The following is a 115,343-nucleotide window of genomic DNA, read 5'->3' as shown; positions in this document are numbered from 1 at the left end:
CCAACCGCAAGCACGACGAACTGGAATCGCTGATCGGCTTTTTCGTCAACACCTCGGCCTTGCGTATTCGGCTGGACGATGCGCCGACGGTCGAAGCCTTGCTGACCAGCATCCAGCAGCAACTGATCGAGGCACATGCCTATCAGGACGTGCCCTTCGAGCAAGTGGTCGAAGCGCTGCAGCCGGCGCGAAGTCTCAGCCATAGTCCGGTGTTCCAGGTGATGCTGGCGATGAACAACACGCCGGGCGGAGTGCTCGATTTGCCCGGATTGAACTTGCAGGCGCTCGAGCCCGCCACACGCACCACGCATTTCGACCTGACCCTGTATTTGCAGGATGACGGCAAGCAGATCGACTGCCGCTTCGCCTACGCCAGCGACCTGTTCGAGCACACGACCATCGAACGGATGGCGCAACAATTCGAGCGCGTTCTGCACGGCATGACGGCTGATCCGACGCAAGCCGTCGATCGCCTGCCGCTGCTGGACGAGGCCGAACGCCGCCAGGTGGTGGAAACCTTCAATGCCACGGATGTGCCTTATCCCGCCGACGGACTGATCCACCAGTTGTTTGAAGAGCAGGCACTGGCTCATCCGGATGCGGTTGCCTTGCTGCACAACGGCGAATCGTTGAGTTACGGCGAGTTGAACCGCCGCGCCAACCAGGTGGCGCATGCACTCATCGCGCAAGGCGTCGGCCCGGATGACCGCGTGGCCATCGGCATGGAGCGCAGCGTTGCCTTGATGGTCAGCTTGTTGGGTGTGCTCAAGGCGGGTGCGGCGTATGTGCCGCTGGACCCGGCCTATCCGGCCGAGCGCCTGGCTTACATGCTGCGCGATAGTGCGCCGTCCGCCTTGCTCACGCAGTCGTCACTGCAAGCGCTCTGGACATCGAGCAGCGTGCCTGTGCTGGTACTGGGCGACGATGGCTTGTCGCCGGAACTGGCAGTGCACTCTTCGCACAACCCCGTCGTGCCTGGCTTGTGTTCGAGAAACCTGGCTTACCTGATGTACACCTCCGGCTCGACCGGCGAACCCAAGGGCGTGATGGTGGAGCACCGCAGCGTGCTGCGGCTGGTGATCAACAACGACTTTGCGCCGCTCACGCGACAGGACGTCGTGGTGCACGCCGCCAAGATCGCTTTTGACGCTGCCACTTGGGAGGTGTGGGGCGGCTTGCTGCATGGCGCATGCGTGCTGTTGATTGACCAGGCCGACATGCTGGAGCCGGTGCGCTTGATGCAGGCGCTGGTGGCAGGGCAGGCCACGGCGGCTTTCCTGACCGTGTCGCTGTTCAATCAGTACGCGGATGTGCTGGCGCCGATCCTGCCGCAATTCCGCCATCTGCTGATCGGCGGCGAGGCGGTGGATGCGCGCACGGTGCGCCGCGTGCTGGCCGCGACACCGCCACAGCGTTTGGTGAATGGATACGGGCCTACCGAAACGACGACGTTCGCAGCCACCCATGTCATGGAGGCCGTGGCGGAACAAGCCGTATCGCTACCGATCGGCCGCCCGATCGCCAACACGCGCGTATACATTCTGGATCGGCATGGCGAACCGGTGCCGATCGGCGTATCGGGTGAGATCCACATCGGTGGCCCTGGCGTGGCGCGTGGTTACTGGAATCGCCCTTCATTGACGGTTGAGCGCTTCTTGTCTGATCCGTTCGTGGATGATCCGCACGCATGCATGTACAAAAGCGGTGATCTTGGCCGATGGCTGCCGAATGGCGACATCGAATACCTGGGCCGCAATGATTCCCAGGTCAAGATTCGCGGCTTTCGCATCGAGCTGGGCGAGATCGAGGCGACGCTGTCGAAACAGGCTCATGTCCGCGATGCAGTGGTGATCGCGCGTCGAGATGTGCCGGGCGACAAGCGCCTCGTCGCCTATCTCACCATGCACGACGGGCAGTCGTTGTCGACGACGGCATTGCGTGACGCGCTGGCGAAGGAATTGCCCGAGTACATGCTCCCAGGTGCCTTCGTGCAGTTGGAACGGTTGCCGCTGACACCCAACGGCAAGCTGGATCGGCAAGCCTTGCCGGCGCCGGACCAGCAAGCGGTCGCGTCGCGCGAGTACGAAGCGCCGCTAGGCGAGATGGAGCAGGCCATCGCGGCCATCTGGCAGGAGCTGCTTGGGCTGGAACGCGTCGGGCGCAACGATCATTTCTTCCAGCTTGGCGGTCACTCCTTGCTGGCCGTACAGATGATCGCGCGCCTGCGCAAGGCGCTCGGTGTGGATGTGGCACTGCGTGACCTGTTCGCGCATGCCAGTCTGCAAGACATGGCGCAGGTCGCCACGCAGGCGGCGCATGCCGAGCTTTCCGAGATTCGCGTGGCGGATCGCAGCAAGCCGCTGCCATTGTCCTGGTCGCAGCAGCGGTTGTGGTTCATCGATCAGCTGGATCCTGCAGCGAGCGCCTCGTATCACATACCAGCGGGCCTGCGCATGCATGGCCATCTGGATCGGGCTGCGTTGTCGGCGGCGCTGGACCGCATCGTGGAGCGCCATGAAATTTTGCGCACCGTGTTTGTGTCGCACAACGGGCAGCCCGCACAGGTCATTGGCAAAGCGAAGGGATTTGACCTGCGCGTATATGATCTGCGCGCCGATACCGACATCGACGCAACGATAAGAAAGCTCAGTGCCGAAGAAGCGCGCGCACCGTTCGATCTGTCAGCCGGCCCGCTGTGGCGCGGGAGGCTGCTGCAGCTAACCGATGACGACCACATCCTGCTGCTGACCCAGCATCACATCGCGTCGGATGGCTGGTCGATCGATGTACTGGTGCGTGAGCTTCGCGCGTTGTACGTCGCCTACTGCGACGAGTTGCCCGATCCGCTGCCGGCCTTGCCGATTCAGTACGCGGATTACGCCGTATGGCAGCGCGAAGAGGCACAACGCGCATTGCTGCAAACGCAGGCGGCGTATTGGAAAGCGCAACTCGAAGGCGCGCCCACCTTGCTGAACTTGCCCACGGACCGGCCACGGCCAGCGGTGCAAAGCCACGCCGGCGACGAGTCGACGTGGACGCTTGCGCCGGATGCCGAGCACGCCCTGCGCACGCTCAGCCAGCAACATGGCACGACGCTATTCATGACGGCACTGGCGGCGTGGTCGATCGTGCTGTCGCGCTGGAGCGGGCAAGATGACGTGGTCATCGGCACGTCCGTGGCCAATCGCCAGCGCAGCGAGCTGGAACCGTTGATCGGCTTCTTCGTCAACACCTTGGCATTGCGCATTCGACTGGATGACGCACCAACGGTCGAGGACTTGCTGGCGCGCATCAGGTCGCAACTGATCGAAGCCTACGCGCACCAGGATCTGCCGTTTGAGCAACTGGTGGAAGCCCTGCAGCCGCCACGCAGCTTGAGCCATAGCCCGGTGTTCCAGACCATGCTGGTCTTGAACAACACGCCCGGCGGCGGGCTGAGCCTGCCGGGATTGCGTTTGGAAGCACTGGCGCCGGAACGCACCACGGCGCACTTTGATGTGACCCTGTCGCTGCACGAAGCGGAAGGGCGGCTGGTCGGCCATCTATCCTATGCCAGCGATCTGTTCGATCGGGACACCATCGAGCGGATGGCGCGGCATTTCATGCAGGTGCTGCGCGGCATGGCCGTCGACGTGCAGCAGCCGATCGACCGGTTGCCGCTTTTGGATGAGCAGGAGCGCCTGCAACAGCTGGCGCAATGGGATGCGGCGACGACAACGCCATCCACACCGCCGGCGCCGGTCCATCTGCTGTTCGAACAGCAGGTGCAGCGCACACCGGATGCCATCGCGCTCAGCATCGAGGATCAATCGCTCACCTACGCGCAACTCAATGCACAGGCCAATCGCCTCGCGCATGCGCTGATCGCTCGCGGCGTCCAACCGAATGATCGCGTTGCGCTCGGCGTGGAACGCAGCTTTGGGATGGTGATCGGCATCCTGGGCATCCTCAAGGCTGGCGCCGGCTATGTGCCGTTGGATCCAACCTATCCGGCCGAACGCCTGGCCTACCTGCTGAGGGATAGCGCACCGGCGCTGCTGCTCACGCAGGCATCGCTGCAGGCGATGTGGCCCGGCGACCTGCCGGTGTTGCAGGTGGACGATCCATGCATGCTCGCCGAGCAGCCGACGCACGATCCCCGGATCGATGGCCTTACCGCCCGACATCTGGCCTATGTGATCTATACCTCCGGTTCGACCGGAGCACCCAAGGGCGTGATGGTGGCGCACCGTTCGCTGTCGAACTACGTGTGGCATGCCGTGCGCGAATACCTGGGCGAGGCTATCGCCGGTTCAATCGTGAGTTCGCCGCTGAGTTTCGACGCGACGGTGACGACGCTGCTGCCGCCGTTGCTGGTGGGCAAGCCGGTGGTCTTGCTGGCGGACGGCGAGCGCAGTTTGCCGCAACTGTCGGCGCGCTTGTTCGCAGCGGGAACGGGGTGGCTGTTCAAGATCACACCGGCGCATTTGGATGCCTTGTCGTATCTGCCCGAAGCGGCAACGGTGGATGCCACCGCCGTGGCGGGCGAGGCGCCGCACCGCATCGTGGTCGGTGGCGAGCAGCTCAGCCTGGCGACCCTGCGCCGCTGGAAAAACCAGTTGTTGCCGGCGGCGACCCTCGTGAACGAGTACGGCCCCACCGAGACGACGGTTGGCTGCAGCGTATGGCGGCTGTCGGATGCAAGCGTGCTGGATACGCTGGACGGTGTGGCCGCGCCGATCGGTCGCCCGATCGGCCACACCCGCCTGTACGTACTCAACGAAGGCATGCAGTTGCAGCCAATGGGCAGCGTCGGTGAGCTGTACATCGGTGGCGAAGGTGTGACGATGGGTTACCTCGGGCGCGCGGCGTTGACCGCGGAGCGTTTCGTGCGCGACCCATTCACTGGCGACACGCAAGCGCGCCTGTATCGCAGCGGCGATCTCGTGCGCTATCGCGCCGATGGCGAACTGGAATTCCTGGGACGCCGGGACGGGCAGATAAAACTGCGCGGTTTTCGCATCGAACTGGGTGAGATCGAAGCAACACTGGCCGCTTGTGATGGCGTGCGCGAAGCCCTGGTCATCGCACGCGAAGACGTGCCGGGCGACAAGCGCCTGGTGGCGTATATCACCTCGCACGATGGACAGCCGTTGTCGACGGCTGCGTTGCGTGACGCACTGGCAAAGCAACTGCCCGAGTACATGCTGCCCAGCGCCTTCGTGCCGTTGGAACAGCTGCCGCTGACGCCGAACGGCAAGCTGGACCGCCAGGCTTTGCCGGCACCGGATCAGCCATCGACGGTGACACGCGCGTACGAGGCGCCACAAGGCGAGGCGGAACAAGCCATCGCGGCAGTCTGGCAGGAGTTGCTGGGCCTGGAACGCGTCGGACGGCAGGATCATTTCTTTGAACTGGGCGGCCACTCCTTGCTCGCCGTGCAGATGATTGCGCGCTTGCGTCATCAGGGCTGGCCGGCGAGCGTCAAGATGGTCTTCGCGTCGCCCAGCGTGTCAGCGCTCGCAGTGCATATCACGGACGACGCGTCACCGGCAGACAACGAAGCGCACGTTCCGCCCAATCTCATTCCGGCAGCAAGCACAGCGATAACGCCGGCCATGCTGCCGCTGGTCGAACTGACGCAGGATGCGATCGACCGCATCATCGCCGCTACACCGGGCGGCGTCGCCAATATCCAGGATATCTACCCGCTTTCGCCGCTGCAGGAAGGCATGCTGTTTCACCATCTGCTGGAAGCGGAAGGCGATGCGTACCTGTTGCAGATGATCCTCGCCTTCGAGCAGCGCGAGCCGTTGGATGCTTTTCTCGATGCCATGCAACAGGTCATCGATCGCCACGACATCCTGCGCAGTGCCGTGCATTGGCAAGGACTGGCCCAGCCGGTGCAGGTGGTGCACCGGCATGCCACGCTGCCGGTGGAAGAGCTGGAACTGCAGGATGCCGAGGAGGAACTGCTTGCTTATACCGATCCGCGCCGCATCCGCCTCGATCTGTCGCACGCGCCCTTGCTGCGGGCGGTGATCGCCAGAAACCCGCGCAACGGGGAGTGGTTGCTGGCGCTGCTGCACCATCACGTGACGATCGATCACGTGACGCTGGAGATCATGGTGCAGGAGATCCAGGCCATCCTGCAGCAGCAAGCCGAGCGCCTGCCACGGCCGGTGCCGTACCGGAACTTTATCGCCCAGGCATTGCGCACGCCTGCGTCCGTCCACGAAGCGTACTTCCGCGAACAATTGGGCGAAGTGGAGGAGCCGACCTGCCTGTTCGACATCATGAACGTGCATGCCGATGGCGGCGCTGTGCGTGAGGCACGCGTCAGCCTGGATGAAGGCCTGGCCCGGCGTGTGCGTGACAGTGCGCGCCGGCATGGCGTCAGCACCGCGGTTGTGTTCCATGTGGCCTGGGCCCACGTGCTTGCATGTTGCACAGGACAGCAAGAGGTGGTGTTCGGCACGGTGCTGGCCGGGCGTTACCAGGCTGCCGACGGGGCCGATCGCATGCTTGGGCTATTCATCAACAGCTTGCCCTTGCGCGTGGCCTTGGCCGATCGCAGCGTGCGGCAAGTGGTTGAAGAAACGTATCGCCACCTGAGCGCACTGCTGACGCATGAACAGGCACCGCTCGCCCTGGCGCAACGCTGCAGCCGTGTCGCGGCAAACGTGCCGTTGTTCAATACATTGCTGAACTACCGGCACAGTCACGTCGAGCCGCACATTGAAGACGGATTCTGGCAGGGCGTGCGTACCGTGCATGCGCAGGAGCGCAACAACTATCCGGTGACTTTGTCAGTCGACGATCTCGGTGAGCGTTTCGATCTGGTCGCGCAATGCACGAGCGAGATCGATCCGGCCCGGCTGATCCGCTATATGGACACGGTCATGCACGGGCTGGTCGATGCCTTGCTGGCGCAAGACGACCGGCCGATGCATGCGGTGAGCATGCTGGATGCAGCCGAACGCCACCAGGTACTGGAAATCTTCAATGCTACGGCGGTGCCATATCCGGCAGATGATTTGATCCATCAGCTGTTCGAGCAACAGGTTGAACGATCACCGGACGCGATCGCGCTGGTGTTTGAAGATCAATCGCTCACCTATGCGCAACTCAATGCGCAAGCCAATCGCCTGGCCCGTTATCTGATCGATCAGGGAACACGCCCCGGCGATTGCATCGTCACGCTGCTCGAACGCAACGCGGCACTGGTGACGGCGCAACTGGCCATTCTCAAGGCCGGCGCTACTTACGTTCCGATCGATCCGCAAGCGCCCGCGACGCGCCAGGCATGGATCGTCGCCGACTGTGCCGCACGTTGGATACTCACCGATGCAAACGATGCGGTGCCTGCCGGCATCGACGTGCCGGTGGTGGTGATCGCATCCGTCGTGGACGATGCCGCCGCCACGCCCAACCCGAACCTCGCGTTCTCCAGCGAGGCGGCGGCGTATGTGATGTATACCTCGGGCTCCACCGGCCTGCCCAAAGGGGTGCGGGTACCGCATCGGGGCGTCAATCGGCTGATCATCAACAACGGGTATGCCACCTTCGAGGCCACGGATCGCATCGCGTGGCTGGGTAATCCGGCCTTCGACATCAGCACGCTGGAAGTATGGGCGCCGCTGCTGCATGGCGCCTGCCTGGTGGTGGTGACGTACGCGTGCGTGTTGCAGCCATCGTCGTTTCGTGCGCTGCTGGAGGAGCAGGATGTCACGGTCCTGCATCTCACCGCCGGCCTGTTCAGTCAGATGGCGGACAGTCTGGGCGATGTGCTGGCACGGCTGCGCCTGCTGTTGGTGGGCGGCGACGCGGTGGACGTGCCGACGGTGGCGCGCGTGCTTGAGCGCTATCGTCCCCGGCACCTGCTGCATTGCTATGGCCCGACCGAAAGTACGACCTTTGCAACCACTTGCGACATCACTTCGCTGGATCCGTCGAAACACCGTCTGCCGATTGGCCGTCCGATTGCCAACACTCGTATCTACCTGCTGGATGCGCACGGTCAGCCGGTGCCGGTGGGTGTGGTCGGCGAACTGTATGTCGGTGGTGCGGGTGTCGCCCTGGGTTATCTCAATCGCCCGGAGCTGACGGCCGAGCGGTTTCTGCCCGATCCGTTCAGTCCTCATGCGCATGCACGCATGTATCGCACGGGCGATCTGGCCCGCTATCTGCCTGATGGCAATCTGGAGTTCCTGGGCCGCAACGATCATCAGGTGAAGATCCGCGGTTACCGCATCGAGCCCGGCGAAATCGAGGCACGTCTGGCCGAGCATCCGGCCATTCGCGAGGCAGTGGTCATCGCACGCGAAGACACACCCGGTGACAAGCGTCTGGTGGCGTACATCACCACACATGAAACGGCTGAAGAAGCGAACGCGTTGGCCGCCTCGCTGCGCGCCCATGTGAGTGCGCATTTACCCGACTACATGCTGCCCAGTGCCTTCGTGCAACTGGAGCAGTTGCCGCTGACGCCGAACGGCAAACTGGATCGGCGAGCGCTGCCGGCGCCGGATCAACGCGCCCTGGCCGCGCGTGCCTACGAAGCGCCACAGGATGAGGTGGAACAGGCCGTTGCGGCCATCTGGCAGGAGCTGTTGGGCGTTGAGCGAGTAGGGCGGCACGATCACTTCTTCGAACTCGGCGGTCACTCGCTGATGATCGTCACGATGATCGAGTGCCTGCGCGGCAAAGGCTTGGCGGCGAGCGTCAAGATGGTCTTCGCGTCGCCAAGCCTGTCAGCGCTGGCGGCCGATATCGCGGCAAACACGGCGCAAACAAGCGACGAGCTTTTCGTTCCGCCCAATCTCATTCCTGCCGACAGCATGGTCATCACCCCGGCCATGCTGCCGCTGGTCGAACTGAGCCAGCAGGCGATCGACCGCATCATGGCCGCCACGCCCGGCGGCGCCGCCAATATCCAGGATATGTATCCCTTGTCGCCGTTGCAGGAAGGGATGCTGTTCCATCATTTGCTGGAAACGGAAGGCGATGCCTATCTGCTGCAAACGGTGCTCGCCTTCGAACAGCGCGACAGGCTGGATGCCTTCCTCGACACCATGCAGCAGGTCGTCGATCGGCATGACATCCTGCGCACCGCGGTGCATTGGCAAGGACTGGCCAGGCCGGTGCAGGTTGTACATCGGCACGCCACGCTTGCGGTGAAAGAACTGCAGCTGCCTGGCGTCAAGGACGCCGAAACGGAACTGCTCGAACATACCGATCCGCGCCGCAGCCACATCGATCTATCACAGGCCCCCTTGCTGCATTTTTTCATCGCGGAAAACCCGCGCAACGGCGAGTGGCTGCTGGCGTTGCTGCAGCATCACGTGATTGGCGACCATGTCACGCTGGAGATCATGGTGCAGGAGATCCAGGCCATCCTGCAGCAGCAGCCCGAACGGCTGACCACGCCGGCGCCCTACCGCAACTTTATCGCCCAGGTGCTGCGCGTTCCGCCGACCGTGCATGAGGCGTACTTCCGCGAGCGGTTGGGCGACATCGAAGAGCCGACCTGTCTTTTTGGCGTGATGGATGTGCATGCCGACGGCAGCGCCGTGCGAGAGGTGAGTGTCAGCCTGGACCAAGGCTTGGCCCGGCGTATCCGCGAAAGCGCACGCAAGCATGGCGTGAGTACCGCGGTGCTGTTCCACGTCGCCTGGGCGCAGGTGCTGGCATGTTGCACGGGCCAGGATGATGTGGTGTTCGGCACCGTGCTGGCCGGGCGTTCACAAGGGACCGAGGCGGCCGATCGCACGCTCGGTTTGTTCATCAATACCTTGCCCTTGCGCGTGGTATTGGCCGACCGCAGCGTGCGGCAGGTGGTGCAGGAAACCTATCAGCATCTGAGCGCGCTGCTGACCCACGAACAGGCGCCGCTCGCCCTGGCGCAACGCTGCAGCCGCGTCGCGGCAGACGTGCCCTTGTTCAACGCACTGTTGAACTACCGGCATATTCATACCGCGCCGCCCACCGAAGCCGAGCTTTGGCGCGGTGTGCGAACCGTGCATGCCGAGGAGCGCACCAATTATCCCGTCGCCCTGTCCGTGAATGATCTGGGCGACGGCTTTGACTTGGTGGCGTATTGCGCGGGCACGATCGATCCGCAACGGTTGACGAGCTACATGCGCACGGTCATGTGCGGACTGGTCGATGCCTTGCAGGCGCAAGAGGATCGGCCGATGCATGCAGTAAGCATGCTGGACGCCGCCGAACGCCACCAGGTGATCGATACGTTCAATGCCACGGATGCACCGTATCCCGCCGAAGGTCTGATGCATCAGGTATTCGAGCAGCACGCGCTGGCCCGGCCGGATGCCATGGCGCTGCTATACAACGGTGAGTCACTGAGTTACGGCGAGTTGAACCGCCGCGCCAACCAGGTGGCGCATGCATTGATCGCGAAGGGCATTGGTCCTGACGATCGCGTGGCGATCGGCATGGAGCGCGGTATCGCCTTGATTGTCGGACTGCTGGGCATCCTCAAGGCGGGCGGTGCTTACGTGCCGCTGGACCCCACGTATCCGCTTGAGCGCCTGGCCTACATGTTGCGTGACAGTGCACCTTCCATCGTGCTTACTCAGCCGTCGCTGCAAGCACGTTGGGCGTCGAGCGGCGTACCGATGCTGGTATTGGATGAGGACGGAACGTCACGCGAGCTTTCGCCGGACCTTTCGCACAACCCGATGGTGGATGGCCTCACCTCGCGGCATCTGGCCTACGTCATGTACACCTCCGGTTCGACCGGCCAGCCCAAGGCGGTGATGATCGAGCATCGTGGCGTGCTGCGGCTGGTGATCAACAACCACCTCACCTATCTGACGGCCGAGGACGTTGTCGTGCATGCCGCGAGGATTGCCTTCGATGGGTCCACCTGGGAAATCTGGGGCGGACTGCTCAACGGCGCGCAGCTTTTGCTGATCGACGAAGCCACGCTGCTGGAACCGGCGGCGTTTGCGCAAGCGTTGCTGGCCGGGAAGGCCACGACGCTATTTTTGACCACCGCGTTGTTCAGCCAGTATGCGGAAGCACTCGCGCCGGTCATGCCGCAACTGCGTCACGTGATGTTTGCCGGCGAGGTGGCGGACGTGCGCGCAGTGCGGCGCGTGCTCGCAACGGCGCCGCCGCAACGCCTGGTGAATGCGTACGGACCCACCGAAATAACCGCGGCAGCGACAAGCTTCGAGATCAAGGCCATTCCCGCCGAGGGATCCGCCTTGCCGATCGGCCCTCCCATCGCCAACACCCGCGTGTACATCCTCGACCGGCATCGCGAGCCCGTGCCGATCGGAGTGAGCGGTGAAATTTATCTCGGTGGCCCGGGTGTGGCGCGCGGCTACTGGAATCGCCCCGACTTGACGGCCGAGCGCTTCTTGTCCGATCCGTTCGTCGATGATCCGCACGCGCGGATGTACAAAAGCGGCGACCTGGGGCGGTGGTTGCCCAACGGCGAGGTCGAATACCTGGGCCGCAACGATTTCCAGGTGAAGATCCGCGGCTTTCGCATCGAGCTGGGTGAGATCGAAGCGAAACTGCAGCAGCAGCCCAACGTACGCGAGGCGGTGGTGATCGCACGCGAAGACGTGCCGGGTGACAAGCGCCTGGTGGCGTACCTGGCATCGCAGGATGGACAGACGCTATCGAGCGCCACGTTGCGCGATGCGCTGGCAAAGGAATTGGCGCAATACATGCTGCCCAGTGCCTTCGTGCAATTGGAACGTCTGCCGCTGACACCGAACGGCAAGCTGGAGCGGAAAGCCTTGCCGGCGCCGGACCAGTACGCCGTGGCGATGCGCGATTACGAAGCGCCGCAAGGCGAGCTTGAGCAGGCCGTTGCAAGCATCTGGCAGGAGTTGCTGGGGCTTGAGCGAGTCGGGCGCCGCGACCGTTTCTTCGATCTGGGCGGCCATTCGCTGCTGGCCATGCAGATGAGTACGCGCTTGCGCGACCGGTTTGGCGTGGATCTCCCGTTGCGCCTGCTGCTTTCGCACCCGACACCGGCCGATGTCGCCGCCGCGATCGCGAAACCCGTCGCCAACGTGCCGCAGGACATCACGGCCATCCGCCGCCAGGGTGCAAAGCGCCCTTTGTTCATGGTGCATCCCGGCGGCGGTGAAGTGGGTTATGCCGCCGCACTGGCGTCATGGCTGGATACGGAAGTGCCGCTCTACGGATTTACCGCACAGGGTTTGCTGGAAGGAGAAGCCCCGTTGCAGACGGCACACGACATGGCCAGGCGCTATGTGCGCGCCATGCGCCGCATCCAACCCGAAGGGCCGTATCGCTTGATCGGGTATTCCTCCGGCGGCGTGATTGCCTATGAGATGGCATCGCAGCTCGTCGGTGCCGATGCCGAGGTAGAGTTCGTCGGGTTGATCGATACGCTCAGCGACTACCGCCATACCGAACCCGAGGAGTTGCTGGAGCTGGACGAGACAGCCATGCTGCTCTGGCTGATACGCAAGGCATCGGCTGATATCCGCCAGCATGCATCGCAGCTGGCCGAGGAGGGCGATATCGATGCCTTGCTGACCTATCTCCAGCAGACCGGGATCGCACTGCCTGAGGTGGCGCAAATGGAGAATGCCCACATTCGCCGCCTGCTGGCGGTGATACAGGGCACATGCCGCGCCATCTATCACTACCGGCCGTCCACGCTGCCGGTTCCCGTGACGATCTTTTACGCCCAGGAAATGCAACGCAGCGATCCGGCGATTGGATGGGGGCAATGGGTGCCGCCGGAACGGCTGCATGTCGTCGCTGTCGACGGCAACCATACGTCGTTGATGGAAGAGCCTCATATCCGCGGACTGGGCAAGGCGATCTCCACCACGCTTGCCGCCTCGGAGACGTCTGGACGTCCGTATGCGGAATTGCGCTACCAGCCACGGATCGACATACAGAGCGGCAAGCGTGGCGTTACGCCGCTGTTCTGCATTCCGGGCGCTGGAGCCGGCGTGGCGGTTTTCCACGAGTTGTCGCAAACCCTGCCCGAGGACATACCCGTGTATGGGTTGCAGCCGCGTGGGCTGGACGGCGACATGGTTCCGTATGCCGATGTCGGCTGCATGGCACGCGCCTATATACAGGCGATAAAAGGCGCGCAGCCAACCGGACCGTATCAACTGCTTGGCCATTCGTTCGGTGGTTGGGTGGCATTCGAGATCGCCCTGCAGCTTGCTGCGGCAGGCGATGAAGTGGCGGGGCTGTACTTGCTCGACAGCCGTGCACCCAGGGAGGACTGGGATGGACAAGTCCGCCGCCTGCGCACGCTGATGAAGCTGATCGAGCTTTATGACATGCGCCTGGATACACCATTGCCGCTCACCGAGCAGCATCTGCGCGGTCTTGATGCCGCGGAACAAATGGCGTCGTTGCATCGAGCGCTCGTCGATGCCGGCATCCTGCATGGCAGGACGCCCACCAACGTGCTGCATGGCGTGGTGCGCGTGATGGAAGCCAATCTGGCCACGGATTATCTGCCTGACGCGGTTTATCCGGGGCACGTGCATCTGTTCAGCGCCGAAGACGCACGGCATGACAAGCAGCAGCGCGTCGAAGCGTGGCGCGTGCATGCGCCTGCCTTGCACCATCATTCGTTGCCCGGCAATCACGTCAGCATCCTCACAGGCGAACGTGTCGCCGTGCTGGGTGGATGGCTAGGCACGCACTTGATCCAACCGCGCCGATCCGCTGAAAGCGCGCTCGCTTACACCTCCGATCTCTGATGCCGGTAAAGGGAATGCCCATGAATCAGCTCATTGTCGATACACCAGGTCAAATCGATCACATGCCACTTGCGCGCATGCGGCGCGCTCCTGCGCCAGGCCGGCGGTGCATCGCGGTTGGCTTGATCGGTCCCGGCCGGGTCGGACGGGTGCTGCTTGAGCAGATGCGCGATGCCAGGGAGCGGCTCGCACAGGATTTGGGATTGGAGATCGTGTTCCGCGGCACCGCGGCCAGCCAGGTCATGTATATCGATGACGGCGACCACTTTTCGGGTGCCCGGCGGCAAGGTCCGTTTGCCACGCATCTGGATGCATTCGCCGAGCACATACGCGGTGATGGACAGGCGCATGCCTTGTTGATCGATTGCACGGCCAGTTCCCAGGTCGTCGATCACTACGCCGCGTGGCTGCGCCGTGGCATCCACATCGTCACGCCGAACAAGCACGCAGGCAGCGGCCCGATGGGTCGATGGGCTGACATCGGTGCAGCCCAGGCGCACGGTGCTCGTTTCCGCCAGGAGGCTACGGTCGGCGCCGGTCTGCCGATCCTGCACACCATGCGTGATCTGCTGGATACCGGGGACCAGCTATGGTCGGTGGACGGCATGTTTTCCGGCACGCTGGCATGGCTATGCAACCGGTTTGTCCGCGGCACGCGCTTTTCCGAGCTGGTGCGGGAGGCGCACGCGCTGGGCTATACCGAACCCGATCCGCGCGACGATCTCTCCGGCATGGACGTCGCGCGCAAGCTGGTCATCCTCGCGCGCGAGGCGGGATGGCGCTTGTCGCTGGAAAATGTCGAGGTGCAGAGCCTGATTCCTGCCGAACTGACCCAGGCAACGCCTGCGCAATTTCTGCAGCAACTTGAAGCGCTCGATGCGCCCATGTCCGATCTGCTTGAACAGGCGCACGCGTGCGGAAACGTTTTGCGCTACGTGGCGAGTCTTCATGCAGAAGGGCGGGCAACGGTGGCGCTGAAGGCCATTCCCGCTTCACACGCCTTCGCGCATACCCAGCTCACCGATAACGTCGTGCAGTTTCGCACGGCGCGATACAAGGAAAATCCCCTGCAAGTACAAGGCCCGGGGGCAGGGCCTGAAGTAACGGCCGGCGGAATCTTTGCCGACATCCTACGTATTGCGGAATCGTTGCAGGCGACGTCTGCCGCCTGACGACATCCAGCCAGCAACAGCGTTCATAAGGAGAAATGAGTATGTTGCAACACCCGTTCCTGCGCATAGACCACTTGGCGATCGCCGTCGCGAACCTGGAAGACGCCATCGTATTTTATCGCGACACCTTGAAGCTGCCGCTGGTGGAGCGTCGCGAGACGCTTGGCAAGCACAGCGGCATGCGGTCGGCCGTCATGTCGGCCGGCCATTTTCAAATCGTGCTGATCGAAGGCACCAGCCCGGAATCGCAGGTCAGCCGCTACATCGAGCGATACGGCCCGGGCGTGCAACATGTCGCGTTCGAGGTCGAGGATATCGAAAGCACACGGCGCGCCTTGGCCGAAAACGGCCTGGAATTTTCCACCGACATCCTGGCGGCGCCCGGATTGCGGCAGACCTTCAGCAAGCGCGACCAGGTATCGGGAATGATGTACGAGTTGATCGAGCGCACCGGCGAAGAAGGGTTTCAGGATGCCAATACCACCCGGCTCTTCGAGGAACTTGAGAAAGCGGATGCGTACTGATGCCCATTTCATCGATGTGCCGGAGAAGCCAAGGGTGAATACACAAGCAGGTACATCACGGCTTGCCGTGATGAATTTTCTCAATGAGGTTGCGGGCGATTTTCCCCATGCCATTTCCCTGGCATCGGGCCGGCCGGCCGAAGACTTTTTCGACCTGGACCGCTGGCTCGAAGCCATTCCGCTGTACCAGCGCGAACTGTCGACCCGCTGGGGCGTGACGCGTGCCGACGCCGGGCGTCGATTGGCGCAATACGGCCGCACCAACGGCTTGATCAACGAACTGGTTGCCGCGCAGCTCAAGCAGGACGAAGGCGTGCAGACCCGCGGCGAGCACATCGTGATCGGTGCCGGCTGCCAGGAGGCACTCGCGCTTTGCCTGCTATCCCTGTGCCGCGAGAAGAACGATGTGGTACTTGCCCGTGATCCGACTTATATCGGCATGACAGGTGTGGCCGATCTGCACGGCATAGAAATCGTTCCGCTGTACGCCCACGACGATGGCCTCGCCGACGAATTGCGAACCGTGACCGAGCGACTGGGCAGGGAAGGCAAGCGTGCGCGTGCGCTCTATCTCATCCCGGAGTTCGACAACCCGACCGGGGCAGTGCTTTCGCTGCGGGTAAGAAAGGAACTGCTGGATGTATGTGCCGATCAGCGCATGCTGGTGCTCGAAGACAACCCCTACGGGTTATTTCGCTACGAAGGCGAGCGGGTGCCGACGATGTATGCGCTCGACCACACGGGTAGCGTGGTCTACCTGTTCACGTATTCGAAGACACTGTGTCCGGCCGTGCGGATCGGCGGCGCGGTGGTACCGGATACGCTGTTCGGCGATGCAATCGCGGCACGTGCGCTGGTTGCAGAACTGGGCGAGCGCAAGAGTTTCCTGACGGTGAACACCAGCCAGCTCAATCAGGCGCTCATCGGAGGCATCCTTCTGTCCGAGAACGGTACGCTGAACCGTCTGGTGTCGCCGCAGCGCGATCACTATCGGAAGAATCGCGATCTCATGCTTTCGGCGCTGTCGGATGAGTTTGCTGGAAATGACGAGGGCATTCGCTGGAATCGACCGGAAGGTGGATTTTTCCTGACCATGGATCTGCCGTTCCGGTTCGGACAGGAAGAAGTTCTGCAGTGCGCGCGCGAGCGGCACGTCATCCCCATGCCGCTGTCGTTCTTTTCGCTGTCCGGCATTTGCCAGAACAGTATCCGCCTTGCCTTCAGCAACGTGGCATCGACGCATATCGCCGAGGGTGTTGCACGACTGGGCCAGTTCATACGCCAGTGCGAAGAGGCTTGCCATGCAGCGGTATGACGCAGCGCAGGTGCATGCAGCGATTGTTGCTCTGCTGATCGACCTGGACCTCTCCGAGGCGCATGCGGCGGATGTGGCTGATGCCTTGATCGATGCGTCGCTGCGCGGTATCGACACGCACGGCGTTCGTCTCATACACAGCTACGTCAAGGAGCTCGAAGGAGGGCGGGCCAAGGCGAAACCGACATTTCGCATCGAAGGTTCGTTGCCTGCCGCTGCGCTGTTCGATGCGGGCGATGCGCTTGGCGTGGTTGCGGGTGCCGCGGCCATGCGTGAAGCAATGCGTCGCGCCCGTATCGCAGGGATCGCCGCCATCGCGGTCAGCCATTCCAATCATTTCGGCCGCGCCGATTATTTTGCGCGCATGGCGAGCATGACCGGACAGATTGGACTGGTCTTCAGCAACTCGGATGCATTGGTCGTTCCATTCGGTGGCGCCACACCGCTCAATGGCACGAATCCTCTGGCCATGGCTGCGCCGGGTATCGACGGCGACGGCTTTTATCTGGACATGGCCACCAGTCAAACCGCGTATTCCCGCGTGCTGCAGTCCTTGCGTCACGGTCTTCCGGTATCCCCGGGATTGGCCACCAATCAGCATGGACAGGACTTGTCGCACGGTGGCGAACTCGGCGCATTGCAGCCCTTGGGCGGCGTCAAGGGACAGGGATTGGGCATGATGATCCAGATCCTCTGCACCTTGCTGTCGAACATGCCATTCGATGTCGAACTGTCCAATCTTTATCGCGAACCCTACGACACACCACGCCTCATCAGTCATTTCATGGTGGCGATCGAAATCTCGGCATTCATCAAGCTGGACGTATTTCAAACCCGGCTTTCCGAACTGTTGACGCTGTTTCGCGACAGCAAGGCAAGCGGTGAGGCATCCGTCAGGGTGCCGGGCGACGTGGAGCGCGAAGCTGAAGCCGAGCGCCGGCTCGGTGGCATTCCGCTGGCCGATGAGGACGTCAAATTGCTAGGCCTGGGGGAAATGGCCGAATGGCGCGAGTCATGAAAGCCATGCTTGTGGCGGACTGTGAATCGCTGGCGGCGATCCATTCGTTTAAAGAATAGGCCATATGAACAATTTGCGGATTATCGCCGCTGCCAATCGCCATTACGCTGCCTGCGCTATTTACGAACAGACAGCAGGTTTGCATGTCCACTCGCAAGCAAGAACGAACGAATCATTTTAGTGACGGGTGCTACCGGCAGACAGGGTAACGCCGTGTACCGGCACCTGCAGAAGAAAGGTTTCACATTGCGCGCGCTGGTGCGGGATCCCAACAGCGATCAGGCACGTCAACTGATGGGGAATGGACAAGAAGTATTTCAGGGAAGTTTTGATGATCTCGACAGTGTGACGCGCGCGATGGATGGTGTGTACGGCGTATTCTCCGTACAGCCCTACACGGCCCGTGAGGTCGAGCAAGGAGTAGCTGTCATCGAGGCGGCGAATCGGCAGAATGTCAGCCATTTTGTTTACAGCTCAGTAGGAGCGGCTGACGAAGAGACAGGTATTCCTCACTTCGAAAGCAAGATCAAAGTGGAAGATCACCTGCGATCGAGCGGTTTGCCGTATACGATCGTGCGGCCTGTCTTCTTTATGGAGAACTGGCTGAGGAAGTTTGGCGAGTCCATCCGGAACGGGCAACTGCAGCAGCCTTTGAGTTCGACGGCAAATTTGCAGATGGTAGCCGTGGATGATATCGGCGCGTTTGCAGCGCTTGCATTTGAACATCCCGAGAAATGGAGGAACAGGACATTTTCACTGGCGGGTGATGAACTGTCGATGCAGCAGATCGCCGACGCGTTTAGCCGCATGACTTCGCAAGAAGTGAAGTACGTCCAGGTCTCCTGGGATCAGTTCGAGAAGAACATGGGAAGAGAACTGACGGTGATGTACCACTGGTTTGAAGAAGAGGGCTTTCACTTCGATATCGAAGCGACGCGCCGCGAATATCCGCTGACCCACACTTTCAATCAATGGCTGGATGCTTACTGGGGCACGACATTTTGAGAGAACGCTTTGAACTCATTGAGACGGAGAAAACCGACTCAAGCGGGATGGCAAACGGCTCGAACAAATCGCCATCTGTCAAAGCCCGATACAAAAAGAACAAAAGCGGTCCAACTAGACACGACGCTGAGTTTTTCTACGCGTGATGCGTTTGTAACAAGCACATCAGGCGTGTACATCCAGAAATTTGTGCGGAATTCGGCATCCGGGCCAGGCAAGTACGACAAGACGTCTGTACTGAGCGGACGCAGAATGAATGGCCACTGCGCAAAGCTTGCGCGCACGCTTTGGGTCAATCCTCCGAACTTGACGCTGTCTCGATGCCTTTCCGCACCGTCGTCCCGGCGAACGCCGGGACCCAGTGTCTTTCGGCATCGGAACCCGTGTGTAGCGCAAGCCTTTTGCAGCCGAGGCATCACCTGTTTGGGGAGACCAAGTCATGGCGTTTTTTGTCAAACCAGGCCGGCTTGTGCTGGGTATCGTGTGTCTGGTTGCTGCTTTGGTTCCGATCAGCCTTTTTGCGGCCGACACAGTTGCCGAACCGATGGTGCCCCAGGCAACGGTGACTACACTCACCAAGCCCGGATTCTTCACTGAACCGGGAATTGCGATCAGCCCGCTGGATCCCGACAAGGTCACGGCGATCTACCAGGACAATGTCCACATCGCTTTCAGCAACAACGCTGGCGCCAACTGGACCGACGTGCCCAAGGTTGCGCCGCCGGAGTGGCGGGTTTCGGGAGACGTCTCGATCACCTACGACAACCACGGTCATGCCATCGCCAGCTACATGGCTTTCAATAAATTGGGCACCGAAGATTACTGGGCCCACAACGCACCTGCCGGCGGTCTCTACATCCGCCGTTCGCTGGACGGCGGCAAGACCTGGGAGAGTCAGGCGCGCACGGTCATTGAGCATGTCGGCGACCATCCGCCACCGCTATGGGAAGACAAACCGTTCATCGTCGCGGACCAGAGTCGCGGTCCGCATGCCGGGAATCTTTACATCGGCTGGACGCGCTGGACCTTGACCGGGTCGGAAATCCTTCTGAGCCGTTCTACCGACGATGGCGTGAGCTGGTCAGCGCCGATGGAAATCGATGCGCATCCCGGCTTGCCGCGCGACGCCACTGGCGCCAACGAAGGGTTCTGGGGCGTGGTGGGTCCGGACAGTGCCTTTTATGCGGTTTGGGCAGATGCCAGCCATATCGCCTTCACGCTCTCGAAGGACGGTGGCCGCAGCTTCTCCAAAGCACGCGACATCATTCCCACAGCGCCCATCATGTACGGCATCACGGACCTGGATCGCGCCAATGGTTTCCCGCAGTTGGCGATCGATCCGCGCGTCACTGCCGACGCACCGCTCGGCCGGCTGTATGTGGCCTGGGCCGACTACCGCAATGGCGATGTCGATGTCTTTCTCGCCACGTCCGTCGATGGCGGCGATCACTGGACGCCGGCGATACGCGTCAACAACGATCCTCTACACAATGGCGCCGATCATTTCTTCCCTGCGTTGGCGGTGGATCCGGTGACCGGTGACGTGTATGTGTCTTTCTACGATCGCCGCGCTGATCCCCGTAACCAGGCCGCCATCGTGACCTTGGCCCGCTCCACGGATCACGGCAATACCTTCGTCAACTACGCGTGGACGAAGCAGCCCTTCACCATGGGCAACGTCTTCATGGGCGACTACAGCGGCCTGGCGGCGCGCGACGGGCATGTCTATGGCATATGGACAGAGCATGTCGAAGCGTCACCCGCGACGGGCAAGTCGGAGACGGCACAGCAGCATCGCGCCAACAACACCGTTGTCAACGTGGGGATGGCGACATTTCACTAGAGCCTCTGATTTATTCAATCAGGGCCGATCGAAACACGTAGGCTGGGATGACAATCCCAGCATCAGAAGTCACAAACATGCTGGGATTTCATCCCAGCCTACACGGACATCCGGTCGCGTGGAATAAATCAGAGGTCCCTTGAAGGCGCTCTTGCAAATAAGGTTTTGACCGAGCTAAGCGCCAAATATGATGTGCGCAGCACATGATCTCGACCTTCATATAATCACGACCTAATCTCCACGCGTTATTAACATCTCCATTGGCGTGGCCAGCCAGGCGATAACGTTGTTATTGATTGCCAAAACACAAAAGTATAACGTCCGTTAAGCCATCGCTGGATGCGATGCGCGAGTCGCGGCGGCCTACCGGCAGCGGGCGCGGCAAAAGGGGTGGTCCAGGGAGCGGAGGTCTGATCGAAAGTGTCATTACCAGTGTCCTTGCTCAAGGCCGATTCCTGGGGTGCCGATCGACATGTGCGACAAGGAAAACTATGTCGTTTTTCTTCTCGACGAGAAGCGCTACGCGCTGTATTTGACCGCGGTCGAAAGAGTGGTGCACGCGGTGTACGTGACGCCGCTGGCAAAGGCCCCTGACATCGTTCTGGGCATCGTAAGCCTGCAAGGGCGGATCGTACCGGTCTTCAACGTACGGCGACGGTTTCACCTGCTGGAACGGGAAGCCCGCCTGGCGGATCAGATCATTTTTGCGCGTACTAGGCGGCGAACGGTGGCGCTATGGGTCGACACGGTCACGGGTGTGATCGAGTGCGACAAATCGAATGTGACCCACGCCGATGACGTCCTGCCGGCCACGGCATATGTGCAGGGTGTCATCCAGCTTGATGATGGACTGGTCCTGGTGCACGACCTTGATGCCTTTCTATCGCTGGATGAAGAAAAGTCGTTGGATGGTGCATTGGAAGCAAGCCAGTCCCCATGACACATCCGACGATGCCGGCGCAGACGTTGTCGAAGCTCAGCGATTGGCTTGCCACCCGCATGGGCTTGAACTTCCCCGCGGAACGCAAGAGCGATCTGGAGCGCGGCATGGCCGCTGCCGCCTCGGCCTTTGGCATGCCCAGTGCCGAGAGCTGCGCCCATTGGCTGTTATCTACGCCGCCGACGCGCGCCCAGATCGAGATATTGGCCAGCTGTCTGACGGTAGGCGAAACGTATTTCTTTCGCGATGAGTGCTGCTTCATGGCATTGGAAACGAATGTATTGCCGGAGCTGATTCACGCACGCATGAAAAACGAGCGGCGTCTGCGTATCTGGAGTGCCGGTTGCTGCACCGGCGAGGAACCTTATTCCATCGCCATGTTGATTGATCGACTTATTCCAGACGCTCGTGATTGGAATATTGCCATTCTGGCTACCGATATAAATCCTTCTTTTCTGCGCAGGGCATCGGAAGGTGTGTATGCGCCGTGGTCGTTCCGCAACACGTCGGTCAGGGCCGCGTCCATGGCGGGATACTTCCAGCACATGCCCGGGTCACGGCGTGAGATAAAGCCATCCATACGGAAATATGTATCGTTTTCGTATCTGAATCTTGCCGATGACATCTATCCATCCATGGCGAACAATACTAACGCCATGGACGTGATCTTTTGCCGCAACGTGATGCAATATTTCACCGCCGACCAGGCGGAACGGGTTTGCAGGAAGCTCCAGGATGCCTTGGTTGACGGCGGGTGGTTGATCGTCGCGCCTGCCGAGACCTGGGTGCAGCCGCGCCATGGTCTGAAGATGGTGGAATTTCCGGGTGCGATTTTTTACCAAAAGCACAGGGGCGATGAAGCTTCGCTGCAATCGTCCAGGAAAATTTACCGGGCATTCGAATCGCCTTCCGTGACCTACCCGGTCGGAAAGAAGGTGCCGGCAAGCCAGCCGATCAAGGTGCCTGAAACGCAGAAGAAGGCTGCATCGGTATCGAGCGAACAAGCAAGGCAAGCTTCCTACCACCAGGCCAGAAGCTACGCCAACGAGGGAAAGTTGACCGAGGCGGCGGCGTGCTGTGAAGCCGTCATCGCTGCCAACAAGACCGATCCGATTCCTCAGTATTTGCTGGCCATCATCCAACAAGAGCAGGGCAGGTACGAGCAGGCCGTGCAATCGCTAAAGCGAGCCTTGTATCTCGACCATTCGTTTGTGCTGGCCCATTTTGCGTTGGGCAATCTTTATTCGCTGATGGGACGGCCTCGCGATGCCAGACGACATTTCAGGAACGCGCTTGAGCTTTTGCTTCCACTCGCCAAGGGGGAAGTCATTCCCGAGTCGGATGGACTGAGCGCCGGCCGCCTCGCAGAAATCGTAACGGCCCTATTGGAAAGTCTTGACGGCGTTGCCACAGCGAATGCTTAAAGGAGATGCATGGCATGCAAAGCGGTGAATCCAAATTGAGCAAGGCGTCGGCCGTTCGTTTCGACTATAGAGACATGGAAAGGAAACTGGCTGCCGCGCATGCCGCCATGGAGTCGGGCTGGATGCCGACACCTGAAGAGAGTCGAAAGATTCTTGCATTCAGAGCGCAAGCCCTTGCCGCGGGAAAGCTGGCGGATGAGGCCGTTGAGGCGACTATCGAAGTTGTGGAATTCAATCTGGCCTACGAACGCTACGCCATAGAATCGCGCTACGTACGTGAGGTCTATCCACTCGAAAATCTCACGCCGGTTCCCTGCACGCCATCGCACGTACTCGGTGTCGTCAATCTGCGTGGCGAGATTATCTCGGTCATCGATATCCGCGTTTTTTTCGATCTACCCAAGACGGGGCTTCCGGACCTCAACAAGGTCATGGTGCTTGAATCGGAGCACATGAGTTTTGGCGTGTTGGTCGATGCCGTTGCAAGTGTGTACAAGATTCGGATCGCCGATATTCAATCGGCACTGCCTGCCATGACACAGATCCGCGAAGCCTATCTCAAAGGCCTGACCGCGGATTGCATGGCGATTCTGGATGGCGGGAAGTTGCTGTCCGATGCAGGCATCGTGGTGAACGAGCAGATACATGAAAGTTGAGTCGAAAAAAGCATTCAGAAAAACCACGCAAAGGGGCCAATATGAAACTCACCGTTGGAGCGAAAATAGGTGCCGGTTATGCCGTTGCCTTGATCATCATTGCCGTGCTCGGTGTGGCTGCGTACCGCAACGCCAGCGGCTACGTGGAAGCCGTGCAGCAGCGCGCGCACGATTATCAGATGATCGACAATCTGACTGCCACGCTTTCAACCATGCAGGATGCAGAAACGGGTCAGCGTGGCTACTTGATCGTTGGTGCGGATCGCTATCTGACTCCCTACACGGAAGCGTCGGTGAATGCATACAAGGAATTGCAGAACCTTAAAGTGCTTGTCGGCAATGATGCCGAGCAGCAGCAAAAACTCGACCAACTCCACTCACTGATCGACGCCAAGTTCGAGGAGCTCAAGGAAACCATCGCGCTGCGACAGGACAAGGGTTTTGAAGCCGCCGAGCAAGTGGTGCAAACGGATAAAGGCAAGAAGACCATGGACGACATAAGGGCAGTGATCGCGGATATGACCCGCAACGCAAAGGCGACGCTGGACCAGCGTGACGTCGACCTCAACGTCAAATCGAATGCTGCGATCCACACCATCGTTTATGGCGTACCGCTGGCTTGCATCGTATTGGCATTGCTGGGTCTTGTGATCGTGCGCAAGATTACGCACGAGCTTCGGGACGGCATTACCAGGCTGGCATCCTCCGCGTCGGAAATACTTGCCACCACCACCCAGCTTGCCTCCAGTGTCGTACAGACGGCCACCGCCGTCAGCGAGACGACGGCGACGGTGGAAGAGGTAAAACAGACCGCGCAGCTCACCACCGAAAAAGCACGCTATGTGCTGGACAGTGCGCAAAAGGCATCCAATGTTTCGACGGTTGGCCGTACGGCGGTGGACGATACCGTGCAGGGGATGCACCGCATTCAAGCGCAAATGGAATCCGTCGCAGACAGCATCGTCCGGCTCAGCGAGCAAAGTCAGGCGATCGGCGAGATCATTGCCACCGTCAATGGATTGGCCGAGCAATCGAACTTGCTGGCCGTCAACGCCGCGATCGAGGCAACCAAGGCCGGTGAGCAAGGCAAGGGCTTCGGTGTGGTGGCGCAGGAAATAAAAAGTCTTGCCGACCAGTCCAAGCAGGCAACGGCTCAGGTGCGAACCATCCTGGGTGACATCCAGAAAGCAACCAGCGCCGCCGTGCTCGCTACGGAGCAGGGCAGCAAGGCCGTGGAGGCCGGCGTCAAGCAAACCGGCGATACCGGCGATTCCATTCGACTGCTGGCCGACAACATTACGGAAGCGGCGCAAGCCGCCACGCAAATTGCCGCGTCCAGTCAACAGCAGATGGTAGGCATGGATCAGGTCGTGGTGGCGATGGAGAGCATCAAGCAGGCCAGCACGCAAAATGTGGCGGGCACGCGCCAGGCGGAAGAAGCAGCGAAAAACCTGCATCAACTGGGGTTGCGGCTGGGTGATCTGATCGGAAGCCAGCGCGCGGCGGTATGACGGCCATGAGCGGGCATCCCCCTGACAAGAAAAGCGACGGTCTGCTGGAGCGGCTGCGGGTCACGTTCCAGGCGGAGGCCGACGAGCACCTGAAGTCGATGTCATCGGGCTTGCTGACGTTGGAGCACGCACCCTCAGGCGAATCGAAAAGCCTGATCGAGGCCATATTCCGTAGCGCGCACAGCCTCAAGGGAGCGGCACAGGCGGTAAACCTTGAGCCCATCGGCGTGGTATGCCAGTCGCTGGAAAGCGTTTTGGCCGCGTTGAAAGCGGGGCGAATCGAGCTGGCGCCGCCGTTGGTCAATCTTCTGCACGAGTCGTTCGACACGATTGGCCATCTGCTTTCGATGGACGCGGTGTCGTTAGGCAGGCCCCAGCCACTGGCGGTCACCACAGCGCGGCGGCTCGATGATGCGCTGAAGGAGCCACCAGCAAACGTCGAACAGCCTGACGAACCCGCCACGGAAATGCCGGCTGACATGCCGTACGTCGCCCCCAGCGTCGCGCCGGAAACCGTGCGTGTTTCCATTGCAAAGCTGGATACGGTGATGCGCCACGTGGAGGAGTTGCTGGCACCTCGCCTGGCCGCAAGTCAGCGCTTGCTGGAGCTGCGCGAAGCTGTTGCGATGCTCGCAACGTGGAAGAAGCAGCGCGCGCGACTGCAGCCGGCCTTGCGCGTGATCGAGCATTCGCTGCTGGCTCCGACGCCAGGCGCGGCAGGGGAGCGCGACGGTCGCGGCGCGCTGAATGGTGCGGCAAACCGGAAGCAGGAGCTGCTGAAACTGCTCGAGTATCTGGATGGCGAGCAGGTGCAGATGAAAGTGCTGGAGGATCACCTGGCCCATCTCAGCCGATCCGCCGAGCACGACCAGCGCGTGCTGACCGGCATGAGTGACAACCTGCTGCGCGATTGCAAGGACATGCAACTGCTGCCGTTCTCCTCGCTGCTGGAAGGTTTCCCGCGGCTGGTCCGCGGACTGGCACGCGAGCAGGGCAAGACTGTGGAACTGCTGATGCAAGGCGGCGACATCGACATCGATCGGCGCATCCTCGACGCGATGAAGGACCCGCTCATTCATTTGCTACGCAACAGCATCGATCACGGCATCAGCACGCCGACGGTGCGAAGCGCGAAGGGCAAGCCGCCGCAGGGCCGAATTACGGTGGCCATCTCGCAAAAGGACAGCGGCAAGGTCGAGGTGGTCGTCGCCGACGATGGTGTGGGGATCGATGTCGCCGCCGTCAGGGCGGCAGCCGGCAAGCTCGGGGTCATCTCCTTGCAGGATGGCGGCGGCGCGGATGAGCAGGATGCGTTGGCGCTGGTTTTCAAATCCGGCCTCAGCACCAGCCCCATCATCACGGATGTTTCCGGCCGCGGCCTGGGACTGGCGATCGTTCGCGAAAAGGTGGAGAAGCTGGGTGGAAGCATCGCCATTGAATCGCATCGCGATGCCGGTACCGCATTTCGCATCGTCCTTCCCTTGATGCTGGCGAATTTCCACGGCCTGATCGTTCGCGAGGGCGGCCAGCTTTTTGTCATTCCAACCATTCACGTCGAGCGTGTGGTGCGGTTGCCGCATAGCGACATTCGCACGGTGGAAAATCGGGAAACGATTTCCGTGAATGGCCAGGCGGTATCGCTGGTGGCGCTTGGCGAGGTGCTGGAGATGCTGCCGTCACGGGCGGGCCAGGCGCAAAGGGATAGTATCCTGGCAGTCGTCGTCGATATGGCACATGTGAAGATGGCATTTCGCGTGGACGAGATACTTGGCGGGCACGAAGTGCTGGTCAAGCCGCTGGGCCGTCAACTGGTGCGCGTACGCAATATTGCCGGCGCCAGCGTACTGGGCACGGGGCAGGTCGTGCCGGTATTGAATATTTCGGATTTACTGAAATCGGCGATGAAGCAGGTATTCAAGCCCCGCGCCGCGAGCACCGGCCTGGCCCATGACAAAGGCGACATCGCCGAGAAATGCTCCATCCTCGTGGTCGAAGACTCGATCACGTCACGCTCCCTGCTGAAGGGCATTCTGGAGACGGCCGGCTACCAGGTCAGCACGGCGGTCGATGGCGTGGATGGCTTTACGACGCTCAAGACCGGCAAGTTCGATTTGGTCATCTCCGACGTGGAAATGCCGCGCATGGACGGCTTTGACCTCACTGCCAAATTACGTGCCGACAAGCAGCTGGCGGATTTGCCGGTGGTCCTGGTGACGGCGCTGGGGTCGCGCGAACATCGCGAACGCGGCATCGATGTAGGTGCCAATGCCTACATCGTGAAAAGCAATTTTGATCAGAGCAATTTGCTGGATGCCGTCAGGAGGCTGGTATGAAGCTTTCTCCAAAGGCTTCCAGGAGGAAACGCGCGTGATCAAGGTTCTTGTCGTGGAAGACTCGTCCGTGGTGCGCGATTTTCTGGTTTACGTGCTGGGTTCGGATCCCGATCTAGACATCGTCGGCACTGCGCGAGATGGGGAGGAAGCACTGGATGCGGTGCGCCGTTATAGGCCCGATGTCATCACGATGGACCTCCACATGCCGAAGATGGATGGACTGGAAGCCACACGCCGGATCATGGAAACAATGCCAACGCCCATTGTCATCGTCTCGGGCAGCCACGATGCGAAGGAGTTGGCGGCAACGTTCAAGGCCATCGAAGCGGGTGCGTTGACCGTGATGGCAACGCCGAAGGGCATGGGTCATCCGCACCACGCAAGCACGGCAAAGGAATTGGTGCAGGCCGTGAAGCTGATGTCGGAAATCAAACTGGTACGCCGTTGGCCGCGTACGAATAACAAGACGGGCGCACTGCCAGAAACGATTGCCCCATCGGCGCCAGCAAGAATCCGGGTGGTGGCCATTGGCGCTTCTACCGGCGGCCCACCGGCGATTCAAACCGTGCTTGGTCGTCTGTCAAAAGAATTTCCGCTGCCGGTGCTGATCGTGCAGCACATGACGGCCAGCTTTACCGAAGGATTCGTCGAATGGCTGAGGCCGGCCATCAAGCTTCCGATCCAGGTGGCCCGCAACCATGAGGTGATGAAACCCGGGCATGTTTACGTGGCGCCGGATGGCTTTCAAATGAAAGTGTCGTACGGCGACATCATCGTGTTGACGACGGACCCGCCCGAGAGCGGCTCGCGCCCCTCGGCATCCTATCTATTCCGTTCCGTTGCCGAGGTTTACGGCGGCGAGGTTATTGCCGGCTTGCTGAGCGGCATGGGGCGCGATGGCGCCCAGGCACTGCAGTTGCTGAGAGAGAAGGGTGCCATCACGTTTGCACAGGACGAGGCCAGCTCGGTCGTGCACGGCATGCCTGGTGAAGCCATTCGGCTGCATGCCGCGATGCATGTGCTGCCGCTGGACAAGATTGCGGAGATGGTCATAGCAGCCGCGCATCGACGCTCATAAGCCACAGGGGAGGGTGAATCATGAAACGCGAATTCAGCAAGATCAAAGAAAAAAATCGCGACATCGAGATTCTGGTTGCCGAAGACAGTTCGACCCAGGCCGAACGCGTGCGTTATCTGCTGGATGAGCATGGCTATGCGGTGACGTTGGCGCCGAATGGCCGCCAGGCGCTGGATGCAGCAAGGCAGCACAAACCCGCACTGATCATCAGCGACGTGATGATGCCGGAGATGACCGGTTTCGAACTATGCAGCGAAATCAAACACGATGTGCACCTGCATGACGTTCCGGTGATCCTGCTTACTTCGCTCTCGGATGTCTCGGACATCATGCAGGGATTGAAATGCGGCGCCGACAATTTCATACGCAAGCCATACGAGGATGATTACCTGCTTGCGCGGGTCGATTATTTGCTGATGACCAATGAGTTGCGTCGGAATCAGAAAATAAGCATGGGGGTGGAAATCTATCTCGGCGGGGAAAAGCATTTCATTACGGCCGAGCGGCAGCAAATCGTCGATCTGCTGATATCGGTTTACGAGGAGGCAGTGCATCTTGCCGCGAAACTGAAAGAGCGCGAGCGCGAACTATCCGAGCTGAACCTTCATCTGGAACAACTGGTAGACGAGCGTACCGCTTCGTTGACGGCGGAAGTGGCCGAGCGCAAACGGGTGGAACTGAAGTTCCATAATCTTTTCGAATACGCCCCCGATGCCGTTCTGATCATGGATGGGAACGGCACAATCGCACTCGCCAATCGCCAGGCCGAGGAGGTGTTTGACTATCGCAGGGACGAGCTTATCGGCGAACGTGCCGACAGGCTCTTGCCGCACCTCCTTGATGAAGCGCATCTGGATCTGGACCAGAAGATGACGCTGGGAACCGTGGGTTCGCGCGCCGTTGCCCTGACCGGTGTGCGCAGGGACAAGACCACATTCCCCGTGGACATCAGCCTCAGCCCGATGGAGGCAGACGGCGGCACCCTGGTTGCGGTCGCCATTCGCGACGTGACGGAACGCAAGATCTATGAGGCAAAGATAGCCCGCCTCAACCGGCTCTACGCCGTGCTCAGCGGCATCAATACGGTCATCGTGCGCGTGCAGGAGCGTGGACAGCTTTTTGAGGAAACCTGCCGTATTGCCGTGAAGCTTGGAAAGTTCGCCTTTGCATGGGTTGGCCTGGCCGATGAAGAAAACCAGGTGGTGACACCCGTTGCCTGCCGAGGCCACGATGATACGTATCCATTCACGCTCAGGCTGAAGGATGCCAACGAGGAAGACGTGCAAGATGCATGGGTCGTTCATCCGCTTCTGCAACATCGACCGGTGATATGCAACAGCATGGTTGAAGACGATCGTCTGCAGCCATTGGGTGGAGAGGCACGCAAGCGGGGCTATCGTTCTTCAGCCATGTTTCCTTTGGTGATACAGGGCAAGCTGGTGGGCGTATTGGGCTTTTATGCATCCGAACAGGATGTCTTCGATACGGACGAGCAACAGCTGCTGATCGAAATCGCCAGCGATATTTCTTTCGCGATGAGCCACTTCCAGAATGAGGAAAACGAGCGCCGGCTGCGCGAGAAGAATATCGAGTTGCGCGCCACATCCGAAGCCAAGGATCGTTTCCTGGCCTCCATGTCGCATGAGTTGCGCACGCCACTCAACGCCATCCTCGGCTATACCGGCTGTCTGCTGACGCGATTGCCCGGCGAGCTGAACCAGGAGCAGGAAAGTCAGCTGCAAACCGTTGAGTCCAGTGGCCGGCACTTGCTGTCGCTGGTCAACGACCTGCTTGACCTGGCCAAGATCGAAGCCGGACGTACAGGGTTGAACATGCGATATCTTCCCTGCAAGGAAGTCATCGAAGAGGTGGCGACTTTGCTGCAGCCACTGGTCAAGCGGAAGAACATCTCGCTTGAACTCCATTTGCCGGCTGCCGATTTGGACGTCTATGCCGATCGGCGCGCACTCAGCCAGATCCTGATCAATCTTGGCAACAACGCCATAAAGTTTACGGATCAAGGTGGCAGGATTTCCTTCGAAGCCGAGCGCACCATGGTCGACGGCCTCTATTGCTGCGAGATACGCGTGGCTGACACCGGCTGCGGCATTCGACCCGAAGACCAGGATGCCTTGTTCCAGGCTTTTTCGCAGATCGACCAGGCATCAGAACACCCCATCGAGGGAACCGGCTTGGGGCTTTATCTTTCCAAGCGCCTTGCCGTCATGCAGAACGGAAGCATTTCCTTCGAAAGCGAATACGGGCGCGGCTCAACCTTCAAGCTGATCTTGCCTGAGCATCACAGCGCCATGCCCGTCACCGGGGAGCTTTGAGCGGCAGTCGAGTGGCGATCGAACCTACTGCCTTGTTTGGCTGCAGGGCATGAGGGAATTTCTACTTTCGCAGATTTCCGTCGCGCCCGCGAAACCCTTTTACAAGGGCAGGGTGATTTATACCGCATGAAATCGCTGCCTCGCTTGGAAGTGTCTGTCTTGGTCTCTTGAATATTCTCCTATAGAAGATAATAATCCACCCCTCTCTTCTTTCCACTGCAGGTCGCGAGGCCGCGAACCATGAAGATCACGATCGCCTACATCGAGGAGCCGCCATTTGGCTGGACCGGCCACGATGGCTTGCCTACCGGTGCGGATGTAGAGCTGGCCGAGGTGGTGTTGCGCGCCATCGGCTACACCCAGATCCACTGCCAGCGGGTCACGTTCGAGGAGTTGCTGCCTGGTGCGGCCGGCGGCCGCTGGAACATGAATGTTCCGATCTTCATCACCACTGAACGCAGCGAGACGGTGGACTTCAGTGCGCCGGTGTGGGCCGCGGGCGACGGATTTGTGGTTGCAGCAGACAATCCGAAGGGATTGGACAGCTACGCCGCCGTTGCGCGGCGTGAGGATGCCCGTCTGGGTGTGATACCTGGCACCGTGCAGCAAGCGTCCGCGCTCGAAGCCGGTGTGCGTGACACGCAGATCTTCCCGTTTGCGCGACAGGACGAAGCGATCGAGGCTTTGTTGGTGGGTCGCATTGATGCGTATGCGGCCACTGCCTTGGGCAATCGAGCCATCGCCGATCGGGTGGGTCACGACCGTGTCGCCGCCGTGGCGAACGTTGCCGGAGCAAGCGCGCCGCTGGGTGCGTTCTCTTTCAGCAAAAACAACACCGTCCTTCGCGATGCAGTCAACGCCGAACTGCACCGTTATCTGGGTTCGGCCGATCACCGGCAGCGCATGGCGACATACGGATTTACAAACGACGAGATTGATCCCGTATTGACCAGGTGACCACGCCGTTCTCGCTGGATGCATCGTCGTAGAATGATTTGAAGCCGCCGATCATGGATGCATGTGTCCAAGCCAATCAAAACTGCGCATACGCCAGACCGTGGCGATGAACTTTCCCGCACCTTTGGAGCTCGCGTTCGTGCTTTGCGTGACGCCGCCGATATGACGCTGGAGCAGCTTGCTCAAAGTTCTGGTGTCAGCCGCGCGATGCTTTCCAAAGTGGAGCGTGGCGAAAAGAGCCCGACGATCGGCATTGCGTCGCGCATTGCTCGAAGCTTGCAGACATCATTGACCGAACTGACCGGTGACCAGGCGACAGACGGCACAACAGTCATCCTGCGCCGTGCCGACCGCCCCATCTTTCGAGATTCCGAAACAGGCTTTGAACGTCACCTCGTTTCACCCGCCAAAGGAAACGGCCGCGTCGAGGTGGTTTATCACTACCTTCCGGCAGGCGTTTCCACCGGCATGCTGCCACCTTTTCCGGCGGGCACCGAAAAGCAGCTGGTCGTGACCCTCGGCCAGCTGATTCTCGAGTTCAAGGACAGCAAGATTCACTTGGGACCCGGCGACTCGCTTTTCTTTATTGCCGATGTCGAGCACGGGCTGATCAACGCCACCGATGAGCCTTGCGGGTACTACGTAGTCATTTCGCGCCAACTGTGATCTGCGCCCTGACGCTGGACATGTACGCGACGCCTACGCCCGGCAAGTCGTAGCGGTTACCGTCGAGTCTGCGCATTAGGGCGAGTCATCGACAGGTAATGCCCGGAATCCGAGCATCAATCGCTGTAGTGGTCCATTTGCCATGACTGAACTCGTCGAGCCGTTTGGCATTTTGAAGAAAGAACCAAGGCATAACTACCTCGGTGTCTGAGGTATCTCCACATTTTCCTGCCAAAGACCATCGGTAGATCAAAAAGATAATTGCAGCAACGCCGGACGCTTTTGCTCGTCATTGTGAAACAAGAAACCCCCGGCATTGCCGGGGTGGCTGGACCAGTTTGACATTTAGGGGAGTCCATCGCGAAAACGCCAGACGTGAGCCGCCAAGCACACGAGAGGAGAGTCGCGATGGACGAAGCCGAGAGCCTAAGTCACACGAAATGGGAGTGCAAATACCACGTGGTATTTATCCCGAAGTATCGAAAGAAGGCGATCTACAAGGGATTAAGGAAGCACTTGCCGGAGGTATTGCGACGGTTGGCGCATTACAAGGAGAGCCAAATCGAGGAAGGACACATCGCCAGGGACCACGTGCATATGTTGATATCGATCCCACCGAAGTATTCGGTGTCGCAGGTGGTGGGGTATATCAAGGGGAAGAGCGCGGTGCATATTGCACGGGTATACGGAGAGCGGAAGCGGAACTACGCGGGTCAGAAATTTTGGGCGCGGGGCTATTTCGTATCGACGGTGGGCAGGGACGAAGGGTTGATACGAGAGTACATTCGCGAGCACGAGCAGGAAGATCGCCGTTTGGACCAATTGAATCTGTTGGATTGAGGAGCCACCGATAGGTGGCGCTAAGAGGTGGGGCCGCGTTAGCGACCCCATAAAGCCGCTTTAAGCGGCTCACAACGTTAAAGCCCCCGGCTTTGCCGGGGGATACTTACTCCGGCGAAGGCCGGAATCCATGGCGAGTGCGGAGTATGGATTCCGGCCTTCGCCGAGGCGCTTTACAACAGCGAAGCTGGTCAATGACGCCTCGCTCTGAAACAGTATTTACGTGAACTTGGGTTCTCGCTGGAGTGCCGGAAAAAATGCGGGGAAACATCAGCCTCGATGTTCAATACGGCATTCGAAATTAATCAGTATGTCGTTGCGCCATCAGCTTTCATCCGGCGTAACCACGCGTATCGGGCGAGTCCCGATCTTTGCGCCGGTGACTTCATCGATAGCCACCGCTTTGATTTCCGTTCCTGTTTCCGCATCCAGGAAGCGTGTCAGTTTGCCGCCGCCACGATGTTGGCGGCCCCATGCGCCGATGGTGAAGAGCACTGGCAGGAAATCCCGGCCAGCAGGCGTCAGTAGATATTCCTCACGCGGCGGGTGTTCCGAGTAGCGATATTTCTCCAGCAATCCCTCCTCGGTCAGCGTTGCCAGTCGCCGGGTCAGGATCGTCGGTGCGATGCCAAGACTTTTGCGGAACTGATCAAAGCGCGTAAGGCCGGCATGGGCGTCCCGCAGGATCAAAAGACACCAGGCATCGCCCGCGAAAGCCAGGCTGCGCGCGATGGGGCAGGGCTCATTACAGATAGACTCATCGTTCATATCAATTCGATAGTGACTTACTTTCGAATCGATAGTATAGTCGATTTCAAATCGATAGTAACTATCGGTTTCAGTCTGTCCTACTCGCATAAGGCATTGAATCATGGGTGAAAAAGTGTGGGTGTTGCCATGATCACGGGGGCATCTTCAGGTATTGGGGAAGCCATTGCCAACCGGCTCGCCAAGGCTGGCTACACAGCCTTCGGCACCACTAGACGGCTTACCCCGAGTGGGAAACGGTTGTTCGAGATGCTGCCCCTCGATGTCACCAGCGACGCCGATTTGCACCCGCAGTTGTATTGGATGCGGGGGTTCGAAAAGACCTGCAGCTCAAACCATAAACAAGCTCCCCCTGCGCGATAGATCTACGAGAGAAACAAGGATCATGAAAGCATTCGTTATTGATCGATACGGCAAGAAAGAACCGATGCGGCTTGGCGACGTGCCCGAGCCCGTGCTTCGGGATGATGATGTGTTGATCGACATCCACGCCGCAGGTATCAACCTGCTGGATTCCAAAATCAAAAGCGGCGAGTTCAAGCTGATCCTGCCTTACCGCATGCCGCTGGTGTTAGGCCATGACGTGGCAGGCATCGTGACTCATGTTGGATCGCGAGTTCGGCACTTCAAAGTCGGCGACGAAGTCTATGCGCGGCCGCGTGACCAACGCGTCGGCACCTTCGCGCAATGCATCGCGGTGAATGAAAACGATGTTGCACTTAAACCCAACAACCTCACCATGGAAGAAGCAGCATCGATTCCATTGGTCGGCTTGACGGCCTGGCAGGCCCTGATTGAAAGCGCCCAGCTGAAGAAGGGGCAGAAGGTCTTTATCCAGGCGGGATCAGGTGGCGTTGGCACCTTCGCCATCCAGTTGGCAAAGCATGTCGGGGCGACCGTGGCGACCACCACAAGCACTGCCAATATCGACTTGGTGAAAGGTCTCGGCGCGGATGTCGTCATCGACTACAAGAAAGACGATTTCGAAAAAATGCTGCAGAACTACGATGTAGTCCTGCACAGCCAGGACGCGACAGCGCTGAAGAAATCTCTGCGCGTGTTGAAGTCGGGAGGAACACTGCTCTCGATTTCCGGTCCGCCTGATCCCGCATTCGTAAAAGGAATCGGAGCGCCGTGGTTTGTCAGCCTCATCGTCCGTTTGCTGAGTTCCGGAGTGAGGAAAGAGGCGACCCATCGTGGTCTGAGGTATGCATTCCTTTTCATGCGAGCCAATGGGCAGCAACTGCGCGAAATCACCCGGCTCATCGAGGCTGGGGCCATCCGACCCGTGATGGATCGGGTCTTTCCATTCGAATCGACCAACGAGGCCTTGGCCTACGTCGAAAAAGGTCGTGCGAAGGGCAAGGTCGTCGTCAAGATCAAATGAGCCTAATCCACCTAAAACTTTGGAGATTTCCATGAAGATTGAAAATGCTGTTGCGCTCGTCACCGGCGCCAATCGAGGCATCGGTCTGGCCTTCACCCGCGAGTTGCTGGCTCGCGGAGCCCGCAAGATCTACGCTGGCGCACGCGATCCCGCCACCGTCACTCAATCCGGCGTTCAGCCCCTGCGACTCGATGTCACTAAAGCAGACGACGTGGCGGCTGCCGCAGTGTTAGCACCGGATGTGACACTCGTGATCAACAACGCGGGCATTGCCCAGCCGGGAGGTTTTTTCGCGCCGGACAGCGAAGACGTCGCACGACGCATCTTCGAGACCAACTTTTATGGCGTATTGCGCATGAGCAAGGCGTTTGCGCCGATTCTCAAGGCCAACGGTGGTGGCGCACTGCTCAACGTGTTGTCGGTTGTCTCATGGGTCAACGGTGGCGAACTGGCAGCCTATTCGGCCAGCAAATCCGCCGCTTGGTCACTCACCAATGCCTTGCGCAACGAATTGATGCCGCAGAAGACGCAAGTGTTGGCATTGCATATGGGTTATGTCGATACCGACCTCACGCGTGGATTCGATGTCTCCAAGTCCAGTCCTGAGGAGATCGTCAAGCGTGCGCTTGATGGACTGGAAGCAGGCCTTGATGAGGTGCTGGGTGATGAGCGCACCTTGCAAGTCAAACGGGGTATGACGGCCGACAGGCCCAGCTATCTACCGCAAGTCTCCTGATTTCGGCACTCAAGCGCCAAGCTCGTCATCTTGCGCAACGCGATCAGCCAGGAAGCGGCGGCCTTGGCCGCCGCTTCGCATGGTTTGTTTATGGGGTAATCGGCTTCGCGCCTGCCGGCGTAAGTGCTGCAGGTAATTGTGCGGGGACATCCAGCTTCAAGTCCTTGGCGTAGGTTTGCATCAACTTGAAGATGGCTATATTGCGCTGCAGTTTGGCTTCGTTGGTTGTGGCGTGAGCCGGGGTCAACTTGCCGTGGCTCGCGGCGCCTGGAACATGTTTGCGCACGGTCACCGTGGTCGACACGTTGACGGCGATCTTGTCCGCCGAGCGCGGCACAGGTTTCGGTCCCAGCGCCTGCATGGCTGCAGCAAATTTTGCCCGCGTGGCGGGATCGGCAATCCTCAGGCTCAGGTCTTTGATCTCCGTTTCGGATTCTTTGGCATCGGGTGCCTTGTGTGCGGGAGGCGCTTTCTTCATGCCTCCCGGAATCCTGTATTGCAGGGTGATGGTGCCGCCGGCACCGAACTCGTCGAGTTGAGCCGGGGCGTGTACGTGAATCAGGGTAAAGCGCCGATCGGGATCCTTCTCGATGTTTACCGGCGAGGCGGGTGTTTGCCATGACGTGACGTCGGTCGAGGTCACGCCGACGTCGGTGGCGCCATCGGGCCATCCCAAAGGCACGAAGAAGTCGCCGGTCGGGCTTGCCCAGTGCCAGGTTTGCGCACTGCAACCGCCTTCATCGCCAAAATTGCGCAGAAAGAATGCCCAGTTTTGGATCACGTTTTCAGGCTGTCCAGGCACTGACGTCTGACTCAGCAACACCGCCATGGCAAAGACCGGATGCAGTTCGCTATATCCGCCATGTACACCATCAAGCCCGACCTCGCCGATCACCACGCCTTGCAACCCGTCATCATTCGGCCCGGCGAATGCGGACTGGATCGCCGGCGACGGCTGACCTACGAACGGGGGAAACAAAAGCGAATTCCAGAATGGCATGCCCAGATCGGTGTCCCCGTAATCGAACTCCATGCCGATGGCTTCGGCTGATCCTGGCGCGTCGCCGGTTCCCGCCAGCCCGGCACCGTTGGGCGGCACCAGGTTGAAGTTCCAGTCGTTGTCGTTCGGCCACAGCCCGGACCATTCGCTCCAGGTGACCTGGCCTTGGTAGGTGGCTATGGCGAAATTCATGTGGCCAGGAAATGGATCGCCACCGCATTCGGCGCCTTTGGGATCCAGATCGAAACTCACCGGCATGGAGGTGCAGATTTGCTCAAGCGTGGTGAAGTTGATGGGATAGTTCCATCCGAAGACGGAAGGGAAAGCTGCTCCGCATAGCTGCTTGAAGTGCGGCTGCGCGCCGTTGTTCTCGAGGGCAAAATTCCACTGCGGGTTCAGCGGCAAACCGTTTTCATCCTCATCGTTGTTCATGTCCCAAACCAGGTCGAAGGGTTTGGAATGAGGAGAGAGCAGGGCGCCGGAAACAGGCGGCCCTGAAATCACAGTTACCTCCACGAAGGCCGGGCCTACGTTCTGGCATTGATTGCCGGTGCCATCGTCGTGGGCAAAATAGCTGTTGTCGCCGATGTTGTCGTCCTGGTAGCCGAGGCGGAGGATGTAGTCGGCATTTGCTTGAGGATCCTTGGGCAAGGGTCCCAGGGTTCCGCGAAACGGCGGCAGAAGATTCCCTTGCTGCGACATCAAGTTGTTCTGCTGGGTCACCAGTCCTTCGATTCTTACAAAGGCGCCGGCGGTGATGTTCTTGATGAAAGCGGTGCCCGCGTAATACTGGGGAGCATTGTCTCCCTGCGGATTGAGGTACAGCTTCCAGGTGCTTCCGGAGCCACCCGTCTGAACACAGCCGCCGGCGTTGAACTTGAGCCGGTCGCCGGCCTGGAAACGGATGATGGGATAGTCGACCTCGCCATTTGGTTTTGCCGTCGACCAGACGTTGGGCCGATCAATCCGCCACACTTTTACGTTCTGCCCGTCTACCGTGGTATCCGAAAGCAGGGAAATGAAATCGAATCCGGGCGCCTTGTCGCCGGTCCCCGGCGTGAAGGTGATAACGCAACGCAAGGCTCCGTCTACATTCCGGATCGAGCGCGGGAAAACCTGCCCCGTGGCGGACGTGAATTTGACCGGGCATTGCGCGGCATCCGGCAACGCCGTGTTTCTGAAGTTGCCGAAATAGTCCGGGCAGGATGCCACCAGCGTGGCGCCGGACATCGACGCATTCCGGCATGACTGTTGATAAGGTCCAGCCGGCGGATTCGCCGCCCAGGCATCGGCTGGAATGATCATGGACAACATGACCACCAACAGGAAAAACATTCCAACAGCGAAAAATTTAGATGTTGAGCGTTGCGGTGAAAAGCAACGTGGTGCACCCAAGGCAAACATGATTGCGGTAAACATGAGCCCCTCCTGATCGATTTTCGGAGAATGTCTGGTTTGTACAGAGTGACGAACGAAGGCACGGAGCATCAGCGCGATGCCCCTGATGGGTTATTTGCCTCGAGCAGTCGCCACTACAAAACCCCCATCACGTTGTTGCCGAACGACAGGCCCCACCCAGGCAAGGCGTAGAGGCTGCTCCAAACGTGCAACGGTCTATAACGTTGAGGCAATCCGCAAAGCATTGCGATTCAAGTGCTTCTGGCCCGAAGCTTTGTTTTTACTTGCACCGATTTCGTGACATCACGATGGAATAGCACGTGCCATACCAAAGCCAATAACGGGGAATTGCTGCCCGTCGACCAAGATTGCCTAATTGGAACCCCTGGCAAAAACCGTTTCTCGTCCCAGGTGATACGCTGATCGCCAAAGCGTCTGGTGTATCACGGAGGACGGAAAGATCCCCGGCGAATGTCATCACTGCGTGGCGGCAAACGCAAGCCCGGCGAGAAGGAGCAGGTCACAAGTTAAACGATTGCGCCGTTGGTGGTCGTGAATCACGAAACCCATTAAGGGCTGCGGCAGCGCCCGCCTGATGCTTGAGGCTAGCAGCCCCTGATCAGCACGCGGGCCAGTCGCTTACGCAGAAGGCGAGCAACCACCAAACAGCCCGTATAGTTTGCAGTCTTGGCGTCTGGCGAAGACCTGCTCCAGGCGGTTGCAGCAAGGTGTAGTGCGGCAGAAATTTCTGCCGCTTGTCCGTCTATCCTTGGACGACCATCTAACATGCTTAAGAGTGAATGCCATGGCAAATTCGCCGGGAAGAATAGCTCGGACTAAACTGCAAAATTTTCTGCTAATTCCTCTGCTATTGCTCTGTGTCACACCAATAAGCGCGGCTTGTTTAAAATGGTCACGGCTTGCGTCGAATCCTAGCTATCGATTGGTATATGAAGGTACGCTCGGTGACCATCCAATTCGAATGATGCTTCACTTGGATAGCTCGACCGGTCGCTTTGATGGGGCCTACGGTTATAGCGATCAGCCCAAAATGTTGTCCTTAACAGGAGGCATGCAGTCAAGATTTACCGGAGTAGACCTCGACGAGAGGGACGAAAAAGACCAGGTAACAGGTCACTTCACTCTCAGTTTTTTTCATCCTCGTCCTGATTGGGAGAGTCAGGAAAATTATCAAAAGGAAAATAAGGATACGTGTAGCTTTCTAACTGGTAGTTGGCGGTCTTCATCTGGGAGTAAGCCGCTCAAGGTCTTGCTACAGGAAGTGGGTAATACAGTTCCGGAGAACGACAGGGAGCGTGAAATAAATGAAGATACAGCCTACAAGCTGAGAAAGGCGATGCTTGACAATGATCGAAGTGCCTTCGCATCACTGCTTCAATATCCGTTTCATAGCGAAAGTGACCGCCAGAAGATCAGTATTTGGAAAAGCCCTGAAGACGTCATAAAAAATTATGATCGAATCGTGCTTTTCTCCTATAAGCAAATACGCGCATCAGTGCCACATGCTCTTCAGACTTCCGAAGCGGGAAGTCAGTTTATGAATAGGTCAATTTATTTGGCCCGTGGAAAAGTGACCAGAATCTGCGCGGAAGCTTGCCCGGCAATTCCATAGATAGCTTTAAACCACCAGCTCCCGGCGAATTTCCGCACTATAGGTTAGTAAGGGACGGATACCATGGCGCCTGGGACGTGGCTTGCTCCCGATCAGTCGGTGGGAGTGCTGCTCCGCAGCCGTGCATGAAGGTTACTTGGTTCTAGCTCCGTACACAGCTTTGTATTGTTCGACGATGCTGTAAATATGAAATGCACGCATTATCAGTTGGTTAGCCTGATTGGACGAACTATGTTGGGTTACAGAGGGGCTAAACCCCAGAGGACTTTCACAAAGAATTCACGTTTGTGAGATAGCCTTGACGCACTGCAAAGGGACAGGGGTAGGGAATGCTTTTTCGTCCATGGATCGTGGCGGCAATCGCTCGGGAAAAAATGCAGCATGGGCTCATATGGACGGCCATGGGTCGTAACGCCCATTTCAGCTTCGTAACTCCGAATCGACGGGCGAATTTTTCCGTAGCGATGCGCGTCTGGGTGATGCAATCGCTGAGCTTTCTTATGCTTTTCTATCTCGATTTCGCCGAGGGCTGCCGCGTGCCTCCTCATGATTCCCATCGTGTCCGTTAGCTACGTAGGGAAGTCGAGCGCGATGCTGAAAGTGGCGTACATGTGCCGCAACCACTGCGATTCGCAAATAATTTCCACGTATTACAGGAGGAATGTGGCCGATGAAGGCAGGGTCATCGAAGAAGATATGCTGCGCGGATTGCTCGTTTTCCACGCTGTCGACTGAAGTATTGAGAGCAAGCCCGATTATACGTAATGAGATTGCCATATCAAACGTAACGTTAGCAGGATCATCAACTAAGTTTCGATATCGAGTGTTGGTAGGCGTGCTTGGTGCAATCTTGAGCACGGTTGTCAGCGCGGCGAGCATTACACCAGTAGTCAACTTAGACCCGAAATTGTGCGGTGATCTTCTCGGCGTGATTAAAGAAGGTCGAATTGTCAATCTGTCCAATGATCAGTTATGTAATCTCAAGTTGGCGACACTTTCGGCGGCAGCTGCGCATGGTTTTTCATTCCCACAGTGGAGCCCATTGTCAGTTCCTGATGCGTCCGACATGTACGTGAAAATGATCAGTGCAAACCGGGCGCCACGTTCAGTGGCACGCGAGCCTGATTACGCAAACGCCAAACGCATCGCGCAACAAGCATCGGCCGAGAACAATTTGAGCTTTTACACTGCTTCAGTCCCCGTAGAGGGGGAGTGGACCACGAAGAATAGCTCGCTTACTCCCACCCATGCGAACGTTCGTGACTTGACCTTTGTCTCCATGGAATTGCGTCGCTGTTCCAGGCTGCGAGATACGATATCGAGCCCATATTACGCCTCATTTGAAGGGCCGGATATGAAAGTCGCGATCCCGACCAATAGCGATACGAGCGGCGCTGAGCTAACGCTATGGAAAGGTAAGCCGTATTTGATCGGTATCACCTATAAATGGGAGCCTGAGGGTCCATCGCATTCTGCAATCGTCGTCATGCTGAACAATCTGTGGTTTTCCTCTGGAAGTGAACGGTTTGACGCGGCGCTAAGCGGCGCGACGAAATGTATGTACCGAATCGAAAAATGACACGGACAGACACGGAGCTTAAAAATGTCTAGCTATCTCACTCCACTCGTTCCTCAATCCGGGATTAGCAACGATCAAGCTTTCACGGATGATGTTGGCTCGCTGCTTGTGAAGGTTGAGGGATATAACTATGTTCCATATATCGACGGAAAGGGCATCCCTACTGTAGGCATTGGCATCAATCTGCAAGAGTTCGCGGCCGATTATTTTAATGAGCTGCCGAATGTTAGTGCTGCAGAAAAGGCTGGACTAATCGCCAATGTTTTTTCGAAGACTTGGACGACGACTACCATCGTAAATGGAAAGAAGGTAGTCACCGTAGATCAGGCTGGTTTCACAAGCGCCTTGAATCAATGGACGAGCGCATATGGTGGTGTAAGTTCTATAACTCTTAATTCTGTTGAAGTCGAGGATCTATATCAAAAGGTTGTAGTAGGCGTAAATGGCAAGACGTCCGAAGGGACGGATTCACTTTTAACGAAATTTAAGACGTTCCTATCCGACAACGGTATTTCTAGCGATTTGCTTACGAGTCAAGAGGGTTTGGCAATCTTCTCCCTCTTCTTCAACAACGCCGGCAAGCTGTTGCCGGTGACCGGAAAGTTGGTCCCGGATCTGAAGCAGAAAGCAGATGGAAGTGGCTTCACAAATCGTGCGGACGCATGGTTTCAGATTCGTTATGGCTCGAACTTGGGTGCGTTAACAGTATCGGATCCCACACAGGGGCAAAACGGTGTAGCCACTCGTCGTGATATGGAGAGCACGATGTTTGGGCTCTACAACAATAGCGACATCGGGGCTGGAGGAACAATTACAGCTCCTCTGAGTGAATCGCTGGCGATCTATGCCGATCTGTCCGCCAACACAAACGGTACCTCTGGCACCGGGGCAATGACCAATCGGCAATTTGCTTTTGCTTACGAGAATCGTTACTCGTCCCAGGTAACAACGGCTGGAACGTGGATGGGGCAGTTGCAGCCACTAGCAGTAGGCGAAAATGTCTCGCAATTGACTGCTCTAGACGTGCAGACGCTGCAGGAAGAATTGCAACCTGCCGCGAAGACTTTAGTCTCCAACTACCTTACGAACACCACATTGAATCCTCAGGTTGGCGGTTCGATCCTGAGTGATACCTTCGATTCGAGAGACGTACAGGTTGCGGAGCTTAGTGGCGGTGATACCTTGACGGTAACGCAGCGGTCCGATTACCAGCTTGGAACCGGTTCATACAATGCGAGCCTTCTGATCGCCCAGGAAGGATCGGACACTCTTGATGCATCCAATAGCAACGCGGATGCCGTGTTGATTGGAGGAACCAAAGGACAGGACATTATCAAGGCAAGCTCCGGAAGTAATTACATTGTCGCCGGAGGGGCTAATGATTCGATTACGCTGCAAACCAACGCATCCGGTGAAGATACAGTTGTGCTTGGCAACGCCAATTCGACTGTCCACGGTCAGGACACGTTGGATGCCTCGAACAGTAGTAGCGATTTTTTTGCATACGTTTATGCCGGTTCTACCGAGACGATAAAGCTTGGAAAAGGAAATCCTGAGTTATTCATATTGTCTGGGAGCTCAGGATCATCCCAGAATTTGTCCATCACTGCACAATGGTACGCACCAGGTGAATGGTTCGATCAAACGACTGATTCGCTCGTCATTCTGGATCCCAGTAGCAGCGGGCAGGTTGACCTAAATGCAGCGACAAAGAATCTTACAATTATTACGGGTGCACCTTCCGCTTCCGGGTCGTCCTCGCAAAACAGTTCACGTCTTTCGCTGGCTCAGTTAGAGCGAATCTATGCTGCTGATTCGAGTGGATCGGGCTCGTCTTCCTTAGCAACGGTGCTGACAATTGATGGCTTCACTGGTAGTGACGAGGACGGCATAAATTTGGGGTCTGAACCCACTGGACCTACCGTCGCAGGCTCCAGCAATCTCTCTCTGTTGAACAGCGAAGGTCTGATCGGAGACACGACGCCAGGCGGTGATGCTCACTATGTCTATGAAAATAACGCCAAGACCGGCGTAGTCACAGCTATCTACGACGCCAATAGCACAGGAAATAACTTTGGTAATGAAATCCTGGGTGACGGCTACGCAAGCTATATCAGTGCGGGGAATGGCAACAACAATGTTCTGCTGGGTAACTACTTTAGCCACGCCACCGATCCAACAGCGACTGCCCTGAGCGCGACAGTTCTAGGAGGTTCTGGCAACCAGGATCTAATTGGCGTCGGCAACGGATCAGAGACCATCACAGGTGGGGCACTGGGTTCGGATACCACGGCCACGACGTTTATTGATGGTGGCGGAGCCACTGCCGATTTGGTTGGAGGTGGACAGAACAGTGTCATTTTCGGTGGTACGGGGGCTGACACGCTCGTGGCGAGCGAAAACGATGGAACCTCCGGCTCGAGTTTCAATCCCACATCCATCCTCATGGCGGGCCTTTCCTTTTGGGGAGACGCCTACAGCTCGGTCACAGGAGCCAGCGGTGGCGACTATGACGTTGGTTCCTTGCCGGAGGTCACTTGGTCGGCATCGCCAGCCAACGTGCAGGTAGACCTGTCGCTATTCCAGACCAACGATACCTACGGGACGTCATTCAATCTGCTTGGCTCGTCGTACGACTCCGGCGCTCCCGGATCGACGACACTTCCGGGAAGTTTGCTGATCGGCGGTACCGGCCACGACGTGCTGATTGGCAATAGCGGTAACGACACCATTATCGGTGGTAATCCGACCGATACGGTCAGTGGCACGACCGACGAGATTCTGATAGGTGGCGCTGGCGCAAACGTCATTTACGGAGGAGGCGGCTCGGAAATCATTTACGCCGACATGGGGCCAGGTGATGTTTCCGGCTGGGCAACGCTTGATGCCGCAGACTCGGATACCGTTTATGGTGGAGACGGCCAAGACGTCATATATGGATCCGGGGGTAATGATTACCTTTACGGTGGATCAGGCGTCGACCAGATCTACGTGGGCAACGGTTCCAGCTATGTCGATGCCGGCTCTGGCGCAGCCAGCGTATATGGCGGTACCGGCAACGATACGATTATCGCCGGCGGAGCCTACGATTCCATAGAAACAGGTGATGGCAATTCCAGTGTCTCGCTGTCGGCCGGGGAGGCGACGATTAGCACGGGCGCCGGAAACGACACGATCAATGCCGACAATGGTGGTGGCACCGCGCTCATTACGGAAGGTAACGGTGCGGCAACCATCATGGCAGGCGCGAGCACGGGCTCGGACACCGTGCAATTGGGTTCGGGAGGTACGACGATTCAACTCGGTAGCGAGTTGGACGAATCGACTCTTGTGGCTCGCGACGTCAACGGCGACCTGGTGTTATCCGATGGCGGTTCAATGCAGCTGACGCTTCAGGGTTACTTCGCCAGCGGCGGCAATGTTTCGTTGCAGTTCTCTGATGGCACCACCTGGGGTGCGGCGCAGCTCCTGCAAGCGTCCATGACACCAAGTGCCGGGGACAACGACACGCTCGTTGGTTCCAACGGGAATGACAGCATCACCGCGGGTTACGGCAACACCTTGATTGTCGGGGTATCGGGAAACAACACGCTTACCGGTGGAGACGCCCCTGACACGATTGACGGAGGTAGCGGCGCTGACACCATCGAGGGTGGATCCGTTACCACGGTGATCAATGGTGGCACGGGAACGGAAACCTATGTGTACAACCTGGCTGACGGATCAGACACGATCTCGGAAAACACCACCGCAGCTGGCAACGACACTATTACGTTCGGCGAAGGGATCAGCGCCTCCGATCTTTCCTTTATCTACGACAGCTCCACGAATGATGCGTTGATCACCGTGACATCGACGGGGGAGACCATCGCCATTTCCAATTTCGTCGCGACCCAGACAAGCCAGCATCAGATTGCGGCGCTCGATTTCGCCGATGGGAGCAGCTTGTCCCAGCTGCAGGTGATCCAGCAAGCCTGGGCCATTTACGGAACAACGGGTAACGACAGTTTGGTGGGCACGTCGAGCGCGAACTATTTCGACGGTAAAGGTGGCGATGACATCGAAGTGGGTAACGGCGGCAACGACAGTTTCGTATTCAATTCCGGCTACGGCGACCTGGAAATCAACGAAAGCTACGCCAGCGGGCAAACACCGGTCCTGCTGCTTGGCGCCGGCATTACCGCATCGTCACTGCACATTTCGGCGAACGGCTACAACGTCGTCCTCACGGATGGTGTCGCCGGTGATCAGATCACGCTGGATGGCATGCTCAGTTCCAGCACCAATGGCGTGGCGCTCGTGCAGTTCGCGGACGGGACGACGTTGACGGCGGCTCAGATTTATAAAGATTTCACGACCGGCACAACCGGCAACGATACGTTGGTCGGCACGACGGGCGCGGACCTTCTCGATGGCAAGGGTGGCGATGATCTCGAGATCGGCAACGGCGGCAGCGACACGTTTGTCTTCAACCAGGGTTATGGTCAGCTCGAAATCAATGAAAGCTATCTGAGTGGCCAGGTTCCGGTGCTTCAACTTGGCTCGGGCATCACGGCTTCTTCGCTGCATGTCACGACCAATGGCACGGACATTTATCTGACCGATGGCACCAGCGGTGACCAGATCAAGCTGGATGGCATGTGGAGCAGCAGTACGTCCGGCGTTGCCGAAGTCGAATTGGCGGATGGCACGATCTTGACTCCGGCGCAGCTGGTCCAGATGGAGATCAGTGGCGGCACCACCGGCAACGATACGATCTATGGCACTTCAGGCGCCGATTTGATCGATGGCAAAGGTGGTAACGATCTGGAAATCGGCGGAGGCGGTAGCGACACCTTCGTGTTCAACGCCGGCTACGGTGGTTTGGAAATTAATGAAACTTATAGCAGCGGCCAGACACCGGTGCTCGAGCTGGGTGCTGGAATTACTGCCCCTGCGATCAAGGTCACGCAGAGCGGAAACAATCTGGTGCTGACCGATGGCATCAGTGGGGATCAGATCACACTGGATAACGAGAATTTGTCTGGCGACTATGGTGTTGCCATGGTGAAGTTGGCGGATGGAACAACGTATACCGCCAGCCAACTGGTCGAGATGTCCAAGGAAATCATCGGTACCACGGGCAACGACACGCTGGATGGAACAGCCGGAGCGGATCTGTTCGATGGTAAGGGTGGCAATGACCTCGAAGTAGGCATGGGCGGCAACGACACGTTTGTGTTCGATGCAGGCTATGGTCAACTTACTATCGATGAGAACTACACGAGCGGCCAGCAACCCGTACTTCAATTGGGTGCGGGTATCACGGCATCTGAGCTGCACGTGACGACTGACGGGGACAACCTCTTCCTGACCGATGGGGTCACGGGTGACTCCATCGATTTGGAGAGCATGTGGGGAAGCGCAACGTTTGGTGTTGCGACAGTGCAGCTGGCAGACGGAACCACCTTGACCAGAAGCCAGCTGATTCAGATGGGTGTGACGACGACCGGTACGACTGGCAACGACACGCTGTATGGCAGCTCGAATGCCGAACTGTTCGACGGCAAGGGCGGAAACGACGTCATAAACGGTGGCGGCGGCAGCGACACGTTCGTATTCAACGCCGGCTATGGCCAGCTCAGCATCAATGAAAACAACGATCCCGGTGATGTACTGGAGCCGCGTGATACCTTCCCCGCCGGCGTAGTGCCCGTACTCGAACTCGGCGCCGGCATCACCTTGGCCAATCTGAAGGTGACGGTCGGCAATAATGTGGTCCTGACGGATGGTATTGCGGGCGATCAGATCACCCTCGATGGAGAGGGTGCTTATGGTGGCTACGGCGTTGCCGAAGTGCAATTTGCCGATGGAACCACGTTAACGGCGGCACAATTGATTGCCCTTGGTTACATAGGTACGACGGGCAATGATTTCATTGTAGGTGGCGTTAATGCGGAATTGATCGACGGCAAGGGCGGCAATGACACGGTTGAAGGCGGTGGTGGCCAAGACACCTTCGTGTTCGATGCCGGCTACCGCCAATTGAATATCACTGAAACAAACAGCGGTAATGCCGTACTCGAATTGGGCGCAGGCATCACCGAGTCCTCACTGCACGTAACAACCGAGTCGGCTGCGTATTATCCGAGTTACGCGTTCGGGGATATCTACATCACCGATGGCATCAGCGGCGATGAGATCACCTTAAAAGGTGCCTGGGATAATGGTGATGGTATCGGCACCATTCAATTCGCCGATGGCACCAGCATGACGATGGCGCAACTGGAGCAGCTGGAAATGGCTGGCACGTCAGGTAGCGACGTGATCTACGGAACATTGGGCGCAAACCTGATCGACGGCAAGGGCGGCAACGACACCGTTTTTGGGAGTGAATGGAGTAGCGGTGTAGACGATTACAACAATCACCTTGGCGATGGCAATGATACGTTTGTATTCAATGCCGGATATGGTCAGTTGACCATATGGGAGCAATACGTCAATGCGCAGCAAGCTACTGCATCCAACCCTGTCCAGGCCCCCATCATCCAATTAGGTGCAGGTATCACGGCGTCGGCGCTACATGTTACATCCAATGGTGTTGATCTGGTTTTGACGGATGGTATCAACGGAGATCAGATCACCATCAAGGACATGATGGCGCAGGCTACCGGTTGGGGGACCACCTGGGGCGTAAGTGGCGTGCAATTTAGCGACGGCACGACCTTGACGGCATCCCAGCTGCTTCAGATGGAAATGATTGGAACGACCGGTAATGACACTATTTATGGTACGCCCGGGGCAGATCTGATCGACGGTAAAGGCGGAAACGATTCTGTCGTTGGTAATGGAGGTAGCGACACCTTTGTTTTCAACGCCGGTTATGGACAACTTGTCATCAATGAAAGTTATTCAACGGGTCAGACACCGGTCTTGCAATTGGGCGCCGGCATCACGGAATCGGCACTCCGGGTAACGTCCAACGATGGCGACAGCCTCATTCTTACGGACGGCGTTACCGGAGACCAGATCACACTGCTCCATCAAATGAACCTCAACTACGTCGATCAAGGCGTGGCTGAAGTCACTTTCTCCGATGGTACGTCGTTGACGGCAGCTCAGCTGCTTCAGATGGAGATGACCGGGACGAGCGGCAACGACACGATCTATGGCACCACCGGCGCCGATCTGATCGATGGCAAGGGCGGTGACGATTCCGTCATCGGCGGCGGTGGCAGCGACACGTTCGTGTTCAATGAGGGCTACGGACAGCTGGCCATCAATGAGAGTTACTCGAGTGGCCAAACTCCGGTACTTCAACTGGGGGCAGGAATCACTGCAGCCAATTTGTTGGTTATGACGGACGGCACCAATCTGTATCTGATGGACGGCACCAGTGGTGACAAGATCACCTTGGATAATCAAGCGTCGAACAGCGGCTCCGATGGGGTCGCGGAGGTGGAGTTCTCCAACGGGTCGACCCTGACTGCGGCGCAGCTGAGTCAGATGGCTGGTGAGTTCGTCAACGGAACGACCGGTAACGACACTCTGACCGGCACAGCAAATGCGGACCTCATAGATGGCAAGGGCGGCAATGACCTAGCCGAAGGCAATGGCGGCAACGACACCTTCGTATTCAATGCGGGCTATGGCCATCTGGAAATCAACGAGCAGTACACAAGCGGTCAGGTGCCGGTATTGGAGCTGGGAGCAGGGATTACTGCGTCGGACTTGCAGGTCACTACGGACGCTTCGGGCACCAACCTGATCGTGACGGATGGCGTCAACGGGGACCAGATCACGCTGGATAATGAGGCTTCCAATGACACCACAGCCGGCGTACAGGAAGTGCAGTTCGCGGACGGCACTACGCTGACCGCGGCCCAGCTCGTCAAGATGGAGATTGCGCAACCCGGAAATGGGGGATCCATCTCCGGCGGCAGCGGCAACAATACGTTAGTGGCCGATAGCGCTAACGAGTCGCTGGTGGGTGGTACGGGCAACGAGATATTCGAGTTCACCGTTGGTTTTGGGCAGGACACCCTGGTGGCCAACAGTGCTGCCACTGAAAACACGATCTTGTTCGGCCCTGGTATCACGGAGTCGGACCTGACTTTTACTGAGGATGGCAGCGAACTCGTTATCTCGGTTTCGAACTCGAAAGGTAGTGATGGCCAAGCCAGCTCGATCACTCTGCCAGGCCATTTCGGCAGCAGCGGTCCGGTGACTGATGTGGGTGAGTTTGTCTTTAACGACGGCAGTTCGCTGTCGATGGCACAGGTCAATCAGCTTTTTCCAGCGCCATCGCCTACACCGACTCCAACACCAACGCCTACACCTACGCCAACTCCGACCCCAACGCCGACACCCACTCCAACGCCTACACCTACACCTACCGTTCTCACAGCAGGGCCAAGCAATACCTTGGTCAGCACCAATGGCGTAGATATTCTGCAAGCCAACTCGGGCAACGACACGCTGACGGGGGGTTCCGGTACGGACACGCTGGAAAGCGGCGTCGGCAACACGCTGATGAACGGTGGTTCCGGCACGGAAACGTACCTGTTCAATACAGGCTTCGGCCAAGACACCATCGTTGCCAACGACAACGCGACCGCCAATACGATCCAGTTCGGCACGGGTATCACGGTATCGGATCTGAGCTTCTCCACGGATGGCAGCGAGCTCGTGATTACGGCGACGAATTCGAACGGTAGTGATGGCCAGGCCAGCTCGATCACGCTGCCTGATCACTTCGTCAGCGGCTCACCGGTCAATGACGTAGGCGAGCTGGTCTTCAGTGACGGAAGCTACGTGACAATGGCGCAGGTCAACCAGCTGTTCGCGTCGCCGTCGCCGGCACCATCACCCACACCAACCACGGTATTGACGGCTGGGTCGAACAACACCCTGGTCAGCGACAACGGCATCGACCTTTTGGAGGCCAACTCGGGCAATGACACGCTGACGGGTGGTTCCAACATGGACACGCTGGAAAGCGGCGTGGGCAATACCGTGATGAACGGTGGCTCTGGTGCAGAGACCTATCTGTTCAACACCGGCTTCGGTCAGGACACCATCGTGGCTAATGGCAGCGCGACCAGCAATACGATCCAGTTCGGCTCAGGTATCACGGTTTCAGACCTGCAATTCTCGACGGATGGCAGCGAGCTTCTCATCACAGCGACGAATTCGAACGGTAGCGACGGCCAAGCCAGCTCGATCACGTTGCCGGATCACTTCGTCAATGGTTCGCCAGTGACCGACGTAGGCGAGCTGGTGTTCAGTGACGGCAGTTATGTGACGATGGCGCAGATCAATCAGTTGTTTGCATCTTCACCGTCACCATCGCCATCTGCCACGCCCGCCATGGCTCCCATGGATCGTGCATCAACCACGTCGAACACCGATGTGGCGACGGCATCCTCGGGCAGCTCAGGCATTGGCGGCGAGGCGCATCAAATGATGATTCCAGAGAACGCGATGGCCTTCCAGGTTAATCCGCTGATTCATGCCATGGCGAGTTTCAGCGGCACCAGTTTGGCGGCAGACGCAGCGCTATCAATCACGCACAAAGTCGAGGACGGACTCATGCTACACGTAGCGGCATAGTGTTCGATCGAGTCACTCCTCGCCCAGGGGAATAACGCGTGGATTTGCCGATCAAGGGGGATTTGGTGGACTTTGCAAGCCTCGCGCTTGGAGTCCGCCAGGCCGTCAGCGTCAAAGCTCTGCGTCACTACCGTAACGGCGGCGATATTCATCTTGCGAATTAAGTTCACGGCGTTCGTTACACATGCCTTGCCGAATCATCTTCATTCATCAGAATGCACCCGGGCAGTTCAAGCATCTTCTGGCTCATTGCGCGCAGAGCCAAGAGTTTGAAGTTGTCGTCATAGGCGAGAAGCGTCGCGTTCTCGCTCACTTCCCGCGCGCCGTGCCAGGAGTGAGATTCCACGTCTATGAAATGACCGATATACCCGGTAACCAATTGCCGCCGGAGTTGTGGACTACGGCGAATGCCATGCGCAGAGGGCGCGCAGTCGCGTTGTGTTTGCAGAGTCTGCGCAGCACGGGTTTTCGGCCGGACGTGATTTACGGTCATCCGGGATGGGGTGATATGCTGCACGTGAGAGATGTATTTCCTGAAGCGCGAGTCATCAATTACTGCGAGTTCTACTTCAATCGGGAAGGGCAGGACATTGGTTTCGATCCCGAATTTCAAGCCGACGTCACGGATACTTATCGGGTTCGCACCGACAACATGACTCAGCTGGCCAGCCTGATTGATGCGGATGCGGGCATCAGTCCCACGGTTTGGCAGCGATCACGCTATCCGGACCTGCTGCGCAGATCGATTTCGGTGATCCACGATGGTATCGATCTCGACGCTGTACATCCCGATCCGGCTGCCGAACTTGTGTTACCGCAATCCTTGCTGCGCCTGGATCGGCACACGCCGGTCATCACCTATGTCGCCCGAAATCTCGAACCCTATCGAGGGTTCCACGTATTTATGCGTGCGTTGCCGGCTATCCTCAAAGCAGTGCCGAATGCGCACGTCGTGATGGTGGGCGGCGACGATGTTTCTTACAGCAAAAAGCCCGCTCAAGGCGGGACTTACCGCGAACTGATGCTGAATGAAGTAGGCGCGCGTTTGGATCTGTCACACGTGCATTTCCTGGGTCGCGTTTCCTATGCCCAGTATCTGCGTGTGCTTCAGGTCTCCAGCGTCCACGTCTACCTGACTTATCCATTCGTGCTGTCGTGGTCGATCCTGGAGGCCATGGCGATGGGAACTGTCGTCGTTGCTTCCAGAACGGCTCCCGTCCAGGAGGTCATTGAAGATGGCATCAATGGCCACCTCGTCGATTTCTTTTCCCATCAAGATTTGGCAGAGACGGTGTCTAGCGCTTGTCTTGCAGGTGGCTCGCTCGACTTGTTACGCCAAGCTGCTCAACAAACGGTGGCGAAACGTTTCGATCTGCGAAAGAGCTGCCTGAGTCAGCAATTGGCTCTGCTGCATCCCGCCTTTGAAGCAGCCATCCTTTCCTCGAGTGTCGCGCAATAATGGCCAGGAAGATTGACATGGTGAATGAACTCGCCGAGAAAACGCGTGAATACCATCAGAAGCATTGCTCAGTCGCAGTGGCAGCTCGCGTAGCATGGCTGGTCACCGCATGATGACCATGGAAGCTCCCGCCACGGCGGATACGTCGAATGTAAAGCCCGACCCGGGTCTGGCGCTCTTACTGCTTATCGCTGGATTTCACGGTATCCCAGCAGAAGCGAACCAAATCCGGCATAACGCGGCTCTGCAAGGTGGCGTCTTTGAGGAAGGCGATCTCGTACTTGCAGCTCGATCGCTAGGCTTGCGCTCACGAGCTGTGCCTCTGCGCGCCGATCGCCTGGACCGTTTACCGCTGCCCGCTCTGGTGATGGACAAGCAAGGCAAGCACTTCGTCATTGCAGCGATCAAAGACCGAACTGTTCTGGTGCAGGAAGCGAGCGTCAAGGCGCCTACGGTACACGCGCTGGATGCGGTGGTTGCGCGCTCGAACGGACGCGTATTGCTATTTGCCTCGCGCGCCTCGCTAGCCGGCGAATTGGCGCGGTTCGATTTTTCCTGGTTCTTGCCGGCTATGGTGAAGTATCGGCATATCCTTCTGGAGGTACTAGGCGTTTCGGCGATCCTGCAATTGTTTGGCCTGGTGACACCTTTGATGTTCCAGGTGGTGATGGACAAGGTCCTTACTAATCGGGCGGAATCGACACTCATCGTCATATGCGTTGCCTTGTTGGCCAGCGGCCTGTTTGAGGCCTTGCTGACCGGTCTGCGTAACTATGTGTTTGCTCACACCACCAATCGGATCGACGTGGAACTGGGTTCGCGCCTTTTTCGTCACTTGATGGCTTTGCCGCTGCCTTATTTCGGCGCACGACGAGTGGGCGACACGGTGGCGCGGGTGCGCGAGCTGGAAAATATCCGCAACTTCCTCACCGGCCAGGGACTGACCGCGGTCATCGACGTCTTTTTCTCCTTCATCTTTCTTGGCGTCATGTGTGTGTATAGCGTGTGGCTCACTCTCATGGTGGCGCTATCGTTGCCGCTATATGGGCTGATCTCATTTGCCCTGGTGCCGATCCTGCGCCAACGGTTGAATGAGAAATTCGCACGCGGCGCCGACAGCCAGTCGTTTCTGGTGGAGTCGGTCGGCGGCATGGAAACCGTGAAGTCCATGGCAGTGGAACCGCAGTTTATTCGCCGATGGGACACCCAACTGGCTGCCTATGTCGCCGCGGGTTTCCGGGCAAGCATGGTCGGCAACGTCGGCCAGCAATTGATCCAATGGGTGGGCAAGTTGGTGACTGTGGGTGTGCTGTTCTTTGGGGCACACCTCGTTATTAACGGACGCCTTTCGGTGGGGGGATTGATTGCCTTCAACATGATGGCGCAACGCGTCGCTGCTCCCGTCTTGCGTCTGGCCCAGTTGTGGCAGGACTTTCAGCAAGTCGGCATTTCCATGAATCGGCTGGGCGATGTACTCAACGTGCGCACTGAAGTGCCATCGCAGCAGCAGTCCTTACCCGACGTGCGCGGCGACATTGCCTTCGAGCATGTTTCTTTCCGTTACCAGCCTGATGGGCCAGAGGTGCTCAAGCACGTTAATCTACGGATTCGCCCAGGTCAGATCATTGGCATCGTCGGCCCCTCAGGTTCGGGTAAAAGCACTGTCGCCAAGCTGCTACAGCGCTTATACCTGCCAGAGCGCGGTACGGTACGTGTCGATGGCGTGGATTTGAATGTCGCCGATCCGGCGTGGTTGCGTCGACAAATTGGTGTGGTTCAACAGGAAAATCGTCTGTTCAACCGCTCCATCCGTGAAAATATTGCGCTGACCGATCCCGCAGCGCCGATGGCCGACGTCATCCAGGCAGCGACCCTGGCCGGAGCTCACGAATTCATCACCGCCATGCGCGATGGTTATGACACGCGTGTGGAAGAAAACGGCGGCAATTTATCGGGAGGGCAGCGTCAACGCCTGGCGATAGCCAGGGCTCTGCTCACGCGTCCTCGCATTCTCATTTTCGATGAGGCTACGAGCGCGCTGGACGTTGAAACCGAACAGGTAATTCAACGCAACATGGCGGCGATCTGCGCAGGCCGCACGGTCATCATCATCGCCCACCGCTTGAGTGCCGTGCGTCATGCCCACGAGATCGTGGCTCTGGACAAGGGGCAGATTATCGAACGCGGGACGCACGCCGAGCTGATGGCTCGCTCCGGCTACTACGCGCATCTGGTGAACTTGCAAGGGATGGCATCGGCATGAGTCGCCTGTTTTGGCAAGCGGCAGGGGACTTATTGCGGCGCTATGGTGACGTGCTGCGGGCGGCTTGGGCTGAGCGGAATGCCTACCCGTTACCTTCGCGCGAGGCGCACGAAGCTGCGTTCCTGCCCGCCCATCTGGAACTGATGGAGACACCCTTGCATCCGGCGCCCCGTTGGATGATGCGTGTCATCGCCGTCCTGGTCCTGACGGTTCTGTTGATCGCGATCATTGGCCAGCTCGATATTGTCGTGAACGCAAGCGGTGAGCTGATTCCCGATAGCAGTGTGAAGGTAGTGCAGCCCGCTGTGACGGGGGTTGTGCGGGCCATTCGGGTGCACGACGGTCAGCAGGTCGCTGCCGGCCAGGACTTGATCGAGCTGGACACACAGCAAGCTGCTGCGGATGCTTCCACAGCACGGGATCACCGTATTCGTGCCGCGCTGGCTATGGCGAGAGAACAGGTGCTGCTGCAGGCGGTGGCTTCGGGCCAACTACCGCCATTGCCCAAGGTACCCGATGCCTCAGCGCTAGACGGCCAACAAGCGTCCGACCTGGCCGAGCAGACGTGGCAGGCCTACGTGGACAAGCGTCAGGACGCGCGCGCTGAATTGGCTGCGCGGCAAGCCGACTTGGCTAGTACACAACAAGAGATCGCCAAGCTGGAAGCAACCGCTCCCTTGGCGCGACAGGAAGCAGACGCTTATCGAGCGTTGGTCGCGAACAAGGACGTCGCCCAGATGGATTATCTGGAACGGGAGCAAACGGCACAAAACCAGTCTCATGAATTGGATGCGCAGCGCAGCCACGCCACTCAGCTCCAGGCAACCATCGCTCAACAGAAGGCGGACCTGGCTGAAATCACTTCGGGTTTTCTACGCGACCAGCAACTCGAGCTGGACAAGCAGACCCAGGAGTACGTCACGAGCCGGAACGATGAGCTGAAGACTACGACCCGGCAGTCACTGCTGACTTTGAAAGCCCCGGTGAGCGGAACGGTCCAGCAACTGGCCATCCATACCCTGGGTGGAGTGGTCACCACGGCACAATCGCTCATGGAAATCGTGCCAGACGATACGCTGATGGCGAAGGTAACCATCGAAAACCACGACGTCGGATTCGTGCACGAAGGACAGCCGGTCGTCGTAAAAATTGCCGCCTTTCCCTATACGCGTTATGGCTATTTGACAGGTACCGTGGCGGAGCTGTCGAACGATGCAGCCCAGGACAAGAAGCGCGGTTCCGTGTTTGTCGCTTACGTGCATCTGCCGAGCGATCGTATGTGGATAGACTCGCGCTGGGTGACATTGACACCTGGCATGGCCGTCAACGCGGAAATCACCACTGGAAGGCGGCGCGTGATCGGCTACTTCCTCGGACCGCTTGTGCAAAACGTGCAGGAGAGCCTGCATGAACGTTAGGTGGCTTTTGCGGGCAGTCGTTGCGATAGCAACGCTGATGTGCTTGGGAACGCGTGGAGCATGGGCAACCGACCCGCTCCATACTCGCAACAACGTCCCGAGCAATGCTGCCGCCCCCCTGTTTGCTGGCCATGCAGCTTGCACGTTCGGCCCGCCTGGCACGCCTCTGACGCTTCAGGAAGCCATAGAGCGGGCGTTATGCAACAACCCGGACACGCGAGATGCATGGACGGTCATCGAGGAGCGCGCGGCCGCCGTAGGAATAAGCAAGGCTGCGTATTTGCCAACTCTGTCGGCAACGGGGGAGGGAGTCCACGAAGACTCGATTACTCGCGTTCGAGACCATCCTGAACTTAGCTCCAATTATTCGACCATGGTGCATTCTGGCGACTTGTCGCTGTCATGGATCCTGTACGACTTCGGTGGACGACGTGCCACGTTGGACAACGCCAAAGCGCTGCTGAGTGCCGCACAGGCGAATGAGAATGCGGTTCTTCAGCAAACCTTTGCTGATGCGGCCAAGGCGTATTACGCGGCAGTGGCGGCCCGTGAGCAGCTGCGCGCGGATGAAGCAGTGGTACAGGACGCACAAAACAGTTTGGTGGCGGCGCAACAGCGGAGCAATCGTGGTATTGCGCCAATTACCGAGGTGTATCAGGCGCAGACAGCGTACAGGCAGGCGCAGATTGCTCAGACGCGCGATCAAGGCCAGGCGATGACAGCGCAGGGCAATTTGGCCAACGTCATTGCGCTATCGCCCGATACGGCCATGACGCTGGATGGCTTGGACGACACCACCCAACCGGATGAAACATTTCAGCGCTCGGTGTCGCAGCTCATGGCACAGGCCGAACGAACGCATCCGGCGATTGTTGCCGCCGAAAAGGAACTGGACGCTGCCAACGCGGGTGTGACGCAAGCGAAGTCGCAAGGACGACCCACGATCAAACTGGTGGCGCAATACAGCCAGAATAACGAACCCGTGCAGCTGGGCCTGGGGTTGCCGCACTATCCGGCAACGGGTCACGACGGCTACGTCGGTATTCAAGTCAGTGTGCCGATCTTTTCCGGCTTCGCGACGTCATACCAGGTGCGACAAGCACGGGCACAGGTGGATCAGCAGTCTGTTGCGGTCGACAAGGCAAAACAGCAGGTAGCCTTGCAGGTTTGGACGAGCTACCAGAGCCTTCAGACGGATCGCCAGAACCTGATCTACAGCAGCGAGATGCAATCGGTGGCAACGCAGGCGTGGGAGTCGGCGCAAAGACGTTATCGGTCAGGTATTGGCACCATCTTGGAATTACTCAGCACGCAGACGGCCTTGGCCCAAGCCAGGCAACAGCGTATCCAGGCGCTGACGACGTGGCGTTACGATCGTTTGGCTTTGGCCTCGGCCTTGGGGCAGCTTGATTGGAATGATATCGACGCGTTGAAATCCGGCGCTTCGCCAGATGGGTGATTCGTTTGATGGCCGGAACTACGATGTCATGCCGTTAAATCTCTTCGATCCCAGGAATATAACGCCGTGCGGCTACTGCTGATCCATCAAAATTTACCCGGCCAGTATCGACATCTCTTGACCCATTACGGCCAGCGGCCGGACTGCGAGGTCATCGGGCTTGGCGAGATGCGTCGCTTGCGCGACAACATCCGTGCGCCCATACCCGGCGTAAAACTGGTCGGCTATGAAACGCCCCCCACGAGCAGGGCGACAACGTTACCCACGTTGAGGACTACTGAGGCAGCCGTGCAGCGTGGACAGGTAGTGCTCAAGACACTTCTAAGGATCAAGAAGGCGGGCTTCTATCCGGATGTGGTTTACGCCCACCCCGGATGGGGGGAGACATTGTTTCTCAAAGACGTATTTCCCCGTGCGAGGCTGCTTCATTTCTGCGAGTTCTACTACAACACCGTGGGACAGGATTTTGACTTTGACCCCGAATTTTCCAACACGGCAGACGATGTATTGCGTCTACGCACACGCAACCTGCATCACCTTATGGCGCTGGAGCAATCGGACCTTGGCATTGCACCGACGGTATGGCAGCGGACTCTCTTTCCGTCTACGTATCACCCGAAGATCGAAGTGGTGCACGATGGTGTAGATACGTCCATGGTTAGACCCGACCCCGAAGCATTTATCCACTTTCCCAACAAAGGATTACGGCTGACTCGCAAAGATGAGGTGATCACCTTCGTCAGCCGGAATCTGGAGCCTTATCGGGGCTTTCACACTTTCATGCGTGCATTGCCGGCCATCACGAAGGCACGACCCAATGCTCACGTGGTTATCGTCGGCGGCAATGATGTTTCCTATGGACGCCGTTTGTCCGAGGGTACTTATCGGGAAAAGTATCTGGCGGAGATCAATGGAAAATTTGATGCCAGTCGAGTCCACTTTGTCGGAAAGTTGCCGTACAAAACCTTTTTGCACGTCTTGCAGGTATCAACGGCGCACATTTACCTCACTTATCCATTTGTGCTGTCGTGGTCAATGATGGAAGCGATGGCGGCCGGTGCGCTGGTGATCGGCTCTCGGACACCGCCGGTCGAGGAGGTCATCATTCATGAAGAGAACGGATTATTGGTTGATTTTTTTTCACCTCATGATATTGCCGAAGCGGTTCAACGTGTCTGTGAAGATCCAACGCGAATGCACCTTCACCGCGAGCGTGCCCGCCAGACGATCATCGATCGCTATGATTTGAATACTGTTTGTCTGCCTAAACAGCGGGCGTTGATCGAGTCCTGCTCAGTAATCCAGGATGGCTAGTCGTCTTGGTATCGAGGAGTTGCGCACGTACTGGGCTTGCCAGTGCGCGCCGGGATCTGCTGCGCCGCTGCCGCAGGATGTCATCAAGACCTTGCTGGCTGGTTTGCACCTTAACGTGCTGGAAACCCTGCGCTACTTGCATCAGGAACAGCCGAGTTATGCGCAATTCGAAGCCTGGGTAGGGGAGCGCAATGGCGGCGAACTGAAAAATGCCTCGCTGGATCGCTTGCGACGTGCACTGGCAGGCGAGACTGTCGGCGCCGAGGTCGGTAGTCTCGAGCGTGTCGAAGGCCTGACTGCGGACGACCTTGCACACTGGCACGAGCATGGCTATGTCATCCTACGCAACGCGATCAGCCCCGAAGCAGCGGCATTGGCAGAGATGGCCATCTACGATTTTTTAGGGATGAACCGCGACGACCCGACGTCCTGGTATCGCCAATCGCTGGGTCATTCGATCTGGGTGCCGCTACTGCGGCATCCAGCCCTGGTGGCCAATCGTCGCGCGCCACGCATTCATAAGGCCCATGCACAACTGTGGGGGCGCGAGGATCTTTGGGTAACCATCGACCAAGGCGGGTTCAATCCGCCAGAGCGCGAAAACTGGCCATTCCCTGGACCGCATTTGCACTGGGACACCACGCTCGCCGAACCACATCGCCTTGCATTGCAGGGCATCCTGTATCTCGCCGACGTTGATGAGGACCAGGGCGCATTCAGCTGCGTGCCAGGCTTTCATCGCACGCTGAAGCAGTGGCTGAAAAGTATTCCCGCTGGCGTCGATGCGCATGACCATGCGCAGCGCACCCTGACGATGAAGCCGATTGCCGCAAAGCGCGGCGACATGATCATCTGGCATCACCTGCTGCCGCATGGCAGCAGTCCGAATCGTGCGCAGCGACCACGCGTCGTGCAATACATGTCGCTGCAGCCCACGCGCTTTGCCTACACCGAGGAATGGAAGTCTTGATTGCAATGGATTCGTCAATCCATTCAAGCATCGCTTGGATGCCTACGGTCGTGAGGCACTTAATAAACGCCATGCGATATTTCCAGCAGATCAATGGCGCGTAGGCGAGGCGGCTCACCATCTGGTTACGCGACGCTCGCCATGCGGCACTGGATTTATCCGTTAGATTCCTTGAAAAAATATTTCACCCTTATTACGCACCGATTTTTTAATTTTCATAAAAAAGTCACGCGGCATCTTGTTATGACGTATTTTCACGCTGTCATCACGCCCATGTGTGCTGGGATAAGCATTCCGGTATTCGCAGTGTGCGCGCAGTGATGTTTGCGGTGCGCTTGTGTCGAAAACATCGGGACGCGACGTGGGAGGGGCGCCCTGAATTGCACATCTTGCACCAATCCGTGCGAGACGGTTTCTGCTTGGGTGAAGCTTGGGGGATTTAAAGGCTATCTTTTATTTTTTCTAGCGAATTTCTTCATTTGTCCTATTTAAAACGTAAATCGATTCTGTTTTCTTTTTTTGAGAGGGACGCATGTCCAGCGGATCGAGTCAGCAAGAAACCGATTATGCAGTCGTCATCAATCAGGAAGGGCAATATTCGATCTGGCCGATAAATAAGATCGTGCCAAAGGGTTGGTCCATGACGGGAAAGCAGGGGTCAAAAGAGCTCTGCCTGGCGTTCATTGAAGAGGTGTGGACCGACATGCGCCCAGGTTCGTTACAGGCGCGTACACATTCTGGCTAGCCACGCTGCATGCGATGAAATGAAATAAAACGGCGCCATGCTGTGCGCGATTTGTTTTTCGTGCGCAGTGATCGCCGATTGTTTTTTGCTGTCCGCACTGATGATGGAGGTCATGCATAGGCTTGGTTGCGCCTGTGGCGGATGTTTCCACTGTCCGCCATGCATGCATTGGACGATCAATGCACCGGTAGTGGCGTGATTTCAACGTGGAATCATGGTTCGTGTTGCGTGTGTCATGTGTCGAGCGTGAAAACCGTATTGCTATTTTCGGGGCAGGGTTCGCATCACTTCCAGATGGGACGGGAGCTGTTTGAGCGCGACGCGCATTTTCGCGCCGCCATGCTGCATGCCGATGAAGTGTTCCGCGAGCGTTGCGGCGAATCGGTCGTGGACGTGCTGTTTGCCGTGCGCCATGCGCGCAATGCGCCATTCGATCGACTGCTGCACAGTCATGCCGCCATCTTCATGGTGGAGCATGCGCTAGCGACGTCGTTGACCGATGCGGGCGTCCGGCCGGACCTGGTGCTTGGCGCCAGCCTCGGCACGTTTGCCGCGGCCGCCGTAGCGGGCCATCTCGATCCGTGCGACGCGCTGCTTGCCGTGATCGAGCAGGCCATCGCCGTGGAAACGCATTGCCAGCGTGGCTGCATGATCGCGGTGATGGGTGACTGGGAGCGCTGCCTGCCGCCCGAGCTGCTCGCCTCGTGTGAGCTGGCCGGCACCAACTTCGCTACGCATGCGGTGATATCGCTGCCGGCAACACATGCGGAAGAAATCGAAAGCCGGCTGCGTCGAAGCGGCGTCGCGTTTCAGAGGCTTCCCGTCGGTTACGCATTTCATTCGCGCTGGATCGATGCAGCCGAATCTCCTTATCAGGCATTTCTCCGCACGCTGCCGTTGCGTCAAGGCAGCATGCCGCTGGTCTGTTGTGCGCAAGGCAAGGCATTGCACGAATTTTCTGCGAGCCATTTGTGGTCGGTCGTGCGTGAGCCGATCCGTTTCCAGCACACCATCGGCATGCTCGCCTCGCAAGGCGAGCACTGCTACATCGACGCCGGTCCTGGCGGAACGTTGGCGACTTTCCTGAAGTACGCGCTGCCGGCAGGTTCGGCTTCTTCCATTCATCACGTGATGTCGCCGTTGGGCAGCGACATGCAGCGGCTATCCGGCTTGAAGATGAACCTTCAATCGGCCGCGCGCGGAATAAAGCAGGCATTCCATCCGGTCATACCGGCAGATCAAGGCAAGCACACACGCAGCGGGCGCAACATGGAGTCACGCACTATGAAAGCCATCGTTTTTCCGGGCCAAGGTTCGCAATTCAAGGGCATGGGCAAAGACCTTTTTCCGTTGTTTCGGGAACAGGTCGAATGCGCATCCGACATCCTGGGTTATTCGCTGGATGAGCTGTGCCTGCATGACCGGCAAGGATGGCTGTCGCAGACGCAGTACACGCAGCCCGCCTTGTTCGTTGTCAATGCGCTGCACTATCTGCATCGGCAGGAGCAGGCGGATTTCTTCGCGGGGCACAGCCTTGGCGAGTACAACGCCTTGCTCGCCGCGGGCGTATTCTCTTTTGAAACGGGGTTGCGCCTGGTCAAGAAACGCGGCGAGCTGATGGGTGCCGCCAGCGGCGGCGGCATGGCGGCGGTGCTTGGCATCGCTGCGCAGGAGGTAAGGGCGGCGCTGGATGAGTGCGGGCTTGATGAGATTGACATTGCCAACGTCAATTCACCCACGCAAACGGTAATCGCCGGCCGCAAGGACGGGCTCGCCGAAGCGGCCGATCTATTTGCCAAGAAAAATGTGCGCTGTGTGACCTTGAACGTCAGCGCGGCATTCCACTCGCGCCACATGCGCGCCGCGCAAGCCGAGTTTGCCGAGTTCCTGCAGTCATTCACCTTCGCGTCGCCCGACGTGCCGGTGATCGCCAACGCCACGGCCCGTCCCTACGACAGCACGCGCATCGCCGAAACGCTGGCCGCGCAAATTGCCTCGCCGGTGCAATGGGTGGATTCGATCCGCTACGTGCTCGGCAAAGGCGACGTCGAGTTCCAGGAGATCGGCGCCAGCGTTCTTACGAAGATGGTGCAGGAGATCAAGGCTAAGACGACACCCATTGTCGAGGAGGCACAGGCGGCGCTGTCGATCAAGAGAGCGGATGACGAATGGTCCTCAGTGAGTGTGGCCAGCGAAATAAGCCCGATGGCAAACCGCCGCGATGAGGAGCCGCGCGTGGCGGCGACATCACTTGGCAGCGAGGTATTCCGGCGGCGGCTTGGCCTGAAATACGCCTATATGGCCGGCGGCATGTATCGCGGCGTCGCCTCCGCCGACCTGGTCATAGCGATGGGCAAGGCCGGCTTCCTGAGTTTCTTCGGTGCGGGCGGACTGTCGACGGCGAAGATCGAGGCGAACATCGTTCGCATCCAGGGCGAATTGAACGCCGGCCAGCCCTACGGCATGAACCTGCTTGCCAACTACGACTATCCCGCCGAAGAAGAAGCGGTTGTCGATCTCTATCTGAAATACGGCATCCGCAACGTGGAGGCTGCCGCGTTCATGCAGATGACGCCGGCACTGGTCCGCTTCCGCCTGCAAGGCTTGCGCATGGATGTGCGCAACCGGATCGTCTGCGACCATCGCGTCATCGCCAAGGTGTCGCGTCCGGAGGTTGCGCGGGCGTTCATGAGTCCGCCGCCGGCGATGATCGTGGAGCGGCTGCTCCAGCGCGGCCTCGTCACGCCGCAGCAGGCCGAGCTATCGCAACGCGTGCCCATGAGTCACGACATTTGCGTGGAAGCCGACTCCGGCGGACATACCGATGGCGGCATTCCCACGGTGATGCTGCCACCGTTGCTGCGCATGCGCGATGACATGCAGCGCATGCATGGTTATGCGGAACCGCTTTGCATGGGGCTGGCTGGTGGCATCGGCGGGCCGGAAGCGGCGGCCGCTGCATTCCTGCTGGGCGCGGATTTCATCCTCACCGGCTCGATCAACCAGTGCACGGCGGAAGCCGGCATGAGCGCCGATGGCAAGTCGATGCTGCAGGAGATGGACATCCACGACACCGACTACGCGCCCGCGGGCGACATGTTCGAACTCGGCGCGCAAATCCAGGTGATGAAGAAATCGGTGTTCTTCCCCGCGCGCGCGAATAAGTTGTTTTCGCTCTATCGCCACTACGACAGTCTGGAAGACATTCCCGAGCGCACGCGCCGGCAGTTGGAAGGCACGTTCTTCAAGAAAACGTTCGACGAGATCTGGCGTGAGACGGCCGCCTATTTCAAGTCGGTGAACCGCGAACACGAAATCGCCAAGGCCGAGGCCAATGCCAAGCACAAGATGGCCTTGGTGTTCCGCTGGTATTTCGCCTACAGCTCACGCATTGCGATGGAAGGCGACGGCAACGACCGCGTGAATTACCAGATTCATACCGGCCCGGCCCTGGGCTCGTTCAACCAATGGGTGAAAGGTACGGAGCTGGAACACTGGAGCAAGCGTCACGTGGATCGCATCGCGATCAAGCTCATGGACGCCACGGCGGAACACTTGGCGCGTTCCTATACGCGCTTCCTGGAACCGCGGGAACACCGTTCCGAACGCAACGATCCGATCACAGCCGCATCCCATTCGCTGGTCGCTTGATCGCGGCCGCGGAGGTCGGCTGTTTTTAAAAATTACATCGCAGGATGCGGGCGAAGTCGTTTGACGCGGAATCCGAAAGAACACGCTACAGGACATGTATGGTCATGAATGTTCATCAGGTTAGGTCCCAGGAAAACGCGCCGGCATCAGCGGCGCATCGTGAAGCCGACATCGCCATCATTGGCATGGCCTGCCGTTTTCCGGGTGCCGACAACTACGAGCAGTTCTGGGCCAACCTGCGCGATGGCCGGTCCAGCGTCAGCGAGATTCCAGCCGGCCGATGGGACAAGGACGCCTTCTATTCGGCGCAGGCACAGGACGAAAACAAATCCATCAGCAAATGGGGCGGTTTCATCGATGGCGTCGAACATTTCGACGCGGACTTCTTCGGTATTTCCGCACGCGAGGCGCGTGTCATGGATCCGCAGCAGCGGATCATGCTGGAGCAGGCCTGGGCCTGTCTGGAAGACGCCGGCTACGACCCGAGGGTGTTCAGCGGTAGCAATACCGGCGTCTATATCGGCGTGTTCAATTTCGATTACGAAGATCATCTGCGCCACGCGCTCGACGCTATCGAAGGACACGTTTCCACCGGCACGCACACCGCGCTCATCCCGAACCGCATTTCGTATTTCCTGAATCTGCATGGGCCGAGCATGCCCATCGATACCGCCTGTTCGAGTTCGCTGGTAGCGCTGCACAAGGCGGCGCACGCCATTCGCCGCGGCGAATGCGGCCACGCGCTGGTCGGCGGCGTGAGCGTACTGTGCAGCCCGACGCATTTCATCTCGTTTTCCAAGACCGGCATGCTGTCGCCGGACGGCAGTTGCAAGACCTTCGACGAGCGCGCCAATGGCTACGTGCGCGGCGAAGGTGCGGCGATGATCCTGATCAAGCCGCTCGACCATGCGATCCGCGACAACGACCGCATCCTGGCGGTATTGCGTGGTTCGGCCGTGAATCATGGTGGCCGCGCGCGAACAGTCACGTATCCCGGTTCAGCCGCGCAATCGAACGTGATCGCCGAGGCATTGCGCCAGGCGGACGTACCGGTCGGCAGCATCGGCTATGTCGAAGCGCACGGAACGGGCACGCCCAAGGGTGATCCCATCGAAGTGGAAGGCTTGAAAATGGCCTTCACCCGCGTCGCGGCCGCTCGCGGCGAGGCGTTGCAGGAACATGCGTGCGGTATCGCCAGCGTCAAGACCAACATCGGGCATCTGGAATCGGTGGCTGGCCTGGCGGGTTTGATCAAGACGATCCTGTGCATGAAGCATCAGGTCTTTCCGTCGCTGGTGCATTACCAGAAGCTCAATCCGCGCATCGCGCTGGAAGGCAGTCCGTTTTTCATCGTCGACAAGGCACAGCCGTGGCCGGCGAAACTCGACGAAAACGGGCGCCCCGTTCCGCGCCGCGCGGGCGTCAGTTCCTTTGGCTTCGGTGGCGTGAACTCGCACGTGATCGTCGAGGAATACATGACGCCTGAAGTCGAAGCGCCAGCCGATCACGCGCCGGCAATCATCGTGTTATCAGCCAAAACCATGCCGATACTGCGCGAACGCGCGCGGCAACTGCTGGCCGCGATCGCGTCGCCCGACGTTCGCCGTGCCGGCCTCGCCGACCTGGCATACACGCTGCAGATCGGGCGGCAGGCGATGGCGACGCGGCTTGCGCTGGTGGCCGATTCGTTCGAGACGCTGCCGCGCCGGTTGGAAAGCTGGCTGGCGTCGGCCACGCAAGATGATGCCTTGTGCGGCGAGCTTTCGACGGAAGCGCTGGCGGAATCCGCGGAATCTGCTGCATGGCTGCCATCGCATGACGATCCGCAAACCGTGGCCGCGAAATGGGTGGCAGGGCAGGCGATCGATTGGCGCGGTTTGCACACCTCGCCCAGGCGACGCGTGGCACTGCCGACGTATCCGTTCGCCAGGGAAAGACATTGGGTGGATGCGAAGCCGGCTGATTCAGCGGCATCGCTTATGGCCGTCCATCCACTCGTTCATCGCAACACCTCCAACGCGGCCGGACTGCGTTTCACCAGCCGCTTCAGCGGCAAGGAATTCTTCCTTGCCGATCACGTCGTGCAAGGGCGCGCCACGCTGCCGGCGGCCGCACAACTGGAAATGGCCTGTTTTGCGGCGACGCAGGCGACCTTGGCTGGCGGCTCCTGCCGGCTGAAGGACATCGTCTGGCTGCGACCCGTGGTGGCGGGGGGCGAAGCCAAAGACATCCACATCGCGCTGTTCCCGGAAGGGCAAGGCGAATTCAGCTTCGAGCTGTATGACGATGCGGATGGCGGCGAAGGTGCGGTATACAGCCAGGGTTCCGTCAGCATCGATGCGCATGCATCATCCCCCGCGACCTTGGATATCGCGGCGTTGAGCTTGGAATACGCGCCAACGCAACTGGGTGCGGACGCCTGTTACGCCATGCTTGATCGGATGGGCCTGGCCTACGGTGCAGGCCATCGTGGTTTGGGCGAACTGTTCGTCGGCCGCGACGGCGCGCTGGCGCGGCTGTCGTTGCCGGAGCGCTTGCAGTCGACGCGGCAGGACTACGCGCTTCATCCCAGCCTGCTCGATGCAGCGTTGCAGGCAGCGATCGTTTTTCATGCCCAGGGCGCGGACGATGGCACGTTGATGCTGCCCTTTGCGCTGCGCTCGCTGGAGGTGCTGGCCTCCTGTCCGGATGCGATGTGGGCGGTGATCCGCCGCAGCGCCGGCCATGCGGCGGAGCGTTCGTTACAGAAATTCGATATCGATTTATGTAACGAAACGGGATCGGTGTGCTTGCGCCTCAGCGAGTTCTGCATGCGCGCCGTCGCCCAAACGGACGCTACCGAGCCGGTGCGCACAGCGCTGTTCCAGTTCGACTGGACAACGCCATCGGCCGAAGCGGAGCACGCGCCGGAGTATGCACGGTACCTCGTCCTGCTCTGCGGTGGGCAGGACAATCTTCGTGCGATATCCGCCGACGTGCAGGCGGGTTTACCGCATGCGGCGTGCATCGAGATCAGCACGGGCGACGCGCTGGCGCAGCGCTACGAATCGGCTGCTGGCGTGTTGCTGGAGCAGATTCAATCCTTGAGCGCGCAGGCGGGCCGCCATCTGATCCAGGTCGTCGTGCCCAGCCATGGCATCGACCAGACCATGGCCGGCCTTGGCGGCATGCTGCGCACGGCGCAACAGGAAAATCCGCGCATCGTCGGCCAGGTGATCGGCGTCGAGGCCGGTCAAAACGTGGTGCAGGCATTGCTGGAGAATCGCGCCAATCCCGCCGCGCAGATCCGTTACGCCGGTGGCATGCGCCAGATGGGTCGCTGGAAGGAACTCCCGTCATCTTTCGATGCCGCACCGCTGTGGAAGGCGCACGGCACGTATCTCATTACTGGTGGCGCAGGCGGACTGGGTCTGATCTTTGCCCGTGAGATCGCGCGCCAGGCCAGCGGCGCAACGCTCATTCTCACCGGACGCTCGGCACTCACCGAAGCCACACGCGGCAAGCTCGACGAACTCGAAGCGCTCGGCACAAGACCGCACTACCGGCAGCTCGACGTGGGCGATCGCGATGCAGTGTTGCAGCTCGTGCGTGGCATGGCCGATGCGTTCGGCAGCCTGCACGGTGTGATCCATGCGGCGGGCGTGCTGCGTGACAGCCTGATCATCAACAAGACCCGCCAGCAATTGCACGACGTGCTGCACGCCAAGGTGGCTGGCACCTTGCATCTGGATGAAGCCACGCGCGACATGGCACTCGATTGCTTCGTATGTTTCGCGTCCACGTCCGGTGCGCTCGGCAATATTGGCCAGGCCGATTACGCGGCGGCGAATGCGTTCATGGATGCGTTTGCGCATCATCGCGCCGAACAGGTGGCGCAAGGCCTGCGCCACGGGCGCACGCTGTCGGTGGACTGGCCGCTGTGGGAGGAGGGCGGCATGCAGGTGGATGCCGCCACGCGCGAAGATATCGCACGGCGTACCGGTTTGCTGCCGCTGCGCACGGCCAGCGGTTGCGCGGCGCTGGCGAGCGCGCTGGCCAGCGGCCTGCCGCAGGTGATGGTGGCCGAGGGGGCCATCGAACGTTTCACATCCAGCCTGCTCAACACCAAAAAAATCGACGCCGCGCCAGCCAGGCCCGAACCGGCGGCAAGCGCGCCATCCAGCGAGCTGCAGGAGAAGGCCACACGCTATTTCGTCCGGCTGTTGTCCGGCACGCTCAAGCGTTCGCCGAACAGCATTGATGCGCGTGCGCCGATGGAAGCTTATGGCATCGATTCCATCCTCGTGATGGATCTGACGCGCACACTGGAACAGGTCTTCGGCACGCTCTCCAAGACGCTGCTGTTCGAATACCAGACCATTGCCGCACTGGCGGCGTACTTCGTGGAAAACCATCGTGAGCGCCTCGTTGCAGCACTTGGCGAAGCCGTGCACGACTCATCGAGCATGTCGCCACGCAACGACGACACTGCACCACCCGCCACGGCAGGCCTGCATCGACGTCCGCGCTTCGGGACACGCATGGAAACCGGCCTGCAGGGCGTGGCGAACCATCGCCAGGACGTTGGCGACATCGCCATCATCGGCGTCGCCGGGCGTTATCCGCAGGCCAACGATCTCGAACAGTTCTGGGTCAACCTGAGCCAGGGGCGCGACAGCATCACCGAAATTCCCGCCGAACGCTGGGATTACCGGCGCTACTTCGACGAAGACCGTAGCAAGCCCGGCAAGACGTATGGCAAATGGGGCGGCTTTATCGACGGTGTGGATCAGTTCGATCCGCTGTTCTTCAACATCTCGCCGCGCGAAGCGGAATTGATGGACCCGCAAGAGCGGTTGTTCCTGGAGTGCGTGCACGCCACGCTGGAAGACGCCGGCTACACGCGCGAGAACGTCGCCGAGGGTGGCGACGTGGGTGTCTTCGTCGGCGTGATGTACGAGGAATATCAGCTCTATGGCGCGCAGGAGCAAGCCCGGGGCAACAACCTTTCCATGCTCAACAGCGCGGCTTCGGTTGCCAATCGCATTTCCTATTTCTGCAATTTCCACGGTCCCAGCCTGGCGCTGGACACGATGTGCTCCTCGTCGCTGACGGCGATTCATCTGGCCTGCCAAAGCCTGCAGCACGGCGGTTGCGCGGTGGCGGTGGCCGGTGGCGTGAACGTGTCGATCCACCCGAACAAATACCTGATGCTGGCGCAGGGCCGGTTCATATCCGGCAAAGGGCGCTGCGAAAGTTTCGGCGAAGGCGGCGAAGGCTACGTACCGGGCGAGGGCGTCGGCGCCGTATTGCTAAAACCGCTTGCCCAGGCGCAGGCCGACGGCGATCACATCTATGGCGTGGTCAAGGCGACGGCCATCAATCATGGCGGCAAGACCAACGGTTACACCGTGCCCAGCCCGCATGCGCAGGCGAAGGTGATCGAACGCTCGCTGCGCGAGGCCGGCATCGACGCGCGTGCCATCAGCTACGTGGAAGCGCACGGCACCGGCACCAGCCTGGGCGATCCGATCGAGATTGCCGGTTTGTCCAAAGCCTTCCGCCACTGGACGCAAGACACACAGTTCTGCGCGATCGGTTCGGCCAAGTCGAATATCGGCCATTGTGAAAGCGCCGCCGGCATTGCTGGGGTCACCAAGGTGCTGCTGCAACTCAAGCACGGGCAGCTTGCGCCGAGCCTGCATTCGCACGTACTCAATCCGAACATCGATTTTGCGCAGACACCGTTCGTGGTGCAGCAGACATTATCGCCATGGCCGCGGCCGGTGCTTGACGTCGACGGTGTAAAACGCGAGTACCCGCGCATCGCCGGCATCTCCTCGTTCGGCGCCGGTGGCGCCAATGCGCACGTGGTGATCGAGGAATATCGCGAGTCTGCATCCGGCACGGCCGCGCTGGACGGTCCCGCGCTGATCGTGTTGTCCGCGCGGCAGGAAGACCGCCTGCGCGAGCAGGTACAGCGCCTGCTGGCCTTGCTCGATGCCGAAGGGGAACGGATCGTGTTGGCCGATCTCGCCTACACGCTGCAGTTCGGACGCGAGGCGATGGAAGAGCGGCTGGGCATCATCGCGCATTCGCTCGACCCACTGCGCGAAAAGCTTCGCGATTATCTCGCTGGCGAAGCAGTCATCGACGGGCTTTACAGGGGGCAGGTGAAGCGCAACAAGGAAGCGCTCACCGCGCTCAGCGGCGATGACGACCTGCCGGCCATCGTCGAAGCGTGGCTGGCCAAGGGCAAGCACGGCAAGCTGCTCGATCTGTGGACGAAGGGTGTGTCGTTCGATTGGCAGCGCCTGTATGCGGCGGGGCCGCGGCCGCGGCGCATCAGCCTTCCCACCTATCCGTTTTCGCGCGATCGTTATTGGATTGCGGTCAGCGAAACGGCGCGTGATGTGGGGATAGCGACGACCGTGCCGCATCCGCTGGTGCACCGGAACAGCTCCAACGTCGACGGGTTGCGTTTCAGTTCGCACTTCAGCGGCGAAGAATTTTTTCTCGCCGACCATGTTGTGCAGGGCCATCGGGTGCTGCCCGGCGTGGCGCAACTGGAGATGCTGCGCCATGCCGCAGAGCAGGCGTTCGATGCTGGCGAACCGCTGCGGTGGAAACACATGGCCTGGCTTCGTGCGATCCGCGTCGATGCCGGCGGCGTGAACCTGCACCTGGCGTTGAAGCCGCGTGATGATGGCGATCTCGATGCCGAGATCTATCGCCAGGATGACGATGGCGCGGTCATCGTCCACAGCCGTGGCGTGGTGGCTGTCCAGGCGGCAGCTGTCGCGACGACGTACGATCTGGCCGCACTGCGGAAGCAGTGTTCGGTGGCGCACGTCGAAGCGGCGGAATGCTACGCGCGTTTCGAATCCCTGGGGCTGCACTACGGTCCATCCTTCCGTGGCCTGGCCGAGGCGTTCATCGGCGATGGTGCATTGCTGGCGCGCATCGCCCTGCCGGCGTCAGCGCAAGTCACGCGCGACGACTACGCGCTGCATCCGAGCGTGATGGATGCAGCGTTGCAGGCGACGTTGCTGTTGAACTCGCAAGCATCGCTGAGGTTGCCGTTTGCCCTCGGCGGCATGGACGTGCTCGCGCCGTGCACCGCGAGCATGTGGGCTTTCATACGCAGCAGCGACGCTGGCGAGCAGCGCCTGGATATCGACCTGTGCGACGAAAGCGGTGCGGTATGCGTGCAGCTGCGGCAATTGGAGCTGCGCGCGGTGGGCATCCCGGCGCACGAAACGCTTCCCGCCATCGTGCCGGACGGCGAGACCTTGCTGATGCGCCCCATGTGGACGGCTGTTGCGCCTTCAGCCGCCGCGAATGCTGCGCCGGCTGCGCATCGCGTGCTGCTGTGTGGCTTGCCGAATATTCATGCTGCCGACGTCGGCGTGCGCGTGCCCGGCGCGATCGTCTCCACGATTGACGTCACGCCCGATCTTGCCGGCAGCTACGAAGCTGTTGCTGGCGCCTTGTTGGAGCAGCTCCAATCGCTCAGTTGTGAAACGGGGCAGGCTTTCATGCAGATCGCGGTGCCGGCCGAGGGCGAGGCGCAACTTTTCGCCGGCCTGCACGGCATGTTGCGTACGGCGCAACGCGAGCATCCGCGGTTGCGCGGGCAAGTGATCGACATTGAGCACGGCCAGGATGTGGCGCAGTTATTGCTCGACAACCGCGATGACGAAGCCGTCCGCGTGCGCTACGTCATGGGCTCGCGCTACGTAGCAGGCTGGGAAACCTTTGCGGCGCCGGCTGCAGCCGCAAGTCCGTGGAAAGCGCACGGCGTCTACCTGATCACCGGCGGGGCCGGTGGCCTGGGTCTGGTCTTTGCGCGCGACATCGCCACACAGGTACGCAACCCGGTGCTGATTCTGACCGGACGCACTCCGATGCATGCCGGCATTCAAGCGCACGTCCGCGAACTGGAAACACTGGGCGCGGTGGTTCGCTATCGCGCCGTGGACGTCAGCGACGCACAGGCGGTAACGGCATTGGTGCAGGGCATTCCCGAAGAATTCGAAAGCCTGGACGGCATCATCCACAGCGCCGGTGTGCTGCGCGACAGTTATCTCGCCAGAAAGACCCCCGCGCAATTGCACGAGGTGTTCAGCGCCAAGGTGCACGGCACGCTGCACCTGGACGAAGCCAGCCGCGGCATCGCGCTGGATGCTTTCATCGTGTTCTCGTCCATCGCCGGCGCCATCGGCAACGCCGGCCAGGCGGATTACGCGGCAGCCAACGCATTCATGGATGCGTTCGTGCATCGGCGCAACGCGCTGGCGGCGCAAGGACGCCGGCATGGCCGCACGTTGTCGGTGAACTGGCCCCTGTGGGAGGAAGGCGGCATGCAGGTGGATGCGCCAACGCGCACGATGCTGGCGCGGCAGTGGGGCATGCAGCCGTTGCGCACGGCCGATGGTCTGGCGGCGCTGTACGAGATCTGGGCCAGTGGCGAAACGCAGGCGATGGTGGTGGCGGGGGATGCTGAGCGGATTCGTGAGGCGCTCTTGCTTCCTCCCTTGCGTGTATTAGGGGAACATATTTTGCCTTCTGCTCCTGCAAGCAGGAGGGCGCGGGATGGGCTGAAGCAACAGCAACCTCGCGATGAGTTCAGATCGAACGGCAAGCCCACACAACCCCACCCCAACCCTCCCCTGCATGCAGGGGAGGGAGTCTTGGATCAGGTTAAGCAGACACTGATCGAACTCGTGTCCTCCCTGATCAAAGTCAAACCCGCAGACATCGACGGCGAAACCGCATTCAGCGAATACGGTTTCGATTCGGTCTCGCTGACGGAATTCGGCAACGCCATCAACCAGCGCTACAAACTGGAACTGCAGCCGACATTGTTCTTCGAATACCCGACGATCGACGGCCTGGCTGCTTACCTGGTGCGCGAGCACAGTGTCGCGTTCGAGGCGACCACGCCCGTGCAGCCTGCCGCGCACACGCAGGAACGCGCACGCGCACGTGGATGGAGCCGCAGCAGCAAGCCAGCGCCGGACATCACGGCCACGAGCGAACCCATCGCCATCATTGGCATGAGCGGTCAGTTCCCACAGGCACCTGACCTGGATGCGTTCTGGCGCAATCTGCTGGAAGGCCGCGATTGCATCAGCGAAATTCCAGCGTCGCGCTGGGACTGGCGCGCATGGCATGGCGATCCCGCGCGCGAGGCCAATCGCACGCACATCAAATGGGGCGGCTTTATCGACGGCGTGGATGAATTCGATCCACTGTTCTTCGGCATCTCGCCGAAAGAAGCGGAACTGATGGATCCGCAACAGCGCCTGATGATGATCTACATCTGGAAAGCGCTGGAAGATGCGGGCTATGCGGGTCCGGCGCTGGCCGGCAGCGATACGGCGATTTTCGTCGGTACCATGGGTACCGGCTACAGCAGCTTGATCGCACGTGCGATGACGGCGATCGAGGGCTATTCGTCAACCGGCGCGGTGGCCTCGGTGGGGCCGAACCGCATGAGTTATTTCCTTGATCTGCACGGGCCGAGCGAGCCGGTGGAAACCGCCTGCTCCAGTTCGCTGGTGGCATTGCGCCGTGGCGTTGCGGCGATCCAGGGCGGCGAATCGTCGATGGCGATCGTTGGCGGCGTAAACACCTTGATCACGCCCGATCTGCACATCAGTTTCACCAAGGCCGGCATGCTGAGCGAAGACGGCCGCTGCAAAACCTTCTCCGCCGACGCGAACGGCTACGTGCGCGGCGAAGGCGTGGCGATGCTGGTGCTGAAGAAACTCGCCGACGCCGAGCGCGACGGCGACCACATTTACGGCGTGGTGCGCGGCGTATCGGAAAACCATGGCGGCCGCGCGAACTCGCTGACCGCACCCAATCCAAATGCGCAGGCGGACGTCGTGCGGCGCGCCTACGCGCAGGCCGGCATCGATCCGCGCACGGTGAGCTATATCGAAGCACACGGCACCGGCACGCCGCTCGGCGATCCGGTGGAGATCAATGGCCTGAAAACCGCCTTCCAGGCGCTTTACGCCGCCACCGGCGACCAAGTCGTGCCGGCGCCGCACTGCGGCCTGGGCTCGGTGAAAACCAACATCGGCCATCTGGAATTGGCGGCTGGCGTCGCGGGCGTGGTGAAAGTGCTGTTGCAGATGAAGCACCGCACACTGGTGAAGAGCCTGCATGGCGAACGGATCAATCCGTATATCCAGTTGGATAGCAGCCCGTTCTACGTCGTGAACGAAACACGCGAATGGCTGCCCTTTCGCGACGCGCACGGCGAAGCGCTGCCGCGTCGCGCGGGCGTGAGTTCGTTCGGCTTCGGCGGCGTCAATGCGCACGTCGTGCTGGAGGAATACGTCGCCCCGGCCGCAGCCGCACCATCAGAAAAGCGGGTGGCGTTCGTACTCTCCGCGCGCAACGAGGAACGCTTGCGCGAGCAGGCGCGCCAATGGATCGACTTTCTCGACACGCCGGCAGCGCGCGACCTCACGCTGGACGACATCGCCTACACCTTGCAGGTGGGTCGCGAAGGCATGGAGGAGCGGCTTGGCGTCAGCGTGCGCACACACGAAGCACTGCGCGATCTGCTGACGCGCTTCGTGGCTGGCGATGCCGACGTCGCCGGTTTGCATCGCGGACAGGCGCGCCGCGAAAAGCTTGCCGCATCGTCCGTGCGCGACGATGCGGACGCCACATTGCGCGACGAGGCCGCACAAGGACAATGGACGCGCATCCTTGCGCAGTGGGTGGATGGCCGCCGCGTGGATTGGGCGGCGCTGCACGGCGAACGCAGGCCGCGCCGTGTCAGCCTGCCGACCTATCCGTTTGCGCAGGAGCGCTATTGGATCGAGGCCGGCGGTGCCAATCTGCCGGCGGCATCCAACGTCGCCACGCTGCATCCCTTGCTGCATCGGAATACGTCGAACCTGCTTGGCCCACGTTTCAGCAGCCGTTTCGACGGCCGCGAATTCGTGTTCGCCGACCACGTCGTACGCGATAAGCGCGTGCTGCCGGGCGTGGCACAGCTGGAAATGGCGCGCGCCGCGGCAAGCGCCGTGCTGGATGCGACCTCGCCGCTGCATCTGCAAGACATCGTGTGGGAACGCCCGGTGCTGACCAGCGAGCAAGGCGTGCAACTGCACGTATCGCTGCGCGTGGACGGACGCGGCGACATTGCCTACGAACTGCATGCGGACCCTGTGGACGGCGAGATCGCTGTCTACAGCCGTGGCGTGGTGACGGAAACGCTCGCATCGTCCGAACCTGCGATGCACGACTTGCTTGCGCTGCGCGAACAATGCACGCGAGCTCATTGGAACGCCGCCGCGTGCTACGACACGTTCGATCGTCTGGGGCTGCACTATGGCGCGGGCTTCCAGGGTCTGCTGGCCCTGTTCGCGGGTGACGGCATGGCGCTCGCGCAGATCGCGTTGCCGGCGTCGCAACGAGCGGACAGCGATCGCTACGTACTGCATCCCAGTTTGCTCGATGCCGCGTGGCAGGCAGCGATCGGCCTGGACATCGGCGCGGGACGCGAGCCTGCATTGATGCTGCCGTTCGCGCTGCAACGCCTGGACGTGCTGGCGCCCTGCACGGATCAGGCATGGGTGGTGGTGCGCAGCAACGGCACGCACAGCGACGCGGTGCGCATCGTGGACATCGACGTGTGCAACGAGCAGGGCAGGGTGTGCCTGCGCTTCCGGCAGCTTGGCATGCGCGTATTGGATCATGCGCCAGCCGGCGATCGCGTTCGCATGGCCGATGATGTACCCGTGCTCGACGCGCCACTTGCAGCGGAAACCGACGTTGCAGACGACATGCACGAACGCGCCATCCGCCATTTCGTGCGCTTCCTGTCCGCCACCTTGAAAACCCCGGCGCACAAGATCCAACCGCAGGCGCAACTGGAAGCCTACGGCATCGATTCCATCATGGTGCTGGAACTGACGCGCGCTCTCGAACGGCAATTCGGCCCGTTGCCGAAGACGCTGTTCTTCGAATATCAGACCCTAGCCGCGCTGAGCGGCTATTTCGTGCAGCACCATCGCGAAACGATGAGGGCCCTGCTGGGCGAACCGCGTGCCATCGCCGAAGCCGCCGCGACGCCATCTGCGCAAAAAACGGCACACGCGCCATCCGCGCTTGCCATGCAGGCGCGTTACGCAACACCGGTTCGTCGCCACGATGCGAACGATGATCTGGGCGATATCGCGATCATCGGCCTGGCCGGCCGCTACCCGCAGGCGATGGACCTTGAGCAGTTCTGGAACAACCTGAGCCAGGGGCGCGACAGCATCACGGAGATTCCGCCGGAGCGCTGGAACCACGCCCGTTATTTCGACGAGGAACACGGCAAGCCGGGCAAGTGCTACGGCAAGTGGGGCGGTTTCATCGACGGCGTGGACCGGTTCGATCCGTTGTTCTTCAACATCTCGCCGCGCGAAGCGGAATTGATGGACCCGCAGGAGCGTCTGTTCCTGGAGTGCGTGCATGCCACGCTGGAGGATGCCGGCTATACGCGCGAGAACGTCGCCGAGCATGGCGACGTCGGCGTGTTCGTCGGCGTGATGTACGAGGAATACCGAATGTTCGCCGCGCAAGAGCAGGCGCTCGGCCGGCCTATCGCCGTGCCGGGAAGTCCCGCGTCCATCGCCAACCGCGTTTCGTATTTCTACAACTTCCACGGCCCCAGCCTGATGCTGGACACGATGTGCTCCTCGTCGCTGACGGCCATTCACCTGGCCTGCCAGGCGCTGCGCCAAGGCGGCTGTTTGGTGGCGATCGCCGGTGGCGTGAACGTGTCGGTGCATCCCAACAAATACCTGATGCTGGCGCAGGGCCGGTTCATTTCCGGCAAAGGGCGCTGCGAAAGTTTCGGCGAAGGCGGCGAAGGCTATGTGCCGGGCGAGGGTGTCGGCGCGGTGTTGCTAAAACCACTCGTGCAGGCGCAGGCCGATGGCGATCACATCTATGGCGTGGTCAAGGCGACGGCCATCAATCACGGTGGCAAGACCAACGGTTTCACCGTACCCAATCCGCATGCGCAAGCGAAGGTGATCGAGCGCGCGCTGCGTGACGCGCGCATCGACGCACGCGCGGTGAGCTACATCGAGGCGCACGGCACCGGTACCAGCCTGGGCGATCCGATCGAGATCGCCGGCTTGTCCAAAGCCTTCCGCCACTGGACGCAAGACACGCAGTTCTGCGCCATCGGTTCGGCCAAGTCGAACATCGGTCATTGCGAAAGTGCCGCCGGCATTGCTGGCGTCACCAAGGTGCTGCTGCAACTCAAGCACGGACAGCTTGCACCCAGCCTGCATTCGGAGGTGCTCAATCCGAACATCGATTTTGCGCAGACGCCGTTCGTGGTGCAGCAGACGCTTTCGCCATGGCAGCGGCCAGTGCTGGAGCAAGATGGCGTCAGGCGCGAATGCCCACGGCTTGCCGGCGTTTCCTCATTCGGCGCGGGTGGCGCCAATGCGCACGTGGTGATTGAGGAATATCGCGCGCCGATCGAAGCCGCGCATGCGTGGCACGGGCCTGCGCTGGTGGTGCTTTCCGCGCGCACGGCCGATCGCCTGCTGGAACATGCGAAGCGGCTTTTGACCGCGCTCGACACGGATGTGGAGCCTGTGCTGCACGATCTCGCCTATACGCTGCAGGTCGGCCGCGAAGCGATGGACGAGCGCCTCGGTTTGTTGGTGCACTCGCTGGATGAACTGCGCGAAAAACTGGCCGCCTATGTGGCCGGCCACACGGCAATCGACGGTTTGTATCACGGGCAGGTCAGACTAGAGCAGGACACGCTGCTGAATCTCGCCGGCGACGACGGCCTCGATGCGATGATCGATACCTGGATCGCGAAACGGCAGTTCGGCAGGCTGCTGGAGCTGTGGGTCAACGGGCTGTCGTTGGATTGGCGCCGCCTGTATGCAACAGGACGCCACCCGCGCCGGATCAGCCTGCCGACTTATCCGTTTGCACGCGAGCGCTACTGGATGCCCATCGGCCCGGCGGTGACGGTGGGCGCGGGCGTCATGCATCCGCTCCTGCATCGCAATACCTCCACCTTTGCCGCGCAGCGTTTCAGTTCGCACTTCACGGGCGAGGACTATTTCCTCGCTGACCATCGCGTGCACGGTGCACTCGTGCTGCCCGCCGCCGTGCAACTGGAAATGGCGCGCCGCGCCGTCGAGGTGTCCATCGGCGAAGCGGTTGCCCTGCGCCTGCATGACGTGGCGTGGCTGCGCCCGGCGATGGCAGGCGACGGCGGTATCGACGTGCATCTCCGCCTGACGCCGCAGGACGATGAGGTGGTCGCATTCGAACTGCATGGCGCAGATGAAGACACCGTCTACAGCCGTGGCAGCGCGACGCTTGTCGCACACGCTGCGACACCAGGCGTTCACGACCTCAGCCGGCTGCGGGCGCAATGCGATGTGGAACGACTGGATGCGCGGCAATGCTATGCCTTGTTCGAGCGCATGGGGCTGCACTATGGCGCGACATTCCAGGGCGTGCAGGCATTGCTGGTCGGCCACGGCGAAGTGCTCGCCCACATCGCCATACCTGCTGCGCTACAGGATGCACAGCACGACTACGCCTTGCATCCCGTTTTGCTCGATGCGGCGCTGCAAGCGGCGCTCGGCATCGTGCAAGGCGACGCCTCGCGTGCAGACACGTTGTGGGTGCCCGCTAGCCTGGGTGTGCTGGACGTGCTGGCCACGTGTCCCGCCACGGCGTGGGCGTGGGTGCGCCAGCTTGAATCGCCTGACAGTGCGGCGCGGCAATTCGATATCGATGTATGCGACGGCGCCGGCAAGCTTTGCGCGCGCATCGAGCGGCTGGTCTTGCACGCATCGACCGCGCGCCACCTGACCGCATCGCTCGACCGGATGTTATTGGCTGCGCCGGTATGGAAAGCGTTGCCTGCGAACGCGGCGCAAGCGCATGACATCACGCAGCATCTGGTGCTGTTGTGCGACCAGACTGCGGCCAGTGCAGAAAACGTGCAGGCGCGATTGCCGAAGGCGGATTGCGCAAGCTTCGCCGGCGCCGATCTCGCGGACGGCTACGCCGACGCAGCACGCCATCTGTTGCAGAAGTTGCCCGTCCTGGGGCGCGAAGCCGGCCGTCATCTCGTGCAGGTGGCCGTGCCAAACGGCGGCGCTGGTCAGGTTTACGCAGGACTGGCCGGCATGCTGCGCACGGCGCAGTTGGAATATCCGCACATCGTCTGGCAAGTGATCGGCGTAGCGCCGAACCAGGACGTAGCGCAAGCCGTGTTGGACAACCTGCATGCGCCGGCCTCGCACATTCGCTACGCACAAGGCGAGCGGCAAGTCGCGGGGTGGGAAGCACTGCCCGCATCACACGGCGCGCCGAAGCCATGGCGGGACGGCGGCGTGTATCTGATTACTGGCGGTGCCGGTGGTCTTGGCTTGATCTTCGCGCACGACATCCTCAGCCAGGCGCACGGCACAACGCTGATTCTCACCGGGCGCTCGCAGCCGGACGAATCGATGCGCGCGGCATTCGCCGAGCTGGAAACACTCGGCGCAACCGTGCGCTATTGGGTACTGGACGTGGGCGAGCGCGACGCCGTGCATGCGGCGCTGCGCGACATCGTGACGGAATTCGGCGCGCTGCACGGCATCCTGCACAGTGCGGGCGTGCTGCGCGACAGCTTCCTCATGAAGAAGACGCCGGACGAACTGGCCGCCGTGCTGCGCGCGAAAGTCGACGGCACGCTGCATCTGGATGAAGCAAGCCGCGACCTGCCGCTGGATGTCTTCGTGATGTTCTCGTCCATCGCCGGCGCGGTCGGCAACGTCGGCCAGGCCGACTATGCGGCGGCCAACGCGTTCATGGATGCGTTCGCCCAGCATCGCCACGAACTTGTCGGGCAAGGCGCGCGGCACGGACGCACGCTGTCGATCAACTGGCCGCTGTGGGAAGCGGGCGGCATGCAAGTGGACGACGCCACGCGGCGTTATTTGTTACAGCAGTGGGGCATGACGCCGCTGCGCGCGACCAACGGTTGCATGGCGCTGGCCAACGCACTGGCGTTTGGACGGCCGCAGGTGCTGGTTGCCGAAGGCGAGCGTGAGCGGTTGCAAGCCGCCCTGCTTGGCGAGGTTGCCGCCATGGTGGATGCGCCCTCTTCGCAGCCCACAACGGAGCCCGTGGTGGATGACGGGCATGAGCGCACGCTGCGCTATCTGCGGCGCTTGCTGTCTTCCACGCTCAAGCTGCCGCCGCAAGATATCGATGCGAACGCGCGGCTGGAGGCATATGGCATCGACTCGGTGATGGTGATGGACCTCACCACGCAACTGGAGAAAGTGTTCGGCGCGCTGCCGAAGACCTTGTTCTTCGAACACCAAACCATCGCTTCGCTCAGCGGCTATTTCGTGGAGCGGCATCGGGACGCATTGATTGCATTGCTGGGCGACGCACCGGTTGTGCCGCCCGTTGCGGCGGCACCCGCGGCGTCGGCGCGAGTGGCGGCCATCAGTCCGCTTCGCTCGCGTTTTGCGTCACGCAGCGAACAAGCGATGGGCGACATCGCAATCGTCGGTCTGGCTGGGCGATACCCACAAGCCAACGATCTCAAGCAGTTCTGGCGCAATCTCAGCCAAGGGAAGGACAGCATCACCGAGATTCCGGTGGAGCGCTGGGATCATGCGCGCTACTTCGACGAAGACCGCAACAAGCCCGGCAAGACGTATGGCAAATGGGGCGGCTTCATCGACGGCGTGGATTGGTTCGATCCGTTGTTCTTCAACATTTCGCCGCGCGAAGCGGAACTCATGGACCCGCAGGAGCGGCTGTTCCTGGAGTGCGTGCACGCCACGCTGGAAGACGCCGGCTACACGCGCGAGAACGTTGCCGAGGATGGCGAGGTGGGCGTGTTCGTTGGCGTGATGTACGAGGAATACCAGCTCTACGGTGCGCAAGAACAGGAGCGCGGGCGCGACGTGGCGTTGCAGGGCAGTCCCGCGTCGATCGCCAACCGCATCTCTTACTTCTGCAATTTCAACGGCCCCAGCCTGGCGCTGGACACGATGTGCTCCTCATCGCTGACGGCGATCCATCTTGCATGCCGCGCCCTGCAGCGCGGCGATTGTTCGGCGGCGCTTGCCGGCGGCGTGAACGTGTCGGTGCATCCGAACAAATACCTGATGCTGGCACAGGGCAAGTTCATTTCCGGCAAGGGACGTTGCGAGAGTTTCGGCGAAGGCGGCGAAGGCTACGTGCCGGGCGAGGGCGTCGGCGCGGTGTTGCTAAAACCGCTCGCGCAGGCGCAGGCCGATGGCGATCACATCTATGGCGTGATCAAAGGCACCTCGATCAATCACGGTGGCCGCACCAACGGCTACACCGTGCCGAATCCGAACGCGCAGGCGAAGGTGATCGAGCGCGCGCTGCGCGAAGCGCACGTGGATGCGCGTGCGTTGAGCTACGTGGAAGCGCACGGCACCGGCACCAGCCTGGGCGATCCGATCGAGATCGCCGGCTTGTCCAAAGCCTTCCGTCACTGGACGCAAGACACGCAGTTCTGCGCGATCGGTTCGGCCAAGTCGAACATCGGTCATTGCGAAAGCGCGGCCGGCATTGCCGGCGTCACGAAAGTGTTGCTGCAACTCAGGCACGGGCAGCTCGCGCCGAGCCTGCACTCGCGCGTGCTCAATCCGAACATCGATTTCGCGCAGACACCGTTCGTGGTGCAGCAGACGTTGTCGCCATGGCCGCGACCGGTGCTGAATATCGATGGCGTCAACCGCGAATACCCGCGCCTTGCGGGTATTTCGTCGTTCGGCGCGGGCGGCGCCAACGCGCACGTCGTGATCGGAGAATATCGCGATTTGCGCGCGGTGCCCGCATGGAACGGGCCGGCGATCGTGCTGCTGTCCGCGCGTCACGCCGACCGCCTGCACGAACAGGTGCAGCAGTTGCTTGCAGCCATCACGGACGATGACGCCATCGTGCTGCACGATCTGGCGTACACGCTGCAGGTCGGCCGCGAGGCAATGGACGAGCGGCTGGCGTTGCTAGTGACCTCGCTGGACGAACTGCGCGAAAAGCTGGGCGCGTATGCGGCGGGTGATGCCGCCATCGAAGGCGTGTATCGCGGCCAGGTGAAGCAGAACAAGGATGCATTGTCGGCATTGGCCGGCGACGACGATATCGACGCGGCGGTTTCCGCCTGGATCGCCAAGGGCAAGTTCGAAAAATTGCTGAGCTTGTGGGTGAAAGGGCTCACCTTCGATTGGCGGCGCCTGTATGGCGCCGAGCACCCGCGCCGCATCAGCCTGCCCACGTATCCCTTTGCCCGCGAGCGTCATTGGATCACGTTGAGCACTGCGCCGATGCAGTTTGCGCGCAGCGAACCGGCACCCGCCGTGCGCGAAAGCGCAGCTGTGAAGCCCGCCAGCCCACCCATCGAAACCCTGCTGTTTCTGCCTTCCTGGACAGCGCAACCGGCGCTAAGCCGCGGCGACGCGGGCAGCTCGTTCGCCGATCATCGCGTGCTGTTGTGCAGTGGCGATGCCGCCGAGGTCGAACGCGTGCAAGCGCGCATGCCAGGCGTCACTTGCGTTGCGCTCGCTGCGGACGATGATCCCGCCCAGTGCTACGTAGCGGCGGCGGCCACCTTGCTTGAGCACCTGCAAGCGCTAGCGAGCCAGCGCGGCAAGCAACGGTTGCAAGTGGTGGTGCCGGGCGAGGGCATGGCGCGCACGCTCGCCGGATTGAGCGGCATGCTGCGCACGGCGCAACAGGAAAACCCGCGCCTGGTCGGGCAGGTCATCTGTGTGGAGCCTGGGCAAGACATCGCGCAGGCCTTGTTGGAGCAGCACGGCAGCGATGCGCCGCTCGTGCGTTACGTCAATGGCGAACGCCAGGTTGGCGCGTGGGCCGAATGGCAAGCGTCGTCCGACGTGCCATCACCCTGGAAGGCGCACGGCGTGTACCTGATCACCGGCGGCGCGGGCGGACTGGGTTTGATTTTTGCGCGCGACATTGCACGGCAAGCACGCAATCCGGTGTTGGTACTGACGGGCCGCTCGCCGTTGAACGAGGCGATCCAGGCGAACCTGCGGCAATTGGAAACGCTCGGCGCCGTGGTGCGCTATCACGCGGTGGACGTCACCGATTCCGCCGCGTTGACGTCGCTGGTGCAGAGCATTCCAGAGGAATTCGAAAGCCTGGACGGCATCATCCACAGTGCGGGCGTGTTGCGCGACAGCTTCATCATCCGCAAGACCCGGCAGCAGTTGCATGACGTGCTGGCCGCCAAGGTGGCCGGCACGTTGAATCTCGATCGGGCCAGCCGCGACATCGCGCTCGATGTCTTCATCTGTTTTTCGTCGATGGCGGGTGCGGTGGGAAACATCGGGCAGGCCGACTACGCGGCGGCGAATGGTTTCATGGATGCCTTTGCGCATCATCGCGCCGAGCTGGTTGCATGCGGGCAGCGGCATGGCCGCACGCTGTCGATCAACTGGCCGTTGTGGGACGAAGGCGGCATGCAGGTGGATGCGTCCACGCGTGCGATGGTGGCGCAGCAATGGGGTGTGCATGCGCTGGCCACGGACAGCGGGGTGCTTGCGCTGCGGCAGGTACTGGCGAGCGGAGTGAATCAGGCCCTGGTGGTGGCGGGGAATGCGGTGCGGATTCGCGACGTGTTGCTGAGTGGTGCCGCCGTTGCATCCGTGCCGCGTCTTCACCACGGCGCAGGCCGGGATGACGGTGAGGCAGCACCCAACTTGGTGGGCTCGGTAAAGCAGACACTGATCGAACTTGTCTCCACGCTGATCAAGGTCAAGCCCGAAGACATCGACGGCGGCACCGTGCTCAGCGAATACGGTTTCGATTCCGTCACGCTCACCGAATTCTGCAATGCCATCAATGATCGCTATCGGCTCGAGCTGAAGCCGACGATCTTCTTCGAATACCCGACCGTAGCCGGCCTGGCCGGCTATCTGGAGAGGGAACACCAGGACGCGGTGACACCGCACATGGCGGCAACGAACGGCGATGTGGCGGCATCGCCAAAACGCTGGGTCCCGGCGTCCGCCGCCGCGGCGAGCGTGAGCGTTTCTCCGAAGCTCGATGAGCCCGAGCCGATCGCCATCATCGGCATGAGCGGGCAGTTTCCGCAGGCGCGCGATCTGGATGCGTTCTGGCGCAACCTGCGCGACGGCCGGGACTGCATCAGCGAGGTTCTGCCCGAACGCTGGGATTGGCATGCGCTGTACGGCGATCCGTCGCGGGAGGAGAACAAGACCCGCATCAAATGGGGCGGCTTCATCGATGGCGTCGACGAGTTCGACCCGATGTTCTTCAGCATCTCGCCCAAGGAAGCGCAGATGATGGATCCGCAGCAGCGCCTGATGATGATCCACGTATGGAAGGCGCTGGAAGATGCCGGCTATGCCGCCTCGACGCTGGCTGGCAGCGACACGGCCATCTATGTCGGCACCGGTGCGCCCGGCTACGGCACGCTGCTTCATCGCGCGAACTTATGGGGGCAGGCCTATTCCTCGACCGGTGGCGTACCTTCGGTCGGCCCCAACCGCATCAGCTATCTGCTCGACTGGCACGGCCCGAGCGAGCCGGTGGAAACGGCATGTTCCAGTTCACTGGTGGCATTGCGGCGTGGCGTGATGGCTATCCAGAACGGCGACGCCAAGATCGCCATCGTCGGTGGCGTGAATACCATCCTGACGCCCGAGGCGCATATCAGCCTGGATAAATCCGGCATGTTGTGCGAGGACGGCCGCTGCAAGACGTTCTCCAGCGAGGCCAACGGCTACGTGCGCGGCGAAGGCGTCGCGATGCTGGTGCTGAAGAAGCTGTCGGAGGCCGAGCGCGATGGCGATCCCATCCATGGCCTTGTTCGCGGAGTTGCCGAGAACCACGGCGGCCGCGCCAATTCGCTGACCGCGCCCAATCCCAAGGCGCAGGCCGCCGTGGTGATGAAAGCGCACCGCGAAGCCCGCATCGATCCGCACACCGTCACGTACATCGAAACGCACGGCACCGGCACGCCGCTGGGTGATCCGATCGAAATCAACGGACTGAAGGCGGCATTCGACGCGTTATACGCGGATGCGGGCGAAACGGCCGCGGCGCTGCCGCATTGCGGCCTGGGCTCGGTGAAAACCAATGTCGGCCATCTCGAATTGGCCGCCGGCATCGCGGGTGTGGTCAAGGTACTGCTGCAGATGAAGCACCGGACCTTGGTGAAGAGCCTGCACAGCGAAAAGCTCAATCCGTACATCGAACTGGATGGCAGTCCGTTCTACGTGGTGCAGCAAGCGCGCGAGTGGACGGCCATGCGCGATGCGCAAGGCCACGCGCTGCCGCGCCGCGCGGGCGTGAGTTCGTTCGGCTTCGGCGGCGTGAACGCACATGTCGTGCTGGAGGAATACGTTCCGCCGGCACGGACCGCGCCGCGCACGAACGGGCCTTCCGCGGTCGTGCTGTCGGCACGGCATGAAGCGCGCCTGCGGGAACAGGTACAGGCGCTGCTCGCATTCCTTGATGCGCAGCCTGACGTCGCATTGGACGAACTGGCGTATACGTTGCAGGTCGGACGCGAAGCGATGGAAGAGCGGCTCGGCTTCGTGGCCGGCTCGCTGGCCGAAACGCGCGAGTCGTTGAAGCGTTTCCTTGCGGGTGACAGCCGCGGTCTTCATCGCGGACAAGTTCGCCGCCAGAAGGATGTGCCGGCCATGTCCGTTGCGAAGGGTGCTTTCGGCAAGGGAGCAGAGCAGGGCGACCTGCACGCGTGGCTGGATGCGTGGGTAAAGGGTGATGGCATCGATTGGCGTGCGCTCCACGGCACCTTCCCGCCGCGTCGCATCAGCTTGCCGACCTATCCTTTCGCACGCGAGCGTCATGGACTTTCCATCGCACAACCCGAGGCGCCTGTGGCGGCGGTGTCTTCGCCGTGCCTGCATCCTTTGCTTCATCGCAATACGTCCGACCTGTCCACGCAACGCTTCAGCAGCCACTTCCATGGCAGCGAGTTCTTCCTGGCCGATCACAACGTGGCAGGCATGCGCATATTGCCGGGCGTAGCGCAGTTGGAAATGGCGCTCGCGGCCGCGCGGTTGTCGACGCATGCGCATCACGGACTGTCCTTGCGCAAGGTGACCTGGGCGAGGCCGGTCGTGGTGACCGAAGCGGGTTTGGACGTGCATGTGGCGTTGCGCACTGAAACGGGTGGCGCGATCCGCTACGACATCTACAGCGACATCGGCGATGAACTATCGCCGTATGGGCAGGGCAGCGTGTTGACAGCACCGAACGATGCGCAGGCCGACGCCATCCGCCACGATGTGGCTGCATGGCGCGAGCAATGCAGTGCGGCGCATGCCGATGCCGCACAATGCTATGCCATCTTCGAAAAGAACGGCCTGCGTTACGGGCCGGCCTTCCGCACCCTGGACGAACTGTTCATCGGCAAGGATCAGGTGTTGGCGCGTATCACCTTGCCGGCTTCGGTCGCCGGCTCGCTCGATGACTACGTGCTGCATCCAAGCCTGCTCGATGCAGCCCTGCAGGCGCCGCTCGGCCTGCAATTGGCATCGCCCGAAACGCTGATGCTGATGCTGCCGTTCGCACTCGAAGCGCTGGAAGTGCGCGCGCCTTGCGCCCGCCAGATGTGGGCGATCGTGCGCTACAGCGATGGTACGTCCGCCACGGACGCGGTACGCAAGCTCGATATTGATCTGTGCGATGCGGATGGCCTGGTCTGCGTCCGCTTCCGGCAATTCAGCTTCCGCGCCTTGGATCCCGATGCGACGCGCGGCATGAACACACACCGGAATGGCGCCACCATGATCGAGAGGGAACGTGTCGCTGCCGAGCATGCCGGTGCAACGGCAAGCCATGCGCTGCGCGAAAAAAGCATCCGGCAGTTCAAGCAGCTGATCGGCAAGAGCATCGGCCTTGCGCCGGACGCGATCGACGAAACCATCGGTTTCGACGAGTACGGCATCGATTCGTTCCTGGTGATGGAGTTGACCAATGCGCTGGCCGAGGTGTTCGGCGCGGACAGCATCAGCACCACGCTGTTGTTCGAATATCAGACGATCGAAAGTCTGGCTGGGTATTTCATGCAGAGCCAGCCGGAAGCCTTGATGCGGTGGACGGGGCTGGATGCCGTCACCCAGGCGGAGGCGTCCCCACAACCCGTTGCGCCGGCAAGGCCATTGGCTTCCAGCGCGGACCGGGGCGAGGAATGGCCGGTTTTCCGAGCCGAAACATCCATCCAGACACCTGCCACACAAAGCCGGGACATCGCCATCATCGGCCTCTCCGGCCGTTACCCCGGGGCCAACGACGTCAACCAGTTCTGGGACAACCTCGCCGCCGGACGCAACTGCATTTCGCCGGTGCCGGCGGAGCGCTGGGACCACAGCCGCTACTTCGACGAACGCAAGAACCAACCCGGCAAGACCAACACGCAATGGGCGGGCTGGCTGGACGATATCGATAGCTTCGACCGGCTGTTCTTCAACATCCATCCGCGCGAAGCGCAGCTGATGAGTCCGCAGGAGCGGCTGTTCCTGCAAGAGGTGTACGCCTGCATCGAGGACGCGGGTTACACGCCGGAAAGCCTGTGCAGGAGCAGAAAGATCGGCACCTTCGTCGGTGTGTTGAACGAGCACTACGCCACCGGCGTGCGCTTCTGGTCGTTCGCCAACCGCGTGTCCTACCTGTTCAACTTCCAGGGCCCGAGCATGGCGGTCGACACCGCGTGCTCGTCCTCGCTGACGGCCGTGCACCTGGCGATCGAAAGCCTGCGCAGCGGCGACAGCGAGGTCGCCATCGCCGGTGGCGTGAACCTGATCAGCGCGCCCGCACACCTGATCGACCTGTCTTCGCTGATGCTGTTGTCGAGTGGCGACCAATGCCGCTCGTTCGGCGCGGACGGCGACGGTTTCGTGGACAGCGAAGCGGTGGGTGCGCTCGTGCTCAAACCGCTGCATCGCGCGGTGGCTGATGGTGACCATATCTATGGCGTGATCAAGGGCAGCGCGATCAACGCAGGTGGAAAGACCACCAGCTACATGACGCCCAACCCCAACTTGCAGGCGCAGGTGGTGAGCGATGCGCTACAGCGCGCCGGCATCGATGCGCGCTGCGTGAGTTACGTGGAAGCGCAAGGCACCGGCAGCAGCCTGGGTGATCCGATCGAAATCGCAGGCCTGACCAAGGCGTTCCGCCACTGGACGCAGGACCGGCAGTTCTGCGCCATTGGTTCGCACAAGTCGAACGTGGGCCACAGCGAAAGCGCAAGCGGCTTCGTCGCCATCAGCAAGGTGCTGATGCAGATGAAGCATCAAACGCTGGCGCCTACGCTGCATGCGGGCACGCCCAATCCGCATATCAAATTCGCCGACACGCCATTCGTGTTGCAGCAGAGCCTGGCGCACTGGCCGCGCCCGATGGTAGGTGCGGATGGCGAACAACGCGAAGTGCCGCGCATCGCGGGCGTTTCTTCGTTCGGCGCGGGTGGCGCGAACGCGCATGTGGTGATCGAGGAATACGTGGCGCCTCCGAGTCTGGATGAGCCCGCGCAAAACCCGGCGATGATCGTACTGTCCGCACGCAATGCGGAGCGCTTGCAAGAGCAGGCACGACGGCTGCTGGCGGCGATCGCTTCGCCACATGCCGGCGCTGACCTGACGCTGGCGAATATCGCGTACACCCTGCAGGTTGGCCGTGAAGCGATGGAGGAGCGACTGGCCCTGCTGGCCGATTCGCTGGACGATCTGCAACGGAAGTTGACGGCGTTCGTCGCGGGCGATGAAGACATGGAAGGCATCCATCGCGGTCATGGCAAGCGTGGCGCCTTGTCGATGCTGTCGGGCGACGAGGATCTGGCCGCGATGGTCCAGGCGTGGGTCGCCAAGGGCAAGTTCGGCAAGCTGCTGGACCTGTGGGTGAAGGGCCTGGGCATCGATTGGAATGCGCTGTATGCGAACGCGCGTCCGCGCCGCATCAGCCTGCCCACCTATCCGTTTGCGCGGGAACGCTACTGGACCGACGTGCCTTATCCGGATGCCCCGGAGTTTGCCGTCGCTCACGCATTCGCCCGGCACGAACTGCCTGCCGCGGCATCGGCGGAACAGGGCGCGACGCAGGTCGTCAGCCGTATCGACGCGCTCACGGCGATGTGGCGGGAATTGTTTGGCCGTCCATCCGTGGAAAGCCACGACCATTTCTTTGAACTCGGTGGCGATTCCCTGCTCGCTACGCAACTGGTTTCGCGAATCCGCGCCGAATTCGGCATCGACCTGCCAGTGCAAAGCATCTTCGAAGCGCCCACCGTGAAGGCGCTGCTGGCACGCATCGAAGCGCTCGGTACGGCATCGGTGACGCCGAACCTGGAGGCGATACCACTGGCGCCGCGCGACCAGCCGTTGCCGCTGTCGTTCGCGCAGCAACGCTTGTGGTTCCTCGACCAGTTCGAAGCGCAGCGCGCCATCTACAACATCCCGGCGGCAGTCTGCCTGAGCGGCCGGCTCGACGTCGATGCATTGGCGAAAACGCTCAACGACATCGTGCGCCGGCATGAAGCATTGCGCACCACCTTCGCGCTGCATGACGGCGAACCGGTGCAGGTGATTGCGCCGCACGCATGGCTGTCGATGGCGATCGTCGACCTCAGCGAGCTGCCTGGCGAGGAGCGCGAAGCGCGGGCGCGCCTGCGCATGCAGGACGAGGCGAACCGGCCCTTCGATCTAACCACCGGCCCGCTGGTCCGCTTCAGCCTGGTCCGCCTGGCCGAACGGGAACACATCCTGCTGCTGACCATGCATCACATCGTGTCGGACGGCTGGTCGATGAGCGTGGTGGTACGCGAAGTGGCTGCGCTGTACGGCGCCTTCCTGCAGGGTGAACCGTCGCCGTTGGCCAGCCTGCCGATCCAGTACGCGGACTTCGCCCACTGGCAGCGGCACTGGCTGAGCGGCGAGGTGCTCGCGCAGCAGTTGCGCTACTGGAAGCAGCAACTGGCCGATAGCCCGACGCTGCTCACCCTGCCCACCGATCACCCGCGGCCGGCACGCTTGAGCCACGCCGGCGCCACGCTGCCATGGAGCTTGCCCGCCAGCTTGGTGGTACCGCTGCAGGCGCTGGGCAGGACGACGCAAAGCACGTTGTTCATGACCCTGACGGCCGCGTTCAATGTGCTGCTGGCCCGCTATGCCGGGCAACACGACATCTGTATCGGCACCCCGATCGCCAATCGCAACCGCAAGGACATCGAAGGACTGATCGGCTTTTTCGTGAACACGCTGGTGCTGCGTACGCAGGTCGACCTGACGCAGGATTTCCACACACTGTTGCAGCAGGTGCACCAACATACGCTGGAAGCGTATGCGCACCAGGACGTGCCATTCGAGCAACTGGTCGAAGCACTGCAGCCGGAACGCCACACCAGCTACACGCCGCTATTCCAGGTGATGCTGGTGTTGCAGAACACGCCGATGGATGCGCTGGCGTTGCCGGGTTTGTCGATGGCCTTGCTGGACAACGACATCGCCACCGCCAAGTTCGACCTGACGTTGTGCCTCACCGAGCATGAGGACGGCCTGCACGGTTACTTCGAATACAGCACCGACCTGTTCGAGCGGCACACCATCGAACGGATGGCGGATCACTTCACGCGTCTGCTGCTGGCAATCGTCGCTGATCCGGCTTGCGCGATCGGCGAGCTGAACATGCTGGGCGACGCCGAGCGTCAACAACTGCTCTACGGCTTCAACGACGCCGCGTCCGTTTATCCCGTGCAGACACCGGCATCGCTATGCATTCACCGCCGCTTCGAGCAATGGGCTGCGCAAACGCCCGCAGCGCCAGCCGTGCTCGATGGCGAGCAGGCTTGCAGTTACGAGCAACTCAATCGCCGCGCCAATCAGCTGGCACATCTGCTTCGCGCACGCGGCGTGCAAGACGGTGATGCCATTGCGGTGGCGTTGCCACGCAGCGTGGACCTGGTCGTCGCGGAGCTGGCGGTGGTCAAGGCCGGCGCGGCCTACGTGCCGCTGGATGCGGTGCTGCCCATCGAGCGGCAAATGCACATGCTTGAGGATTGTGGCGCGCGTTGCATCATTACGCACAGTGATGTCGCCGTGCCCGATGGCTACGAAAGCGTGACGCTCGATCAGCCCACGACACGCGAAGCATTGGCGCGGCAGCCGGCGCACAATCCCGCCGCCACCATCGATGGCGAGGCTTGCGCGTACATCATGTACACCTCCGGTTCGACCGGACGCGCCAAGGGTGTGCAGATTCCGCATCGCGCGATCGAGCGCCTTGCCATCGCCAACGGCTATCTCGATCTGCAAACCGACGACCGCTTCGCCTGTGCGGCGAATCCGGCGTTCGACGCCAGCACACTGGAAATCTGGGGGCCGCTGCAGAATGGCGCCGCCATCGTGATCGTCGGTCAGGACGACCTGATGCAGCCAGGCCGGTTGGCCGCGCTGATCCGCGCACGGGGCATCACGTGCATGTGGATGACGGTGGGCTTGTTCAATCAGTACGCGCAAGCGCTTGGCGATGCGCTGACCCATTTGCGTGCGCTGCTGGTGGGTGGCGACGTGCTCGATCCGCACATCATCGGCCAGGTGTTGCAGAACCATCCGCCGCAGCGTCTGATCAATGGCTACGGCCCCACCGAAACGACGACTTTCGCGGCCACCTACGACATCACGCAGGTGTTGCCGGGCCGAAGCATTCCAATTGGACGTCCAATCGGCAGAACCTGCATCTACCTGCTGGACCGCAACCTGCAGCCGGTGCCGATCGGTGTTGCGGGCGAACTTTATATCGGCGGTGCCGGCGTCGCGCTCGGATACATCCATCTGCCCGCGTTGACGCACGAGCGATTCATTGCCGATCCGTTCGCGCCGCCCGGCCATGCGCACGCCCGCCTGTACAAAACCGGCGACCTGGGACGCTATCTGCCCGACGGCACCATCGAGTTCCTGGGGCGCAGCGATTTCCAGGTGAAGATTCGCGGCTTTCGCATCGAACTCGGCGAGATCGAGGCCAAGCTGCAAGTCTTGCCGGCGATTCGCGAAACCACCGTGCTGGTGCGGCAGGACGATGCCGGCGACAAGCAACTGGTCGCCTATCTGGTGCCGCATGAAGGGCAGGGCGTGCCTGATGTGCCCACATTGCGTGCGCTGCTGTCGCGCGAACTGCCCGACTACATGGTGCCCGCCCATTTCGTCACGCTCGACCGCATGCCGCTGACACCGAACGGCAAGATCAACCGCAAGGCGTTGCCTGTGCCGGACACGACGCGCGCCGATGCCGCTTACGTAGCGCCGCGCAATGACGACGAACAGAAAATGGCCGGTATCTGGAGCGAGGTGCTGAAACGCGAGCACATCGGTATTCACGACAACTTCTTCGAACTTGGCGGCCATTCGCTGCTGGCGACGCAGTTGCTGTCGCGCATCTGCGCGTCGTTCGAGACCGATCTGCCGTTGCGCGCGATCTTCGAGACGCCCACCTTGGCCGAGCTGGCGGTGCGCGCCGGCCAAGGTGAAGGCGTGCCGGCCATCGCGCCCATTCCGTGCATCGAACGGGATCGACCGTTGCCGTTGTCATTCGCGCAACAACGCTTGTGGTTCCTCGACCAGTTCGAAGTACGGCGCACGATCTACAACATCCCGGCGGCGATTCGCCTGGCGGGCGATCTGGATGCCGACGCGCTGTCGCGCGCACTCAATGAGATCGTGCAGCGCCATGAGGCATTGCGCACCACCTTTGCGCTACATGACGGTGAACCGGTACAGGTGATTGCGCCGCATGCATGGCTGTCGATGGCGATCGTCGACCTCAGCGAGCTGCCTGGCGAGGAGCGCGAAGCGCGGGCGCGCCTGCGCATGCAGGACGAGGCGAACCGGCCCTTCGATCTCACCACCGGCCCGCTGGTCCGCTTCAGCCTGGTCCGCCTGGCCGAACGGGAACACATCCTGCTGCTGACCATGCATCACATCGTGTCGGACGGCTGGTCGATGGGCGTGGTGGTGCGGGAAGTAGCCGCGCTGTACAACGCCTTCCTGCAAGGTGAGCCTTCGCCGTTGGCCAGCCTGCCGATCCAGTACGCGGACTTCGCCCACTGGCAGCGGCACTGGCTGAGCGGCGAGGTGCTCGAGCAGCAGCTGCGCTACTGGAAGCAGCAACTGGCCGATAGCCCGACGCTGCTTACCCTGCCGACCGATCATCCGCGGCCGGCATGCATGAGCCATGCCGGCGCCACGCTGCCATGGATGTTGCCATCCACATTGGTAGCGCCACTGCAAGCGCTGGGCAGGGCGACGCAAAGCACGCTGTTCATGACCCTGGCGGCCGCGTTCAATGTGCTGCTGGCGCGCTATGCCGGGCAGCACGACATCTGTATCGGCACCCCGATCGCCAATCGCAACCGCAAGGACATCGAAGGACTGATCGGCTTTTTCGTGAACACGCTGGTGCTGCGCACGCAGGTCGACCTGACGCAGGATTTCCACACACTGTTGCAGCAGGTGCACCAACACACGCTGGAAGCGTATGCGCACCAGGACGTGCCATTCGAGCAACTGGTCGAAGCCCTGCAGCCGGAACGCCACACCAGCTACACGCCGCTGTTCCAGGTGATGCTGGTGCTGCAGAACACGCCGATGGATGCGCTGGCGTTGCCGGGTTTGTCGATGGCATTGCTGGACAACGACATCGCCACCGCCAAGTTCGACCTGACGCTGTGCCTGACCGAACATGAGGACGGCCTGCACGGCTACTTCGAATACAGCACCGACCTGTTCGAGCGGCACACCATCGAACGCATGGCGGATCACTTCACGCGCCTGCTGCAGGCGATCGTCGCTGATCCGGCTTGCGCGGTCGGCGAGCTGAACATGCTGGGCGATGCCGAGCGTCAACAACTGCTCTACGGCTTCAACGACACCGCCAAGGCCTATCCGGGAGTGCGTCCTGGCGCGCATACCTTGCAGCAGTTGTTTGAAGCGCAGGTTGCGCGGACACCGGAGCGCGTCGCGCTGATCTACGAAGACATGTCGTTGAGCTACGCCGAGCTCAATGCGCAAGCCAACCGCCTCGCGCGGCATCTGCGCACGCTGGGCGTGGGCCCGGACAGTCCGGTCGGCCTGTGCGTAGAGCGTTCGCTGGAGATGATCGTAGGGCTGTACGGCATCCTGAAGGCGGGCGGCGCCTATGTGCCGCTGGAGCCGGGCTATCCAACGGACCGCCTTGCCGCCATCGTGGAGGACGCCGAGCTCAGCGTAGTACTGACCCAACAACACCTGCGAGAACGGGTGCCGAGCATGCCGGGCGTGTGCGTCGTCGCGCTGGACGGCGACGCATCCACCTTGGCGCGCTACGACACAGACGATCTCGACCATCACGTGCAGCCCGATCACCTGGCGTATGTGATCTATACCTCCGGTTCCACCGGCAGGCCCAAAGGCGTAGGCATCGATCACCAAGGCATCGTCAATCGCCTGCAATGGATGCAGGACGCCTATCCGCTAACGGCGTCGGACCGTGTGCTGCAGAAAACGCCTTTCAGTTTCGACGTGTCGGTGTGGGAGTTTTTCTGGCCGCTGCTCGAAGGCGCCACCTTGGTGGTGGCGCGTCCGGGTGGCCACCAGGATGTGACGTACCTGGCCGAGCTGATCGATGCGCAATCGATCACGACGCTGCATTTCGTGCCGCCGATGCTGGACGTGTTTCTCAACGAGGCCGGCGAATGTGGCCGCTCCTTGCGCCAGGTGATGTGCAGCGGGCAAGCCTTGCCGCTGGAGTTGCAGCAGCGCTTCTTCGCACGTTGGCCGCACCTCGCCTTGCATAACCTGTATGGCCCGACCGAGGCGTCGGTCGATGTCACCGCGTGGGAATGCCGCAACGACCGCGCACTGGCATGCGTGCCGATCGGACGGCCGATTGCGAACATCCAGATCCATATCCTGGATGACGCGCTCCATCCGGTGCCGGTGGGTGTGGTCGGTCATCTGTACATCGCGGGCGTGGGTTTGGCGCGTGGTTACGTCCATCGCCCCGCGCTGACCGCGCAGAGTTTCATCCCGAATCCGTTCAGCGCCGTGCCCGGTGCGCGCATGTACCGCTCCGGCGATCTGGCGCGTTATTTGCCGGACGGCAGCATCGAGTATCTGGGCCGCAGCGATCATCAGGTAAAGATTCGCGGCCTGCGCATCGAATTGGGGGAAATCGAAGCGTCCCTCGCGGCGATGGAAGGCGTGCGCGACGTGGTCGTGCTGGCGCGAACGGACGAGCGGAACATCGCGCGCCTGGTTGCCTATCTCGTGGCGCACGACGCGCAGACGTTGCCGGATGAGGCGGAGCTGCGAACGCTGCTGTCGCGGAAACTGCCTGACTACATGCTGCCCAGCCACTTCATGACGCTGGATGCCATGCCATTGACGCCGAACGGCAAGATCGACCGCAAGGCGTTGCCGGCACCCGACCTCACGCAAAGCAGCAGGGCATTCATTGCCCCGCGTACACCGGACGAGCAGCGGATGGCGGCGATCTGGGCAGACGTGCTCAAGCTGGACCGCATCGGCATCCACGACGATTTCTTCGAACTCGGCGGCCATTCGCTGCTGGCGACGCAACTGGTATCGCGGATCGCCACGGTGTTCCAGGTGCGCGTATCGCTGCATGCGATTTTCGATGCGCCAAGCTTGATCGAGATGGTCCACCATGTCGTGCCGGCAAGCACGGAAGACGAAACCCCGCCGCAAACGCCAGTGCCGGCGGGCGAAACCTTTCCGCTGTCGCTCGCGCAACAGCGGCTGTGGCTGCTGGATCAGTTCGAAGGCCAGAACGCCGCGTACAACATGCCGGTGACCCTACGACTGAAAGGCGAACTGCATCGTGACGCCCTGGAGCGTGCACTCAACGACGTCGTGCAGCGACACGACGTGCTGCGTGCCTGCTTCGAAAGCGTGGATGGCGCGCCGATGCAGCGCATCCTGCCGCGCATGGCATGGCCGCTGGCGCATCACGACTTGCGCCACATGGCGAAGCCTGCACGCGACGCCGCGGCGAAGGCGCTGATCGTCGACGAAACACGCACGCCGTTCGATCTGCAGACCCCGCCGTTGGTACGCGGCGCGCTCGTGCAATGTGATGCGCAAGAACACCTGTTGCTGCTGACCATGCATCACATCGTGTCGGATGGCTGGTCGATGGGCATCCTGATGCGGGAAGTCGCCGCGTTCTATGCGCATCATGCGCGTGGCTTGCCGCTGGCATTGCCGCAGCTACCCATGCGCTACGTCGATTTCGCCAGCTGGCAGCGGCAGTGGCTGGGCGGGGAGGTGCTGGCGCAGCAACTGGATTACTGGAAGCGGCAACTGGCGGGCAGCCCGGCATTGCTGGCGTTGCCGACCGACCGACCGCGTCCGTCCGTACAAGGCCGCAGCGGCGCTTCGCTGACGTTGGCGGTGCCGGCGGAACTGAGCGACAAGCTGAAGGCGTTGAGCAGGAAATCCCATGGCAGCCTGTTCATGACCTTGTGCGCGGCCTTCAACGTTCTGCTCGCGCGTTATACGGGGCAAACGGATATCTGCATCGGTACGCCCATCGCCAACCGCAACCACGGCGACATCGAAGACCTGATCGGCTTCTTCGTCAATACGCTGGTGCTGCGCACGCAGGTCGACCTGACGCAGGACTTCAACACGCTGTTGCAGCAGGTGCGCCAGCACACGCTGGATGCCTATGCGCATCAGGACGTCCCGTTCGAACAACTGGTGGACGTGCTTCAGCCGGAACGGCATGCGAGCTATACGCCCTTGTTCCAGGTGATGCTGGTACTGCAAAACGCACCGATGGGCGAATTGGCGCTGCCGGGCCTGTCCATGCAGCTGCTGGACCATGAAAGCGCCACCACCAAGTTCGACCTGACGCTGAGCCTGATGGAGGGCAGGGACGGCCTCAGAGGCCATCTCGAATACAGCACCGACCTGTTCGAGCGGCGCACGATGGAGCGCATGGCCGATCATTTCACGCGCCTGTTGCAAGCGGTCGTCGCCGATCCGCGCTGTGCGGTCGGCAAGCTGGCGATGCTGAGCGCGGCCGAACGCGATCATCAACTGCGCACGCTCAACGATACGGCCACTGCCTATCCCGGGCAGCCGCAGACCTTGCACCAGTGCTTCGAGGCGCAAGTGGTGCGTACGCCGCATGACGTGGCCGTGATTCACGCGGACATATCGCTGAGCTATGCACAGCTCAACGCGCGTGCCAATCGCCTCGCGCACCATTTACGCCAGCTTGGCGTCGGCCCCGGTGCACGGGTCGGCCTATGCATGGAACGCGGCGTCGACATGATGATTGCGCTGTACGGCATCCTTAAAGCGGGCGGCGCCTACGTGCCGCTGGATCCGGCGTATCCGCCGGAACGGCTGGCGATGATCCTGGACGATGCCGGGCCCGCCGCAATGCTCACGCAACAACACGTGCGCGATCGCGTGCCGGTGTTGCCGGGTGTGCCGGTATTCTGCATCGATGGTGAAGCTGACCTGCTGCACAGCTACGCGGAGGACAATCTGCCGAACCACACGCTGCCGGACCACACGGCTTACGTGATCTACACCTCCGGTTCCACCGGCAAACCGAAGGGCGTGATGGTGCCGCACCGTTCGCTGCTTCATTACGTGTGGCACTGCGTACGCGAATACGTGCGCGATGACATCGCCGGTGCCGTGGTGAGTTCACCGCTGGGCTTCGACGCAACCGTGACCACGCTGCTGCCGCCGTTGCTGGTGGGCAAGCCGGTCGTGTTGCTGCCGGATGACGAGCGCACGCTGCCGCAACTGTCGGCGCGATTGTTCGCGCCGGGCGCGGCATGGCTGTTCAAGATCACGCCGGCGCATTTGGAAGCGCTGTCCTATCTGGGCGAAGCGGTAGCGGTGGATGAAGCGGGCGTGCCGGGCGCGGCCGCGCATTGCATCGTGGTGGGTGGAGAACAGCTCACGCTGTCCACGCTGCGCCGCTGGAAAGGCAAGCTGCTTCCCGCGGCAACGTTCGTCAACGAATACGGCCCGACCGAAACAACGGTGGGCTGCTGCGTGTGGCGGCTGTCGGATGCGGCAGTGCTGGACACGCTCGATGGCACCGCGGCGCCGATCGGCCGCGCCATCGGCAACACTCAGTTGTACGTGCTGGGCGAATGCATGCAGGTGCAGCCGCTTGGCAGCGTGGGCGAACTCTACATCGGCGGCGCGGGTGTGGCGTTGGGTTATCTGCGGCGCGCGGAACTCACCGAAGAACGCTTCGTAGCCGATCCGTTCGGCCAGCCCGGTGCACGCCTCTACCGAACCGGTGACCTGGTGCGCTACCGCGCGGACGGCGAGCTGGAATTCCTGGGCCGCCGCGACGATCAGGTGAAACTGCGCGGCTTCCGCATCGAGCTGGGCGAGATCGAACAGCAACTGTCGGAGTTGGCAGACGTGCAAGCGGCCGCGGTGATGTTGCGCGAAGACACGCCGGGTGAAAAACGGCTGGTTGCCTACGTGGTGCCCGCGCAGGAGCGTGAGCAGGACGCCTCCACCATCGCGGCGACCTGTCGCACGGGCCTGTCGCAGCGATTGCCGGAATACATGCTGCCTACCGCCTTCGTCGTGCTGAAGGCATTGCCGCTGACCGTGAACGGCAAAGTGGACCGCAAGGCACTGCCGGCGCCGGACCCGATGCAGATGCAGAGCGACGCCACCTATGTCGCGCCGCGCACGCCGACCGAACAGATCATGGCGGACATCTGGGCGGATGTGCTGGGTGTCGGCAAAGTCGGCGTCTTCGATGACTTTTTCGAACTGGGCGGACAGTCGTTGCTGGCCACACAGATGATGTCGCGCATAAAGCGCGCCTTGCACGTCGAGCTGCCGCTACGCACCGTGTTCGAAGCGCCGACCATCGCGGCATTGATGTCGAAGATCGCCGATGTCGATATCGGCACCGTTGCCGAGCCTGCCGTGCCAGCAAGCCATCGTTCTTCGCCGAACCTGGTGCCGATCCGGAAAGAGGGCGATTTGACGCCGCTGTTCCTCATTCATCCCATCGGCGGCGAGGTGCAGTACGCGTTGGACCTGGCCCGGCATCTGGATGCGAATCAACCCGTCTATGCCCTTGCGGCAAGCGGCATCGCCGCAGGCGAAACACCGCATGCGAGCATTCGCGAGATGGCAACCTGTTATCTCAAGCAGATACGGCAGGTGCAGGCATGTGGCCCGTACAAGCTGGCGGGTTGGTCGCTGGGCGGCATGATCGCCTATGACATGGCCCACCAATTGCGTGCCGGCGGCGAAAACGCGCGCTTCGTGGGCATGATCGATACGGGCAACAGCCGCTCGCTGCGTGCGCAACGGCGCGTAGAACATAGCTTTGAAGAGCGCATCTTTGAATTGGACGCGTGCAGCGCATTGCTGCAATGGGTTGTCGATCTGCATCCGGACATCGTCGACGCGCGGCAGCATGCCGCTTACGACGAGTTGATGGCGCTGCTGGAGCGCAAGGATGTCGATGCCATGATCGAGGCGTGCCAGCGCGAATCGCTGTTGCCGGCGCACATGGACATGGCGCTGGTGCGACGAATGCTGGCGGTCTACCAGGCCGGTGCCAATGCCGTTGAAGCGTACGACGCGCCGCCGGTCGACGTGCTGGTGACGTACTTCTCCGCGGACCGGGACGAGGGCGAGGATCTCGCGGCGGGTTGGCGCGACCTGCTCGGCACCCGCCTGGACGTGGCGAGAATCGGCGGCAGCCATCACTCGATCGTGAAACCGCCGCATATCGAAAAATTGGCGCGCGAAATTTCACGCAGGATCAGAAGCCACTCGCCCAGCGGCGAACTGTCGCTTGCATGACGTGGCGCATCGCGAACATGAAAAGAAGTTGGCTGTTTCACACTTGCCTTGAAGGAAGGCCATCATGAATTCAACCATCGAAGCTTCGGCATTGAACGCGCCTACCACCAGTGAGCTGAAATACTCGCGCACGATGGCGGACCTTCCCGGTCCCAAGGGCTTGCCGGTTTTGGGCAGTGCGCTGGACATGACCGGGCGCCAATGGCACCTGACGCTGGCGAAGTGGATTCGCGAGTTCGGGCCGGTATTCCAGGTGCGCGTACCTGGCGGTGCGATGGTCGTCATTGCCGATCGCACTACCGCCGGGGCGCTGCTGCGCGAACGCCCCGAGCAATTCCGCCGCACCGGCGGCCTCAAGACCGTGATGAACGAACTGAACATCAGTGGCGTGTTCACCGCCGAGGGCGATGACTGGCGCCGGCAGCGCAAGCTGGTGATGGGCGGCCTCAATGCGGAAGTGATCCGCAACTTCTTTCCCAAGATGTCGGCCATGGCCGAGCGTATGCTGCGGCGCTGGAAAACCGCACTGGCGGAAGGCAGGCACGTCGATCTGCGCCGCGACCTCAAGGCATTTGCACTGGATGTCACCGTGGGCCTGGCGATGGGGCACGACATCGACGTGGTCAATCACGATGGCAGCCAGCTGCAGCACGACGTCGACAACATGTTTCGGCGCCTGGGCGCGCGCAGCTTTGCGCTGTTCCCGTACTGGCGTCACTTCAAGCTGCCGGCAGATCGGGAAGCCGACCAATCCGCAGAGAACATCGAGCAGGCCGTGATCGGGTTTATCCGCAACACGCGCGAACGCATGGCGCTGCAACCGGAGTTGCGCGAAAAGCCGACCAACATGCTGGAGGCGATGATCGCCGCGAGCGACGATCCGGATTCGGATTTCACCGACCAGGATCTCATCAGCAACGCCATTCTCAGCGTGATTGGCGGCGAAGACACGACTGCCAATTCGATGGCCTGGATGATCAACCTGCTGGCGCAGCATCCCGCCGCCGCGGCGGCGCTCACCTACGAAGCCGACACCGTGCTGGGCGAGGAGCCGCTGGTGCGCGATTGGGAGCTGATGAAGCAGTTCAACTACATCGAGGCGGCACACAGCGAAACGCAGCGGCTGAGAACGGTGGCGCCCTTCATCGGCATCGTTGCCAATGCCGACTGTGTGGTCGCCGACACGTTCTTTCCGAAAAACACCGCCTTCGTCGTCTCGACCACGGCGGAAGGATTGGACGAAACGCAGTTTCCTGACAACGACGTGTTCCAGCCGGAACGCTGGATTTTCGATCACCGGCCGCAGAAGGAAGAAAATCCCGTGCGCAAGCTGATGCCGTTCGGCGACGGCCCGCGCGTCTGTCCGGGCCGCTTCCTCGCCATGACGGAGATCAAGCTGGTGCTCTCGATGCTGATGCACAACTTCGAACTGGAGTTCGATACGCACGCGCCGCCGATCCAGCAGGTGATGAATTTCTTCATGGGTCCGAGCGCGGTGCCGGTGCGGCTCAAGCTGCGCAGCGTTCCGGATCAACGCTGATGAACAGCACATCGCCCGTCAAACAACGTGCCGGTCATGCAAACCTTGATCTCGGCATCGCCAAACGCGTCTTGAATGTTTCGCTGCCGCTGATGGGTTCGATGGTTGGCAGCCTGCTGATGCTGTTCATCGATCGCGTCTGCCTGGCGCGCTATTCGAACGACACGCTCATTGCTTCGGGGCCGGCGATCTATACCGCTTCGGCGATCACCGGTTTCTTTCTTGCCGTGGTCGGCTTTTCACGATCGTGCGTGGCGCAGGCATTCGGGCGGGCAGGGCAGGGCGAGGCCGCTTACCAGGGCGCCGTGGGTATTTTCGTGGGCGTGGTGCTTGCCCTGGTATTGGCGCTGTTGGCGCCGCTCATCGAACGCATTCCGTTTCTCAGCCACCGGCCGATGGCCATCACGCAACTGGAGTCGCAGTTCCTGTATTGGTCGGCGTTTTTCGGCAGCGTGATGACGTTCAACATTGCGCTGTCGTCGTATTTCAACGGCATCGGTAAAACGCGCATTACGCTCGTCGCCGGATTGATCGGGCAGGCGGTGGACGCGGGCATGAACGTCGGGCTGGTATTCGGCAAATTCGGCCTGCCGGAACTGGGTATGCGCGGCGCTGCCATCGGCACGCTGATCGGCGCGCTGTCGATTTCGGTGTGCTATGTGTCGTTCATGCCGGGCGAGGTCTGGCTCAACCTGCGCAACCTCATCGCCCGGCGCAAGGGTTTTATCCACACGGACGTACTGCCGCGCCTGAAGAAAGGCCTGGTGCTGGGCACTACCGCCGGTATCGACAATTTCGGCAATGCGGTGTTCGTATGGGTGATTGCCGTGCTGGGCTCGATCGCGCTGGCGGCCAACAACATCAACCTCACCGTGAACTACATGGGCATCATTCCGGTGCTGGGCTTGGGAATAGGCTGCAGCGTGCTCTGCGGCAATGCCATCGGCGAGAACAATTATTCATTGATACCAAGAATCCTGTTGGTAACCCTGGTGATCGAGCTGGCGTACATCGTGGTCATCTCGTTCTTCCAGATCGCAACGCCGGGCGCGCTGCTAAGCCCCTTCGGACTGGCAGACAAGCCGCAGGAAATTCAAAAAGCATCCATCGCCACCGCGCGCGTGCTGTGGACCTACTCGCTGGCCTTCGCGTTCTCCATGACCGGCGCCGCCGTGCTGGAAAGCTTCGGCCTGACGCGCTTCCTGTTCGTCACGCGTTTGGTGATGATGTGGTTCATCAGCATTCCCACCATCTACGCCATAACCACCACGCACGTAGGCAACCCCGGCATTCTTCCAACCTGCTGGGTGGTGGGCTCGATGTTCGAAGCCGTCATTGGCGTGTCGTATTTCCTGCGCATTTTCTCCGCCATCCGGAAACGCCAGAACGGCATCGTGCTGACGTACGCGGAGAGCCGGAGTTGATGCGGGCGGCCCGATGATGTCATGGCTGCGTGACGTCAGGCCGGGAGGCGGCCGCGTCAGTCAAATAGTTTTCGGTACTGGATGAAAGGCGAGCGATCGGCGATGCGGTCATAAAGCTGCATCGCGTTATGATTGGATTCGTGCGTCTGCCAGTACACGCGGGGTGCTCTGCGGCGTTTTGCTTCCGCATAGACATACTCGATAAGTGTGCGACCGATACCGCTACCACGAGCATCCTCAGCGACAAACAAATCTTGAAGATAGCAGTCGTCGCCCGACGTCCAGGCCGATCGATGGTAGATCGAATGCACCAGCCCCAATGCCCGCTCATTCACTATGGCGAGCGCTGCGTACATCGGTTCAGTCGGATCCAAGAAGCGTGCCCAGGTTTCGCGCGTCACGGACTCGTGGATGTCCACTTCGTAAAATCGTTGATACCCTTTCCAAAGCGGAAGCCAAATATCAAAATCGCTGCTATCAATGGTTCTGATCTCGACGGATTTCATAGCTCGCTCCTGAAGTTCGGATGGCCGCTTCGCCTCCGTATGTGGACAGGCGCAGGGACATGGACGTACATCTGAAACGGGTAATCGTGCCGACTATCTGACGCTGCTCGATGATCCAGGGCGAGTCTTCATAGACTTTGCCTCTCCGAGACGGCGCGCGTACCGGCTCCGCGATCGAGATCGTCTTGTTTCGCGGACTTCGATATGTCGTCGTTGAGAGTCATGCAAGCTCCTCCATGATGCTAAGGTCAATCGCCGCGAGCGCTTTTTCCCTCGCGTGGGTCGCCTGGTCCCTGTCGAGAAACGCAGTGGCCTGCACGGATAGGAATTGCAGGGTTTTCAGCCCTATGCTCCCCAGCACGACCGACAGATACGGCGTGAGAAAGTCGGGCTGGTTAGCTCGATCGCCGGTAAAAACGCCACCGGAAGCGATGCCGATAAACACGGGACGATCCCGGAGCATTCCAACCTTTCCGGCCGGCGTCGACATGAAGGTGCGACCAGCGCGAAGGACTTGGTCGATCCACGCCTTGAGAACCGACGGGACGGTCAAGTTGTTCATGGGTGTTCCGATGACAATCACATCGGCTGCCTCGACTTCGTGAATAAGCGCCTCGGAAAGCTCAAGCGCGCCCTTCAGCGGGGCAGCCAAGGTAGCCGGTGACGATAAGGTCGTCGCGTAGTCGGGCGAAGCATGCGGCAAGGGAGCAGCAGCAAAGTCTCGCCGACTGATGCTCGCGCCGGGTGCAACCTCAAGGATCTTTCTGACGATCGCCGCTGAAAGTTGGCGGCTGTGCGATTCCGGACGCGGGCTGCAATCAATATGGAGGATGTTCATGCTCTACCCAAAAAGATATCGGCGCATGCGAAACACCCAGACGCGCGTCGGCTTCGAATCGGCCGGCACTTGTTCTGGTGTTGGCAATGCAGTTCTGGTCATCACAATCCCCGTAAGGTTCTGATCCAAGCCATCTCAAACGAGATCCAGCACATCGTCCACTGGGCGGCGCGGTTTCTGCGCCCAGTTGCCTGGACGTTCCGATCCAACGGACAACAGCATGACCGGCACTTCATCTGCGGCGAGCTCGAATTCGCGGTGCACGGCGTCCGCATCGAACCCGATCATCGGCGTCGAACCCAGACCAAGCGAGCGTGCTGCATAGATCATTGCCGCAGCGCCGAAGGTACCGGTACGCACGGCTTCGTCACGCTGACGCTGCGGGTATGCCATGTACAAATCACGCGCAGGGATTTCCCATTCCGGCACCATCTTTTCCGGCATGACACCCGCAGCCACCAACGGTGCCAGGCGATTCGGTATGACGCTGGAATCGGCCAATTGGCCGCAGACAATGAAAGTGACCGCAGCTTCGGTGATCGCCGGCTGGTTCCAGGCAATCGGGCTTAGCCGCGCCTTGGCCTCCGGCGTGCGCACGGCGATGAAGCGCCAGTTTTGCAGGTGAAAAGATGTTGGCGCGCTGGTGCCGATTCGCACCAGATCGCGGATCTGCTCGTCACTCAATGTAGCGGCAGGATCGTAGTACTTCGCAGCGCTGCGGCTCAGAATGCATTCGATGACGGCGTTGGTCATGGTGGTGCCTATGCGTAAAAGAACGGGTTGTGGAACAAACGTTGCGCTTGTCTGTGCTTCTGATGATCGACGAGGAGGGGAGGGCAGGTCCGCTCACCCCCCAAGCCCTCATTGACGAACGCGGATGATCGTCTTTCCCTTCGGACGTTCGGGCAGGTTGAAGGCGGCGACTGCGTCGTCGAGGCTCGCGATGTTGCCGATGTACGTGCGCAGTCGTCCTTCGCGTACTCGCTGGACGATCTGACTCAGCTGTGCGCGATCGGCTTCGACGACGAAGTCAATCGTCCGGCCATCAACGGGCCGCGCATCGATCGGACCGGTGATCGTCACCAGCGTTCCTCCGGCTCGAATCACGCCCACGGAGCGCTTCGCGATGTCGCCGCCGAGAACATCGAAAACCAGATCGACTCGACCGATATCTTCCAGTGCGTCGCTATCGAGGTCGACGAACTCCTGCGCGCCGAATTCGAGCGCTGCCTGACGGCCTGCAGCGCGCCCCGTGCCGATGACATACGCACCCGCCTCGCGGGCGAGCTGGGTTGCCATCGAACCGACGACACCGGCCGCTCCGTGCACAAGAACGGTCTGCCCCGCACCAACGCGGCCGTGCTCGAATAGTCCCTGCCATGCGGTCAGGCCTGGCATCACGAGCGCGGCGCCCACCGTGAAATCAACGTCCCCGGGCAGCGGTGCAAGATTACGTGCTTCAACAGCGACGAACTCCGCCAGCGTTCCGTCGCGAGTCCAATCCGTGAGGCCGAATACCCGCTGTCCTACCGACAGCCCCGTCGTCCCGTAGCCGAGGGCGGTCACTACGCCGGCCAGTTCGTGGCCGGGGACTGACGGTGTTCGGTCGCGGTCGAGGCGGTCGGTCCAAGTCGGGGGCCACGTCAGCTCATCTGCGGTAAATCCTGATGCATGAACCTGCACGACGACATCGTTTATCGCCGCCTGCGGCTGAGGCCGCTCCACCAACTTCATCCCGGCCGTTCCTGCAGCCTGGTCGGTTACGACGATTGCTTTCATAGGAACTATCTCCCGTCGGGTTGGCCCAGGTGCCGACACGGCGGACGCCGCGCAGTGCTGAAAAATCCCTTTAAAAGGGAGGTGGGCCGTTCAAGTTGGGAACATGCTGCGCCACCGTAGGTACATTGAGTAGAACCAAAAAGATGATTTCCGGATGTACCATGAAGCATGGGATATGAGCTGCATATCAGGATCGATCGTTCGGCCAAATCCACTTTGGCGGAGCAGATCTACCGAGGCGTCATCGCGTCGATCAGGAGTGGCGTGCTTGCACCGGGGGCGAGGCTGCCTTCGTGGATAACTCTGGCGGGGCAGCTGGGAGTGGCCAGGGGTACGGTCAAGACCGCCTACGAGCGCTTGGTTGACGAGCAGATCGTGGTCTCGTCGCGCTCGGGTGGCACCCGAATCGCCAGACGCACCGCCGTCGATGCTCAGGCGATTTCCTTGCAGGAAATAGACACGCCGCCCGCTCTGTACCGCCACCTGCTCGCCGGTCCCGGCATTTTTCGAATGGGTGTACCGCCCCCTGGCGGGCTTCCCGCCAATGTCCTGGCGCGCTTGCGCGCGCAGGCCGCGCGCATGGAGGTGGATGCTCCTGCGGTTTATCCGGATCCGCGCGGTGAGGCCGTACTCCGGCGCGCTATCGCTGCGCACGTTGCGCTTGCGCGTGGTCTTGAGTGCAGTCCATCTCAGATCTTCATCACTGCAGGTTTTGCAGGCGCCCTCGGTTTGACATTACGCGTGCTCGACGCAAAAGGCCGCCAGGCGTGGGTTGAAGACCCAGGTTTCTTCCAGAGTCGCATGGCCCTCGAGTTCGAAGGCCTCTTGCCTGTTGGCGTTCCGGTAGACGAGGAGGGGATGGATGTTTTCCGTGGCAAGGAGCTATCACCTGACGCAGCACTGGCACTGGTGACGGCGGGTCAACAGGCTCCCCTCGGTGCGACGCTATCGCTTAATCGGCGGCAAGAGTTGATCGCATGGGCCGCTCGTACGGGCGCATGGATCATTGAGGATGACTACCTCGGCGAGCTCCAGCTCACGCGGAGGGCCGCGCCGGCGTTGGCATCATTGGATCGCGCCGGACGGGTGATCCATATCGGATCTTTCAGCAAGACCATAAGCCCCGCGCTCAGGCTCGGCTTCATCGTGGCTCCGCCCGCACTGGTCTCCCGGTTTGTCGAGGCAACTTTGTATTTTGGATCAGCACCAGGCCCCGCCGTACAACAGGCGACTGCACGGTTTATGCAGGACGGGCACTACATGAGGCACTTGGGCAAGTTGAAGCGGATCTATGCCGCGAGAGGCGAGATGCTGAGGAGCATCTTGGGAAAGATGGGATATCGCGTGCACATCGGTGGCCTAGCTGTCGTCATGCGCCTGCCGAGCGGTGTGTCCGACACGGTGGTGTGTCGAAAGGCGCTTGAACTGGGCATGGCGCCGTCGTCACTGTCGACCTGGTTTGTTCCAGGCACAAACCCCGAATCGGGATTGCTGCTTGGCGTCGCCACGGTCACCGAGGACCAGATTCCAAGGGCGTGTGAACAGCTGGATGGTCTGATCCGCGCATCCACATGACGTTTCGCAGCGTGGCCTAGAAGAGTGGCCCCGCATGGAACGAGCCCATGCGTCTGGTTGATTTCCTTGCGTGCTGAATCTCCATTCGATGACTGGTTGCCGGCGCGGGCGAAGAAATTGCGCGCTGACCGGCCGGTCGTGATGCGGAGCGCGGAAGCCGCCAATCCTGGTACATCCAAGATTGTCATTCTTGGTTCTTTTTTCCGCGCCCCTGCCAGCGGAACATGGCTGCTGAAATTAGGAGCCCTCCATGAGCAACAAGACATTTTGTTCGGGCTTGCTGGGTATCGCGATTTTGCTCCTGGCCACGGCGACTCTGGCGCAAGCGCCCACCGAATCGGTCGTCCCGAACTTTTCACATACCATCACCAATATCCCCGGCAAGTCTCTCGTCGCCGTCGAAGTGCTGTACCCGCCAGGAGGCGCCTCGTCGCCGCACAGACACGCGAAGTCGGCTTTCATCTATGCCTATGTCGTTTCGGGCGCGATCGAAAGCCAAGTGGACGGCGAGCCCGCGCACATCTATACGGCCGGGCAATCGTTCCACGAGGAGCCTGGTGCCGTTCATCGCATCAGCCGTAATGCAAGCAAGAGTGAACCGGCAAAATTGCTCGCCGTGTTCGTTGTCGACAGCCATGACGCGGCGCTGACCACCCCGGAAAAATAAGTTCTCCATGCCTCAGCGCATCGATGACACAAAGGCATCCGCCGCAGGGATCAATACATCATTTGTGTGGGAACAAGGTATGGCCAGCGACGCCTTCCAAAGCTCACGCGTAAAGGTCGAGGTGTAAAGAAAGCGACATGGAACAATCCCTCCAGATCGGCGACAGAATCACTGACAAATCAGCACCACCCGATGACAGCGCCGTCCGCGGCTGGATCGGGGCGAAGGCGTTCGCGCATTGGATAGCGCTGCAAAACTGGATAGAGGCGTTCTACCCCGGCGTTTTCTCGCCAGATTGGCTCTATGGCGGCAAGAAGCGCGGCTGGTCTTTGCGCTACAAGAAGACCAGGGCGTTCTGCACGCTTTTGCCGGAATACAGGCAGCTCTCGGTCCTGGTGGTTCTGGGGGGCGCAGAACGAGAGAAGTTTGAAGAGCGGCGCCATGTCTGGCGTCCACAGTTGGTCAAGCGCTACGACGACGCGCCGACCTACCCTGACGGGAAGTGGCTGACCATGGCGGTTTCATCCGCCGTTGATCGACGTGATGTGACCGAGCTTTTGAGCATGAAGCGTCCGCCAAGCTCACGCCATTGAATGTCGCGGAGCTCCTGATTTTTCGCTCGCTTGTGAAGTGCGGGTTCATTTCTTATGCACCAAGTCGATTGGCTGAGCCAGCTTTTGCGAATGATCACCGTCACGGGTCAGCTGGAGGTTCGCTGCGTCTATGGCGCGCCATGGCGTGTGGTCTGGCCCGAATCCGCCGCGCACGAGATTCCCTATCACGTCATTCTCCAGGGCCGGGCCATCATTGAAGATCCGGTGACGGGGATGACCACGGAACTGCTGGGAGGGGATATCGTTTTGCTGCCGCATGGAGCCGCGCACATGCTGCACGATGGCAGCGGACATACGCCGAGCCGCACCTACAACCACCAGGGTTCTTCCGGCTGGAGGTTGAGCGAAAATGATGGGCGGGGTGAGAGCCTGGACATGTTGTGTGGGCGGTTTTTCATCGAACCACCTCATGATCGGCTGATTCGTAACTATCTACCCAAGACTCTAATGGTACGAGCCACAGACAGTGGCGAAGAACGCGTAGGGTCTGCTTCCATCCATCTGGCCAGCCTTGTGGCGCTGATGCGCCTGGAATCTGCAGGTGACAAGCCCGGAGGGCAGGCGATCTTCAACTCACTTAGCTCGGCATTGTTCGCACTAGCGCTTCGTGCGGCGAGCGAATCGGAACAAGTACCGACGAGCTTGTTATCACTTGCCGGTCATCCGCGGTTGGCGCCCGCCGTTTCAGCCATGTTCGCCGACCCGGCTAGAGCCTGGACCCTGCCTGATCTGGCAGATTTGTGCAGCATGTCGCGTGCCACCTTCGTGCGGCATTTTCAAGACAAGCTCGGACGCTCGGCCGTGGAACTATTGACCGATATTCGGATGAGCTTGGCAGCCAACGAACTGAAAAAGCCAGCGATGACTACCGAAGTCGTGGCCGACACAGTTGGGTATCGATCCGTGGCAGCCTTTCGGCGTGCGTTCACCGACAACATGGGAATGACCCCGGGGCAATGGCGTCGCTTGGCTCGCGGCAGCGAGCCACTCGGCGTGACGGCCTGAGTAAAGCAACGCGGGACGCGCCGACGAGGCGACCTTTCGTTCGTGCTGGTGATCCGCGGCCCGCCAGTCTATTCCCGTGAATGCACAAGCCTTGATCTCGACGAGATCACATGCGTCATACCGTGATGTGTAAGGAATAGATCATCTCGTTCTCATGATCCTTTCGAGCATTTTATTGAGCAAGGGCAGTCTCGAAAGCGGTATCGGCCAGGCCTAACGTGGCGACCTATCAAAACCACCTGATGAAAGGGCCACAGCATGAGCCGTATCGACATTTCCACCATCGAGTCAGCCACTGGCGCTACTGCCAATGTCTATGCGCGAGCCAAAAAGCTCGCTGGTGGCCGTGTCCCGAACATATACGCCGCTCTCGGCTACCTCGAGCTGTTGGTCAACGCAAAGGTTGGTTGCGACGTCTGCATGGGACGAAACCACGCGGGTACACACATCTATCTTCCAATCCTGGGATTAATCATGAGCAACGAAACAAGCAAGACCAACGCCGTCATCGAATGCATCCTCAGCCGCAGCGCTGCGAAGTACTACGATCCTGCCGCTACATTGAGTGACGAGCAGATCCGCGATCTGGTGCGAATCGGCACCAGCGCGCCAACATCTTTTCACTTGCAAAACTGGCGCTTCATCGCCGTGCGCACGCCGGAGGCCAAGGCGCGGCTAAGCCCGATCGCCTGGAACCAGCCGGCGATCACCGAAGCGGCGGTCACTTTCATTGTCTGCGGCCAATTGGCCGATTCCAGCGTCATACCGGATCGCCTGGCGCCGTTGGTGGCGGCGGGCGTCATGCCGGCAACGATGGTGCCGGAATGGGAAATCCCTGCGCGTGATTTGTACATGGCATACCCGCAGCGTCAGCGTGACGAAGCGGTACGTACCGGCACTTTTGGCGCTGCGGCCATGATCTATGCGGCTCGCTCGCTTGGCCTTGGTTCGACGCCGATGATCGGATTCGATGCAGACGCCGTGCACCGTGAATTCGAGCTCGCCGCGGACGAAGTGCCGGTCATGCTGTTGTCGATCGGAGCAGAGCGCCAGGGCAATTGGGCGCAGAAGCCACGCCGCCCCGTTACCGATGTGCTGGATTTCGTCTAAGCACGCCGTCACGAAGCGACCTCGCCACACCGGCCGTTAATGTCGGCGAAGCCGCAAGGCACGTACTACTCGAAAGCAAGAACCGCTTCGCCCCAACGCTTGGGTGCGAAGTCATCCGAAGAGCTGCGCCCGCGCAGGCGTTTTCCTCTCAATGAAACAACCAACTTAAGGAACACTGTGATGACAAGAACTATCTCTGTACAGCCGGACCAGGTGCCGGCCGATTCGAAGCCGACGCTCCAGGCGTTCACGAAGAATATCGGGTTCACTCCCAACATGATGGCGACCTTCGCGCAAAGCCCGATTGCGTTCAACGCATGGGCCGCTCTACTCGGAGCGCTGAGCAAATCGCTCGACGTCAAGACGCGTGACAGCATCGGGCTCGCCGTGTCTGAAGTGAATGGCTGTAACTACTGTCTGACGGTTCACAGCTTTACGGCCGAGCATATGGCGAAGCTGCCCGCCAATGAAATCATTCTTGCGCGGAAGGGTCAGGCTACTGATCCGAAGCGGGACGCCGCCGTCAAATTTGCGCGAAAGGTCATCGAGACCCGCGGCCAGGTCAGCGACGCCGATCTGAAGGCCGTGCGCGATGCCGGCTACTCGGAAGCGAACGTCATCGAGATCGTCGCACTGGTGGCCATGTACTCCCTGACGAACTTCTTCAACAACGTGTTCGATCCGGAGAAAGACTTCCCCGCCGTTGCGCCGGCGGGGACGATCTGAACCGCATGCGGCCGCGTCGACCTCATCCGAGGATACTGAAGATAAGGTCGACGCGACCGTAGTGCCAAAGCCATGGGCTAACCAGAAAGAATTCTTGCGAATATGACCTGGTCTTGTGTACAAGCCGACGAACCCAGGAGGAATAAAGTGACTATCACTCACCCCATTTTTACGCGCTGGCCGGCGCAGTACCCCGACCGGCTTCAGCTCTTTTCACTGCCTACGCCCAACGGGGTGAAGATCGGCATCATGCTTGAGGAAACTGGCCTAGCGTACGAGCCGCACCGCATCGACATCATGGCGAACGAGAACCGTGATCCTGCTTACGTCGCGCTCAACCCGAATGGCAAGATTCCGGCGATCTACGATCCCGATGGCCCGAGCGGCCGGCCTCTGGCGTTGTTTGAATCGGGAGCGATCCTGATCTATCTGGCAGACAAGACGGGGCAATTCCTCTCCACCGATCCCAACACACGGTATGAAACGATCCAGTGGGTGATGTGGCAGATGGGCGGCGTCGGGCCGATGTTCGGCCAGGTTGGCTTCTTCAATAAATTTGCCGGCAAGGCTTATGAAGACAAGCGACCGCTGGAACGCTATGCGATCGAATCAGCACGCCTACTCGGTGTTCTCGATGGCCGCCTTGCAGGCCGGGATTGGGTGATGGGAACGGATTACAGCATTGCTGATATTTCATTGATCGGCTGGGTGCGCAACCTGATCGGCTTTTACGAAGCTCGCGAACTCGTCGGTTTCGACCGTTTTCTTCATGTACGTACTTGGCTCGACCGTGGACTCGCACGGCCGGCGGTGCAGCGCGGACTGCTAGTGACAGCAGCCTAGTCGCAAGTGTTCTGGGTCCGTGGCAGATCGGGTCGTCGCTCTCTGCGCGCCAGGTGGCGTGATTAGAGCGTGTTATCGAGGACAAACACCAGGCCTTGCTTCAATCTGATACGAAGTTCATCGCCACGCCATTCATGCAGTAGCGCAAGCCCGACGGAGGTGGTCCATCGGGGAAGACGTGCCCCAAATGCCCGCCACAGCGACTGCAGTGGACCTCTGTGCGATGCATGCTGAAGCTGTCGTCGTCAGATGTTTCGATGGCACCTTCCACCGGAGTGTCGAAACTTGGCCAACCCGTACCGCTTTCGAATTTCGTGTGCGATGTAAACAACGGCTGGCCGCAGCCCGCGCAGACGAAAGCGCCAGGGCGCTTTTCATACAGTAAGGCACAGCTGCCGGGACGTTCGGTCCCGTGGCCTCGTAATACTGCGTATTGTTCGGGCGTTAGAAGTTTTCGCCATTCGCTGTCCGTGTGCGTCACGGCGTACTGTTTCGTCCCTTGATCAGACGATTGATGCGCTTTCATGAGGCACCTCACAGGCTCAGTGGGATGACCGTCAATGTGATGGCAGGGTGGCTCTAATTCAATTGATCTTACTTTCCGCCCGAGCACCAGATTCCGCGGCTCTCGCTCCAGATGCGGCACACCGATCTCCAGTGGGTGTGCCGCGGAAGGGGATCATGCGTACGCGAGCGAGTTATCCATCCCGCTCCGCTTGCAGCAACCCATCGCCATAACAGCGCAGGAAGTACAGCGCGGCGCGTAAGCCCTCCACTTGCGTTGGGCTGAGTGGCCGTGCGTCGACGTCAGCGGGCCGATGGGCCAGCTTCGTTCGGCGGGCGATCCGGTCGCATCTCAAGAGATTTCGAATCACGCACATCGCCAGCGACGTGCCGGCGATACTCATGAGCTGAATGTACCGCCTGGCCTGTTCAGGGTCTGGTGGCAGCTGGGACTCGTTGATGAGCCAGAAGGGTTTTGATGGGCACGCGCGTGCCGTATGATCCATGACACCCATGATCAACTCTCACTTAGTTGGTTGTGGTAGCGGGTCGTATGGGTTGCGCCCCATGCGGCCCGCGCTTTCTCACTGCATTGCTGCAAGGGTCAACGGCGTAACCCGCAAACAGACGGCGCCGATGACGGGCCGAGCGTAACAAATACAGCGCGTGTGTCACGTAGGTGATTGCTGGCTTGATGTGTGCGCGATGGCGTGAGTGCGGCACATCCGCAAGCAGTCGATGTTTCGAAGAACAGGTCGATCGCGAGCTGGTTCACGCATGGCATCACTGTCTATCGACACACCAGCACGGGCACGTGGCTGCGTGCCAGTACTTTCTGCGTTTCACTGCCCAACACGAGGCGATTCAGGCCATGCCAGCCATGGGTGGCCATCACGATCAGATCGCAGTGGTGTTCGTCGGCAGCACCCAAGATGGCTTCGTGGGGGTGCTCGCCAAACATGAAATGGTATTCACACTGCACCTGCACATCCTTGGCTAGCGCCTTGGCCTTGTCCAGGTAGCGCGAAGCGCTCTGCACGGCGTGCTGGCTGTATCGCAGTTCCGTAGCGGCCAGGAATTCAGTCATGTAGGCAATGGCATTGAATGGCGGCACGACGTGCATAACGACCGCTTCGGCGCCGAAGTTGCTGGCCAGTTCGAGCCCCATGGTGAAGGCCCGATATGACAGTTCCGACCCATCGATGGGCAGCAGGATGCGACGGAACAATGCCTTCGATGAGATGCTGCATGATCCCGAAATGGTTTCGGCTGCGATGGTGGACATGGGCGTAGCCTCCTGCGGGTTTTACGTGTCGCACCGGATCGAGTGCGCTGAAGGCCATGATGCAATGCGTGGGCGCACGCATATTGATGATCGTCAAGTAGATGGATCGCGCCGAATACGTCATGTGGAGTTGATCGCGATCAAGATGGCGCCGTGGGGATTGCTTAGCCTGTCATCGTCTTTACCTCGGCGTCATTCCGGCGAAGGCCCACTGCTGTCCCGGGAAACTTCCAGCTTGCCAGATCAGTCCCCTCCCCTACGTGTAGTAGGGGAGGGTTGGGGTGGGGTGAAGCAACCTCGCGAGAGGTTCCACCATG

Annotated in this window: 50 protein-coding genes and 1 pseudogene (1 of these 51 running past the window's edge); 43 read left to right on the top strand and 8 right to left on the bottom strand. The window is 60.4% G+C overall.

All coding sequences use genetic code 11. From position 1 onward, the window contains the following. The 17 genes from IEX75_RS16830 to tnpA form a co-directional block, all read left to right on the top strand. Window positions 1-13,721: the 3' portion of a non-ribosomal peptide synthetase gene (locus IEX75_RS16830; RefSeq protein ID WP_188795898.1), read on the top strand. 949 nt of this gene lie to the left of the window's left edge; only the last 13,721 of its 14,670 coding nucleotides appear in the window; its start codon lies beyond the left edge, outside the window; its stop codon occupies window positions 13,719-13,721. Between the two features lie 20 nt (window positions 13,722-13,741). Continuing rightward, window positions 13,742-14,893 (top strand): homoserine dehydrogenase family protein, encoded by a 1,152-nt coding sequence (locus IEX75_RS16825; protein WP_229720914.1) that lies wholly within the window; start codon window positions 13,742-13,744, stop codon window positions 14,891-14,893. A 41-nt stretch (window positions 14,894-14,934) separates the two neighbouring features. Next, window positions 14,935-15,417, top strand: coding sequence for a VOC family protein (locus IEX75_RS16820; RefSeq protein ID WP_229720913.1), 483 nt, complete (start codon window positions 14,935-14,937; stop codon window positions 15,415-15,417). After that, complete coding sequence (locus IEX75_RS16815; protein WP_188795893.1) at window positions 15,407-16,732, top strand: aminotransferase-like domain-containing protein; 1,326 nt, start codon at window positions 15,407-15,409, stop codon at window positions 16,730-16,732. Before IEX75_RS16820 ends, IEX75_RS16815 begins: the two co-directional genes overlap by 11 nt. Continuing rightward, window positions 16,719-17,750 carry an Ldh family oxidoreductase gene (locus tag IEX75_RS16810; RefSeq protein WP_188795891.1) on the top strand — a complete coding sequence of 344 codons (1,032 nt, stop codon included), beginning with the start codon at window positions 16,719-16,721 and terminating at the stop codon, window positions 17,748-17,750. The genes IEX75_RS16815 and IEX75_RS16810 overlap by 14 nt, the downstream gene beginning before the upstream one ends. Window positions 17,751-17,771: 21 nt before the next feature. Beyond that, window positions 17,772-18,755: an NmrA/HSCARG family protein gene (locus IEX75_RS16805; RefSeq protein ID WP_308422154.1), complete on the top strand. Its 984-nt coding sequence runs from the start codon at window positions 17,772-17,774 to the stop codon at window positions 18,753-18,755. Window positions 18,756-19,194: 439 nt separating this feature from the next. Continuing rightward, entirely contained in the window at window positions 19,195-20,598 is a 1,404-nt protein-coding gene (locus IEX75_RS16800) for a sialidase family protein (protein WP_188795890.1), read from the top strand. A 472-nt stretch (window positions 20,599-21,070) separates the two neighbouring features. After that, entirely contained in the window at window positions 21,071-21,538 is a 468-nt protein-coding gene (locus IEX75_RS16795) for a chemotaxis protein CheW (RefSeq protein ID WP_188795888.1), read from the top strand. 107 nt (window positions 21,539-21,645) lie between these two features. Further along, a complete protein-coding gene (locus IEX75_RS16790) occupies window positions 21,646-22,962 on the top strand; it encodes a CheR family methyltransferase (RefSeq protein ID WP_188795886.1) in 1,317 nt (438 codons plus the stop codon). Between the two features lie 14 nt (window positions 22,963-22,976). After that, the gene (locus IEX75_RS16785) at window positions 22,977-23,618 is read left to right on the top strand and encodes a chemotaxis protein CheW (protein ID WP_229720911.1); all 642 of its coding nucleotides are present in this window, start codon (window positions 22,977-22,979) and stop codon (window positions 23,616-23,618) included. A gap of 41 nt (window positions 23,619-23,659) precedes the next feature. Beyond that, window positions 23,660-25,129, top strand: coding sequence for a CHASE3 domain-containing protein (locus IEX75_RS16780; RefSeq protein ID WP_188795884.1), 1,470 nt, complete (start codon window positions 23,660-23,662; stop codon window positions 25,127-25,129). A gap of 5 nt (window positions 25,130-25,134) precedes the next feature. Further along, a complete protein-coding gene (locus IEX75_RS16775; RefSeq protein WP_188795881.1) occupies window positions 25,135-27,462 on the top strand; it encodes a hybrid sensor histidine kinase/response regulator in 2,328 nt (775 codons plus the stop codon). 34 nt (window positions 27,463-27,496) lie between these two features. Continuing rightward, on the top strand, window positions 27,497-28,540 hold the full coding sequence (gene cheB, locus IEX75_RS16770) for a chemotaxis-specific protein-glutamate methyltransferase CheB (protein WP_188795880.1): 1,044 nt from the start codon (window positions 27,497-27,499) through the stop codon (window positions 28,538-28,540). A gap of 20 nt (window positions 28,541-28,560) precedes the next feature. Next, window positions 28,561-30,873: a response regulator gene (locus IEX75_RS16765; protein WP_188795877.1), complete on the top strand. Its 2,313-nt coding sequence runs from the start codon at window positions 28,561-28,563 to the stop codon at window positions 30,871-30,873. Window positions 30,874-31,113: 240 nt separating this feature from the next. Then, window positions 31,114-31,830, top strand: a complete 717-nt coding sequence (locus tag IEX75_RS16760; RefSeq protein WP_188795875.1) for a transporter substrate-binding domain-containing protein — start codon at window positions 31,114-31,116, stop codon at window positions 31,828-31,830. Between the two features lie 63 nt (window positions 31,831-31,893). Beyond that, a complete protein-coding gene (locus IEX75_RS16755; RefSeq protein WP_229720910.1) occupies window positions 31,894-32,496 on the top strand; it encodes a helix-turn-helix domain-containing protein in 603 nt (200 codons plus the stop codon). Window positions 32,497-32,904: 408 nt separating this feature from the next. Then, window positions 32,905-33,336: an IS200/IS605 family transposase gene (tnpA, locus tag IEX75_RS16750; protein WP_188795870.1), complete on the top strand. Its 432-nt coding sequence runs from the start codon at window positions 32,905-32,907 to the stop codon at window positions 33,334-33,336. A gap of 324 nt (window positions 33,337-33,660) precedes the next feature. On the opposite strand, the gene IEX75_RS16745 is transcribed toward tnpA, so the two are convergent. Continuing rightward, window positions 33,661-34,194: a winged helix-turn-helix transcriptional regulator gene (locus IEX75_RS16745; protein WP_229720909.1), complete on the bottom strand. Its 534-nt coding sequence runs from the start codon at window positions 34,192-34,194 to the stop codon at window positions 33,661-33,663. A gap of 39 nt (window positions 34,195-34,233) precedes the next feature. On the opposite strand from IEX75_RS16745, the gene IEX75_RS16740 reads away from it, so the two are divergent. The 3 genes from IEX75_RS16740 to IEX75_RS16730 are packed head-to-tail and all read left to right on the top strand — an operon-like array spanning window position 34,234 to window position 36,227. Beyond that, window positions 34,234-34,467 (top strand): hypothetical protein, encoded by a 234-nt coding sequence (locus IEX75_RS16740; protein ID WP_188795868.1) that lies wholly within the window; start codon window positions 34,234-34,236, stop codon window positions 34,465-34,467. 22 nt (window positions 34,468-34,489) lie between these two features. Further along, window positions 34,490-35,491 carry an NADP-dependent oxidoreductase gene (locus IEX75_RS16735; protein ID WP_188795866.1) on the top strand — a complete coding sequence of 334 codons (1,002 nt, stop codon included), beginning with the start codon at window positions 34,490-34,492 and terminating at the stop codon, window positions 35,489-35,491. A gap of 31 nt (window positions 35,492-35,522) precedes the next feature. Next, window positions 35,523-36,227 (top strand): SDR family oxidoreductase, encoded by a 705-nt coding sequence (locus IEX75_RS16730; protein ID WP_188795864.1) that lies wholly within the window; start codon window positions 35,523-35,525, stop codon window positions 36,225-36,227. A gap of 88 nt (window positions 36,228-36,315) precedes the next feature. Here the strand turns inward: IEX75_RS16730 and IEX75_RS16725 are convergent, their stop codons facing one another. After that, window positions 36,316-38,532, bottom strand: coding sequence for a hypothetical protein (locus tag IEX75_RS16725; protein WP_188795862.1), 2,217 nt, complete (start codon window positions 38,530-38,532; stop codon window positions 36,316-36,318). Here IEX75_RS16725 and IEX75_RS24355 point away from each other — a divergent pair. The 16 genes from IEX75_RS24355 to IEX75_RS16655 all read left to right on the top strand — a co-directional run bounded on the left by IEX75_RS24355 (window position 38,531) and on the right by IEX75_RS16655 (window position 103,574). Continuing rightward, window positions 38,531-38,659, top strand: a complete 129-nt coding sequence (locus IEX75_RS24355; protein ID WP_268236492.1) for a hypothetical protein — start codon at window positions 38,531-38,533, stop codon at window positions 38,657-38,659. The two genes, IEX75_RS16725 and IEX75_RS24355, sit on opposite strands and share 2 nt — an antisense overlap. A 960-nt stretch (window positions 38,660-39,619) precedes the next feature. Then, window positions 39,620-40,258 carry a hypothetical protein gene (locus IEX75_RS16720; protein WP_188795860.1) on the top strand — a complete coding sequence of 213 codons (639 nt, stop codon included), beginning with the start codon at window positions 39,620-39,622 and terminating at the stop codon, window positions 40,256-40,258. An 850-nt stretch (window positions 40,259-41,108) separates the two neighbouring features. Then, entirely contained in the window at window positions 41,109-41,837 is a 729-nt protein-coding gene (locus IEX75_RS16715; protein ID WP_188795859.1) for a hypothetical protein, read from the top strand. A gap of 24 nt (window positions 41,838-41,861) precedes the next feature. Continuing rightward, on the top strand, window positions 41,862-51,428 hold the full coding sequence (locus IEX75_RS16710; protein WP_188795856.1) for a calcium-binding protein: 9,567 nt from the start codon (window positions 41,862-41,864) through the stop codon (window positions 51,426-51,428). Window positions 51,429-51,466: 38 nt separating this feature from the next. After that, window positions 51,467-51,592 carry a hypothetical protein gene (locus tag IEX75_RS24350; RefSeq protein WP_268236491.1) on the top strand — a complete coding sequence of 42 codons (126 nt, stop codon included), beginning with the start codon at window positions 51,467-51,469 and terminating at the stop codon, window positions 51,590-51,592. Between the two features lie 20 nt (window positions 51,593-51,612). Next, window positions 51,613-52,887 (top strand): glycosyltransferase, encoded by a 1,275-nt coding sequence (locus IEX75_RS16705; RefSeq protein WP_188795855.1) that lies wholly within the window; start codon window positions 51,613-51,615, stop codon window positions 52,885-52,887. A 109-nt stretch (window positions 52,888-52,996) separates the two neighbouring features. After that, window positions 52,997-55,150, top strand: coding sequence for a type I secretion system permease/ATPase (locus IEX75_RS16700; protein ID WP_284358184.1), 2,154 nt, complete (start codon window positions 52,997-52,999; stop codon window positions 55,148-55,150). Beyond that, window positions 55,147-56,568 (top strand): HlyD family type I secretion periplasmic adaptor subunit, encoded by a 1,422-nt coding sequence (locus IEX75_RS16695; protein WP_188795852.1) that lies wholly within the window; start codon window positions 55,147-55,149, stop codon window positions 56,566-56,568. The genes IEX75_RS16700 and IEX75_RS16695 overlap by 4 nt, the downstream gene beginning before the upstream one ends. Further along, window positions 56,558-58,027, top strand: coding sequence for a TolC family protein (locus IEX75_RS16690; RefSeq protein WP_188795850.1), 1,470 nt, complete (start codon window positions 56,558-56,560; stop codon window positions 58,025-58,027). Before IEX75_RS16695 ends, IEX75_RS16690 begins: the two co-directional genes overlap by 11 nt. Window positions 58,028-58,093: 66 nt before the next feature. Further along, complete coding sequence (locus IEX75_RS16685) at window positions 58,094-59,341, top strand: glycosyltransferase family 4 protein (protein WP_188795848.1); 1,248 nt, start codon at window positions 58,094-58,096, stop codon at window positions 59,339-59,341. Further along, on the top strand, window positions 59,334-60,311 hold the full coding sequence (locus IEX75_RS16680) for a phytanoyl-CoA dioxygenase family protein (RefSeq protein ID WP_188795846.1): 978 nt from the start codon (window positions 59,334-59,336) through the stop codon (window positions 60,309-60,311). Before IEX75_RS16685 ends, IEX75_RS16680 begins: the two co-directional genes overlap by 8 nt. 532 nt (window positions 60,312-60,843) lie before the next feature. Further along, complete coding sequence (locus IEX75_RS16675) at window positions 60,844-61,056, top strand: MbtH family protein (protein ID WP_188795844.1); 213 nt, start codon at window positions 60,844-60,846, stop codon at window positions 61,054-61,056. Window positions 61,057-61,302: 246 nt separating this feature from the next. Then, window positions 61,303-64,707 carry an ACP S-malonyltransferase gene (gene fabD, locus IEX75_RS16670; protein ID WP_188795841.1) on the top strand — a complete coding sequence of 1,135 codons (3,405 nt, stop codon included), beginning with the start codon at window positions 61,303-61,305 and terminating at the stop codon, window positions 64,705-64,707. Between the two features lie 104 nt (window positions 64,708-64,811). After that, a complete protein-coding gene (locus IEX75_RS16665; protein ID WP_188795839.1) occupies window positions 64,812-100,610 on the top strand; it encodes a non-ribosomal peptide synthetase in 35,799 nt (11,932 codons plus the stop codon). 64 nt (window positions 100,611-100,674) lie between these two features. Then, window positions 100,675-102,150 (top strand): cytochrome P450, encoded by a 1,476-nt coding sequence (locus IEX75_RS16660; protein WP_188795837.1) that lies wholly within the window; start codon window positions 100,675-100,677, stop codon window positions 102,148-102,150. After that, window positions 102,150-103,574 carry an MATE family efflux transporter gene (locus tag IEX75_RS16655; protein ID WP_188795835.1) on the top strand — a complete coding sequence of 475 codons (1,425 nt, stop codon included), beginning with the start codon at window positions 102,150-102,152 and terminating at the stop codon, window positions 103,572-103,574. Before IEX75_RS16660 ends, IEX75_RS16655 begins: the two co-directional genes overlap by 1 nt. 56 nt (window positions 103,575-103,630) lie before the next feature. Here the strand turns inward: IEX75_RS16655 and IEX75_RS16650 are convergent, their stop codons facing one another. The 4 genes from IEX75_RS16650 to IEX75_RS16635 all read right to left on the bottom strand — a co-directional run bounded on the left by IEX75_RS16650 (window position 103,631) and on the right by IEX75_RS16635 (window position 106,697). Continuing rightward, window positions 103,631-104,080: a GNAT family N-acetyltransferase gene (locus IEX75_RS16650; protein WP_188795833.1), complete on the bottom strand. Its 450-nt coding sequence runs from the start codon at window positions 104,078-104,080 to the stop codon at window positions 103,631-103,633. A 220-nt stretch (window positions 104,081-104,300) separates the two neighbouring features. Next, the gene (locus tag IEX75_RS16645; RefSeq protein ID WP_188795831.1) at window positions 104,301-104,918 is read right to left on the bottom strand and encodes an FMN-dependent NADH-azoreductase; all 618 of its coding nucleotides are present in this window, start codon (window positions 104,916-104,918) and stop codon (window positions 104,301-104,303) included. A 135-nt stretch (window positions 104,919-105,053) separates the two neighbouring features. Beyond that, a complete protein-coding gene (locus IEX75_RS16640) occupies window positions 105,054-105,671 on the bottom strand; it encodes a nitroreductase family protein (protein ID WP_188795829.1) in 618 nt (205 codons plus the stop codon). Between the two features lie 108 nt (window positions 105,672-105,779). Further along, window positions 105,780-106,697 (bottom strand): NADP-dependent oxidoreductase, encoded by a 918-nt coding sequence (locus tag IEX75_RS16635; RefSeq protein WP_188795827.1) that lies wholly within the window; start codon window positions 106,695-106,697, stop codon window positions 105,780-105,782. Between the two features lie 168 nt (window positions 106,698-106,865). On the opposite strand from IEX75_RS16635, the gene pdxR reads away from it, so the two are divergent. From pdxR to IEX75_RS16600, 7 genes are all read left to right on the top strand, one after another. Beyond that, a complete protein-coding gene (gene pdxR, locus IEX75_RS16630) occupies window positions 106,866-108,272 on the top strand; it encodes a MocR-like pyridoxine biosynthesis transcription factor PdxR (protein ID WP_188795825.1) in 1,407 nt (468 codons plus the stop codon). Window positions 108,273-108,522: 250 nt separating this feature from the next. Further along, window positions 108,523-108,939 carry a cupin domain-containing protein gene (locus tag IEX75_RS16625; RefSeq protein WP_188795823.1) on the top strand — a complete coding sequence of 139 codons (417 nt, stop codon included), beginning with the start codon at window positions 108,523-108,525 and terminating at the stop codon, window positions 108,937-108,939. A 137-nt stretch (window positions 108,940-109,076) separates the two neighbouring features. Next, window positions 109,077-109,532 carry a DUF3788 domain-containing protein gene (locus IEX75_RS16620; RefSeq protein ID WP_188795821.1) on the top strand — a complete coding sequence of 152 codons (456 nt, stop codon included), beginning with the start codon at window positions 109,077-109,079 and terminating at the stop codon, window positions 109,530-109,532. Window positions 109,533-109,586: 54 nt separating this feature from the next. Next, window positions 109,587-110,558, top strand: a complete 972-nt coding sequence (locus IEX75_RS16615) for an AraC family transcriptional regulator (RefSeq protein WP_188795819.1) — start codon at window positions 109,587-109,589, stop codon at window positions 110,556-110,558. Window positions 110,559-111,032: 474 nt separating this feature from the next. Next, window positions 111,033-111,668: a nitroreductase family protein gene (locus IEX75_RS16610; protein WP_188795816.1), complete on the top strand. Its 636-nt coding sequence runs from the start codon at window positions 111,033-111,035 to the stop codon at window positions 111,666-111,668. Window positions 111,669-111,848: 180 nt separating this feature from the next. Further along, the gene (locus IEX75_RS16605) at window positions 111,849-112,394 is read left to right on the top strand and encodes a carboxymuconolactone decarboxylase family protein (protein ID WP_188795814.1); all 546 of its coding nucleotides are present in this window, start codon (window positions 111,849-111,851) and stop codon (window positions 112,392-112,394) included. A gap of 102 nt (window positions 112,395-112,496) precedes the next feature. Beyond that, a complete protein-coding gene (locus tag IEX75_RS16600; protein ID WP_229720908.1) occupies window positions 112,497-113,237 on the top strand; it encodes a glutathione S-transferase N-terminal domain-containing protein in 741 nt (246 codons plus the stop codon). 100 nt (window positions 113,238-113,337) lie between these two features. Here the strand turns inward: IEX75_RS16600 and msrB are convergent. Together msrB and IEX75_RS16590 are read right to left on the bottom strand one after the other, a co-directional pair. After that, window positions 113,338-113,730 (bottom strand): annotated as a pseudogene (gene msrB, locus IEX75_RS16595) (peptide-methionine (R)-S-oxide reductase MsrB); the annotation flags it as partial. An 801-nt stretch (window positions 113,731-114,531) separates the two neighbouring features. After that, window positions 114,532-115,026, bottom strand: coding sequence for a universal stress protein (locus tag IEX75_RS16590; protein WP_229720907.1), 495 nt, complete (start codon window positions 115,024-115,026; stop codon window positions 114,532-114,534). Window positions 115,027-115,343 lie beyond the last annotated feature (317 nt).

Origin of the sequence: Dyella nitratireducens, assembly GCF_014642835.1 — a bacterium.
Lineage (GTDB): Bacteria > Pseudomonadota > Gammaproteobacteria > Xanthomonadales > Rhodanobacteraceae > Dyella_B > Dyella_B nitratireducens.
Note: the sequence above shows the minus strand (reverse complement) of the source record. Positions and strands in the feature narration are given on the sequence as shown.

Coding starts and splice junctions, on each gene's coding strand:
- IEX75_RS16825 (WP_229720914.1), top strand. CDS start 13,742: ATGAATCAGCTCATTGTCGATACACCAGGTCAAATCGATCACATGCCA.
- IEX75_RS16820 (WP_229720913.1), top strand. CDS start 14,935: ATGTTGCAACACCCGTTCCTGCGCATAGACCACTTGGCGATCGCCGTC.
- IEX75_RS16815 (WP_188795893.1), top strand. CDS start 15,407: ATGCGTACTGATGCCCATTTCATCGATGTGCCGGAGAAGCCAAGGGTG.
- IEX75_RS16810 (WP_188795891.1), top strand. CDS start 16,719: ATGCAGCGGTATGACGCAGCGCAGGTGCATGCAGCGATTGTTGCTCTG.
- IEX75_RS16800 (WP_188795890.1), top strand. CDS start 19,195: ATGGCGTTTTTTGTCAAACCAGGCCGGCTTGTGCTGGGTATCGTGTGT.
- IEX75_RS16795 (WP_188795888.1), top strand. CDS start 21,071: ATGTGCGACAAGGAAAACTATGTCGTTTTTCTTCTCGACGAGAAGCGC.
- IEX75_RS16790 (WP_188795886.1), top strand. CDS start 21,646: ATGGCCGCTGCCGCCTCGGCCTTTGGCATGCCCAGTGCCGAGAGCTGC.
- IEX75_RS16785 (WP_229720911.1), top strand. CDS start 22,977: ATGCAAAGCGGTGAATCCAAATTGAGCAAGGCGTCGGCCGTTCGTTTC.
- IEX75_RS16780 (WP_188795884.1), top strand. CDS start 23,660: ATGAAACTCACCGTTGGAGCGAAAATAGGTGCCGGTTATGCCGTTGCC.
- IEX75_RS16775 (WP_188795881.1), top strand. CDS start 25,135: ATGAGCGGGCATCCCCCTGACAAGAAAAGCGACGGTCTGCTGGAGCGG.
- IEX75_RS16765 (WP_188795877.1), top strand. CDS start 28,561: ATGAAACGCGAATTCAGCAAGATCAAAGAAAAAAATCGCGACATCGAG.
- IEX75_RS16760 (WP_188795875.1), top strand. CDS start 31,114: ATGAAGATCACGATCGCCTACATCGAGGAGCCGCCATTTGGCTGGACC.
- tnpA (WP_188795870.1), top strand. CDS start 32,905: ATGGACGAAGCCGAGAGCCTAAGTCACACGAAATGGGAGTGCAAATAC.
- IEX75_RS16745 (WP_229720909.1), bottom strand. CDS start 34,194: ATGCGAGTAGGACAGACTGAAACCGATAGTTACTATCGATTTGAAATC.
- IEX75_RS16740 (WP_188795868.1), top strand. CDS start 34,234: ATGATCACGGGGGCATCTTCAGGTATTGGGGAAGCCATTGCCAACCGG.
- IEX75_RS16735 (WP_188795866.1), top strand. CDS start 34,490: ATGAAAGCATTCGTTATTGATCGATACGGCAAGAAAGAACCGATGCGG.
- IEX75_RS16730 (WP_188795864.1), top strand. CDS start 35,523: ATGAAGATTGAAAATGCTGTTGCGCTCGTCACCGGCGCCAATCGAGGC.
- IEX75_RS24355 (WP_268236492.1), top strand. CDS start 38,531: ATGGACAACATGACCACCAACAGGAAAAACATTCCAACAGCGAAAAAT.
- IEX75_RS16725 (WP_188795862.1), bottom strand. CDS start 38,532: ATGATCATTCCAGCCGATGCCTGGGCGGCGAATCCGCCGGCTGGACCT.
- IEX75_RS16710 (WP_188795856.1), top strand. CDS start 41,862: ATGTCTAGCTATCTCACTCCACTCGTTCCTCAATCCGGGATTAGCAAC.
- IEX75_RS16705 (WP_188795855.1), top strand. CDS start 51,613: ATGCCTTGCCGAATCATCTTCATTCATCAGAATGCACCCGGGCAGTTC.
- IEX75_RS16700 (WP_284358184.1), top strand. CDS start 52,997: ATGATGACCATGGAAGCTCCCGCCACGGCGGATACGTCGAATGTAAAG.
- IEX75_RS16695 (WP_188795852.1), top strand. CDS start 55,147: ATGAGTCGCCTGTTTTGGCAAGCGGCAGGGGACTTATTGCGGCGCTAT.
- IEX75_RS16690 (WP_188795850.1), top strand. CDS start 56,558: ATGAACGTTAGGTGGCTTTTGCGGGCAGTCGTTGCGATAGCAACGCTG.
- IEX75_RS16680 (WP_188795846.1), top strand. CDS start 59,334: ATGGCTAGTCGTCTTGGTATCGAGGAGTTGCGCACGTACTGGGCTTGC.
- IEX75_RS16675 (WP_188795844.1), top strand. CDS start 60,844: ATGTCCAGCGGATCGAGTCAGCAAGAAACCGATTATGCAGTCGTCATC.
- IEX75_RS16665 (WP_188795839.1), top strand. CDS start 64,812: ATGAATGTTCATCAGGTTAGGTCCCAGGAAAACGCGCCGGCATCAGCG.
- IEX75_RS16660 (WP_188795837.1), top strand. CDS start 100,675: ATGAATTCAACCATCGAAGCTTCGGCATTGAACGCGCCTACCACCAGT.
- IEX75_RS16655 (WP_188795835.1), top strand. CDS start 102,150: ATGAACAGCACATCGCCCGTCAAACAACGTGCCGGTCATGCAAACCTT.
- IEX75_RS16650 (WP_188795833.1), bottom strand. CDS start 104,080: ATGAAATCCGTCGAGATCAGAACCATTGATAGCAGCGATTTTGATATT.
- IEX75_RS16645 (WP_188795831.1), bottom strand. CDS start 104,918: ATGAACATCCTCCATATTGATTGCAGCCCGCGTCCGGAATCGCACAGC.
- IEX75_RS16640 (WP_188795829.1), bottom strand. CDS start 105,671: ATGACCAACGCCGTCATCGAATGCATTCTGAGCCGCAGCGCTGCGAAG.
- IEX75_RS16635 (WP_188795827.1), bottom strand. CDS start 106,697: ATGAAAGCAATCGTCGTAACCGACCAGGCTGCAGGAACGGCCGGGATG.
- pdxR (WP_188795825.1), top strand. CDS start 106,866: ATGGGATATGAGCTGCATATCAGGATCGATCGTTCGGCCAAATCCACT.
- IEX75_RS16625 (WP_188795823.1), top strand. CDS start 108,523: ATGAGCAACAAGACATTTTGTTCGGGCTTGCTGGGTATCGCGATTTTG.
- IEX75_RS16620 (WP_188795821.1), top strand. CDS start 109,077: ATGGAACAATCCCTCCAGATCGGCGACAGAATCACTGACAAATCAGCA.
- IEX75_RS16615 (WP_188795819.1), top strand. CDS start 109,587: ATGCACCAAGTCGATTGGCTGAGCCAGCTTTTGCGAATGATCACCGTC.
- IEX75_RS16610 (WP_188795816.1), top strand. CDS start 111,033: ATGAGCAACGAAACAAGCAAGACCAACGCCGTCATCGAATGCATCCTC.
- IEX75_RS16605 (WP_188795814.1), top strand. CDS start 111,849: ATGACAAGAACTATCTCTGTACAGCCGGACCAGGTGCCGGCCGATTCG.
- IEX75_RS16600 (WP_229720908.1), top strand. CDS start 112,497: ATGACCTGGTCTTGTGTACAAGCCGACGAACCCAGGAGGAATAAAGTG.
- IEX75_RS16590 (WP_229720907.1), bottom strand. CDS start 115,026: ATGTCCACCATCGCAGCCGAAACCATTTCGGGATCATGCAGCATCTCA.